Origin of the sequence: Paenibacillus sp. FSL H8-0315, from assembly GCF_038005365.1 — a bacterium.
In the GTDB taxonomy this organism is placed as follows: Bacteria; Bacillota; Bacilli; order Paenibacillales; family Paenibacillaceae; genus Paenibacillus_AQ; species Paenibacillus_AQ odorifer.
On record NZ_JBBOTA010000001.1, the window covers coordinates 3,287,273 to 3,402,615 of the forward strand.

103 protein-coding genes, 1 tRNA gene, 6 rRNA genes and 1 riboswitch (2 of these 111 running past the window's edge) are annotated in these 115,343 nt (G+C 45.2%); of the genes, 74 read left to right on the forward strand and 36 right to left on the reverse strand.

Annotated elements, in window-relative coordinates; all coding sequences use genetic code 11:
* The 16 genes from MHB56_RS14280 to rpsF all read right to left on the reverse strand — a co-directional run.
* Positions 1-26, reverse strand: the 5' end (the start) of a protein-coding gene (locus MHB56_RS14280) for a M23 family metallopeptidase (protein WP_341143696.1). Its footprint begins 1,522 nt before the window's first position; 26 of the gene's 1,548 nt are visible here — the first part of the coding sequence; it begins with the start codon at positions 24-26; its stop codon lies off the left edge, out of view.
* Between the two features lie 316 nt (positions 27-342).
* Positions 343-987: a hypothetical protein gene (locus tag MHB56_RS14285; protein ID WP_076132908.1), complete on the reverse strand. Its 645-nt coding sequence runs from the start codon at positions 985-987 to the stop codon at positions 343-345.
* Between the two features lie 189 nt (positions 988-1,176).
* On the reverse strand, positions 1,177-2,463 hold the full coding sequence (locus MHB56_RS14290) for an adenylosuccinate synthase (RefSeq protein ID WP_076105178.1): 1,287 nt from the start codon (positions 2,461-2,463) through the stop codon (positions 1,177-1,179).
* Positions 2,464-2,674: 211 nt separating this feature from the next.
* Positions 2,675-4,036, reverse strand: coding sequence for a replicative DNA helicase (dnaB, locus tag MHB56_RS14295; protein ID WP_036677807.1), 1,362 nt, complete (start codon positions 4,034-4,036; stop codon positions 2,675-2,677).
* 1 nt (position 4,037) lies between these two features.
* Entirely contained in the window at positions 4,038-4,484 is a 447-nt protein-coding gene (rplI, locus tag MHB56_RS14300; protein WP_036677804.1) for a 50S ribosomal protein L9, read from the reverse strand.
* Complete coding sequence (locus MHB56_RS14305) at positions 4,481-6,487, reverse strand: DHH family phosphoesterase (RefSeq protein ID WP_076124313.1); 2,007 nt, start codon at positions 6,485-6,487, stop codon at positions 4,481-4,483. The genes rplI and MHB56_RS14305 overlap by 4 nt, the downstream gene beginning before the upstream one ends.
* Positions 6,488-6,498: 11 nt before the next feature.
* Positions 6,499-7,416 carry a DUF2232 domain-containing protein gene (locus tag MHB56_RS14310; protein WP_076124314.1) on the reverse strand — a complete coding sequence of 306 codons (918 nt, stop codon included), beginning with the start codon at positions 7,414-7,416 and terminating at the stop codon, positions 6,499-6,501.
* Positions 7,417-7,422: 6 nt separating this feature from the next.
* A complete protein-coding gene (locus MHB56_RS14315; RefSeq protein WP_170914153.1) occupies positions 7,423-7,725 on the reverse strand; it encodes a MazG-like family protein in 303 nt (100 codons plus the stop codon).
* 223 nt (positions 7,726-7,948) lie between these two features.
* A complete protein-coding gene (locus MHB56_RS14320) occupies positions 7,949-8,374 on the reverse strand; it encodes a CBS domain-containing protein (RefSeq protein WP_036677795.1) in 426 nt (141 codons plus the stop codon).
* A 194-nt stretch (positions 8,375-8,568) separates the two neighbouring features.
* Positions 8,569-9,594: an LCP family protein gene (locus MHB56_RS14325; RefSeq protein ID WP_341143697.1), complete on the reverse strand. Its 1,026-nt coding sequence runs from the start codon at positions 9,592-9,594 to the stop codon at positions 8,569-8,571.
* 322 nt (positions 9,595-9,916) lie between these two features.
* A complete protein-coding gene (locus MHB56_RS14330) occupies positions 9,917-10,861 on the reverse strand; it encodes a D-alanyl-D-alanine carboxypeptidase family protein (RefSeq protein ID WP_036677789.1) in 945 nt (314 codons plus the stop codon).
* Positions 10,862-10,945: 84 nt separating this feature from the next.
* Positions 10,946-12,664 (reverse strand): oligopeptide ABC transporter substrate-binding protein, encoded by a 1,719-nt coding sequence (opp4A, locus tag MHB56_RS14335; protein WP_076191470.1) that lies wholly within the window; start codon positions 12,662-12,664, stop codon positions 10,946-10,948.
* Between the two features lie 193 nt (positions 12,665-12,857).
* Positions 12,858-14,807, reverse strand: a complete 1,950-nt coding sequence (locus MHB56_RS14340; RefSeq protein WP_341143698.1) for an endonuclease MutS2 — start codon at positions 14,805-14,807, stop codon at positions 12,858-12,860.
* A gap of 509 nt (positions 14,808-15,316) precedes the next feature.
* The gene (gene rpsR / locus MHB56_RS14345; protein ID WP_036651767.1) at positions 15,317-15,589 is read right to left on the reverse strand and encodes a 30S ribosomal protein S18; all 273 of its coding nucleotides are present in this window, start codon (positions 15,587-15,589) and stop codon (positions 15,317-15,319) included.
* Between the two features lie 21 nt (positions 15,590-15,610).
* Positions 15,611-16,117: a single-stranded DNA-binding protein gene (gene ssb, locus MHB56_RS14350; protein WP_036677780.1), complete on the reverse strand. Its 507-nt coding sequence runs from the start codon at positions 16,115-16,117 to the stop codon at positions 15,611-15,613.
* Positions 16,118-16,165: 48 nt separating this feature from the next.
* Positions 16,166-16,450 (reverse strand): 30S ribosomal protein S6, encoded by a 285-nt coding sequence (gene rpsF, locus MHB56_RS14355; protein ID WP_036677776.1) that lies wholly within the window; start codon positions 16,448-16,450, stop codon positions 16,166-16,168.
* Positions 16,451-16,667: 217 nt separating this feature from the next.
* Between rpsF and MHB56_RS14360 the strand changes: the two genes are divergently transcribed.
* The gene (locus MHB56_RS14360) at positions 16,668-16,865 is read left to right on the forward strand and encodes a YjzC family protein (RefSeq protein WP_036677774.1); all 198 of its coding nucleotides are present in this window, start codon (positions 16,668-16,670) and stop codon (positions 16,863-16,865) included.
* Between the two features lie 367 nt (positions 16,866-17,232).
* Here MHB56_RS14360 and MHB56_RS14365 read toward each other — a convergent pair.
* From MHB56_RS14365 to MHB56_RS14380, 4 genes are all read right to left on the reverse strand, one after another.
* Positions 17,233-17,323 (reverse strand) — tRNA-Ser (locus tag MHB56_RS14365).
* A gap of 43 nt (positions 17,324-17,366) precedes the next feature.
* Positions 17,367-17,579: a DUF951 domain-containing protein gene (locus MHB56_RS14370; RefSeq protein WP_036677772.1), complete on the reverse strand. Its 213-nt coding sequence runs from the start codon at positions 17,577-17,579 to the stop codon at positions 17,367-17,369.
* Positions 17,579-18,622 (reverse strand): mechanosensitive ion channel family protein, encoded by a 1,044-nt coding sequence (locus tag MHB56_RS14375; protein WP_076181708.1) that lies wholly within the window; start codon positions 18,620-18,622, stop codon positions 17,579-17,581. The genes MHB56_RS14370 and MHB56_RS14375 overlap by 1 nt, the downstream gene beginning before the upstream one ends.
* A gap of 21 nt (positions 18,623-18,643) precedes the next feature.
* Complete coding sequence (locus MHB56_RS14380) at positions 18,644-18,889, reverse strand: DUF3343 domain-containing protein (protein WP_076124321.1); 246 nt, start codon at positions 18,887-18,889, stop codon at positions 18,644-18,646.
* Positions 18,890-19,008: 119 nt separating this feature from the next.
* On the opposite strand from MHB56_RS14380, the gene yyaC reads away from it, so the two are divergent.
* On the forward strand, positions 19,009-19,617 hold the full coding sequence (gene yyaC / locus MHB56_RS14385) for a spore protease YyaC (protein WP_036677770.1): 609 nt from the start codon (positions 19,009-19,011) through the stop codon (positions 19,615-19,617).
* Here yyaC and MHB56_RS14390 read toward each other — a convergent pair.
* The 12 genes from MHB56_RS14390 to rpmH all read right to left on the reverse strand — a co-directional run bounded on the left by MHB56_RS14390 (position 19,589) and on the right by rpmH (position 31,075).
* Complete coding sequence (locus MHB56_RS14390; RefSeq protein ID WP_036677768.1) at positions 19,589-20,089, reverse strand: DUF4446 family protein; 501 nt, start codon at positions 20,087-20,089, stop codon at positions 19,589-19,591. The two genes, yyaC and MHB56_RS14390, sit on opposite strands and share 29 nt — an antisense overlap.
* 36 nt (positions 20,090-20,125) lie before the next feature.
* The gene (locus MHB56_RS14395) at positions 20,126-21,271 is read right to left on the reverse strand and encodes an aminotransferase class V-fold PLP-dependent enzyme (RefSeq protein WP_341143699.1); all 1,146 of its coding nucleotides are present in this window, start codon (positions 21,269-21,271) and stop codon (positions 20,126-20,128) included.
* A gap of 197 nt (positions 21,272-21,468) precedes the next feature.
* Entirely contained in the window at positions 21,469-22,311 is an 843-nt protein-coding gene (locus MHB56_RS14400) for a ParB/RepB/Spo0J family partition protein (protein ID WP_036677764.1), read from the reverse strand.
* Positions 22,304-23,065 carry a ParA family protein gene (locus tag MHB56_RS14405; RefSeq protein WP_036677762.1) on the reverse strand — a complete coding sequence of 254 codons (762 nt, stop codon included), beginning with the start codon at positions 23,063-23,065 and terminating at the stop codon, positions 22,304-22,306. The genes MHB56_RS14400 and MHB56_RS14405 overlap by 8 nt, the downstream gene beginning before the upstream one ends.
* 178 nt (positions 23,066-23,243) lie before the next feature.
* Positions 23,244-24,059, reverse strand: coding sequence for a nucleoid occlusion protein (gene noc / locus MHB56_RS14410; RefSeq protein WP_036677760.1), 816 nt, complete (start codon positions 24,057-24,059; stop codon positions 23,244-23,246).
* Positions 24,060-24,472: 413 nt separating this feature from the next.
* Positions 24,473-25,198, reverse strand: coding sequence for a 16S rRNA (guanine(527)-N(7))-methyltransferase RsmG (rsmG, locus tag MHB56_RS14415; protein WP_076218353.1), 726 nt, complete (start codon positions 25,196-25,198; stop codon positions 24,473-24,475).
* Between the two features lie 3 nt (positions 25,199-25,201).
* Positions 25,202-27,088, reverse strand: coding sequence for a tRNA uridine-5-carboxymethylaminomethyl(34) synthesis enzyme MnmG (gene mnmG, locus MHB56_RS14420; protein ID WP_036677754.1), 1,887 nt, complete (start codon positions 27,086-27,088; stop codon positions 25,202-25,204).
* A 39-nt stretch (positions 27,089-27,127) separates the two neighbouring features.
* Entirely contained in the window at positions 27,128-28,504 is a 1,377-nt protein-coding gene (gene mnmE, locus MHB56_RS14425; protein ID WP_341143700.1) for a tRNA uridine-5-carboxymethylaminomethyl(34) synthesis GTPase MnmE, read from the reverse strand.
* A gap of 109 nt (positions 28,505-28,613) precedes the next feature.
* Positions 28,614-29,348: an RNA-binding cell elongation regulator Jag/EloR gene (gene jag, locus MHB56_RS14430; RefSeq protein ID WP_036677749.1), complete on the reverse strand. Its 735-nt coding sequence runs from the start codon at positions 29,346-29,348 to the stop codon at positions 28,614-28,616.
* The gene (locus tag MHB56_RS14435; protein WP_036677747.1) at positions 29,345-30,214 is read right to left on the reverse strand and encodes a YidC/Oxa1 family membrane protein insertase; all 870 of its coding nucleotides are present in this window, start codon (positions 30,212-30,214) and stop codon (positions 29,345-29,347) included. Before MHB56_RS14435 ends, jag begins: the two co-directional genes overlap by 4 nt.
* Before the next feature lie 86 nt (positions 30,215-30,300).
* Positions 30,301-30,651 carry a ribonuclease P protein component gene (gene rnpA / locus MHB56_RS14440; RefSeq protein WP_036677842.1) on the reverse strand — a complete coding sequence of 117 codons (351 nt, stop codon included), beginning with the start codon at positions 30,649-30,651 and terminating at the stop codon, positions 30,301-30,303.
* 289 nt (positions 30,652-30,940) lie between these two features.
* Positions 30,941-31,075, reverse strand: coding sequence for a 50S ribosomal protein L34 (gene rpmH / locus MHB56_RS14445; protein ID WP_036677745.1), 135 nt, complete (start codon positions 31,073-31,075; stop codon positions 30,941-30,943).
* 675 nt (positions 31,076-31,750) lie between these two features.
* Between rpmH and dnaA the strand changes: the two genes are divergently transcribed.
* The 6 genes from dnaA to gyrB all read left to right on the forward strand — a co-directional run bounded on the left by dnaA (position 31,751) and on the right by gyrB (position 38,079).
* Positions 31,751-33,097: a chromosomal replication initiator protein DnaA gene (dnaA, locus tag MHB56_RS14450; protein ID WP_036677741.1), complete on the forward strand. Its 1,347-nt coding sequence runs from the start codon at positions 31,751-31,753 to the stop codon at positions 33,095-33,097.
* A 197-nt stretch (positions 33,098-33,294) separates the two neighbouring features.
* A complete protein-coding gene (gene dnaN / locus MHB56_RS14455; RefSeq protein ID WP_036677739.1) occupies positions 33,295-34,437 on the forward strand; it encodes a DNA polymerase III subunit beta in 1,143 nt (380 codons plus the stop codon).
* Between the two features lie 48 nt (positions 34,438-34,485).
* Entirely contained in the window at positions 34,486-34,713 is a 228-nt protein-coding gene (yaaA, locus tag MHB56_RS14460; RefSeq protein WP_036677736.1) for a S4 domain-containing protein YaaA, read from the forward strand.
* Between the two features lie 23 nt (positions 34,714-34,736).
* A complete protein-coding gene (gene recF / locus MHB56_RS14465) occupies positions 34,737-35,855 on the forward strand; it encodes a DNA replication/repair protein RecF (RefSeq protein ID WP_036677733.1) in 1,119 nt (372 codons plus the stop codon).
* A 17-nt stretch (positions 35,856-35,872) separates the two neighbouring features.
* A complete protein-coding gene (gene remB, locus MHB56_RS14470) occupies positions 35,873-36,121 on the forward strand; it encodes an extracellular matrix regulator RemB (protein WP_036677731.1) in 249 nt (82 codons plus the stop codon).
* Between the two features lie 47 nt (positions 36,122-36,168).
* Positions 36,169-38,079: a DNA topoisomerase (ATP-hydrolyzing) subunit B gene (gene gyrB / locus MHB56_RS14475; protein WP_036677726.1), complete on the forward strand. Its 1,911-nt coding sequence runs from the start codon at positions 36,169-36,171 to the stop codon at positions 38,077-38,079.
* 80 nt (positions 38,080-38,159) lie between these two features.
* Here gyrB and MHB56_RS14480 read toward each other — a convergent pair whose 3' ends face one another.
* Entirely contained in the window at positions 38,160-39,035 is an 876-nt protein-coding gene (locus MHB56_RS14480; protein WP_076282221.1) for a YheC/YheD family protein, read from the reverse strand.
* Between the two features lie 356 nt (positions 39,036-39,391).
* Between MHB56_RS14480 and gyrA the strand changes: the two genes are divergently transcribed.
* The 16 genes from gyrA to MHB56_RS14560 all read left to right on the forward strand — a co-directional run bounded on the left by gyrA (position 39,392) and on the right by MHB56_RS14560 (position 62,092).
* Complete coding sequence (gene gyrA, locus MHB56_RS14485; protein ID WP_076191454.1) at positions 39,392-41,956, forward strand: DNA gyrase subunit A; 2,565 nt, start codon at positions 39,392-39,394, stop codon at positions 41,954-41,956.
* A 256-nt stretch (positions 41,957-42,212) separates the two neighbouring features.
* Positions 42,213-43,310, forward strand: coding sequence for an HD-GYP domain-containing protein (locus MHB56_RS14490; RefSeq protein WP_076124333.1), 1,098 nt, complete (start codon positions 42,213-42,215; stop codon positions 43,308-43,310).
* A gap of 379 nt (positions 43,311-43,689) precedes the next feature.
* Positions 43,690-45,244: ribosomal RNA gene (locus MHB56_RS14495) — 16S ribosomal RNA — on the forward strand.
* Between the two features lie 232 nt (positions 45,245-45,476).
* Positions 45,477-48,402: ribosomal RNA gene (locus tag MHB56_RS14500) — 23S ribosomal RNA — on the forward strand.
* Between the two features lie 128 nt (positions 48,403-48,530).
* Positions 48,531-48,647, forward strand: a 5S ribosomal RNA gene (gene rrf / locus MHB56_RS14505).
* Together the 16S, 23S and 5S rRNA genes form the textbook arrangement of a ribosomal RNA operon.
* A 154-nt stretch (positions 48,648-48,801) precedes the next feature.
* Entirely contained in the window at positions 48,802-50,418 is a 1,617-nt protein-coding gene (locus MHB56_RS14510) for an ABC transporter substrate-binding protein (protein WP_076195273.1), read from the forward strand.
* Entirely contained in the window at positions 50,415-51,404 is a 990-nt protein-coding gene (locus MHB56_RS14515; protein WP_339170653.1) for an ABC transporter permease, read from the forward strand. The genes MHB56_RS14510 and MHB56_RS14515 overlap by 4 nt, the downstream gene beginning before the upstream one ends.
* Positions 51,401-52,267: an ABC transporter permease gene (locus tag MHB56_RS14520; protein WP_139329994.1), complete on the forward strand. Its 867-nt coding sequence runs from the start codon at positions 51,401-51,403 to the stop codon at positions 52,265-52,267. Before MHB56_RS14515 ends, MHB56_RS14520 begins: the two co-directional genes overlap by 4 nt.
* A complete protein-coding gene (locus MHB56_RS14525; RefSeq protein WP_341143701.1) occupies positions 52,267-53,031 on the forward strand; it encodes an ABC transporter ATP-binding protein in 765 nt (254 codons plus the stop codon). The genes MHB56_RS14520 and MHB56_RS14525 overlap by 1 nt, the downstream gene beginning before the upstream one ends.
* The gene (locus tag MHB56_RS14530) at positions 53,022-53,771 is read left to right on the forward strand and encodes an ABC transporter ATP-binding protein (RefSeq protein WP_341143702.1); all 750 of its coding nucleotides are present in this window, start codon (positions 53,022-53,024) and stop codon (positions 53,769-53,771) included. Before MHB56_RS14525 ends, MHB56_RS14530 begins: the two co-directional genes overlap by 10 nt.
* Positions 53,772-53,792: 21 nt before the next feature.
* Positions 53,793-54,851 (forward strand): aminotransferase class V-fold PLP-dependent enzyme, encoded by a 1,059-nt coding sequence (locus tag MHB56_RS14535; RefSeq protein ID WP_341143703.1) that lies wholly within the window; start codon positions 53,793-53,795, stop codon positions 54,849-54,851.
* A gap of 2 nt (positions 54,852-54,853) precedes the next feature.
* Positions 54,854-56,005 carry an amidohydrolase family protein gene (locus tag MHB56_RS14540; protein WP_341143704.1) on the forward strand — a complete coding sequence of 384 codons (1,152 nt, stop codon included), beginning with the start codon at positions 54,854-54,856 and terminating at the stop codon, positions 56,003-56,005.
* 424 nt (positions 56,006-56,429) lie between these two features.
* A 16S ribosomal RNA gene (locus tag MHB56_RS14545) occupies positions 56,430-57,987 on the forward strand.
* 261 nt (positions 57,988-58,248) lie between these two features.
* Positions 58,249-61,175, forward strand: a 23S ribosomal RNA gene (locus tag MHB56_RS14550).
* A gap of 128 nt (positions 61,176-61,303) precedes the next feature.
* Positions 61,304-61,420, forward strand: a 5S ribosomal RNA gene (rrf, locus tag MHB56_RS14555).
* A 258-nt stretch (positions 61,421-61,678) separates the two neighbouring features.
* A complete protein-coding gene (locus tag MHB56_RS14560; RefSeq protein ID WP_036678856.1) occupies positions 61,679-62,092 on the forward strand; it encodes a hypothetical protein in 414 nt (137 codons plus the stop codon).
* Positions 62,093-62,155: 63 nt separating this feature from the next.
* Here MHB56_RS14560 and MHB56_RS14565 read toward each other — a convergent pair whose 3' ends face one another.
* Complete coding sequence (locus tag MHB56_RS14565) at positions 62,156-62,680, reverse strand: hypothetical protein (protein ID WP_076130063.1); 525 nt, start codon at positions 62,678-62,680, stop codon at positions 62,156-62,158.
* Between the two features lie 209 nt (positions 62,681-62,889).
* Between MHB56_RS14565 and MHB56_RS14570 the strand changes: the two genes are divergently transcribed.
* From MHB56_RS14570 to rsmI, 10 genes are all read left to right on the forward strand, one after another.
* Positions 62,890-63,075, forward strand: a complete 186-nt coding sequence (locus MHB56_RS14570; protein ID WP_036678851.1) for a sigma factor G inhibitor Gin — start codon at positions 62,890-62,892, stop codon at positions 63,073-63,075.
* A gap of 208 nt (positions 63,076-63,283) precedes the next feature.
* Entirely contained in the window at positions 63,284-64,822 is a 1,539-nt protein-coding gene (locus tag MHB56_RS14575) for an aminotransferase class I/II-fold pyridoxal phosphate-dependent enzyme (protein ID WP_341143705.1), read from the forward strand.
* Entirely contained in the window at positions 64,823-65,464 is a 642-nt protein-coding gene (tmk, locus tag MHB56_RS14580; RefSeq protein ID WP_036678846.1) for a dTMP kinase, read from the forward strand.
* Between the two features lie 126 nt (positions 65,465-65,590).
* Complete coding sequence (locus MHB56_RS14585) at positions 65,591-65,920, forward strand: cyclic-di-AMP receptor (protein ID WP_036678844.1); 330 nt, start codon at positions 65,591-65,593, stop codon at positions 65,918-65,920.
* A 51-nt stretch (positions 65,921-65,971) separates the two neighbouring features.
* Positions 65,972-66,415, forward strand: coding sequence for a YaaR family protein (locus MHB56_RS14590; RefSeq protein WP_036678842.1), 444 nt, complete (start codon positions 65,972-65,974; stop codon positions 66,413-66,415).
* Between the two features lie 17 nt (positions 66,416-66,432).
* A complete protein-coding gene (holB, locus tag MHB56_RS14595; protein ID WP_076099912.1) occupies positions 66,433-67,407 on the forward strand; it encodes a DNA polymerase III subunit delta' in 975 nt (324 codons plus the stop codon).
* A 139-nt stretch (positions 67,408-67,546) separates the two neighbouring features.
* Positions 67,547-68,347: a PSP1 domain-containing protein gene (locus MHB56_RS14600; RefSeq protein ID WP_036678838.1), complete on the forward strand. Its 801-nt coding sequence runs from the start codon at positions 67,547-67,549 to the stop codon at positions 68,345-68,347.
* 30 nt (positions 68,348-68,377) lie between these two features.
* Positions 68,378-68,743 (forward strand): DNA replication initiation control protein YabA, encoded by a 366-nt coding sequence (yabA, locus tag MHB56_RS14605; protein WP_036678835.1) that lies wholly within the window; start codon positions 68,378-68,380, stop codon positions 68,741-68,743.
* Positions 68,744-68,852: 109 nt separating this feature from the next.
* The gene (locus tag MHB56_RS14610; protein WP_312151189.1) at positions 68,853-69,626 is read left to right on the forward strand and encodes a tRNA1(Val) (adenine(37)-N6)-methyltransferase; all 774 of its coding nucleotides are present in this window, start codon (positions 68,853-68,855) and stop codon (positions 69,624-69,626) included.
* Complete coding sequence (rsmI, locus tag MHB56_RS14615) at positions 69,623-70,534, forward strand: 16S rRNA (cytidine(1402)-2'-O)-methyltransferase (protein WP_036678832.1); 912 nt, start codon at positions 69,623-69,625, stop codon at positions 70,532-70,534. Before MHB56_RS14610 ends, rsmI begins: the two co-directional genes overlap by 4 nt.
* A gap of 423 nt (positions 70,535-70,957) precedes the next feature.
* Here rsmI and MHB56_RS14620 read toward each other — a convergent pair whose 3' ends face one another.
* On the reverse strand, positions 70,958-71,212 hold the full coding sequence (locus MHB56_RS14620; RefSeq protein ID WP_036678829.1) for an AbrB/MazE/SpoVT family DNA-binding domain-containing protein: 255 nt from the start codon (positions 71,210-71,212) through the stop codon (positions 70,958-70,960).
* A 295-nt stretch (positions 71,213-71,507) separates the two neighbouring features.
* On the opposite strand from MHB56_RS14620, the gene MHB56_RS14625 reads away from it, so the two are divergent.
* The 13 genes from MHB56_RS14625 to MHB56_RS14685 all read left to right on the forward strand — a co-directional run bounded on the left by MHB56_RS14625 (position 71,508) and on the right by MHB56_RS14685 (position 84,151).
* Complete coding sequence (locus MHB56_RS14625) at positions 71,508-72,791, forward strand: HD domain-containing protein (RefSeq protein ID WP_076218451.1); 1,284 nt, start codon at positions 71,508-71,510, stop codon at positions 72,789-72,791.
* A 51-nt stretch (positions 72,792-72,842) separates the two neighbouring features.
* Positions 72,843-73,613 carry a TatD family hydrolase gene (locus MHB56_RS14630; RefSeq protein ID WP_036678823.1) on the forward strand — a complete coding sequence of 257 codons (771 nt, stop codon included), beginning with the start codon at positions 72,843-72,845 and terminating at the stop codon, positions 73,611-73,613.
* Positions 73,614-73,811: 198 nt separating this feature from the next.
* Positions 73,812-74,041, forward strand: a riboswitch (cyclic di-AMP (ydaO/yuaA leader).
* A 285-nt stretch (positions 74,042-74,326) separates the two neighbouring features.
* Positions 74,327-75,493 (forward strand): 3D domain-containing protein, encoded by a 1,167-nt coding sequence (locus MHB56_RS14635; protein WP_076105834.1) that lies wholly within the window; start codon positions 74,327-74,329, stop codon positions 75,491-75,493.
* Between the two features lie 176 nt (positions 75,494-75,669).
* A complete protein-coding gene (gene rnmV, locus MHB56_RS14640; RefSeq protein WP_036678817.1) occupies positions 75,670-76,221 on the forward strand; it encodes a ribonuclease M5 in 552 nt (183 codons plus the stop codon).
* On the forward strand, positions 76,218-77,102 hold the full coding sequence (rsmA, locus tag MHB56_RS14645; protein ID WP_036678815.1) for a 16S rRNA (adenine(1518)-N(6)/adenine(1519)-N(6))-dimethyltransferase RsmA: 885 nt from the start codon (positions 76,218-76,220) through the stop codon (positions 77,100-77,102). The genes rnmV and rsmA overlap by 4 nt, the downstream gene beginning before the upstream one ends.
* 165 nt (positions 77,103-77,267) lie before the next feature.
* Positions 77,268-78,170 (forward strand): sporulation peptidase YabG, encoded by a 903-nt coding sequence (gene yabG, locus MHB56_RS14650; protein WP_036678813.1) that lies wholly within the window; start codon positions 77,268-77,270, stop codon positions 78,168-78,170.
* 276 nt (positions 78,171-78,446) lie between these two features.
* Positions 78,447-78,722 carry a biofilm formation stimulator Veg gene (veg, locus tag MHB56_RS14655; protein WP_019914493.1) on the forward strand — a complete coding sequence of 92 codons (276 nt, stop codon included), beginning with the start codon at positions 78,447-78,449 and terminating at the stop codon, positions 78,720-78,722.
* A gap of 143 nt (positions 78,723-78,865) precedes the next feature.
* A complete protein-coding gene (locus tag MHB56_RS14660) occupies positions 78,866-79,042 on the forward strand; it encodes a small, acid-soluble spore protein, alpha/beta type (protein WP_036678812.1) in 177 nt (58 codons plus the stop codon).
* A gap of 140 nt (positions 79,043-79,182) precedes the next feature.
* On the forward strand, positions 79,183-80,037 hold the full coding sequence (ispE, locus tag MHB56_RS14665; RefSeq protein ID WP_076138497.1) for a 4-(cytidine 5'-diphospho)-2-C-methyl-D-erythritol kinase: 855 nt from the start codon (positions 79,183-79,185) through the stop codon (positions 80,035-80,037).
* Positions 80,038-80,112: 75 nt separating this feature from the next.
* Positions 80,113-80,940, forward strand: coding sequence for a pur operon repressor (gene purR / locus MHB56_RS14670; protein ID WP_036678807.1), 828 nt, complete (start codon positions 80,113-80,115; stop codon positions 80,938-80,940).
* A gap of 209 nt (positions 80,941-81,149) precedes the next feature.
* The gene (spoVG, locus tag MHB56_RS14675) at positions 81,150-81,437 is read left to right on the forward strand and encodes a septation regulator SpoVG (RefSeq protein ID WP_020425826.1); all 288 of its coding nucleotides are present in this window, start codon (positions 81,150-81,152) and stop codon (positions 81,435-81,437) included.
* Between the two features lie 272 nt (positions 81,438-81,709).
* Complete coding sequence (glmU, locus tag MHB56_RS14680; protein WP_076138495.1) at positions 81,710-83,110, forward strand: bifunctional UDP-N-acetylglucosamine diphosphorylase/glucosamine-1-phosphate N-acetyltransferase GlmU; 1,401 nt, start codon at positions 81,710-81,712, stop codon at positions 83,108-83,110.
* An 87-nt stretch (positions 83,111-83,197) separates the two neighbouring features.
* The gene (locus tag MHB56_RS14685; RefSeq protein WP_036678796.1) at positions 83,198-84,151 is read left to right on the forward strand and encodes a ribose-phosphate diphosphokinase; all 954 of its coding nucleotides are present in this window, start codon (positions 83,198-83,200) and stop codon (positions 84,149-84,151) included.
* A gap of 88 nt (positions 84,152-84,239) precedes the next feature.
* Here MHB56_RS14685 and MHB56_RS14690 read toward each other — a convergent pair whose 3' ends face one another.
* Positions 84,240-84,440, reverse strand: a complete 201-nt coding sequence (locus MHB56_RS14690) for a hypothetical protein (protein WP_036678792.1) — start codon at positions 84,438-84,440, stop codon at positions 84,240-84,242.
* A gap of 125 nt (positions 84,441-84,565) precedes the next feature.
* On the opposite strand from MHB56_RS14690, the gene pth reads away from it, so the two are divergent.
* The 27 genes from pth to MHB56_RS14825 all read left to right on the forward strand — a co-directional run.
* On the forward strand, positions 84,566-85,126 hold the full coding sequence (gene pth / locus MHB56_RS14695) for an aminoacyl-tRNA hydrolase (RefSeq protein ID WP_036678864.1): 561 nt from the start codon (positions 84,566-84,568) through the stop codon (positions 85,124-85,126).
* An 84-nt stretch (positions 85,127-85,210) separates the two neighbouring features.
* On the forward strand, positions 85,211-85,441 hold the full coding sequence (locus MHB56_RS14700) for an anti-sigma-F factor Fin family protein (RefSeq protein WP_036678789.1): 231 nt from the start codon (positions 85,211-85,213) through the stop codon (positions 85,439-85,441).
* 131 nt (positions 85,442-85,572) lie between these two features.
* On the forward strand, positions 85,573-89,097 hold the full coding sequence (gene mfd / locus MHB56_RS14705) for a transcription-repair coupling factor (RefSeq protein WP_076186834.1): 3,525 nt from the start codon (positions 85,573-85,575) through the stop codon (positions 89,095-89,097).
* Positions 89,084-90,136 (forward strand): peptidylprolyl isomerase, encoded by a 1,053-nt coding sequence (locus MHB56_RS14710; RefSeq protein WP_076282728.1) that lies wholly within the window; start codon positions 89,084-89,086, stop codon positions 90,134-90,136. The genes mfd and MHB56_RS14710 overlap by 14 nt, the downstream gene beginning before the upstream one ends.
* Before the next feature lie 255 nt (positions 90,137-90,391).
* The gene (spoVT, locus tag MHB56_RS14715) at positions 90,392-90,934 is read left to right on the forward strand and encodes a stage V sporulation protein T (RefSeq protein ID WP_036678783.1); all 543 of its coding nucleotides are present in this window, start codon (positions 90,392-90,394) and stop codon (positions 90,932-90,934) included.
* Between the two features lie 148 nt (positions 90,935-91,082).
* Entirely contained in the window at positions 91,083-92,765 is a 1,683-nt protein-coding gene (locus MHB56_RS14720; RefSeq protein ID WP_076282729.1) for a putative polysaccharide biosynthesis protein, read from the forward strand.
* Positions 92,766-92,792: 27 nt separating this feature from the next.
* Entirely contained in the window at positions 92,793-94,292 is a 1,500-nt protein-coding gene (gene mazG, locus MHB56_RS14725; RefSeq protein WP_076282730.1) for a nucleoside triphosphate pyrophosphohydrolase, read from the forward strand.
* Positions 94,293-94,581: 289 nt separating this feature from the next.
* Positions 94,582-94,854: an HU family DNA-binding protein gene (locus MHB56_RS14730; RefSeq protein WP_036678778.1), complete on the forward strand. Its 273-nt coding sequence runs from the start codon at positions 94,582-94,584 to the stop codon at positions 94,852-94,854.
* Complete coding sequence (locus MHB56_RS14735) at positions 94,854-95,132, forward strand: RNA-binding S4 domain-containing protein (protein WP_076130073.1); 279 nt, start codon at positions 94,854-94,856, stop codon at positions 95,130-95,132. Before MHB56_RS14730 ends, MHB56_RS14735 begins: the two co-directional genes overlap by 1 nt.
* Positions 95,133-95,291: 159 nt before the next feature.
* Entirely contained in the window at positions 95,292-95,576 is a 285-nt protein-coding gene (gene yabP, locus MHB56_RS14740; protein ID WP_036678773.1) for a sporulation protein YabP, read from the forward strand.
* Positions 95,573-96,136, forward strand: coding sequence for a spore cortex biosynthesis protein YabQ (gene yabQ / locus MHB56_RS14745; RefSeq protein WP_076186815.1), 564 nt, complete (start codon positions 95,573-95,575; stop codon positions 96,134-96,136). The genes yabP and yabQ overlap by 4 nt, the downstream gene beginning before the upstream one ends.
* Positions 96,137-96,160: 24 nt before the next feature.
* Positions 96,161-96,496 carry an FtsB family cell division protein gene (locus MHB56_RS14750; protein WP_076130075.1) on the forward strand — a complete coding sequence of 112 codons (336 nt, stop codon included), beginning with the start codon at positions 96,161-96,163 and terminating at the stop codon, positions 96,494-96,496.
* Between the two features lie 124 nt (positions 96,497-96,620).
* Positions 96,621-97,121: a S1 domain-containing RNA-binding protein gene (locus tag MHB56_RS14755; RefSeq protein ID WP_036678766.1), complete on the forward strand. Its 501-nt coding sequence runs from the start codon at positions 96,621-96,623 to the stop codon at positions 97,119-97,121.
* A gap of 343 nt (positions 97,122-97,464) precedes the next feature.
* Positions 97,465-99,972: a stage II sporulation protein E gene (gene spoIIE / locus MHB56_RS14760; RefSeq protein WP_076130076.1), complete on the forward strand. Its 2,508-nt coding sequence runs from the start codon at positions 97,465-97,467 to the stop codon at positions 99,970-99,972.
* A 472-nt stretch (positions 99,973-100,444) separates the two neighbouring features.
* Positions 100,445-101,191, forward strand: a complete 747-nt coding sequence (locus MHB56_RS14765; RefSeq protein ID WP_038568031.1) for a VWA domain-containing protein — start codon at positions 100,445-100,447, stop codon at positions 101,189-101,191.
* Entirely contained in the window at positions 101,181-102,119 is a 939-nt protein-coding gene (locus MHB56_RS14770; protein ID WP_036678862.1) for a serine/threonine protein kinase, read from the forward strand. The genes MHB56_RS14765 and MHB56_RS14770 overlap by 11 nt, the downstream gene beginning before the upstream one ends.
* A gap of 36 nt (positions 102,120-102,155) precedes the next feature.
* A complete protein-coding gene (tilS, locus tag MHB56_RS14775) occupies positions 102,156-103,598 on the forward strand; it encodes a tRNA lysidine(34) synthetase TilS (RefSeq protein WP_341143706.1) in 1,443 nt (480 codons plus the stop codon).
* Between the two features lie 46 nt (positions 103,599-103,644).
* A complete protein-coding gene (gene hpt, locus MHB56_RS14780; RefSeq protein ID WP_036678757.1) occupies positions 103,645-104,184 on the forward strand; it encodes a hypoxanthine phosphoribosyltransferase in 540 nt (179 codons plus the stop codon).
* 109 nt (positions 104,185-104,293) lie between these two features.
* Positions 104,294-106,348 carry an ATP-dependent zinc metalloprotease FtsH gene (ftsH, locus tag MHB56_RS14785; protein WP_038568034.1) on the forward strand — a complete coding sequence of 685 codons (2,055 nt, stop codon included), beginning with the start codon at positions 104,294-104,296 and terminating at the stop codon, positions 106,346-106,348.
* A 259-nt stretch (positions 106,349-106,607) separates the two neighbouring features.
* A complete protein-coding gene (gene nadA / locus MHB56_RS14790) occupies positions 106,608-107,546 on the forward strand; it encodes a quinolinate synthase NadA (RefSeq protein ID WP_036678753.1) in 939 nt (312 codons plus the stop codon).
* 39 nt (positions 107,547-107,585) lie between these two features.
* Entirely contained in the window at positions 107,586-109,202 is a 1,617-nt protein-coding gene (gene nadB, locus MHB56_RS14795) for an L-aspartate oxidase (protein WP_341143707.1), read from the forward strand.
* Entirely contained in the window at positions 109,192-110,067 is an 876-nt protein-coding gene (gene nadC / locus MHB56_RS14800) for a carboxylating nicotinate-nucleotide diphosphorylase (RefSeq protein WP_076186819.1), read from the forward strand. The genes nadB and nadC overlap by 11 nt, the downstream gene beginning before the upstream one ends.
* Positions 110,064-110,831 carry a type III pantothenate kinase gene (locus tag MHB56_RS14805; protein ID WP_036678745.1) on the forward strand — a complete coding sequence of 256 codons (768 nt, stop codon included), beginning with the start codon at positions 110,064-110,066 and terminating at the stop codon, positions 110,829-110,831. The genes nadC and MHB56_RS14805 overlap by 4 nt, the downstream gene beginning before the upstream one ends.
* A gap of 47 nt (positions 110,832-110,878) precedes the next feature.
* Positions 110,879-111,763 carry an Hsp33 family molecular chaperone HslO gene (gene hslO, locus MHB56_RS14810; protein WP_341143708.1) on the forward strand — a complete coding sequence of 295 codons (885 nt, stop codon included), beginning with the start codon at positions 110,879-110,881 and terminating at the stop codon, positions 111,761-111,763.
* Positions 111,764-111,772: 9 nt separating this feature from the next.
* Entirely contained in the window at positions 111,773-112,717 is a 945-nt protein-coding gene (locus tag MHB56_RS14815) for a peptidylprolyl isomerase (RefSeq protein ID WP_081390648.1), read from the forward strand.
* A gap of 141 nt (positions 112,718-112,858) precedes the next feature.
* Complete coding sequence (gene cysK, locus MHB56_RS14820) at positions 112,859-113,797, forward strand: cysteine synthase A (RefSeq protein ID WP_036678737.1); 939 nt, start codon at positions 112,859-112,861, stop codon at positions 113,795-113,797.
* 339 nt (positions 113,798-114,136) lie between these two features.
* On the forward strand, positions 114,137-115,343 hold the 5' portion of the coding sequence (locus tag MHB56_RS14825) for an anthranilate synthase component I family protein (protein WP_445667744.1). It continues 407 nt past the right edge of the window; 1,207 of the gene's 1,614 nt are visible here — the first part of the coding sequence; the start codon lies at positions 114,137-114,139; its stop codon lies beyond the right edge, outside the window.

A 115,343-nucleotide genomic window follows, 5' to 3' on the forward strand; every position in this document is an offset into this window, starting at 1 on the left:
CGACGCATGAACTTAAATCCCTTCATGAAACTCTCCCTTTCAGTCCGCTTTTACTTCCGACAAAAGCGGCCAAGCTAATTGTACGACCTCGATTATATAGATTACGTCCATGTAAATTTCTACGTATACTAGTGCTTAATTCCTGCTTCTAATGAACCTATAAAAAGGTTGTTAAGGAGGTTACAAAAAATTAACCTCTTGAGGTCCTTGTTTACTGTACCATAGCTTAGAGAAAAATTTCAACTTTAGACATAACAAAAAACCCGCGTATTTGGCGGGTTTTTTGCGCAAATATGAAATTTTAACCTTTTTCATGTGTCTATAAAGTGACAATTACAAATGCTATTGCGTAGATTCTGTAGTTGGTGTAAGCATTTTCATTATGCTCTCATATTCGTCTGCATCAACATATTTTGCAATTACCTGTTGCAGCTCTTTAACCTCATCTTCTGTTAATCCATCCTCCATCGCTGTTGAAATTTTTGCCATCTCATCCTGGGGTAGTTTGGACATCAAAATATTGAATATATTTACCTTCTCTTCCGATGGAAGATTATCTTTGAAGTCACTGAGTGCCTCAGGTGTCATTACTAATTGTTGGTCACCAACACTTCCGCTTCCGTTATCAGCTGAACTTTCGGTTGTAACTTGCCCCATAACTGGTAAGGCATCAGTCGGAGTATTATCATCTACGGGCTCACCCTTGCCTTTAGCTGGCGAATCCGTGCTTTTGTCGGTCTCCTTGCTAACTGTACTCCCTGTGGTTACTTCTTTATTGGCTGTATCCGAGTCAGATTTGTTATCCATGCCAATGATGCTCCGAATCATTCCTCCAAATCCCGGACCGGGAGTATTCACTTTAATATCGAAGCTAGCCAGTACCGACTGAATATAAGCATTTACAACCACGCCCGTTGTTAGAATTGAAAGAGTGCTGGCAAGTACCACAATCAGACATACGCTAAGTGCACGCTTCACGATCTTCATCTTCATTTCTCCTCTCACCTATGTTCAAGTCTATCTGGTAGATCATGTACATGTTCTTCTATACATCCAGTATTGACTAGAACCGGCCTTGGGAAACGTCTAGGTATAAATCTAGGCCCCAAAAGAGAGAGATATAGTCCTCAGAACAAAAAAAGAGCCTCTAACGAGGCTCCTTAGTATAACTAGATTTTAGATATAAATTGGCAATACTTGATTCGTCTGCTCACGGTTACGACCCACTGAGAAGATAGCAATCGGAATACCTGTAAGCTCAGATACACGTTCAACATATCTACGTGTATTTGCTGGAAGATCATCCAATGTTTTTGCAGAAGTAATATCTTCGCTCCAGCCTGGAAGCTCCTCATATACCGCTTCACATTCTGCCAGCATTTTGAGGCTAGCAGGGTAATGAGTAATTACCTCACCACGGTATTTGTAGCCTGTGCAGATCTTCACAGTCTCAAGTCCGCTAAGTACATCCAGCGAGTTAAGAGATAGCCCTGTGATTCCACTTACACGACGAGCGTGACTCACAACTACACTGTCGAACCAGCCTACACGGCGTGCACGTCCGGTAACTGTGCCATATTCATGACCTGTTTCACGGATATAATCACCTGTTGCATCATTAAGTTCTGTAGGGAATGGGCCATCTCCAACACGAGTGGTATAGGCTTTTGCAACCCCAATAACCTGTTTGATTTTGGACGGTCCAACACCAGAACCTATGCACACCCCACCGGCAGATGGGTTGGATGAAGTAACAAACGGATACGTGCCTTGATCGATATCAAGCATTACTCCTTGCGCACCTTCAAACAACACTTTGCGATCCGCATCAATGGCATCATTAAGAATAACAGAGGTGTCTGTTACATAATTACGCAGCACTTCTGCATATTCCAGGTATTGAGTCAGAATCTCTTCTACGTTAAGAGCTTCAGCACCATAGACCTGCGTAATCACTTGGTTCTTCTCTTGCATCAAGGGGCGGAGTCTCAGTTCGAATTCCTCAGCGTCCATCAAGTCAGCAATACGGATACCGTTGCGTGCTGCCTTATCCATATAACAAGGACCGATACCTTTACGTGTAGTACCAATCTTGTTCGGACCCTTACGGTCTTCTTCGAGAGCATCCAGCACCATATGGTATGGCATAATGACATGAGCACGATCACTGATCACTAAGTTCTTAGTATCAAAACCGTTCTCATGAATATAATTAATTTCTTGGATCAAGGCAGCCGGATTAATAACCATTCCGTTACCAATTACACAAGTTTTCTCTTTATAAAATACACCCGAAGGGATCAAGCTGAGCTTAAACTTCTCACCGTCAATCAGAATCGTGTGACCGGCATTATTGCCCCCTTGATAACGGGCGACCACATCTGCACTTTCCGCTAGAAAGTCAGTGATTTTCCCTTTACCTTCGTCTCCCCATTGTGTTCCCACGACGACTACCGTTGACATGTTCATTCCTCCGTAGGTGCTACTTAGCACCATTATTTTTCATAATATGGACCCTATACGTCATTCTTATGTACGTGGCCCTCCGGACGCCAAGCAGATTTAACCCGCTAAAGGACAATTCTCAGTGTAACAGCGGTTTTTTTCAAAGTCAAATAAAACGAACGATTACACAAAGAAATGTGCAATCGTTCGGGAATTATACATGTCAGGTTTAACCAGCAAATGGTTCCGCATGTGCTCGCTCGTAGTTAACGAACTTGTTGAAATTTTTAAGAAAGACCAGTTCTACCGTGCCTACGGGACCATTACGCTGTTTAGCTATAATGATCTCAATAATATTCTTCTTCTCCGTATCCGCATTGTAATAATCATCACGATACAGAAACGCAACAATATCGGCATCCTGCTCGATAGAACCCGATTCACGCAAGTCACTCATCATTGGACGTTTATCCTGACGCTGCTCTACACCCCGGCTTAACTGTGACAGGGCAATAACTGGCACATCTAGCTCACGGGCAATCTGCTTCAGTGTACGAGATATATCCGATACTTCCTGCTGACGGTTCTCTCCGCCTTTACCGCGGCCCTGAATGAGCTGCAAGTAGTCGATGACGATCATGCCAAGTCCTTTTTCCTTCTTCAGTCTCCGGCACTTTGCACGAATATCGGTTACCGTGATACCTGGTGTATCGTCGATATAAATCTCCGCTTCAGATAGAGACTGAATACCCATCGTCAGCTTGGACCAATCATCATCACTCTTGAAGTCACCGGTACGCATAATATTGGCATCTAAGTTGGCTTCAGCACAAATCATCCGCTGTACCAGCTGTGGCGCTGACATTTCCAGACTGAATATCGCAACAGTTTCTTTAGCGCGTACTGCCACGTTCTGTGCAATATTCAGGGCGAATGCAGTCTTACCAACAGATGGACGAGCCGCAACAATGATCAGATCGTTACGTTGGAATCCGTTAGTCATATGATCTAAATCCACAAATCCGGTTGGGATACCTGAGGTACCCCCCTTATTTTGATGAAGCAACTCAACCTTGTCGAACACTTCCATCAAGACATCGCGGATCGCAATAAATCCACTGCCGCTCCGCCGGTTGGAGATTTCAAGAATGCGCCGCTCTGCATCACTCAGCATATCGGCTACATCTTCACCGCCAGTATAACCTTCGCTCACAATTTGCGTGGCTGTGCGAATCAAACGGCGCAGCATGGCTTTCTCTTCGATAATCTGGGCGTAGTATTCTACGTTAGCGGCAGTAGGCACGGCATGCGCCAGCTTAGCTAAGTAGCTAACCCCACCAATATCTTCAAGCTCTCCTTTGTCCTGCAGTCTGGACGTAAGTGTAACAAGATCAATCGGCTGGCTCTCTTCTCCGAGCTGCACCATCGCCTCAAAAATCATTTGATGCGCTTTATCGTAGAAGTCTTCGGTATTCACCCGTTCCATTGCAGTAATGAGCGCTTCATCCTGCAACAGAACCGCACCAATTACCGCCTGCTCGGCTTCAAGATTCTGCGGGGGAACCCGATCGAAAAAGAGATCTCCACCCATGTTACTCCTCCGTTACCTCAACCTTAAGTGTGGCCTTTACTTCAGTATGCAATTTTACGCTTACTTGAAATACTCCTATATGGCGAATTGGCTCACCTAATTCAATCTTGCGCTTATCAATAGTAATTCCTTTGGTGGAAGCCAGTGTCTCAGCAATCTGTTTGCTTGTAATAGCACCGAATAAACGTCCGCCTTCACCTGATTTTGCTTTCATTGTCAGTGTTAACTCGTCAAGCTTCTTACCCAATTGCTGTGCTTCTTCTTTTTCGTTATCTTTACGGCGTTGTTCAGCAGCCGCTTGATTCTCCAGCGTCTTCACGTTACCTTCCGTTGCCGGACGAACCAATCCACGTGGCAATAAGAAGTTAGAAGCATAACCTTCGGATACCTCTTTAACCTGACCTTTTTTACCTTGACCCTTAACATCTTTTATGAATATGACCTTCATTCGAATAACCCCTCTTTCGATTCGATTTCAGCCAGCACCTGCAGTAATCTGGCTTCTGCTTCTTTACATGTTCCTTCAAGCTGTACTGCGGCATTGGACAGATGCCCACCGCCGCCTAATTTCTCCATCACGACCTGTACATTCATACGTCCGAGTGATCGGGCACTAATGCCAATCAGGCCGTCAGGCCGCTCGCTGATGACGAATGAAGCGACTACGTTGGTCATCCCAAGCAGCGTGTCCGCAGTCTGAGCAATAAGAAGCTGCGGAATTTTCATGCCTGGTGCCGTAACTACGAGCGCGATTTGGTCATACACCATCCGCGCATGTTTGATAATTTCGGCTTTGGAAATATACTCCTGTAAATCCTCCTTCAGCATGCGCTGAATAAGTACGGTATCGGCACCATTCCGGCGCAGGAAGCCTGCGGCCTCAAAGGTACGCGACCCCGTATGAAGCGCAAAATGCTTCGTATCCACCGTGATCCCCGCTAACAACATTGTAGCATCCAACGGACTGATCTTTACCTTCTCATGAATATACTGAAGCAGCTCTGTCACCAGCTCACAAGTCGATGAAGCGTATGGCTCCAAATACACCAATACAGCATCGTTAATGAACTCTTCACCTCTTCGGTGATGATCCACCACTACAATTCTGCTGGCATATTGCACTAGCCGCGGCTCCATCGTCATAGACGCCTTATGTGTATCCACAACAATAAGCAGGGTATGCTCTGTCATGATCTGTAGGGATTGCTCCGTTGTGATGAATGACTTATACAACTCATCATCCTTACGAATCTGCTCCATCATGTTAGTTATCGATGGATTAGGAGTCTCCATCACAATGCTAGCCTCTACATTATACATCTGCGCAGCCCTTAACAGGCCGATTGCAGCACCCACAGCGTCGATATCCGGTGTCCGATGACCGAGGATCAGCACACGATCGCTCTCCTGCATCAGATCCCGCAAAGCATGCGCAATGACCCGCGCCCGCACTCGGGTACGCTTCTCAGCAGCATTACTCTTTCCACCGTAGAAGGATAACCGTTGGCCTGCTTTTACAGCCGCCTGATCACCACCTCGGCCAAGCGCCATGTCTAGACTGGATTGGGCCAATGCCCCCAGCTCACTTGCAGAGTCTGCGCCAAAGGCCAGACCAATACTCAGTGTCATGGGTACCTTAAGATCAGCAGTCATTTCTCTGACTTCATCTAGAATCACGAAGCGGCTCTCTTCCAACGCTTGCAGGCTACGATGATTAAGCAGCATTAGATAACGTTCCGAGGACAACCGCCGCAGATAAACCTCAAACTGCTTACTCCATTCAGTGATTTCACTCGTCACCTTAGCAATCAGCGAGGTTCGCTGTTGATCATCCATTCCTTGAGCAGATTCATCCAGGTTATCCATCATCACTATGCCGATCGCCAGCTTCTCATCCTCATACCGCTCACGTAACACCACAAGCTCAGTGATATCATACAAGTAAAGAATACGCTCACTCGGAATAATGACAGCTTGATAAAATCGTTCATCCACGGTGATCTCAAGACGGGTGTCATGGAGCACACCTTCTTTGGCGACCTCCCGCTTACCCGCTGCAGCACCTGTGAAAAAAGACTGCATATCAGGCAATAATTCTTGCAGTGATTCCCCAACTAAAGACTTGCGTGCGAAAATATCGCCGGCATAGCGGTTATTCCATTCCACCGTTCGATCCTCGCTAAACAGAATGATTCCAAGCGGCAGCATGCTGACTGCTTCGCCCTCTACCCGCTTAATGCGGAAAGATAGCCCATTAATATATTCCACCAGATTACGGCGGAACGAGATCTCCGCTTTCAACATATAGAAGCATAAAGTACCTGACAGAAACAGGCCGGCGACCCCAAGCGCCCAGTTATAAACACTGACAATTATAATAAGGACCAACAGCAGCATGAACGCCCATACGGTATGATAGCCGTGCCAGCGTCTTTGCAGAAATTTAGGCATGAACTCTCACCCTATCGTTTCGATTTGGTCACATACTCCCGCAGTGGGAACGCAAGATCAATAATACCAATAATGCGCAGCGGCGGCAGTAAAATAACCGGTATCGCTAACAAAACGGCAGACATCTTGTTCCATTTGCGTTCATGCGCCAGGAAGAAGAAAAATCCGATGGCCTGAATCATAAAACCAATTCGCAGCAATGGCAGAAGATTGGCAGAAATCATGAGGATGAAATTGTTCTCCGACCCTGAGAAGAAGAGCTGTAGAACAACACCAATCAGATAGTACCAAATAAACGATCTCGAAAGTCTCCATTCACGTGCAGGCTTCATCTTAGGCACTGCATAATTCATACTGTTCAGAATCGGGCGGGCAATAGAATGCGTAATCACAGCAATCATGAAGGAGCTTACGATTAGAGTCATAGGGATCATTTGGACCGTCATATGACTTATCTTGTTTACATCCTCAGTTGAAAATCCAATATCAGTGAGCAGAGGATTGGTAGTTCCGAGCTCAGACAGAGGTGAATTAACCATTTGCAATACATCGTTCACATAGGTAGACAGGTCAAAATTAAATAATGCCGTACCCAGCAGCAAAAGCAGCAGGAACTGTGCAAGAATCGTAACCGTACCTGCGATCACAGTAGACATGGCCGGGGCATGTCTTTTATACCAACGCCCCATAACCAGAGCCGGTATTAAGAAATACGCAGCTATCAACAGATAAATTGGTGTAATCAAGCCTACAATCAGCAACACCGGCAATACATGCAGCACAAATTGTCTCGTGTTCAGGGTAGTAAACAACACTACTGCCGGAACAATCATAAAAAGGGTAGTGATGATGAGGAGTGGAGTCGTTAAACTAAGCAGCAAAAGTAAGTATGCTACGCTCCAAGCCACAGATGACCAGCGAAATTTCAACAGTATTCACCTCTTACGCATATGTTCTTCTAAAGCAGATATATCTTGGTACCAATCTTCCAGTTGATGCCCTTCCTGCTTGTGCTTTCTAAGCTTCTCCAGTAGCAAGTCATCTAAAGAACGATAAGGAATCCCTAGTCTGCGGCCCAAAATATAAGAGCTCATAATCAAGCTAGCCAGACTGTCACCGACACGGGTAGTACTGCCTTCCCATAACGCTTTAAATAACCTTGAAACTTGATCAATCACTTCGGTTTTCAGCCATTCAATTACCTTGGCGCGCTTGGCTACATCCAGATCCTTCGGCACATTGGACACGTCTCTCTACCTCCGGCAAAAAGCTTTATTCTCCATTATAGCATAAAAAATTCGGTGTCACACTGGACGTCCCGCGCCCCTTAAGTATGCTTCAATCCATGCTGACTATGCCTCTTTTGGGAGAGGAGCTTTCTTTAAAAAAGACCCGCATTCCGTTATCGCCGGAAATACAGGCCTTGTTCCGATAGCTTCTATAACCGCGAATACACTGGGACTATAATGATTCCTGTGATTGTCTTGTTACAAATTTCTCGCAATATTCTATGACTTGACTCCGGCGAACAATTCCAATAAACCGGTTCATATCATCGACCACAGGTACAAAGTTCTGCACCTTAGCCAAATTAATTAGATCTTCCATATCCGCATCAATCGAGACCGGCTTGTTATTCATACGTAATGGAACGTCCTTCAGCAAAAATTTTGAAGCGTTCTCAAACGAAACCTTACCCTCCGACTCTTTCATGTACCAGAGCAGATCACCTTCCGTTACCGTGCCGGCATACTCTCCATTACGGTTAAGAATCGGGACTGCTGTATAGCGGTGAAACTCCATCCTCTCAAGCGTTTGGCGCAGCGTAGAATCGAGCGTTACGCAGGCCACCTCCTGTTTCGGAAGTAAAAAAAATGCAATATTCATCTCTTGATCCTCCTCAAAGAGTTCCGAAGGAATTACGGTTCTTTAACTTCCTTTTACTGCCATGCCAATGTGATTATACGTAGCAGCTAAATAATAGTTCCAACTCATTATAACATGAAGACAGTAAGCAGCAGCCATGAGAATGTTTATGGCTGCTGCAATTTATTTATATGAGTTTAGCTTTCCAATTAGAATTACTGCGTAACTGCTGTTGCTTTGGGCTCGAGTGCATTACTTGCTTTTCCCGGCTCAATCAGTTGATCTACAGGTGTTCCTGCATTCATCCAATTATCAATCAGCGCCTTAGCTTCGCGCAAGTCCTCTTCATCAACGATATCATAATAAAGTCCGTCAATACGTTTTCCTTCGCCCATTACCGTAAAGCTTGAGATATCCATATCTTTGCCGCCCATAAATTTCTTGGCCAGACTAATAATCATTGAAGGCTCAATATCGGTCTTAAAATTATCGCCCATAATATCCAGCAGCTTAGGAATATTGCCGATTTGGCTGATCGATAACATTTTATTAGCTACGACATCAATAAAAACCTGTTGGCGTTTGGTCCGGTTAAAGTCACTATCTTCACGGTAGCGTGTATAGTTGAGTGCTTCTTGACCGTTATAATTCGACTTTCCACCCTCGATCGTAAACTTTTCATGGTCCTTACCCTTGTTTACAATGTCCTTCTTGATTGGCAGCGGAACGCCTCCAATAGCATCAACGGCATCCTTGAGCCCTTGAAAGTTAATGGTGGCATAATACTGAATATCATGCTCCAGCAGTGCTTCCAGAGTATCCTTAGCCATTTGCTGCCCACCAAAAGCATAAGCATGGGTAATCTTATCTTTTTTATTATCGTTATGCCCAATAATCTCGGTATACGTATCACGTGGAATAGAAATAAGCAGAATTTTGTAATCCTCAGGGCGAACAACAGCATACATCATAGTGTCTGAACGTGCGGTTTCATTGTCGCGTTGATCAGTCCCGAGCAGCATCAGCGAGAATGGATCGCTTTTGTATACAACCGGCTCTGGCTTAACCTTATTCTCATCCTTAAGTGGCTGGTAAGATTCTTCTTTCAGCTTGCTTTCTACCCGATCGGACAAAAAGAGATCAAAGGCTAATACGGCCAAAGAATTCCGAAACAGAAAGCCTCCCGCTATAACAACGACGAGAGCAATTAGCGCAATGTATCTTTTCTTTATTTTTTTCATCTTTGATTCCTTCTTTATTGTAGAATAATTACAAATACCATATATTTACAATGCCTCCTGATCGTTCTCAGGCAGTCATGGTTTTATTTCTCACGGCGGCGAATTTACTGTCCCTTATTCCATTATCTTATTGTCCCCCCTTTCAGGAAATTCGGGTCATTCTAAATTATAGAAAAAAGTTTTTTTGCGTTTCTAAAATAATATGGGATAAAACAATATTTCTATTGTAATCACTAAATGGATAAAAAGAAACAACAAATACCGACATGAATAGGGAAAAAGCACCATACCAAGTAATAATTACTGGTATGATGCTCCAAATTTAACTTCGAATTCCAAGGGCATGTATAATATGTTTTACCCGTTCTCCATAATGTAAACCGCGGAAAAACCCATAATCGAACAATTTAGCAGCACCCTCAAATCGGCTGCCATAGGTCTCTGCCCCCATAACGACCGCAATAAGCCGGTGCCCCTCTCGCTGGGCTGATCCCGCAATACAATATCCCGTCTGGCTATCATATCCAGTCTTCAACCCATCTGCCCCATCGTATGCGTAAGCGCCGCCCATACCTGGAAGCATAAGGTTGCTATTACTAACATATAACCCTTTATCCTTTAATTGCATCTGAGTACGACCGGAAATATTCAGTACATCAGGATGATTATGGATTAGCGCAGCTGCCAATTTGGCTGTATCCCTCGCTGTCATCATCGTCTGGCCACCGATATGCGTAGGCTGACGAATGATACCAAGATCCTTGCTCGACAATCCAGAGGCGTTGGTAAATACCGTATTAGGAGATAAACCTAAACTACGTGCTCTATCATTCATCATAAGTACAAAAGAATCCTCTGATCCTGCCATATATTCTGCCAATGCAACTGCAGCATCATTAGCAGAATAGATGGTAATGCCTTCGAATAGCTCCCTTACTGTATAGAAATCTCCTCGTTTTAATGAGAGACTCATACCTCCCATTTGACTGGCGTAAGCACTAATAGGGACTCTATCCTCCCACCTAAGGGTTCCAGAGGTTATGTGATCCAGCACAATCATTTCAGTCATTAATTTAGACACACTGGCCGGTGGCATAGGCACATCGCCGTTTATATTGACCCATATGTCTCCACTATCCATATCTAGCAGCACTGCTGAACCCGCGTCAATATCCGGTTTAAAGCCCAGCTCGATAGGCCTCCACACCGTAATTAAGACAACGACTATCAAAGCTGCACCAGCCCATATCAATATCCGTCTCTTCATCGTTGTCATCCTCCATAATATATATGACGAATGAAACAGCAATTTGATTTCACTTTTTGCGTAATTTTTTTTATTTTTTTTAATTTAGTCCTTTATCCACCATTTATTAGGCTCAATTATGGAGCCCAAAGAATCAACACGCACACCTTGTAGACGTTTATTAACAGCAGTAATGCTTTCTCTTTCCGCAAAAAAGATCATTGGAACCTCTTCATTCACTAGCTTCTGCCATTCATAATAGATTTGTTGTCGATAATCTCTATCATATGCCTTCATACTTGTGCCATCGCGAATCAATTCTTCATTCCGCTCCGAGGACCAACGTGGGTAGTTCCACAAATCATTCTCCCTCCAGAGACCTGAAGGATCAGGATCATTAGCTAATCCCCATACCCCGTTAAACAACTCAATGGACGGATCATCAGCCTCTACTGCTTCATAGAAGGTGTTGAGCTCTTTTAACGCCCCACCATTAAGCTGCACATCGAGTCCCACATTTCGCCAATCCTCCAGAATAGCAGCAGTTCGTAACTCCGCTGAATGACTGCCTAGCATAGAATCATAATGGATAACTAACTTTTCTCCTTTTTGATCCTCACGCAGCCCATCTCCATCAACATCTACAAAACCAGCCTCATCAAGCAGCTGCTTCGCTTTTTCCGGATCATAGGGATACGTGTTAATCTGACTGTCAGGGATCTTCGCCCAGCTTGCACTGGAAACCGGAGTTTCTATAGGCTTGCCTAACCCATGAGAAAATGATTGAATGATCCCCTCCCGATCAAGTGCATAATACATCGCCTGACGTAATCTTTTATCCGCAAATTTAGGGTTATCCATTACGATTTTTTCAGCTTCACTATCCCAATACCCAAATTTAAACCCTATATACTCATAAGCAAGCTCATTTGATTGTAAAATATTAATATTATCGAGTTCGCTCAGCTTTTCATAAGTATCTCGTGGGGCATTCTCTATATCAATTACGCCTTGTTCAAACAGGCTGATGATTTCCTTGTCATCAAATACCTTATACAACACACCATCCAATAAAGCCTTACCTTTATAGTATTGATCAAAGCGCTTCATCTCGACCCGCTGGCCAGGTTCAATAAGGCTCACCTCAAAGGGGCCAATCCCAATCGGATTTTTTCGCATCTGATCACTCTCAGGCATATCCTTAACAGCGACTCCAGTATAATATTTTTTATTCATCGGATACGGCCATAGATTATCAATCGTATTTACGCGGGCAGCTGTCATTGTTATTTTCAAAGTATAAGGATCTATAACCTTAAGACCTGTTATATTCTTCGCCTCACCTTTATGATAGGCTTCTGCACCTTGAATCATTTCCACACTATAATAACGCGATCCGGTGTAGTCTGGACTAGCAATAGTCTCCATCGCAAATTTCCAGTCCTCTACGGTCAGTTCATCTCCATTATGCCAACGGATTCCCGGTTTAATTTTAAAGGTAAATATTCTATGATCCTCGGACTCCTGCCAAGTGGCGATATTAGGAACCGTTGATAAATCATCATCTATCGTAAACATGGCCTCAGTAATAAACTCCAGCACATGAAAGTCATCTTCACCTTCATAAAAAGCAGGCTCAAAGAAGCCCATAAACGGCGATGAGTATCCATAAGTAACTACTCCGCCAGTCTGTGGCTTTTCGACCACCTCATTGTGATGTAAAGATAATGAATTACTGCTGGTACCTGCTCTGCTGCATGCTGACAATACAGTAGTCATCACGAGCATTGTTAACAAGAACCCGCATATCTTCTTATTCTTCATGTGTTCCTTCCCTTCTCTAGTTGAACGTATATCTACATATAAGCTATGGAATAAATATTTACTGTAACAAAGTTTTAGAATGGTTACAATAACTTCTAAGCTTTAGGCCTATACTCCTGCTTGAATTTACGCATATTTCATAGTATTTATAAAAAAAGAGGGACCTACCTCATAGGCAGATCCTTTTATTACATTATTCTTCATCCTTATGCGTAATTCTCAGGCCTTCGACATGCTTACGCTGCATCAATTTCCGCTTTTTACGGGTATCCTTGCTCTCAAAAATTATATCAAAGTCATATTCCTCAGGATATAGCTCATCTTTGGATAGATATGGCTTTAAACGTTTATGATTAATCCGCATTTTTTGCTTCTGGATCATCACTCCGACCATTCCTAAGTGATCTTTTTTCTCATAAACAATGCCTATCCGCCCCAGTGAAGTTACAAGGACGGCATCACCAATTTCATATTGGGTCTGCTTCTCCTTATCGCTCAGTGATTCCGCAGACTTTTCTTCTTTTTCAAAATCCTCTATAACAGGTGCAGTCTTCCCTTTCTCCCCCTCTTTGCTAAAAAGACTTGCCCATGCCGACCCATCACCTTTCTGCAGCCTTTGCTGCTGCGCCTCAACGATCTCCCACGAACGCTTGATAACGTTATCCTGGATACCCAGCTTTTTGGCAATTTGCAGAGCGTAACTCTCCCCCGCTTCTCCGATAGTCAGACGATACAACGGCTGCAGCGTTTCTTTGTCGAATTCCATTCGTGCATTTTGAAAACCGGCTGTCGCAGCGGCAAAGGCTTTTAGCTCATTAAAATGGGTTGTGACGATAATATTGGCCCCTTTACGGCTCAGCTCTTCCAGAATGGCGATTGAGAGGGCGATTCCTTCACCAGGGTCTGTACCTGCCGCCAGCTCGTCAATGAGCAGCAGCACCCCTTTAGAGGCATCTCTCAGCATTCCCTCAATACTCTTCATTTGTGCCGAAAATGTACTCAGTGATTGGGCCAAACTTTGTCCGTCTCCGATTACACTGATCACATCCGTAAAGACCGTAAACTCACTCCCCTTCTCGACCGGAATCAACAGCCCGGATTGAGCCATGAGGGTCAGCAGCCCGAGGGTCTTGAGCACCACCGTTTTCCCGCCTGTATTTGGACCTGTAATGATTAGGGATTTATATCCCTTCCCTATCTCCAGGCTAATTGGAATCATGCCCTGCAGCATGGGATGTCTGCCTCCGTTCATCCTTAGAAAACCCCTATCATTTAGAGTAACCTCAGATGCTCCCAGCGTTCGTGCATATTTTGCTTTGGCAAAAATAAAATCATAGGTACCTGTAACCTCGATATTTAGGCGCAGTGCAGTTTGTTCCTGTTCTACCATGCTGGTCAGCATACTGAGGATCACAGCTTCTTCACGCGCCTCTTCTCCTAATAACAAATCCAGCTCAATCTGCATGGAGGCGATCTCATCTGGTTCGATGAACACCGTCTGTCCACTTGTGGATTGATCAAGTATCGATCCCTTTATTTGCTTATGATACTCCCGCTTTACGGGGATAACGTAACGTCCACCACGCTGACTATAAATATTCTCTTGCAAAATCGATTGATGGCGCGACATGATCCCGTCAATTTTTTTATGAAGACGTTCTTTAGCTACGCCAATCCGTTTACGAACCCGCTCTAACCCCTTACTAGCTCCATCATCAATCGCCCCAAAGCGGATACAACGATCAATTGCTTCCCGCACATGATTTAATTCCAGCAGCGAGGAAGCATAAGCAGCAATCCGGGGAGCACTTTGCTCTTTAGAAGCCATATATTTGCGCAATTGACTACAGCTCTTTAGAAATGTAGCCACTGCAGTGAAGTCTTGCTCACTGTACAAATATCCAGTCCCCATTAGTGACATGATCCACTCAATCCCCTCCAATGAAGGAATCGGTACACTGGACCCCCGCTCGAGCAGTTCTTTAGCTTCAGACGTTTCCTCCATCGCTCTTTGAATCGAAGGTAAATAGGTCATAGGCATAAGCTCTTCTACAGTTTTCTTTCCTACATAAGATACCGCATGACGGCTAAGCTCGGTTTTAATAATTTCGTATTCCAACGTGTTTAGACTTTGTAAATTCACAGCAAATCCTCCTTATTGATCTAACTTTTTTGGAACTAAATCTCCCTAACGCAAAAAGGACAAAGAATGCCACTATGGCAGTCCTTGCCCTTCTTTTTGAGCTATTGTTCTCTGGCGTCTTAAGGTCCCCATAAAAGCCAGGGTGGCCGAAAAACAAAAAAACCGTGCTCTAAGAGCACGGTTAATTACAAAGAGAACAACAGCCGTAAAGAGGCCATATGACGCTTCGTGTGTTCTTAACTAAATCATCCACTGTTAGGAACAACAGACCTCTGCGCGAAACGAACTCAAATAGAGCACGTAAACGCCAAAAGACGAGCCTGCTAAAGCTTTCCTAATCCAGTGTTATGAAATTGCTAGTTAAGAACGGTCACCAACATCAATATTTCCCCTTTTGTTATAGGATAGCTGTAATTTAACACATTCCAGATGGAACGTCAACGTAATCCACACGCTGGCTTTTCACAACAAAAAAGCAGCCGGTTTCCCGACTGCTTCTATAAAACGTCCTATTCCGTTGTGTAAGGAAGCAACGCGATTTGACGCGAGCGTTTTACAGCAATGGTAAGAGCGCGTTGGTATTTTGCACTTGTACCCGTTACACGACGTGGCAAAATCTTTCCACGTTCGCTGATGAACTTCTTAAGAAGTTCAGTATCTTTATAATCAATGTGAGTAATCTTGTTCACAGTGAAAAAGCAAACTTTTTTACGCTTGTTGCGTCCACCACGACGTGCTGGTCTTTTGTCGTTGTCAGCGCCTTCTCTTGGTTTAAAAGCCATATTCTTTTCAGTCCTTCCTAATTAAAATGGCAAATCATCATCCGATATATCAATCGGTTTACCATCGCCCGAAAAAGGATCTTGAGTATTGTTGTTACGCGAGAAATTATTGTTGTTATTTCCGCGTCCAGCGTTACCACCGCCACCATATGCTGGCTCTTCAGGCATACTACTTGCACCACTTGAAGTATTTCCACCTTCACGGCTTTGTGAAGATTCCAGGAAACGAACATTATCAGCAATAACTTCAGTTACGTATACACGTTTACCTTCGTTATTCTCATAGTTCCGCACTTGGATGCGTCCTTCCACTGCTGTCAGACGACCTTTGCGCAAATAATTGGCACAGGTTTCTGCTAGCTGTCTCCAGGTAACAACCGGGATGAAGTCTGCCTCACGTTCACCGTTCTGGCCCGTAAAGTTACGATCTACGGCAAGCGTAAATTGAGTTACGGCAACACCAGCGGGAGTATAACGAAGTTCCGGGTCACGGGTCAACCGTCCGATCAAAATGATACGGTTCAACAATTCTGGTCCCCTCCTTTAGAGCGATTCATTACAAAGCTTGTCAAGATCTTAAGCAACGTCGTTCGTAATGAGATAACGAATAACTTCGTCAGAAATCTTCATAAGACGTTCTAATTCAGTAACTACTGCAGGTTCTGCATTGAAGTTAACCAAAACATAAACGCCATCACGGAATTTCTTGATCTCATACGCAAGACGGCGTTTACCTTGCACTTCGTGCTTTGTAATTTCCCCGCCATTGGAGATGATGCCTTGGAATTTATCGACTGCTGCTTGAACAGCTTCTTGTTCAATGTCAGGACGAATAATGTACATCACTTCATATTTGCGCATAATTTTCACCTCCTTATGGTCTGAGGCCCCTAATCACGTCAGGAGCAAGGAACGAGCACAAACATAGACTCGCACCTGATTAATATACCAAAACGAGCAGCAGAGTGCAAGCAATATTAATACCGGACAACCCTCCACCCTCTTTTTACATGAAAAAAACCCTACCTGCGCACAATAATCAGTGAATTCATCTGCACTTAAGGAAGGAGCGATAATGATGGGCGAAAAGACAGAATATGAAAAAGGCGACAAAGCCCCCAATCCAGGCATGTATACAGAGGTAGGTGAAGCGCGAAGCTTCCACACCGAAATTCAGAATCCACAGCATATTAAAATGGAAAAAGGAGACACCTTCCCCGAGACCAGTAACAAAAATCGGAAGTGGAAAAAGGTTGAAAAAGCACGTGTACATTAAATAAAAATAAATGTGTATAAAAAAAACGACATTACACATACTATACTCAGGCAGTACAAAAGAGAGGTGTGGTTCCGTTGGCCGTCGTAGACGAACACAATCACAGGATATCTGATTCAGCATCTATTGTTAGCTGGGAATAGTAGTGGGTTATTGTCTAAAAAGCAGTAACCTCAGCAACGCCTAAATCACTTTAGTCGCTATATACAGAGAAATTCCAACATCATTGATGTACTGCCTCTTGAAGAAGGACCCGAAAGGGCCCTTCTTTTTGCATGTTATGATCTTTTGCAAACAGCTCAGTGGACACAAAAAAACCTCCGTTACAGGAACGAAGGATTCATTAAAATGTTATATTATGCTGAAGTGGCGGAGAGGGTGGGATTCGAACCCACGCACGCTGTGACACGCCTAACTGATTTCGAGTCAGCCCCCTTGGGCCTCTTGGGTACCTCTCCGCAGCAAAAATAATTGTATCATGCAGACATGCCATTTGCAAGCTTAATTATTGTCTGTATTTCCCTCTGCTGAACGCAGTACCTTCTTCATATTCTTCTCGAATTTCGCCCGGGGAATCAGAACACTATGCTGACATCCTGTACACTTAATGCGGATATCCATCCCCATACGAATGATCTCCATCTCATTAGAACCGCAAGGGTGCTGTTTCTTCATCTGTACAATATCTCCAAGCTGAAAAACTTTACGTTCCACTACCCTTCCCCCTTTTTCCCCTCTTGTGTAGCTGCGATTTGGCGTCTTGATCCAGTGTCAGGCGTATCCGATACTTCCTGCTCATTTTCTGCTTTTGCCAGTTCAATTTCAGCCTTTGCTTCTTCTTCTTCTGCCTTCAAACGCGCTTCCTCTTCGGCTTGAGCAGCTTGGGCCTGCTCTAGACTGCTTAGTTTCTCTAGTGCCTGCTTAATATCATTCTGAATCTGTCTCTCCGCAACCTCTTTTGCATTAGGTAAACAGCTAGCCGCTATGCGAATTACATATTCCGAAGTACTCATGGACTGTATACCGAGCACATTAGGATAAGCAAGAACATTAGAGTTACGCTCTTCTATTCCTTTTAGCGCTTCTCCAATCAAACCTAGCGTGGCCTCCAAGCTCCGCTCCATTTTTACAGGAACATCAACTACAGCCAATGCATTCGAGAGAGAATAATTGGTCACGTTCGTGATTAATCCATTCGGGATAATAAATACTTCTCCAGTTGTGCTTAACAGTCTGGTTGTTCGCAGTCCAATTAATTCTACCGTTCCTTTATAGGTCCCCGTTTGAATTACATCACCCACTGCAAATTGATCCTCTAAAATAATAAAGAAACCTGTAATAACATCCTTCACCAAACTTTGTGCCCCAAAACCCACTGCTAAACCAAGCACACCCGCTCCAGCCAACAATGGTGCCAAATCGAAGTGGAACTCAGAAAGCACGAGCATGATCATCACAAAATTACAGATAACTGTCACTACATTTTTCATCAATTCCCCAACCGTAGTAAACCTTCGTGTGTTGGACAGAAGTCTGCCACCGGTTTTACGCTCAAGCGAACGATCAATAATATTAGAAACAATTTTAATAATAACCCGGGTTAAGAGAAAAATAACAAGAATCCGTAGACCCGCAAATAATACATCCGCCCACATATCAGCATCGGTAAACCAATTCCACACCTTATCTTTAAAGCGAATGGCATCTTTTAATGTATCCGCACCGGGTGTATCAGCCTCCAGTATCCACATATTCATCGCATGTACTCCTCCCTACCCCTAAATCAGTATGTAGTTCTCGTTGTGTTTTCCGTAGATGCCGCGTATTTCTATTTCTTGCTCAACTATAATTCTTTTTACCTCTTCCAGCGCATTTTGAAAAAACTGAATTGAAATTGCACAGCCTGCGGTGATCTCCTTCGGAGTTGGAAATATATCAATTTCTATTTCAGCATACTCAAGCAGCATTTCAGCACGAAGCGCCTGCTGGGTGGAGTCAAACGCTATTAACATCTCATCCTGCATATACGTCAAGCCTCTCCATAGGTTTATCGTCCTATCTCTTGCTGCTGGAGTATAAAACCCCTCTTCTATCCATATACTAGATACCAACAAATAGAATCACCCTTAGAAAGGAAGATGGTATGAACTCCTCATCCAAGGCTACAGCAGCGCAAGAAACGTCCTGTTTAAAAATATCACATACAGATCCCGATATCTATTCCGCAATTACTCATCGGCTACTTTTTCACTTTTCACGCACGCGTCCAGAGACTCAAATTATCGTCATCTGTGTAGGCACTGATCGCTCCACCGGAGATTCTCTCGGTCCTCTTGTTGGTACTGCATTATCCCGTTTTCATAGTCCATTGTTTCATTTATACGGTACCCTTGAAGAACCGGTTCATGCCGTCAATCTTGAAGAGACTTTGTCTCTAATTAATGAAAAATATAATAACCCGTTTGTCATCGGAATAGATGCCTGCTTAGGTCACTCTACTAGTGTTGGCTGCATCCAAGTCGTTGAAGGTCCCCTCAGACCAGGGGCTGGCGTAAATAAACAATTGCCGCCGGTTGGAGATATCCATTTGACTGGAATCGTTAATGTCGGCGGCTTTATGGAGTATTTCGTATTGCAGAATACACGGCTAAGTCTAGTCATGCGATTATCTGATATTATCGCTACAAGTCTATATTCTGCTCTAAAACAATGGAACCTGCATGCTACTTCTGCTGCAACGCGAGAGTTATAACTTCTTTTTCTTCAGGCGATAAGGCATATTGTGATTCCCCATTTTGCATAGGCTTGGAGTAAATATATGAGTTCTCACGATTATGAAGGCTGGTTAATACAATGCCACTGCTATTGTCATCCAGAATAGCCACCGAGAAGCTCAAATCATTACCACGTTCACCGAAGGCATTATAACGCTTCAGAGCGATATTTGACTTCATGCCGCGGATTTTGACTTGGGTAGCTTCTATCAACGCTTTTTGCTCACGTTGTTCTTCTTCCAGCATGTCGCTTTGGTTCTTCAGATCAACCAGAAGGCCTTCCAGATCCTCCACACCGCTTCCTGCCATCATGGCCTCATATTTGCGCCGTATAGTCCGCAGCTTAGCTCCCTGGGCGATTACAGTCACTATCAATACTAGCATAATTACTACGAAACCAAACACAAACCACTGCAACTGTTCATTAATTAATTGATTCATTTCAGACATGAATGGACCATCCTTTTTATTTATCTGCTGCGGGCATCAGCCATATAACTCATCCATAGCAGCTAGCATTCTGCTTATATTATGCTCTGTTGTATCTACGCCTACACTCGCCCGAACAGCACCACTTTCTAGTGTATCAACAGCCTTATGTGCCAGTGGGGTACAATGCATACCCGCTCTGACGGCTATTTTATACTCACGATCTAGACGGTGGGCTATATTCGCCGATTCTTCCCCATCCACTACAAACGACACAATTCCAGTTCTCGGAGCCCCTAATGTGGGCCCTAACAGTTTAATGTTTGGAATATGGGACAAGCCCTCCATCAGCAGTTGAGTCAGCTTCCACTCTCTTTCGTGGATAACGTTTGTCCCTATCGATTTTACCTTTTGAACACCAGCTAGTAAACCAGCAATTCCTACCGCATTTTGCGTTCCCGCTTCATACCGATCTGGGCGAACAGAGGGTTGTTCACTATTCTCAGATTGACTGCCTGTCCCTCCATGCATTAAGGGCTCGAGATCCAATTCAGGTGATATATAGAGCCCACCAGTCCCTTGTGGTCCAAGCAATCCTTTATGCCCAGGAAAAGCTAATAAGTCAATATTCATCTTTTTCACATCAATATCAAGCGAGCCTGCACTTTGAGCAGCATCCACTAGAAATATAGCACCCTTTGCTTTAGCTAGATCCCCGATTTCACCAATGGGAAGTATACTACCTAATAAGTTGGAGCTATGATTACAAATTACCATTTTAGTGTTTGGTCGAAACGCCTTGTCCAATTCGTTCAAATCCAATTGCCCTGCTCGATCCACCTTCAGATAATCAACACTTATCCCTAGTGACTTACGTAAATATTCCAAAGGTCTCCGCACAGAATTGTGTTCAGTCATTGTAGAGATTACATGATCCCCTGCTTTGAGCGTACCTCTAATCGCCATATTTAATGCCATCGTAGTGTTTTGGGTAAACGCTATGTCTTGCGCATTAGAAACCCCAAACAACTCCGCCAGCAAACTCCGGGCTCTCACCAACACCCGTCCGCTTCCCATGGCCAGCGAATAATTCCCTCTGCCAGCATTTGCTCCCGACTGCAAAGCATTCATCATCGCAGCTGCCACCTCTGGAGGTTTAGGCCAGGACGTAGCCGCATGATCCAAATATACGAAGTCTTCCATAACCCCGCTCCTCGTCTCATACTCTTTTTCATTAAGAAGAAACAACGTTGTCGCCCTTTATTGATAATAACCTTATCTGTAGAAAATATAAGGATAATATTCAGCTGCACTTTATACATCCTTATATTTTGAAAAAACATACCCCTACTCATCCGATTACGGATAGCTCAGGATATGTTCTTGGCATAGATACCCATTTAGTTACCCAATAATTCTAACAATCTTTCTAAGTCCTGCGCACTGTAGTAATTCAGTTCAATCTTCCCTTTTTCCTTACCTTGTTTTATCTTAACCGTTGTTTTAAACCGTTCACGTAATACTTCCTCTACATTATCAATATAGGGATCACGTTTAACAACTTTAATCTTTGTACCGTTCGTTGGCTTTCGATCCAGATTTTTCACTGTTTCTTCAAGCTCTCTTACGCTCCATTGCTGTTCCACGCATTGTTCAGCCAATTGTTTAATAACTTCCGGATCTTTCAGGGCAACAATAGCTCGTGCATGTCCCATAGACATTGTTCCACGTGAAACATATTCTTTTACTTCTTCCGGTAAAGTAAGCAATCTTAGGAAGTTAGCGATGTGTGATCTGGACTTTCCAACTTTAAGTGATAGCTCTTCTTGTGTGAGTGAAAATTGATCCATCAAACCTTGATAAGCAACTGCGATTTCCATTGCATTTAAATTTTCACGTTGCAAGTTCTCAATCAGGGCGATCTCCATGACCTGTTGATCACTTAGATTTCTTACGACTGCTGGAATCGTAGGTTTACCACAATATTGCGATGCCCGGAATCTGCGTTCACCGGCAATGATTTCGTACCCCTTCAAAACACTCCGTACAATGATCGGTTGAATCACGCCATGTTGTCTGATGGACTCAGCCAATTCCTGGATTGCTTCTTCATTGAAATCCTTGCGTGGTTGATAAGGGTTAGCCCGTAATTGGGCTAATGGGATTTCTACTACCTTATCATCTTCATTAATAGATAAAGAAGGAATCAGAGCATCCAGACCTTTTCCTAAACGTTTACTCATAAGAAATCACTTCCTTTGCCAACTCTAAATACACTTCTGCTCCCTTTGAGCGAGGATCATAAGTAATAATGGATTGTCCATGAGACGGTGCCTCACTTAAGCGGACATTCCGAGGAATGATAGTTCTGTAAACTTTTTCCTGAAAATACTTTTTAACCTCTTCGATGACTTGGATCCCTAGATTCGTACGGGCATCCAACATGGTTAATAGTACTCCCTCTATTTTTAAATGCGGATTAAGATTTTTTTGTACTAGACGCACGGTGTTTAAAAGCTGACTCAACCCTTCGAGCGCATAATATTCACATTGAATCGGAATGATTACCGAATCAGCAGCTGTAAGGGAATTGATGGTCAAAATCCCAAGGGATGGAGGACAATCAATGATGATGTAGTCATAATTATTTTTAACCGCATTTAGGGCTTTTTTCAATTTCAACTCTCTGGAAATCGTTGATACTAATTCGATCTCCGCCCCTGCTAATTGAATGGTCGCCGGGATGATGTGCAGTCCTTCATTTTGAGTTTCAAGTATCGTTTCTAGAGGATTTACTTCATTAATGAGAATGTCATATATACAATTCGCTACGTCCGCCTTGTTGATGCCAACGCCGCTGGTAGTGTTACCTTGAGGATCGATATCAACTAGAAGCACTCTTTTTCCTAATGTAGCCATACCGGCACCTAGGTTCACAGAGGATGTTGTTTTACCGACACCGCCTTTTTGATTTGCTATGGCAATAATCTTGGACACTAATTTCACCTCGAATAGTTAGGAAGAATCTTCTCGTAGATCGCAAGTACAAACGGCCAAACTATGTTACTTTATATAGGCTAAAACTCTAAAATGCAGGACTGAGCAATACATCCTGGTTTAAGTCACACAAAAGGCGGCCAATCACTTTAAGGCCGCCTTCAGCTTTTGAAACAATTTATCTTTTGGGGATCTGGATTACAATCTCGTAATGGTCACCACGGTCATTTTCTGACGTTTTGATTTCCATACCTGAGCCTGACACCATATCAATAGATTGACGAATTGTATTAAGAGCTAGACGAACATCCTTGGTATAGGAGACCCGTTTTGACTTTTTAGTTTGCGAAACTTGTTTATAGAAAGCAATACGAGCTTCCGTCTGTTTAACATTTAATCCTTTTGCAATAATCTCTGCCAAAACTTTTAATTGCATTTCCACACTATCCAGTGATAAGAGTGAACGCGCATGTCTTTCGGAAATCTGACGTTCCATCAACGCTGTCTTAACCTCTTCAGGTAAGTGGAGTAAACGAATCTTATTCGCAATAGTCGACTGACTCTTGCCTAAGCGTTGTGCTAAGCTTTCTTGTGTTAATTGATGAAGATCAATTAACTTCTGATAAGCGACAGCTTCTTCTATGGAGGTCAAACCTTCACGCTGTAGATTTTCTATGAGCGCAATAGATGCTGCCTGAGAATCATTGAACTCACGGACAATAGCAGGGATCGTCTCTAAACCAAGCTTTTTAACTGCCCGCCAGCGCCGTTCACCTGCGATGATCTCATATATGGAATCTCGCATACGTACAACAATAGGCTGAATGACACCATGAGTTTTAATTGTCTGACATAACTCATCAATTTTGTCATCATCGAATATAGTCCGTGGTTGGTAAGGACTGCTAACGACCTCATGAACTGGTATTTGTTTGATTTCTTCTCCGCTGCTCCGCTCGTTAAACCCAAATAGCTTGGTAAATTGTTCTTTCATTCCGTTCATAACCACCTAATTTCGTTATAGTACGATCTTCTTGACTTTCTTCACGGAAAGCATATCGTACAGCAATCTAAACATTCTGATATTATGGAATTACCTGTAATGAACAGGCATCATAATCTCTCCTTCTTTCGAACAAGAGTACAGAGAAGGAGTTATATACAAAATTAAAGTCTACTATGCTATTCTATCACTTTTCTCCACATAATCATATTCTCCGTAAAGACCTATTTTTCCTGCATTTTTACAGGTGCAACAACCAAATCAGCTTATAAATCTAATTTTTATCTAATTTGATATTTATCGATTTTTGTTATCATCATCTTCATAAAAAAAGAGCATTCCCTTTGTTCAAAGAGAATGCTCCTAAAGGAACTTTGAGTATCGGCAATGTTTCACGTGAAACATTATTTTATCAATGGCATTTTGGCAGGAATTCCCGCTTTTCTTGGGTATTTAGCTGGTGTTGCTCCTGTCTTCCGGATCATAACAATATGTCGATCCGACTCCTCCACTGGTAAGCTGAACGACTCCACTTTGCTGAGTTCAGCACGAAGCTCTTTTAAGCTGTACTTAGCTTCGCTTAATTCCTCTGAAGGATCGCTGCCCTTCATTGCAGCGAACACCCCATCTTTGCGTGTGAAGGGAAGACAAAATTCATTCAATAAAGACAGTCTTGCTACCGCACGTGCTGTAACCAAATCATAGGCATCACGATGAGTGAACTTGCGCGCGACATCCTCTGCCCGCCCATGGATCAATTGTACATCAGTTAATCCCAATGTCGTACTTACATGCTGCAGAAATGAAATTCGTTTATTGAGCGAATCAACAATCGTTAGCTTCAAATGAGGAAAACATATTTTAAGTGGGATTCCTGGAAACCCAGCTCCTGAACCGATATCTGCGAGATTGGTGATCTCGTTAATATCAAGGAAAAAAGCTAATGAAATAGAATCATAGAAATGCTTCGTATATACCTGCTCTCGCTCAGTTATACCCGTGAGATTCATTTTTTCATTCCAGGTTACGAGTTCCTTATAATACAGATCAAATTGTGCTAACTGTTCTGCTGTAAGGGATATGCCTCGTTCCTGTAATAGTTGTGTGAATTGAACTTCCGTATTATCCATAGCTTATCCTTTCGCCGCGGTTACCCGGTTGTAATGCTCAAGATATACAAGAAGAATGGAAATATCAGCAGGTGTAACTCCCGCAATCCGAGAAGCCTGCCCGATAGAGATCGGGTGAATCTTAGTCAGCTTCTGCCGCGCTTCCATCGCTAATCCATGGATTTCATTATAATTAATGTCATCTGGAATTTTTTTCTTCTCCATCTTTTGCAGGCGCTCCACATGTTGAAGTTGTTTTTCTATATATCCGGCATATTTAATTTGGATTTCTACTTGCTCCTTCATTTCTGCATCCAGCATCTCTGGTGATGGTGATACTTGATCAACAAAACTATATACAAGCTCTGGGCGCCGCATCAGAACAAGCAAATTACTGCCATCAACAATAGGTGCCGATTCATATTGCGCTAGTACTTGGTTTACATCAACAGGTTTAACCTTTGTTTCTTGCAGACGAACAATTTCACGCTCCACCCGTTCTTTCTTATCTGTGAAGTTATCAAAACGTTCCTGTGTGATCAAACCAATGTCGTAACCGATAGGTGTAAGTCTTAGATCTGCATTGTCATGGCGAAGCAACAAACGATATTCTGCACGTGAAGTAAGCAGACGGTAAGGTTCATTCGTTCCCTTAGTCACGAGATCATCAATGAGTACACCAATGTATCCCTGTGAACGATCTAGGATTACGGGTTCTTTGTCTTGCACTTTGCGTGCTGCATTAATTCCAGCCATAACCCCTTGGCCTGCTGCTTCCTCATAACCGGAAGTGCCATTGATTTGTCCAGCAGTGAACAGACCTGGAAGACGTTTAGTTTCAAGAGATGGCCATAGCTGTGTAGGAACCATTGCATCATATTCAATAGCATAGCCGTTACGCATCATCTCTACCTTTTCCATACCGGGGATGGAACGTAAGATAGCTAGCTGCACATCCTCAGGAAGACTAGTGGACAGACCTTGTACATAGTATTCCGATGTATTTTTTCCCTCTGGCTCTAAAAAGATCTGATGCTTAGATTTATCACTGAATCTTACGACCTTATCTTCTATAGAAGGGCAATAACGTGGGCCAGTTCCTTCGATAATACCTGTGAACATCGGCGCACGATGAAGGTTATCATTAATAATCTGATGAGTAACCTCAGAGGTATACGTTAACCAACAAGGAAGCTGTTCGTTATCGGATGATTTCGTTTCGAACGAAAAGAATTTCGGTTCATCGTCCCCTGGTTGAATTTCTGTCTTAGAGAAATCGATCGTATCACGATGTACACGTGGTGGAGTACCTGTTTTAAAACGCACCAATTCAAACCCAAGCTCCCGCAAGTTCTCAGAAAGCTTCACAGATGGCTGTTGATTGTTAGGTCCACTTTCATATGTTAGCTCACCCATAATCACTTTACCACGCAGGTAAGTACCTGTTGTCAGGATAACAGTCTTACTATGGTACTCAGTGCCAGTCTTCGTAACTACACCTACACAACGTCCATCCTCAACGATTAAACGCTCAACCATCCCTTGACGAAGTGTCAAATTAGGCGTTTTCTCCATAGTTTCCTTCATTGTATGTTGATAAAGGAATTTATCAGCTTGTGCACGTAAAGCATGTACTGCTGGTCCTTTACCTGTATTCAGCATACGCAGTTGAATGAATGTCTTATCTATATTGCGGCCCATTTCTCCGCCAAGCGCATCAATTTCACGCACTACATGTCCTTTGGCAGGTCCGCCTATGGACGGATTGCAGGGCATGAATGCAACCATATCCAGGTTAATTGTGATCATTAACGTACTGCAACCCATCCGGGCTGCAGCCAGTGCTGCTTCACAGCCAGCATGACCAGCGCCAATGACGATAACGTCATAGTTGCCTCCATCATAACTCATGTCCTGTTTCCCCCTTGAAATTATATTAAATCGTGAATCTTATTTTCCTAAACAAAATTGTGAGAATATTTGGTCTAACAAAGAGTCAGCTGCAGTATCGCCAATTATTTCCCCAAGCTGTTCCCATGCGAGCCGTACATCGATTTGAATCATATCAATCGGTATATACTGTTCTGCAGCATCGTATGCGTCTTGAAGTGATTTATAGGCTTTTTTGAGCAGGGCTATATGTCTCACATTACTCACATATGTCAAGTCACCCGATTCCAGCTTTCCACCAAAAAAGAGTGTCGAAATGGCATCTTCAAGTTTGTCTAGACCTTCCTCTTCCAGAACGGACATCGGTACAATGTTAGACTCTTCAAAAAATGAGAGCAACTTATCCTTATCCAGTTTGGGCGGTAAGTCCATTTTATTCATGATTACTAGGCACTGTCTACCGTGGATTTGTTCCATCAATGCCAATTCATCCTCATGCAGCTCTTCATTAGCATTCAGCACAAGTAGAATCAGGTCGGCGTCACTAACTGCCGCTTTGGAGCGCTCCACCCCAATTTTCTCAACAACATCCATCGTTTCACGAATTCCCGCTGTATCGAGCAGCTTAAGCGGTATATTATTTATCGTTATAAATTCTTCTATTACATCACGTGTTGTTCCTGGAATATCTGTTACAATCGCTTTGTTATCACGCGCTAATGCGTTTAGCAATGATGATTTACCAACGTTCGGACGTCCGACAATAGCTGTCGTAATCCCTTCACGAAGTATTTTTCCTTCATTAGATGTCTTAAGCAGCTTTGTTATTCCCTCCATAACCTCACTGCTTTTATCTTTAATAAATTCAGCTGTCATGGATTCAACATCATGTTCTGGATAATCTATATTCACTTCAATATGAGCCAGCATCTCAATAAGTGTATGGCGTAAAGCATGAATTCGATCCGATAAGGATCCGCTAACCTGTTTTAAAGCTACAGAAAAAGCCCGGTCAGACTTAGAGCGAATCAAATCAATAACAGCCTCAGCCTGCGATAAATCGATACGTCCGCCCAAGAAAGCACGCTTGGTGAACTCCCCCGGCTCGGCTAACCTTATCTCCTGCTGCAGAAGTAAATCCATCACTCTTCTTACAGAAATTACACCGCCATGAGCACTGATCTCTACTACATCCTCTGTCGTAAAAGAACGTGGTTCTTTCATAACGGTTACCAACACTTCTTCCATCTTCTCTCCGTTATCAGGACTGACGATATGTCCGTAATGAACGGTATGCGATTCCGCTTCAGTTAATGGAACTCGGCTACGAAATAATGGTGCCACTTGGGAAATAGCCTGTGGGCCACTTACCCGAATAATAGCAATTCCTCCCTCGCCTAATGCCGTCGATACGGCAGCAATGGTGTCACTAAGCATGCTGTTTTTCACCCCAAAACTTATATTTTTTGAATAGAAACGTTCTTTTATTTTTAAAAAAACAATGACCCCTTACATTGGTCAAGGAGTCATTGCATCCATATAGTCTTTACTTCAAGGTTATAACGACGCGGCGATTTGGCTCTTCGCCTTTACTGAGGGTACTCACTTGCCGGTGATCCTGTAACCTGGAGTGGATAATCTTGCGCTCCTGAGGAGACATTGGCTCCAATACAACCTCTTTACGAGTGCGAATTACACGTCCGGCTAAACGATCAGCCAGCTCTTCAAGCGTTTTTTTACGGCGCTCACGGAAGTTCTCTGCATCTAACACAAGCCGTATAAAACTGTCGGAATAACGGTTAGCTACAATATTAGCCAAATACTGTAGAGCATCGAGAGTTTGTCCTCTTCTGCCAATTAACAGTCCCAAATCTGGACCGGAAATTTGCAGAATCGTGGATTCCTTGGTGTGGACGATTTCTACCTCCACTTCGAGCCCCATGCTCTTAGCGACATCCACAATGAAATGAACGGCTTCTTGGTAAGCTTCCTCCACCGGTTGTCCGGAATCTTGGCGTGGCACACCGCCGATGGCCTCCTGTTTGCTCTCTCTTGCTGACTGTTGAGGCAGTGACGGAGCACTCGCCGCTGATGCCGGTGCGGCTTCGGCTATCAAGGTTAGTTCAACCTTGGCACCTTTCGCACCGATCAATCCCAGGAATCCTCTTGATGGCTGCTCAAGTACGTTGACCGTTACCCGGTCCTTTTGAACTCCAAGCTGGGTTAGTCCCCGTTCTACAGCTTCTTCAATGGTTTTCCCTGTTGCGACGACTTTGCTCATTTTGACTTTTTGGCTCCCTTCGATGACTTGTTGCCGCCTTTGCTCTTCGGAGCAGGACTGGAGTCATCTGTACTTTTTACAGCACTTGCGATTGCCAATTTGTGTTTATCGTTGTTGCGGTATAAGAAGTAGTTCTGAATAATAGTGTAAAGGTTACTGTACACCCAGTATAATGGCAAGGCTGCAGGGAAGTTGTACGACATCACGAAGATCAGAACTGGATAGATCATCATCATGAACTGCATTGGCCCTTGTTGTTGCACTGGGTTCATTTTGGTCATCATTCTAGTTTGAATAAATGTTGTTAATGCTGCTAGTACTGGCAAGATAAACAGATGATCCGGTTTACCAAGCTCCAGCCACAAGAAGGTATGCTCCCGTAGATGTGGATTATAGTAGATCGAGTTGTAGAGAGCGATAAAGATAGGCATTTGTACGATCAGCGGTAAACAACCCGCCATTGGGTTAACCTTATTTTCTTGGAACAAACGCATTGTTTCTTGCTGCACCTTTTCAGGTGTGTCTTTATATTTTTTCTGGATCTTTTGGAGTTCCGGTTGAATGGCTTGCATTGCACGCGAGCTCTTCACCTGTTTAATAGTAAGCGGAAGAATCAACGTGCGGACAATAATAACCATCACAAGTACGGCTAAACCATATTCTCCGTTAAACCAATCTGCAAACTTGTCCAAGGCAATGGCGAAATAATACACTACATTACTTTGCCAGAAGCCTCCATTCTTCAAATCCTCCGTAGTGTGCGTGACAGCAGTCGACGGAGCGCATCCCGACAGAACAGCTAACGACAACACCATTACCGTGATGAGGAGAAACCATTTTCCTCGTCTAGTCTTCATTAGAGACACTTCAAAACCCCTCTCTTAAACATTCCATTCCACCGTAAATCATACCATAATTATGAATACAAATAAACAAGCCTCTTAAGCACCCTTTATTTGCGGGAAGCCTTGAGTAGCTTGGCTTTACGAAGCACATGCAGCACACTTTTTTCGAGCTCTGCATACTCCATGGAAAGCGCTCCTTTTCTTACGATAAACACCATGTCTAAGCCACCTGCAATCTCAGGTTCATGGTGACGGACGATTTCCTTAACTAATCTTCTCATACGGTTACGGACAACCGCGTTTCCGACCTTTTTGCTAACAGACACACCTACTCTAAATCGCTCTACCTCTTTTTTGCCAAACCAATACACTACAAATTGATGATTCGCAAATGACTTCCCATGGCGGTATACACGACTGAAGTCGGCACGGTTTCGTAAACGTAACTTTTTGTGCACGGGAATCTCCTTCATAAAAATCCGGTTTAAGTGTCCCTCCGAATTTTTTCTTCTAATAGTATAGGCATTTGCAAGCAGCCATAAACGACTACATTTGCTGTGCTGAAATTAAGCTTCTATATATAGTAGGAAAAATAATTTCAACTTCTCACAAAATATTTCTCAATATACGTTAAATAGCCCCGCAAAGTGTAGCTAGCGCATTAAGCGAGATCCTAGACTTTTGCAGAGCAATAATAATAAAAAGCAGTAAAAAAAGACCACCGCAGTGGTCCCTTAGTGGCCTAACTTACGCACTCAAAACTTTTCTGCCTTTCAAGCGGCGAGCTGCCAGCACTTTACGGCCGTTTTTCGTGCTCATTCTTTTACGGAAACCGTGAACCTTACTACGTTTGCTCACATTTGGTCTAAATGTCGGTCTCATAATTGCACCTCCCTTACAGGAACTTAATTACTGTCATATAAGCAGAAACGGACTAAGCCGTCCTTATAGTAGGGACAGTATCTACAAGAATTATCATTTTTATATATCGAGACATATCCTTACAGAAAACACCTTTATATATTTAAACATATTTTATGAGCAAAAGTCAACCTAGTAACCGGCTTGTTCCTCCCCCTCAAGCTCAGGTGTTTATCCACAACTCTCCCCAGGAAAAAAGTAATCCACAAGATATGACAGTTATCCACCTGTGATCAAAAAATAAAGTCGACTACTCACAGTTGAGCACAACCTGTGTATAAAATTATCGAACCTTTGGCGTAAAGTGTCGAACCGTAAACAAATTATCAACAATATGTAGTGGTGTTCCTAATAATTGTACACAAGTGCTTGAATTTGTGGATAAAATAGCCCTGCTCATTGAAAAACAAGGGGCGTTTTGCTATGATGGTATTACTTTTGAATGTGAATAGATTTGTTTGTTCTCTTAATTATCAACAAGCTGTGGATAAAGTTGTGAACAAATCAAATTTATCCATATTTTTTTGTCTCTTCATATTGCCTACTGGGGATAAATATCAGCACCAACCTATTTTCTTCGACATTTCCACTTCATGGCTGATGCCACATTTGGAAGATTTAAAGGAGTGACAGTCTGTGGACAGCCATACTTCCGAATTATGGCAGCAAATTTTATCGATTATTCAAACCAAATTAAGCAAGCCGAGCTTTGATACCTGGTTTAAGGCTACTAAAGCGATAACCTTCAACTCCCAGGTTCTCATTATCTCGGCACCTACAACGTTTGCAGTAGAATGGCTGGAAAGTCGTTACACCAAACTGGTAGGAGCAACCGTCTACGAAGTCACAGGGAAACAAGTGGATGTAAAATTCGTGATTGAAGAAAGCAAGCCGCCTGAGCTTGTGGTTCAACAATCCGCTCCGACTCCCGTAGTATCAAGAGAAGAAGCACAAACGCATCTGCTCAATCCAAAGTACACTTTTGACACCTTTGTAATCGGCTCTGGGAACCGCTTTGCGCATGCAGCCTCACTGGCAGTGGCCGAAGCACCAGCCAAAGCATACAATCCCTTGTTTTTATACGGTGGTGTAGGTCTGGGCAAAACCCATTTGATGCACGCAATTGGGCACTATGTCCTGGAACATAACCCAAATAACAAGGTAATTTACATCTCGTCTGAGAAATTCACGAATGAATTTATCAATTCGATCCGTGATAACCGCGGTGAAAGCTTCCGTAACAAGTATCGTAATGTTGACATTTTGCTTATCGACGACATTCAATTCCTCGCTGGAAAAGAGTCTACACAGGAGGAGTTTTTCCATACTTTCAATGCGCTCCACGAAGAACGCAAGCAAATTATCATCTCCAGCGACCGACCACCAAAGGAAATTCCCACACTGGAAGAACGGCTGCGTTCCCGGTTCGAATGGGGCTTGATTACGGATATTCAACCACCAGATCTGGAGACCCGGATTGCGATTTTACGCAAAAAGGCTAAGGCAGAGAACCTTGATATCCCTAATGAGGCCATGATGTATATTGCCAACCAGATTGACACCAATATTCGTGAGCTTGAGGGTGCATTAATCCGGGTAGTTGCTTATTCTTCGCTTACCAACCAGGATGTAACCACTCATTTGGCAGCTGAAGCGCTCAAGGATATTATTCCTTCCAGTCGTCCCAAGATGATCACCATCGCTGATATTCAGCAAAAAGTCGGAGAATACTACAATTTGCGCCTTGAAGACTTCAAAGCACGCAAAAGAACCAAAGCCGTAGCGTTTCCACGTCAAATCGCAATGTATCTATCCCGTGAACTAACGGATTATTCGCTGCCTAAGATTGGTGAGGCTTTCGGAGGACGTGACCATACAACCGTAATTCATGCGCACGATAAAATTACACAGGCATTAAAGGTCGATCAGGAGTTGTACAAAGTGGTAAATAATCTTGCGGAGAAAATTAAAAATCCTTCCTAAGAGGAACAAAGAGCCTATACACAATCTATACACATGTGGGTAGGCTTAATTTTATGCTGTTTGGTGGGGTTATCCACATATTCGTCGCCCCTACTACTAATACTATTAAATAACTATAATAATTCATCATGTAAAGACGTGTAATTAACAGACTCAAATCCATCGAAATTCCCAATTTTTCAGCTAGGAGTGAAATCATGAAAATAAGCATTCTTAAAAATGAGCTCAACGAATCCATTCAACACGTATCCAAAGCTATATCCAGCAGAACAACAATCCCTATTTTGACCGGTATTAAACTGGAAGTTAGCCATCAAGGCGTCACATTAACTGCAAGTGATACCGATATTTCTATTCAATCGTTTATTCCAGCAGAGAATGACAGCCACACCATCGTGAAGATAGATCAGCCAGGAAGTGTTGTCCTTCCCGCTAAATTTTTCGTCGAGATTATTAAGAAGCTGCCCTCCAAAGAAATCCACATGGAAGTAAAAGAAGGATTCCAAACGTACATTTCTTCCGGATCCACTGAGATTCAGATGGTAGGTTTAGACCCTGAAGAATTCCCAGTGTTACCGAGCATTGAAGAGAATGACACGATCTCTCTACCAGGTGATTTGCTGAAAAATATGATTAAACAAACAGCCTTTTCTATTTCTACCCAAGAGACAACTCCGATATTAACGGGTATACTATGGAATCTGAGCGACAATGAGTTTAAGTTTACAGCGACTGACCGTCACCGCTTGGCAACAAGAGCTGCTAAACTTGAAGGCACGGAAAATGTCAATTTCGGAAATATTGTTATTGCCGGTAAAACCCTTAATGAGCTCAGCAAAATTATCCCTGACCAAAATATGCTGGTTGATATTGTCGTTGCGGATAATCAAGTACTCTTCAAAATCGACAAAGTACTGTTTTATTCACGGATCCTAGATGGGATTTATCCTGATACTTCTAGAATTATTCCAACAACCTACAAAACAGAACTAACTTTAGATACAAAAAAATTAAGCGAATCGATTGATCGTGCTTATTTGCTGTCCCGGGAAGAAAAAACAAATATTGTTCGTATGCAGACGCTTGATCAAGGCGGTATTGAAATTTCTTCAAGCTCATCAGAGCTGGGTAAGGTTCGCGAGGAACTTGAAGTCATTGATTTCAAAGGTGAACCTCTCAAAATATCTTTCAACTCGAAATATATGCTTGATGTATTAAAGGTCATAGAGAGTGAGCAGCTCGTTATTGCATTTACAGGGATGATGAGTCCGATCATTTTGAAACCACTTGACCAAACCAATAGCTTGTATATCATTTTGCCTTACCGTACAACAAATTAATGCCAACATTCATGAACATGTGGATAAGTGGCTGAAAGGATAAAAACCATGAAAAAAATACTTATCCACAGTGGATACATTAAGCTGGACCAATTTCTGAAACTCGCAGATTGTGTATCCACAGGTGGAATGGCCAAAGCTTTATTGCAGGAAGGTCACGTATTGGTCAACGGAGAGGTAGAGGAACGGCGCGGCAGAAAACTTTATCCGGGTGACAAAATCGAAGTGCAGGATAACGGTACCTTTGAGGTTGAAGGCGGAGGAGTAAAAGAGTAGTACGCTAGGGGAGGAACCATTTCGTGTTTGTTAAAAATATCGGTCTGCAGCATTATCGGAATTACGGGCTGCTGCGTCTGGAGAGCCTGGGCGATGTGAATCTGATTCTGGGTCAGAACGCCCAAGGCAAAACAAACCTCATGGAGGCATTGTTCGTCCTGGCGATGACCAAAAGCCACCGCACCTCTAAGGACCGCGAACTTATCTCCTTCGATGCCCCCGGAGATGCAGCTCAGATCGTTGCCGAGGTGGAACGCAAGTATGGCGATCTCAAGCTGGAGCTCACCCTATCTGCCAAAGGTAAAAAAGCCAAGATCAATGGTTTGGAGCAGCGGCGCCTTAGTGAGTTTGTTGGATCTCTGAATGTGGTCATGTTTGCACCGGAAGATTTAGAGATTGTAAAAGGGACCCCTGGTATCAGACGGCGTTTTCTTGATATGGAGATCGGCCAAGTCCAGCCTAGTTATCTATTTCACCTACAGCAGTATCAAAAAATTCTCTTGCAAAGAGGTAATCTCTTAAAGCAATTATGGGGAAAAGAGGCTGCAGGGAAAGAGCTTCTGGAAATCTGGGATGCTCAACTTGTAGAGCATGGTGTTAAAATCGTCAAAAAAAGGAAACAATTCATAAAGAAGCTGCAAATATGGGCTGAAAGCATTCACCGGGGGATTACGAACGGCGGAGAAGAACTGAAATTGCTCTATGTCCCCTCTTTCGGCGATCGGGATGAGGAAGATGAAGCTGTCTTATTAGACAATTTTATGTTAAAGTTATCACAAACGAGAGAACAAGAAATCAGGCGCGGCATGACGCTGACGGGTCCCCATCGGGATGACCTGTCCTTTTTTATCAACGGAAGGGAAGCTCAGGTCTACGGTTCTCAAGGACAGCAGCGTACCACGGCTTTATCGCTTAAGCTGGCGGAAATCGAGCTGATCCATGAGGAAATCGGAGAATATCCTGTGCTGCTTCTTGATGATGTTTTATCCGAGCTTGATCCTTACCGCCAGACCCAGCTTATTGAAACCTTTCAAAGCAAGGTACAGACATTCATTACCGCTACCGGAATTGAGGGTCTGAATGCCGATAAATTAAAGGGCGCCAGCCTATTTCATGTTCATGATGGAAAAGTTGAGTTATAAAAGAGCGGAGGACGATCATGTATATTCATTTGGGCGGGGAGAAGATCATTAGGTCTTCGGAGTTAATTGCTATATTTGATATTTCGATTGAGAAATCTTCCAAGGTATCTAAGCAATTCGTTATTCACTCTGAGCAGGATAAGAAGCTTGAGCGGATTGGCGAAGAGGAAGCAAAATCTATTGTCGTAACTAAAAATATCGTGTATTACTCCCCCATTTCCTCCTCCACTCTTAAAAAAAGAGCCAAAATTTTGCTCGAAATATAACTTGCATTGGGTAACAAAGAGATAATCAGAAAGAAGTAGGTGAAGGCATGTCAATGAATCAACCGACATATGATGAGAGCCAGATTCAGGTACTGGAAGGGCTGGAAGCGGTTCGGAAACGTCCGGGCATGTATATTGGTTCGACTAGTTCTAAAGGTCTCCATCACTTGGTATGGGAGGTCGTCGATAATAGTATCGATGAGGCACTCGCAGGTTATTGTGACCGGATTCAAGTGATTATACATGAGGATAACGCGATCACTGTTATCGATAATGGACGTGGCATACCTGTAGGTGAGAATGTAAAGCTTAAGAAGTCGACGCTTGAAGTCGTAATGACCGTGCTGCATGCAGGCGGTAAATTCGGCGGTGGCGGATATAAAGTTTCCGGTGGTTTGCATGGCGTGGGTATCTCTGTAGTGAATGCCTTGTCTGAAAAGGTCCTTGTTAAGGTCAAACGTGACGGTCATATCTACCAACAGGAATATAGACGTGGTGCACCGCAGTATGACATCAAAATCGTTGGCGATTCAGATGAGACAGGAACGACTACAACCTTTCATCCGGATCCTGAAATATTTACGGAAACCACAGTTTTTGAATATTCGACACTGCTTACTCGTATTCGGGAGTTGGCTTTTCTTAACAAAGGAATCGAGCTTTCACTTCATGATGAGCGGACGGATGTCACCAACGTGTTCAAATACGAGGGTGGTATCGTTGAATATGTGAAATATTTGAATGAGAAAAAAGAAGCACTACATGAGGATCCGATCTACGTGGAAGGCTCACGCGATATGATCCAAGTTGAAGTGGCTCTCCAATATAACGATTCGTATACTGAGAACATCTACTCTTTTGCGAATAATATTAATACGCATGAGGGCGGAACGCATGAATCCGGCTTTAAAAGTGCGCTGACCCGTATCATCAACGATTATGCTCGTAAAGCGGGAGTACTGAAGGATAGCAATTCGAATCTGACTGGTGATGACGTGCGTGAAGGATTGACAGCCATTATTTCTGTCAAAATTCCAGATCCACAATTCGAAGGTCAAACGAAAACTAAGCTCGGAAATAGTGAAGTGCGGGGTATCGTAGAATCACTGTTCGGAGAGAAATTACAAGAGTTCCTGGAAGAAAACCCAGCAGTGTCACGTCGCGTTCTTGAGAAATCACTTTCCGCTTCGCGCGCGCGAGAAGCTGCTCGTAAGGCACGTGAGTTAACCCGTCGGAAGAGTGCGCTTGAAGTCAGTGCTCTGCCTGGTAAACTCGCCGACTGTTCATCCAAGGATGCCTCGATCAGCGAACTATACATCGTCGAAGGTGACTCAGCGGGTGGATCGGCTAAGCAAGGACGGGATCGCCATTTCCAAGCGATTCTACCGTTGCGTGGTAAGATCCTAAACGTTGAAAAAGCTCGCCTTGACCGTATTTTATCTAACGCCGAGATCCGCGCCATCATTACGGCTTTGGGCACAGGGATCAGCGATGACTTTGACTTATCGAAGGCTCGCTACCATAAAGTCGTTATTATGACCGATGCCGACGTCGATGGAGCCCATATTAGAACGCTATTATTAACGTTCTTCTATCGTTACATGCGGAAGCTAGTAGACGCGGGTTATATCTATATTGCACAGCCTCCTCTCTTTAAGATTGAGCGCAATAAGGTTATCCGCTACGCAGGCAGCGAGAAGGAACGCGATGATATTATCGCTTCTTTTGGAGAAAATGCTAAGGTTAACGTCCAACGTTACAAAGGTTTGGGAGAGATGAATGCAACCCAACTTTGGGACACAACGATGGACCCTGAGACCCGTATGATGCTCCAGGTTACGATTGAAGATGCGATGCTGGCAGATAGTATTTTTGATACACTTATGGGTGACAATGTTGAACCAAGACGTGACTTTATCCATGAGCATGCCAAGAACGTTAGATACCTTGATGTGTAAGAACAATATTTAATACAACCTCCGGCTTCTATTCCTAACGGAATGAGAACGCTGGAGGTTCTTTGATTTCAAGCTTTTTTTTAGGCTCTTGTGGATTGTTTATTGCGGGTCGAATAAGGGGATTTTCTTGCTTTTACACGTCCATAGGCTACGGCATAGCGATGTATTTTACGATAGATTGATTTATCAGGAAATAATTTGAATACAGCAATGGACGGAAGAGTGTTGACTTCCAGAAGCCACATATCCAGATGTTGATCCATGGCAATATCCAGACCAATCTCTTTGATTCCTGGATAGGCAGATTGAAGCTGTGTCGCGATTTGTATACCCAAAGCTTTTAAGTGATTGATCGTAACTAGGACTTCAGAGGGCGGCATATAATTTTTTAGTAGAGTACTTACGGAAAGGATACTGCCTCCACTGTGATAATTGGTGACGATTTTTTGAGGGGCAGCTACTCTTCCAAGCATTCCTGTTGTTTCCCATACTCCTGATGGAGTCTTTTGGGTAAGAACCCGAAGATCAAAAGGGCGGTCTTGATGACGCAGAAGGTCAATCCCTTTTTGAATCAAATAGGTTCGATTCTGAATTCGTTTCTGTAAGTTCTCATACAGCTCTTCTGGTGAGAAAAACACTTCCGCAGTCTTCCCATATCTTAAAATATACAAGATCTGTTCTTCAGGCTCTTCTTTATTAACGTTATCGAGGTCGGTACCGTGTTCAGCTTTCTGTTTGCTAGTGCTAAGAGTTACAGTACGCTGCTCAGCTCTCATTACACCGATACCATAACTTCCTCGATCTGGCTTAATATAGACCATTGTATATAACGCAAGCATCTCCTTAAGAGCATTGACATCGAATTTACGGGTATCAGGCACATATTGCAATAGAGAGTGATTTTGAAGGATGACTTTCGTTTTAGCCCATTTGCTTGGGACGCGTTGAATCTTCATTATCTTCCTCCTTATGAGTTTTGTGCAGGAATAGGTCCTTTGGGTTCCTTGTTGTAAAAAATGCAGTGGCAGCATAATCTTTGACAGCTGAAAATCAGGACAAGCTACCTAAACAATGGTATAATATAAGGATATGGGGTTATGCCTTATCGAACGATATTAGGATAATAAAACCGTGTTTCTTGTCTTTACAGTCTATGTAGTAAAGATATTTGCGGAAAGGGCAAATACCCTGATAAGCGCAAAAAGAAATCAATATTAGAAGATAAAAGGCTATCATGTTTAATTGTGCTACTTTTGTGAAAGTAATATAATTAAGGGTAGCGGTTTTTTAACTGAAGGAGGTCCAGCAACTCATGGCTGAACAAAATAACCCACAAGTCAAAGATCGGGACATTGGCGTGGAAATGCGTGAATCCTTTATGGATTACGCAATGAGCATCATTGTTAGCCGGGCTTTGCCAGATGTGCGGGACGGACTCAAGCCGGTTCACCGACGCATTTTGTTTGCGATGTCGGAGCTTGGAATGTCTGCGGATAAGCCTCATAAGAAATCTGCAAGAATCGTCGGTGAGGTTATCGGTAAGTACCACCCTCACGGTGACTCAGCTGTCTATGAAACAATGGTACGGATGGCTCAGGATTTCTCGATGCGCTATATGCTTGTAGACGGTCACGGGAACTTTGGTTCGATTGATGGTGATATGGCCGCGGCGATGCGGTACACAGAAGCCCGTCTCTCCAAGATTGCAGGCGAAATGCTTCGTGATTTGAACAAAGAGACAGTTGACTTCGCACCCAACTATGATGGTGAAGAGAATGAGCCGGTTGTATTGCCAGCCCGTTATCCGAATCTGCTCGTAAATGGGGTATCTGGTATTGCTGTAGGTATGGCTACTAATATTCCACCGCATAACCTTGGTGAAGTTATCGATGGTGTGCAGGCGATGATTAAGAATCCTGATATCACGCCAATGGAATTGATGGAGTTTATCCAAGGTCCGGATTTCCCTACGGCTGGATATATTTTGGGTCGTGAGGGCATTCGTCAGGCTTATCGTACGGGGCGTGGTTCAGTAACCATGCGTGCGAAGGCAACGATCGAAGAGAACAACGGCAAGGCTCGCATCATTGTGCATGAGCTTCCATACCAGGTTAACAAAGCAAGATTGGTTGAAAAAATCGCAGAATTAGTACGTGAGAAACGGATCGAAGGTATAACGGATCTTCGAGATGAGTCTGACCGTAACGGTATGCGTGTAGTTGTTGAGATGAGACGCGATGTTAATCCAAATGTAGTATTAAACAATCTATATAAACATACTTCTATGCAATCCACATTTGGGATCAACATGCTTGCCATCGTAAATAATGAGCCGAAAATTCTTAATCTGCGTGATGTACTTTATCATTATTTGCAGCACCAGATTGAAGTTATTCGTCGTCGTACTATATTTGATCTTAAAAAAGCTGAAGCACGCGCTCATATCTTAGAAGGTCTGCGCATTGCGCTTGATCATCTGGATGAAGTGATTGCGTTAATCCGTGCTTCACGGACAACTGATATAGCCCGCGAAGGATTAATGAGCACCTTTAGCCTCAGTTTAGAGCAGGCTCAGGCTATCCTCGATATGCGGATGCAACGTCTGACCGGTCTGGAACGGGAAAAGATCGAGAATGAATATAACGAATTGATCGTTAAAATTGCAGAGTACCGTGAAATTCTGGCTAACGAGCATCTTGTACTGGAAATCATCAGCAACGAGCTGCAGGATATCCGCGATAGATATTCTGATGAACGCCGGACAGAGATTACGGTTGGTGAAGAAAGTATCCTGGATGAAGACCTTATTCCACGTGAAGAGGTTGTTATCACTATTACACATACAGGATATATCAAACGTCTACCTGTCAGCACCTACCGCAGTCAGAAGCGCGGAGGTCGCGGAGTCATGGGGATGGACACCAAGGACCAGGATTTCGTGGAGCATCTCTTCGTGAGTAACTCTCATAACTATCTGATGTTCTTTACCGATAAGGGTAAAGTTTACCGGATTAAAGCTTATGAGATCCCAGAATTGGGCCGTACAGCCCGGGGGACGCCAATCATCAACCTGATTCAAATCGAACAAGGTGAGAAGATTAGTGCGGTAATCCAAGTGGAAGATGGCGATAGCGACAAATATTTATTCTTTGCTACCCGCGAGGGTATCGTGAAGAAGACGCCTCTTGGGGATTATAACAACATTCGTAAAGGCGGTCTTATTGCTATTAATCTTCGTGAAGAAGATTCCCTAATCGAGGTTAAGCTGACTGATGGACAGCAAAATCTCATTATCGGTACAGCTCGCGGAATGTCGATTACGTTCTCAGAGAATGATGTGCGTTCTATGGGACGTAGCGCGACTGGCGTTAAGGGCATTACGCTTGACGGTAATGACCATGTCATTGGTATGGACTGTGTCGATAAGGAGCTTGAGGTTCTGATTGTTACTACCAAGGGCTATGGTAAACGCACACCAGCCGGTGATTATCGTTCCCAGACTCGTGGCGGTAAAGGGATCAAGACCATTAACCTCACCGATAAGAATGGTCCTGTAGTGGGTCTTAAGGTCGTTAAGAAGGATGAAGACTTAATGATCATTACGACTAGCGGTACCCTGATTCGTACCAGCATGGATGGAATTTCTACTATGGGCCGTTATGCTCAAGGGGTTAAGCTGATTAACATCCGTGAGGATGACGCAGTAGCTACCCTGTGTAGAGCTGACAAGAACGAAGAGGATGAATCTGAGGAAGTGGAAGGTCTGGAAGGCTTGGAAGGGCAAGAAGGCCTGGATGGGCAAGATACAGTCGAGGAATCTGGCAATATTGATCAGCCTGAGATCCTGACTGAGGACGAAGACACTGACTTAGAATAGGTTGAATTCAAAAAAGAGCAAGGGCTTCTTTTACAGAAGTTCTTGCTCTTTTTGTTGCTATTTGAATGACCGATGCTTATAAAAATAAAATAAATATTTTGAAAGAATAGTTTTCACTGCACTAGTGTCTTCCATTTATCCGTACTATAATTAGCCAATAGAATCCTATAAAGTACTAATTTCTCAGAAATTATCTGTCTTATCAATGTGAGGTAATGCTGGGTGTACGGCTTATAGAAATTAAGGGGCTGAGTATATGCCAAATATATTGGTTGGAGAAGTTAAAGCAGGCTCAAAGATAATAAAGGATGTAATTACACCTTTAGGGGGGACTTTATTCACTAAGGGAAAAATATTGCTCCCTCGTGATCTAGATATTTTACAGGCTTTTTTGATTGGGCAAGTGGAAATCGAAGGTGACCAAGGTGAGGCGAGTTCGGATGGAGCCAAAACAACAGCTAAGCAAGCTTCCCCTAAAGCTGGAGCCATTATCAACGAATCGATGTTGGCCAAGACTAATTCTCCTCTACATGATGAATACGATAAAATGCTCACTCTTATTAAGAACAGCTATCGATCGGTAACGGCAGCTTCACTTCCTATTTTTGAGCTTCGCAGTCAGTTAGAGACATTAATAGGTTATTTGAAGGATTATCATGTCTTGAAGTTTACACCGCGCACTTTAAAATATGAGGATTACAACTATCACAATGCTGTGTTGTCCGCGTTGACCTCCTATAAAATCGCTCAGTGGTGTGGGTACCCACAAAAGGATTGGATGCAGATTGCTTTTGCAGGACTATTACATGATATCGGTAATGCTAAAGTAGACAGCTCACTTTTACAGAAACCGGAGTCACTTAACAATAGTGAAATAGAAGAGGTTCGCCGACACACTACATATGGTTATCAATTATTACGCAATGTTACAGCGATTAATGAAGGGGTAAGACTTGCCGCCTTGCAGCATCATGAGAAGATTGATGGCTCTGGTTATCCATTGAAGCTGGACGGCAGTCAGATTCATTTCTACGCTAAAGTAGTCGCAGTAGCAGATATATTCCATGCTATGACCTTAGAAAGAGCCTACAGAAGAGCACAGTCTCCTTATTTGGTATTAGAGCAGATTCTGACAGAAAGCTTCGGTAAGCTTGACCCAGTGATTGTGCAGACGTTTATACAGAAGAGTACTGATCTCTTTAATGGCACTAGAATCAAATTAAGTGATGGCCGTCATGGGGAGATTATCTTCACAGATCGCGCAAACCCTACACGTCCGATGGTTAAGATAGAGGAAACAATAGTTAATTTGATGTTGGAACGTGAATTGTATATTCAAGAAATCATTGCTTAGGGCGTAGGTACAAAGGAATAAGGCTGTGCTAGCCATTATATATTGCAGTATTGAGGCTTTTGGCAGCACAGTCTCTCATTTATCTAGTATATTTCAAAAAAACTCTTGCAATGCAACTCCATACATGATATATTCTAAGTCCGGCCAAGAAGTACACATGCCGAGCTCGAAAAAGAAGTTGAAAAAAGAGCTTGACATTAAATAGCCGAACATGATATAGTATAAGAGTTGCTGCTGAGACATTAAACGGCGCCAACGAGAACTTGATCTTTGAAAACTGAACAACGAGTGAGTAGGGAATCACGTAAGTGAAATCCAAATTAGAGAATTAATTTTCTCGTCAGATGTTTCAAAATGAGCATATCGCTCTTTTCAATACTAATTGGAGAGTTTGATCCTGGCTCAGGACGAACGCTGGCGGCGTGCCTAATACATGCAAGTCGAGCGGAGTTATTTTGAAAGCTTGCTTTCAAAATAACTTAGCGGCGGACGGGTGAGTAACACGTAGGCAACCTGCCCTTCAGACTGGGATAACTACCGGAAACGGTAGCTAATACCGGATAATTTCTTTTTTCTCCTGAGAGAAGAATGAAAGACGGAGCAATCTGTCACTGAGGGATGGCCTGCGGCGCATTAGCTAGTTGGTGGGGTAACGACCACCAAGGCGACGATGCGTAGCCGACCTGAGAGGGTGAACTACCACACTGGGACTGAGACACTACCAGACTCCTACGGGAGGCAGCAGTAGGGAATCTTCCGCAATGGGCGAAAGCCTGACGGAGCAACGCCGCGTGAGTGATGAAGGTTTTCGGATCGTAAAGCTCTGTTGCCAGGGAAGAACGTCCGGTAGAGTAACTGTTACCGGAGTGACGGTACCTGAGAAGAAAGCCCCGGCTAACTACGTGCCAGCAGCCGCGGTAATACGTAGGGGGCAAGCGTTGTCCGGAATTATTGGGCGTAAAGCGCGCGCAGGCGGCTATTTAAGTCTGGTGTTTAAACCTTGGGCTCAACCTGAGGTCGCACTGGAAACTGGGTGGCTTGAGTACAGAAGAGGAAAGTGGAATTCCACGTGTAGCGGTGAAATGCGTAGATATGTGGAGGAACACCAGTGGCGAAGGCGACTTTCTGGGCTGTAACTGACGCTGAGGCGCGAAAGCGTGGGGAGCAAACAGGATTAGATACCCTGGTAGTCCACGCCGTAAACGATGAGTGCTAGGTGTTAGGGGTTTCGATACCCTTGGTGCCGAAGTTAACACAGTAAGCACTCCGCCTGGGGAGTACGGTCGCAAGACTGAAACTCAAAGGAATTGACGGGGACCCGCACAAGCAGTGGAGTATGTGGTTTAATTCGAAGCAACGCGAAGAACCTTACCAGGTCTTGACATCCCTCTGAATCCACTAGAGATAGTGGCGGCCTTCGGGACAGAGGAGACAGGTGGTGCATGGTTGTCGTCAGCTCGTGTCGTGAGATGTTGGGTTAAGTCCCGCAACGAGCGCAACCCTTAACTTTAGTTGCCAGCAAGTAATGTTGGGCACTCTAGAGTGACTGCCGGTGACAAACCGGAGGAAGGTGGGGATGACGTCAAATCATCATGCCCCTTATGACCTGGGCTACACACGTACTACAATGGCCGGTACAACGGGAAGCGAAGCCGCGAGGTGGAGCCAATCCCATCAAAGCCGGTCTCAGTTCGGATTGCAGGCTGCAACTCGCCTGCATGAAGTCGGAATTGCTAGTAATCGCGGATCAGCATGCCGCGGTGAATACGTTCCCGGGTCTTGTACACACCGCCCGTCACACCACGAGAGTTTACAACACCCGAAGTCGGTGGGGTAACCCGCAAGGGAGCCAGCCGCCGAAGGTGGGGTAGATGATTGGGGTGAAGTCGTAACAAGGTAGCCGTATCGGAAGGTGCGGCTGGATCACCTCCTTTCTATGGAGAATCGTTCTCTGCAATGAGAACATTCAAATCGGAAGCTCAGCTTCCAAAACTCAGGTTTAGTACTGTTACTCACTCGTTGCTCAGTTTTGAGAGTTTAAGCTCTCAAGCAAGACTTGATCCTTGAAAACTGGATACCGAAACGAATTTGCGTTTTAGAACATCTTTTAGCAACTTGTGCAAACAAGTAAATGTTATTAGTGAGATTTTTCTTCGGAAGAATCAAGGTTAAGCTAATAAGAGCACACGGAGGATGCCTAGGCGCCAGGAGCCGACGAAGGACGTGGCGAACAACGAAACTGCCTCGGGGAGCTGTAAGCAAGCTTTGATCCGGGGGTGTCCGAATGGGGAAACCCAGCTGTGGTAATTCGCAGTTACTCATTTCTGAATACATAGGAAATGTAGAGGCAGACCAGGGGAACTGAAACATCTAAGTACCCTGAGGAAGAGAAAACAATAGTGATTCCGTCAGTAGCGGCGAGCGAACGCGGAACAGCCTAAACCTAAGAGCTTGCTCTTAGGGGTTGTGGGACGTCTCACATGGAGTTACAAAGGAATATGGTAGGTGAAGAGGTCTGGAAAGGCCGCGATAGAGGTAAAAGCCCTGTAACCTAAACTGCATTCTCTCCGAGACGGATCCCGAGTAGTGCGGGGCACGTGAAACCCCGTATGAATCCAGCAGGACCATCTGCTAAGGCTAAATACTACCTGGCGACCGATAGTGAAACAGTACCGTGAGGGAAAGGTGAAAAGCACCCCGGAAGGGGAGTGAAATAGAACCTGAAACCGTGTGCTTACAAAAAGTCAGAGCCCTATTAATGGGTGATGGCGTGCCTTTTGTAGAATGAACCGGCGAGTTACGTTTAACATGCAAGGTTAAGCCGAGAAGGTGGAGCCGCAGCGAAAGCGAGTCTGAATAGGGCGAATTAGTATGTGGACGTAGACCCGAAACCGTGTGATCTACCCCTGTCCAGGGTGAAGGTGCGGTAACACGCACTGGAGGCTCGAACCCACGTACGTTGAAAAGTGCGGGGATGAGGTGGGGGTAGCGGAGAAATTCCAATCGAACTCGGAGATAGCTGGTTCTCCCCGAAATAGCTTTAGGGCTAGCCTCGGTATAAGAGTAGTGGAGGTAGAGCACTGATTGGGTGCGGGGTCCGCAAGGATTACCAAGCTCAGTCAAACTCCGAATGCCATATACTTATTGCCGGGAGTCAGACAGTGAGTGCTAAGATCCATTGTCAAAAGGGAAACAGCCCAGACCATCAGCTAAGGTCCCCAAGTGTGTGTTAAGTGGGAAAGGATGTGGAGTTGCACAGACAACCAGGATGTTGGCTTAGAAGCAGCCACCATTGAAAGAGTGCGTAATAGCTCACTGGTCGAGTGACTCTGCGCCGAAAATGTAACGGGGCTAAACACACCACCGAAGCTATGGCTAGATACGTATGTATCTGGGGTAGGGGAGCGTTGTGTAGGGGTTGAAGGTGTACTGAAAAGAGCGCTGGACACTACACAAGTGAGAATGCCGGTATGAGTAACGAAAAGATCAGTGAGAATCTGATCCGCCGAAAGCCCAAGGTTTCCTGAGGAAGGCTCGTCCGCTCAGGGTAAGTCGGGACCTAAGGCGGCCGAAAGGCGTAGTCGAAGGACAACAGTTTGAAATTACTGTACCACCGTAATCCGCTATGAGCGATGGGGTGACGCAGGAGGGTAGTGACGCGGACTGATGGATGTCCGTCTAAGCAGTGAGGCTGATGTGTAGGCAAATCCGCACATCGATAAGGCTGGGCTGTGATGGGGAGCGAAAATTGTAGTAGCGAAGGTCATGATCTCACACTGCCAAGAAAAGCCTCTAGCCAGGAGAAGGTGCCCGTACCGCAAACCGACACAGGTAGGCGAGAAGAGAATTCTAAGGCGCGCGGAAGAACTCTCGTTAAGGAACTCGGCAAAATGACCCCGTAACTTCGGGAGAAGGGGTGCCCCGGTAGTGTGAATAGCACGAGGGGACTCGCAGTGAAAAGGCCCAAGCGACTGTTTAGCAAAAACACAGGTCTGTGCGAAGCCGCAAGGCGAAGTATACGGGCTGACGCCTGCCCGGTGCTGGAAGGTTAAGGGGAGTGGTTAGGGGTAACCCGAAGCTATGAACCGAAGCCCCAGTAAACGGCGTACCGTAACTATAACGGTCCTAAGGTAGCGAAATTCCTTGTCAGGTAAATTCTGACCCGCACGAATGGCGTAACGACTTGGGCGCTGTCTCAACGAGAGATCCGGTGAAATTTTAATACCTGTGAAGATGCAGGTTACCCGCGACAAGACGGAAAGACCCCATGGAGCTTTACTGCAGCTTGATATTGAATTTGGGTACGATCTGTACAGGATAGGTGGGAGCCGTAGAAATCGGAGCGCAAGCTTCGGTGGAGGCGCCGTTGGGATACCACCCTGATCGTATCTAGGTTCTAACCTAGTGCCCTTACCGGGTACGGGGACCGTGTCAGGCGGGCAGTTTGACTGGGGCGGTCGCCTCCTAAAGAGTAACGGAGGCGTTCCAAGGTTCCCTCAGAATGGTTGGAAATCATTCGCAGAGTGCAAAGGCATAAGGGAGCTTGACTGCGAGACCTACAAGTCGAGCAGGGACGAAAGTCGGACTTAGTGATCCGGTGGTACCGCATGGAAGGTACCATCGCTCAACGGATAAAAGCTACCCTGGGGATAACAGGCTTATCTCCCCCAAGAGTCCACATCGACGGGGAGGTTTGGCACCTCGATGTCGGCTCATCGCATCCTGGGGCTGAAGTAGGTCCCAAGGGTTGGGCTGTTCGCCCATTAAAGCGGTACGCGAGCTGGGTTCAGAACGTCGTGAGACAGTTCGGTCCCTATCTGTCGTGGGCGCAGGAAATTTGAGAGGAGCTGTCCTTAGTACGAGAGGACCGGGATGGACGTACCGCTGGTGCACCAGTTGTTCCGCCAGGAGCATGGCTGGGTAGCTACGTACGGACGGGATAAGCGCTGAAAGCATCTAAGCGTGAAGCCCCCTCAAGATGAGATTTCCCAATTAGTAAGACCCCTTGAAGACGACGAGGTAGATAGGTTGGAGGTGGAAGTGCAGTAATGCATGGAGCTGACCAATACTAATCGGTCGAGGGCTTATCCTATACTTAGAATGCAAATTCGTTTCGGATTCAGTTTTCAGGCATCAAGCCTGTAACACGCTTAGAAATTCATTGTCACTTCTGGTGATGAACCGAATTTCACGCGGCAGCGTCTGTTTCACAGACGCATGTTTGGTGGCGATAGCGGAGGGGTTCCACGCGTACCCATCCCGAACACGACCGTTAAGCCCTCCAGCGCCGATGGTACTTGGACCGAAGGGTCCTGGGAGAGTAGGACGTTGCCAAGCACACAAGACCACTGTTGAGTAATCGACAGTGGTCTTTTTGTTATGTATATTTACTTAAGGATTGTTGCAAATTAAATTATGTTTGACAGACTAGAGTGTTTAACCCATAATACAATTCATACTAAACATATAAGAATTATAGGGGGAGCGAATTATGTCGTACTTTAGTGTATCTATTAAGAAACCGATTCTGTTGGGGGCAATAGCAGTTTTGCTATTGATGTTAATTGCAGGGTGCTCGGGGTCTAATAATAAGGCTGATTCAAATAAAGAGGCACAGGAAAGTGCGAGTCCGGCAACTCAAAGTCCTCAAACTGCAGAACCTGCAACGGGAGGGACTTTCGTCTATGGACGACCTGCTTCTGTAACTTCGCTGGATTTGCATAATCAGATTACGTCCAACAATGCTTTTGCAATCGACAAAGTTTTTGAATCATTAGTCGCTTTTGACAGCAAAGGTGAAATTGTAGATTGGCTTGCTAAGTCACATAATATCAGTGAAGATGGTCTGACGTATACATTCGAGCTTCGTGATGGGTTGAAGTTTTCCAATGGTACGGATGTGACCGCAGAAGATGCTGTATTCTCTCTTGAGCGGCACTTGAAGGTAGGCGGCCCGCTGGCAATATCCGCAAAAGTCGACACAATCAAAGCGCAAGATAACAAAACGCTTGTTATTACACTTAAAGAGCCTTATACACCATTTATCTCGGAGCTATCTAATTTCTCAAATGGTATCCTTCCTAACAATTTCGGCGGAGTATCAGAAGAAGAATTCTTCAAGAAACCGATCGGTACGGGACCTTTTGTTGTTGAAACATGGGACACTGCTGGTGATCTGACCTTCACTAAGAATACATTCTACTGGCAAGAAGGTAAACCCTATATTGATAAGCTCGTTTATAAGCTGATTGAAGATGACAGCCAAGCGATTAACCAACTGAAGGCTGGAGAAGTTAATGCTATTGAATCTTTGGCTCTGCAAAATGCCAATGAGATTAAAGATGGGGCTGACACTAAAGTAGTTACTAACGGTAGTTGGGTGACAGAGCAATTGTTCTTTAATACGTTGGATGAACATTTTTCTGATGTGCATGTCCGTCGCGCTCTGGCGCTGGCGCTTGATCGTGAGGGCTTGACCAAGGCGCTAACCTTTGGTTATGCACAAACAGCAAACTCATTGCTGCCAACAACGATCCCTTATAACGCAAATGATACAATCAAAGCACTGAACTTTAATATCGAAGCAGCCAAGGAGGAGCTTGCAAAATCTTCCTTCCCTAATGGCTTCACTACCAAATTACTTGTAGCATCCGGTAATAGCACAAGAGCTCAAGAGGCACAAATTATTCAGGCAGCGGGCCAAACGATCGGGATTAAGATTGAGATTGAATCGATTGAACTTGCCACTTTCCGTGAACGTTTCTTCGCATATGATTTTGCGGCAATGCTGAACAGTGGCCAAGCGGATTCCCCTGAAGCGAACTCAATTATTGCTTTCCAGACCGATCCGGAAGGCTTCAGCAAATCATATTGGACGCATTATACAAATGATGAAGTAACGAAGCTTCTATATGAGGGACAAAAAACTGCGGATGGCGATGAACGTGCACAAATCTATACTAAGCTGCTGCAGACCCTTGCTGATGAAGTTCCTTATATTCCGCTTTATTATCCAGATGTTTTAAAAGGTATTCGTTCTTCAGTTGACGGTCTCGTTGTTCTACCAAACGGCAGTGCCCGTTTCGAAGATGTCCGCATCAGCCAATGATGAATCTTAAGCAGGTGTTAAATCAACCGAAAGGAAGCAAGGGTTCTTACAACTGGCTTGTGATATCTCTTATAAAAGCATTGGCAGTGATCTTCTGCGTAATGATAGCAGTCTTTTTCATCATACGAATCGTGCCGGGAGATCCAGCAAAAATGATTTTGGGAGAATACAGCACCCCTGAGGCGCTCAAGAGTATGCATCATACTCTTGGGCTGGACCTCCCTTTATGGGAGCAATTCATCCGATTTGTGAAGACGCTGTTTACTCAAGGAGATACTGGAAACTCCATTATTATGGGGACATCAACAAGAGAGTTGATTACACAACGGGCCCCTGTTACTTTGCTGCTCATCGTGATGGCTTGTGTGTTGGCGATTTTTGTATCCCTTCTGCTCGCTATGGTAGCCGCTACGCATAAGGATAAACTGCTGGACCATTTGATACGTATTTTTCCTACAATTACTCTAGGTATGCCAATCTTCTGGGTTGGCTTACTTTTAATTTTGCTCTTTAGTGTCCGGCTTGGCTGGTTCCCTGTTGGGGGAGTAAGTGAAGGGTGGGTCGGAACCTTGCATAGTCTTGCACTTCCAGCAATCACTGTTGCTTTTTCACAGGTTCCTACGCTTGTTCGTTCATTAAGAGCGCAGATGCTTGAAGTGTTAGAATCGGATTTTGTAGTCACCCTTAAGGCTGCGGGCATACCAAACAGGGTTATTTTATTTAAACATGTGCTGCGCAACTCTGCTCTTCCTACGTTAATGCTGCTGGGTGTGAATATTTCTTATTTAATCGGAGGCACCTTGGTCGTTGAGCAGGTATTTGGAATTAAGGGAATTGGCAGCTTATTGTTCACTTCAATTTCGAAACGGGACTTTCCGGTTATTCAAGGAATAGCACTTTACTGTGCGCTATCTGTTGTGATCATCAGTCTCTTGATTGAAATCATTTCCTGGTGGCTTGATCCCAGAACGAAAGGAAAACAATGAAAACTATAAGACTAGACTCGCGATTGTATGAAGACGGTAAGATAACAAGCGGCTTAAAGCGAATATGGAATACCCCATCACTTCTAGTGGGAATTATTATGTTTGCAGCTCTTATTCTCTTGACTGTGTTTATACCTTATATAAGTCCTTATGACCCCTCTGAGCAAAATTTGAGTGCCTTTTTACAGCCTCCGTCAGCCGAACATTGGTTGGGAACTGATCAATTAGGGCGTGATTTGTTTACTAGACTGATCTATGCAGCGAGGACTGATTTGAAAATCATGGTCTTGGCAGAAATCATTCCCTTTTGCACAGGTGTATTTCTAGGAATGCTGGCAGGATATTACGGCAAATGGATCGATACAGTTATTACACTGTTGTCAGATACATTCATCGCCTTTCCTTTTTATCTGATCGTTATTATCGTGGCTTTTGCAAGTGGAGCAGGAGAACGAGGCATTTATATTACTTTTATTTTTGTAGGATGGATTGTCTTTGCCCGTGTCGTGAGAGGTCTTAGTGCTTCTTTTCGTAATCAGGAATGGGTGGCGTCCGCTCAAACCTTAGGGCTACCAGGAGTGAAAATTATTTTGCGTCATCTCCTGCCGAATGTACTTCCGCAAGCCGTGGTCGTCCTTATGACAGATATGATTGGATTGCTTGTTGCCATTGTTACGCTCGGGTATCTTGGTATCGGCATTACACCGCCAACTCCTGACTGGGGGACAATGATTTCAGATGGACAGCCCTTCATCACTACAGCTTGGTGGCTCTCGGCCGTTCCGGGATTTGCAGTGGTGTATACGGGGATAGCTTTGTCGCTCCTAGGTGATGGTTTGGCAGACATATGGAGGAAAAAATAATGTCTATACAACCCATTTTAGAAATAGAGGCGCTATCGCTGGCAGCTAAGTCAAATGAGAGATTGGTCAATAATGTTAGTTTTTCGCTGGGTAAAGGGGAGAGTCTGGGATTAGTAGGTGAATCGGGATCAGGAAAATCGCTTACGCTGCGTGCAATTTTAGGCTTGCTTCCAAATGGTGTTGAACAGACTGGTGGCACCATTAAAAGTGACGTAAGCAGTGCGATGGTATTTCAAGATCCAAGAGGTGCGCTTGATCCGCTCTGTACGGTTGTCAAACAACTGGCTGAAGTTGTGTATTACAGACAAAAAGTAAGCCGTATGACTTCGCGGGTAATTGCACTGGAACTGCTCGAAAGGCTTGGTCTCCCCGATTCATTGAAGAAAAAGGACCGGTATCCGAGTCAGCTGTCAGGCGGTCAGTGTCAACGGGTAGTCATCGCTCTGGCACTGGCGTGCAAGCCAGGCATACTTCTCTGTGATGAGCCGACAACGGCACTGGACGTCACGGTTCAACGGCAAATTATTGAGACGATCACGAGCCTCCAGCATGAGCTCAGTTTTGCCATGGTATTTGTTACGCATAACCTAGCGATTGCAGCAAACTTGTGTTCACGGCTATGTGTAATGAAACAGGGACAGATTGTTGAGCAGGGCAATACCCTTGATATTTTGCGAAATCCGAAACACGCTTACACACAGATGCTGATTGATTCGGTGCTTCCTTTGCCAGAGCTTGAAGGGAGTAGAGACTCATGGAATTAGCCTTGCAAATAAAAGATTTAACTGTTCATTATGGCGGCTTTACTGCACTGGATCGTATTAATCTGAATCTTGAGCAGCACACCACCCTTGGGCTTGTTGGAGAATCCGGATCAGGGAAATCTACGCTGGCGCGAGTAATTGCTGGACTGATTGCCCCAAATGAGGGACAGATTCTGTTGGGTACCCAAGAATTAAAAAAGAAAAGAAGCCGTGAGCAGCACAAAACAATCCAGATGATTTTCCAAAATCCAGATGCTTCGCTAAATCCTAAACATTCGATTAGGCAAATTCTTTCCGAGCCCTTATTGTTTCATAAAATAGTGGGGCGTACAGATGTTGAACAAAGATGCAAAGAGCTTTTGAATCAAGTTCATTTAGAACAAAAGGCGTTAGACAAATTCCCGCATGAATTTTCCGGCGGCCAGCGTCAACGGATAGCGATCGCTCGTGCATTAAGTGTTGAGCCAAACATCCTGATCGCGGATGAACCTACAAGTGCGTTAGATGTATCTGTGCAGCTTAGTGTGCTCGAACTGTTCAATACGCTGAAGGCTGAGCTTAATCTCACCATGCTTTTTATTTCTCATGATCTAGGAGTAATCAATGCAATTAGCGATACGGTAGCAGTTATGCGGCAAGGAAAGCTCGTGGAGCAGAGTCCGCGGGACCAATTCTTCATCCGTCCTAAACATGCATACAGTTATGAGATGTTGTCGGCGGTTCCAAAAATGCCAAAATAAAGTACATCAGGAGGTTTTTTTATGAACCGAGAACATAAAGGATACGTACCACTTTCACTGGCTGAGTACAATAAGCTAACACATTTAATTTCCAAAGTCTTGTTTACTGAGCACCCTCCAGTTATCATTCCGGCTGAGGCAATCCTTGGAATCGAGGCGGTAGCCGCCGGAATAGCTGCACCCGGTCGAACCATTGTAAATATAGTAACAGGTCCTTATGGAAGTTTATTTGGAAAATGGCTTGAGCGGGGTGGAGCAACGGTTGTTGAAGTAAAGGTTCCTTTTGATGAAGTGGTCACTAGCGACCAAGTTGCTTCCGCGATTAAGGAGTTTAAACCTTGTGCCCTTTCTTTTGTTCAAGCTGAAGTGGTTACTGGAGGCTCTAATCCTGCTAAAGAAATATTTGAAATTGCAAAAGAATTCAATCTAATTACTGTGTCGGACTCCGTATCTGCGGTTGGGGGAGAGGCCCTGCTGGTGGATCAATGGTCCGTTGATTTTGCAGTTATAGGTGCGCAAAAAGCCTTAGCTGGACCCAACGGTGTTAGTGCCGTAAGTATTTCTCCACGTGGCTGGGAATTTCTTGAGTCGAATGAAAATGCTCCACGCAATTCTATCTTATCCTTGCTGGATCTGAAACCATCACTGGGAGACGCCGCGCTATTGCGGGTTGCACCAAACATTCCTACGCTGGAGGCTAGAGCCTTGACTCAAGCTTTGACACGAATTGAAGAAGAAGGATTGGATCAAGTAATCAAACGCCATGAGCGAGCCGCAGCAGCTGCTGTAGCTGGTATTAAATCCTTGGGGCTTGAGCCTTGGCAAAAGGACAGCAGACATTATTCTACGCTGACTACAACGGTGCGGATTTCTGGAAAGCAAGAGTTGCGGATTGAGCAGCCTATAGGCATTGTGGCTCCCGGAGACGGAGAATTATTTGGCCATCTTCTACGGATCAACCATTTTGGAACGAATGCTGAGCGGCAAAGTGTGGAGAAGGCTATATCCACGCTTGCCGAACTGTTGAAACAAGACCCAGTTCAGGCATTAGCAGCTGTTCGGCTGGCATGGGGGGAATGAAGATGATTCATAAGCATCCAGAGCTGCAGACGTTCAATGATATTTTTATAGCAGGTATCGAAGGCAGACGTTTTGATGTCGTGATAAAGGATGGGCGTTTTTCATCCATTACTAAAGCGGAGCCGCATCAAGTAGAGTCAAATCTTGCAGGAACAGATCTGTGGCTAAGTCCGGGTATTATTGATCTACATACGCATTTAGCTTGGACAGATTTTGACCACTCTGATCAATTGAAGCGCGATGCCAACCAGATCGAAATTATGCAGGCACAAGCTTTTGAAGCTACTCTTAGAACGGGTGTAACGACTGCCCGTGATGCAGGTGGGATTCTGCCGAGCACAGTGCAGCATCTTGTTCAGCAATATCAGCATCCATTAAGAGTGCAGACCAGTAGCGATATGATTGGAGCAGCAGATGCCCGTGGTCTCAAGCATTTAGAACAACGCATGGCGGAAATCTTTGCTACAGGAGCGGGTTGGATAAAAATCATGGCCACAGGCGGGCTTGGAGCACCTACCGAGAAAGTTGTTGACCCGATCTTTTCCGAAGAAGAGTTCTCGTTCATTGTTCGTAATGCACATGCCCATGATAAGAAGGTACTGGTTCATACCTGGGGCGGAGTGACGATAGACTGGTCCATCCAGGCCGGCGTGGAATCAATAGAGCATGGGATGTTTCTAACTGAGGATCAGGCAGGAAGACTTGCTAACTCGAGGGTAGCGTTTGTACCCACCACATCAATTTATCGTATTGCTGCAGACCCAAAAGGCGTTCTAGCATTGAACCCGATCATTTGCGACCGAGCTGCCCGCGCTGCCGAATGTCATTCCAAGGCCATTCATTATGCAAAAAGAGAAGGCGTTCGTATTGGATTCGGTACAGATTATGCCACACCTGCACTACATGGCTATAACCTTCAAGAACTGGATACATTGATTGATTATGGCTTAACTCGGAGAGAAGCTTGGCAGGCTGCGACTAAAAGTGCTGCTGATATTCTGGGGAGCGGTAACGAGCTGGGACAAATTGCAGAAGGTTTTATTGCAGATGCTGTTGTTTTCAAAGTGGATCCATATGAAGCGCACAATGCGGAGGCACTTCGAAGCAATATCATTGCCGTAATTACTGGAGCGAAGGAAGCGGAATTAATCTAGAATCGTCTAAGCTTCTTCTAAAAAACAACTGTTATCTTCTGCAGTTGTTTTTTTACTTTCTAGATAATTAGATGATAAGGGGAGGTAGTTATTATAATACGATAATACATAGATGATGTTTTATGCTTTTGATTTTATATAAAAAAACTCTTGCAATGCATCTCCATACATGATATATTCTAAGTCCGGCCAAGAAGTACACATGCCGAGCTCGAAAAAGAAGTTAAAAAAAGAGCTTGACATTAAATAGCCGAACATGATATAGTATAAGAGTTGCTGCTGAGACATTAAACGGCGCCAACGAGAACTTGATCTTTGAAAACTGAACAACGAGTGAGTGGGAAATCACGTAAGTGAAATCCAAATTAGAGAATTAATTTTCTCGTCAGATGTTTCAAAATGAGCATATCGCTCTTTTCAATACTAATTGGAGAGTTTGATCCTGGCTCAGGACGAACGCTGGCGGCGTGCCTAATACATGCAAGTCGAGCGGAGTTATTTTGAAAGCTTGCTTTCAAAATAACTTAGCGGCGGACGGGTGAGTAACACGTAGGCAACCTGCCCTTCAGACTGGGATAACTACCGGAAACGGTAGCTAATACCGGATAATTTCTTTTTTCTCCTGAGAGAAGAATGAAAGACGGAGCAATCTGTCACTGAGGGATGGGCCTGCGGCGCATTAGCTAGTTGGTGGGGTAACGGCCCACCAAGGCGACGATGCGTAGCCGACCTGAGAGGGTGAACGGCCACACTGGGACTGAGACACGGCCCAGACTCCTACGGGAGGCAGCAGTAGGGAATCTTCCGCAATGGGCGAAAGCCTGACGGAGCAACGCCGCGTGAGTGATGAAGGTTTTCGGATCGTAAAGCTCTGTTGCCAGGGAAGAACGTCCGGTAGAGTAACTGCTACCGGAGTGACGGTACCTGAGAAGAAAGCCCCGGCTAACTACGTGCCAGCAGCCGCGGTAATACGTAGGGGGCAAGCGTTGTCCGGAATTATTGGGCGTAAAGCGCGCGCAGGCGGCTATTTAAGTCTGGTGTTTAAACCTTGGGCTCAACCTGAGGTCGCACTGGAAACTGGGTGGCTTGAGTACAGAAGAGGAAAGTGGAATTCCACGTGTAGCGGTGAAATGCGTAGATATGTGGAGGAACACCAGTGGCGAAGGCGACTTTCTGGGCTGTAACTGACGCTGAGGCGCGAAAGCGTGGGGAGCAAACAGGATTAGATACCCTGGTAGTCCACGCCGTAAACGATGAGTGCTAGGTGTTAGGGGTTTCGATACCCTTGGTGCCGAAGTTAACACAGTAAGCACTCCGCCTGGGGAGTACGGTCGCAAGACTGAAACTCAAAGGAATTGACGGGGACCCGCACAAGCAGTGGAGTATGTGGTTTAATTCGAAGCAACGCGAAGAACCTTACCAGGTCTTGACATCCCTCTGAATCTGCTAGAGATAGCAGCGGCCTTCGGGACAGAGGAGACAGGTGGTGCATGGTTGTCGTCAGCTCGTGTCGTGAGATGTTGGGTTAAGTCCCGCAACGAGCGCAACCCTTAACTTTAGTTGCCAGCAGGTAATGCTGGGCACTCTAGAGTGACTGCCGGTGACAAACCGGAGGAAGGTGGGGATGACGTCAAATCATCATGCCCCTTATGACCTGGGCTACACACGTACTACAATGGCCGGTACAACGGGAAGCGAAGCCGCGAGGTGGAGCCAATCCCATCAAAGCCGGTCTCAGTTCGGATTGCAGGCTGCAACTCGCCTGCATGAAGTCGGAATTGCTAGTAATCGCGGATCAGCATGCCGCGGTGAATACGTTCCCGGGTCTTGTACACACCGCCCGTCACACCACGAGAGTTTACAACACCCGAAGTCGGTGGGGTAACCCGCAAGGGAGCCAGCCGCCGAAGGTGGGGTAGATGATTGGGGTGAAGTCGTAACAAGGTAGCCGTATCGGAAGGTGCGGCTGGATCACCTCCTTTCTATGGAGAATCGTTCTCTGCAATGAGAACATTCAAATCGGAAGCTAAGCTTCCAAACTCAGGTTTAGGCCTGTTACTCACTCGTTGCTCAGTTTTGAGAGTTTAAGCTCTCAAGTAAGACTTGATCCTTGAAAACTGGATACCGAAACGAATTTGCGTTTTAGAACATCTTTTAGCAACTTGTGTAAACAAGTAAATGTTATTAGTGAGATGATTCCAAAGAGAATGTCATCGTATGATATTTTCCTGCGGAAAAATCAAGGTTAAGCTAATAAGAGCACACGGAGGATGCCTAGGCGCCAGGAGCCGACGAAGGACGTGGCGAACAACGAAACTGCCTCGGGGAGCTGTAAGCAAGCTTTGATCCGGGGGTGTCCGAATGGGGAAACCCAGCTGTGGTAATTCGCAGTTACTCATTTCTGAATACATAGGAAATGTAGAGGCAGACCAGGGGAACTGAAACATCTAAGTACCCTGAGGAAGAGAAAACAATAGTGATTCCGTCAGTAGCGGCGAGCGAACGCGGAACAGCCTAAACCTAAGAGCTTGCTCTTAGGGGTTGTGGGACGTCTCACATGGAGTTACAAAGGAATATGGTAGGCGAAGAGGTCTGGAAAGGCCCGCGATAGAGGTAAAAGCCCTGTAACCTAAACTGTATTCTCTCCGAGACGGATCCCGAGTAGTGCGGGGCACGTGAAACCCCGTATGAATCCAGCAGGACCATCTGCTAAGGCTAAATACTACCTGGCGACCGATAGTGAAACAGTACCGTGAGGGAAAGGTGAAAAGCACCCCGGAAGGGGAGTGAAATAGAACCTGAAACCGTGTGCTTACAAAAAGTCAGAGCCCTATTAATGGGTGATGGCGTGCCTTTTGTAGAATGAACCGGCGAGTTACGTTTAACATGCAAGGTTAAGCCGAGAAGGTGGAGCCGCAGCGAAAGCGAGTCTGAATAGGGCGAATTAGTATGTGGACGTAGACCCGAAACCGTGTGATCTACCCCTGTCCAGGGTGAAGGTGCGGTAACACGCACTGGAGGCCCGAACCCACGTACGTTGAAAAGTGCGGGGATGAGGTGGGGGTAGCGGAGAAATTCCAATCGAACTCGGAGATAGCTGGTTCTCCCCGAAATAGCTTTAGGGCTAGCCTCGGTATAAGAGTAGTGGAGGTAGAGCACTGATTGGGTGCGGGGTCCGCAAGGATTACCAAGCTCAGTCAAACTCCGAATGCCATATACTTATTGCCGGGAGTCAGACAGTGAGTGCTAAGATCCATTGTCAAAAGGGAAACAGCCCAGACCATCAGCTAAGGTCCCCAAGTGTGTGTTAAGTGGGAAAGGATGTGGAGTTGCACAGACAACCAGGATGTTGGCTTAGAAGCAGCCACCATTGAAAGAGTGCGTAATAGCTCACTGGTCGAGTGACTCTGCGCCGAAAATGTAACGGGGCTAAACACACCACCGAAGCTATGGCTAGATACGTATGTATCTGGGGTAGGGGAGCGTTGTGTAGGGGTTGAAGGTGTACTGAAAAGAGCGCTGGACACTACACAAGTGAGAATGCCGGTATGAGTAACGAAAAGATCAGTGAGAATCTGATCCGCCGAAAGCCCAAGGTTTCCTGAGGAAGGCTCGTCCGCTCAGGGTAAGTCGGGACCTAAGGCGAGGCCGAAAGGCGTAGTCGAAGGACAACAGTTTGAAATTACTGTACCACCGTAATCCGCTATGAGCGATGGGGTGACGCAGGAGGGTAGTGACGCGGACTGATGGATGTCCGTCTAAGCAGTGAGGCTGATGTGTAGGCAAATCCGCACATCATTAAGGCTGGGCTGTGATGGGGAGCGAAAATTATAGTAGCGAAGGTCATGATCTCACACTGCCAAGAAAAGCCTCTAGCCAGGAGAAGGTGCCCGTACCGCAAACCGACACAGGTAGGCGAGAAGAGAATTCTAAGGCGCGCGGAAGAACTCTCGTTAAGGAACTCGGCAAAATGACCCCGTAACTTCGGGAGAAGGGGTGCCCCGGTAGTGTGAATAGCACGAGGGGGCCGCAGTGAAAAGGCCCAAGCGACTGTTTAGCAAAAACACAGGTCTGTGCGAAGCCGCAAGGCGAAGTATACGGGCTGACGCCTGCCCGGTGCTGGAAGGTTAAGGGGAGTGGTTAGGGGTAACCCGAAGCTATGAACCGAAGCCCCAGTAAACGGCGGCCGTAACTATAACGGTCCTAAGGTAGCGAAATTCCTTGTCAGGTAAATTCTGACCCGCACGAATGGCGTAACGACTTGGGCGCTGTCTCAACGAGAGATCCGGTGAAATTTTAATACCTGTGAAGATGCAGGTTACCCGCGACAAGACGGAAAGACCCCATGGAGCTTTACTGCAGCTTGATATTGAATTTGGGTACGATCTGTACAGGATAGGTGGGAGCCGTAGAAATCGGAGCGCAAGCTTCGGTGGAGGCGCCGTTGGGATACCACCCTGATCGTATCTAGGTTCTAACCTAGTGCCCTTACCGGGTACGGGGACCGTGTCAGGCGGGCAGTTTGACTGGGGCGGTCGCCTCCTAAAGAGTAACGGAGGCGTTCCAAGGTTCCCTCAGAATGGTTGGAAATCATTCGCAGAGTGCAAAGGCATAAGGGAGCTTGACTGCGAGACCTACAAGTCGAGCAGGGACGAAAGTCGGACTTAGTGATCCGGTGGTACCGCATGGAAGGGCCATCGCTCAACGGATAAAAGCTACCCTGGGGATAACAGGCTTATCTCCCCCAAGAGTCCACATCGACGGGGAGGTTTGGCACCTCGATGTCGGCTCATCGCATCCTGGGGCTGAAGTAGGTCCCAAGGGTTGGGCTGTTCGCCCATTAAAGCGGTACGCGAGCTGGGTTCAGAACGTCGTGAGACAGTTCGGTCCCTATCTGTCGTGGGCGCAGGAAATTTGAGAGGAGCTGTCCTTAGTACGAGAGGACCGGGATGGACGTACCGCTGGTGCACCAGTTGTTCCGCCAGGAGCATGGCTGGGTAGCTACGTACGGACGGGATAAGCGCTGAAAGCATCTAAGCGTGAAGCCCCCCTCAAGATGAGATTTCCCAATTAGTAAGACCCCTTGAAGACGACGAGGTAGATAGGTTGGAGGTGGAAGTGCAGTAATGCATGGAGCTGACCAATACTAATCGGTCGAGGGCTTATCCTATACTTAGAATGCAAATTCGTTTCGGATTCAGTTTTCAGGCATCAAGCCTGTAACACGCTTAGAAATTCATTGTCACTTCTGGTGATGAACCGAATTTCACGCGGCAGCGTCTGTTTCACAGACGCATGTTTGGTGGCGATAGCGGAGGGGTTCCACGCGTACCCATCCCGAACACGACCGTTAAGCCCTCCAGCGCCGATGGTACTTGGACCGAAGGGTCCTGGGAGAGTAGGACGTTGCCAAGCACATTAAGCCATTGTTGATTTATCAGCAGTGGCTTTTTTGTTTTTTTTGGACAAGAGTGTTATTTGAAGGGGAGTACAACATCTGAAGGGGCTGTAATTGAGTGACATTTTTGTTACCGACGCTGAGGTCGATACAAGTATAATAGATAAGTGCAAATAATAAGCAACATCTCTAATACGAAGGAACTACTCATAAATTCTAACTTTGAATTTTCTTGTGTCTTTAGATGCATTGTGGAGGTAAGGAGGATTTAAGGCATGAAACAAACAAGAATTATTAAGATATTAATTTTTTCGTGTATAGTAGCTTTAATACTGGCAGGCTGCGGTACGAAAGCGCCCAGCTGGGATGCTTTTGAGGGTGCGCTAAACGAGAAGAATTTCCCTGTGCCCCAAGAGGCGTACTCACCAGACCAGACTACGACAAACGTTGCTATGGATTATGTGCGTTATTCTTTACCTGGATTAAAGGAGAAGAACGGCATCCCAGAGGAGTATATGGATACTATTAAGGCCTGGGGATGGGTTGAACAGGAAGAGGAGAATACCGATTCATCTGGTGTTTTTCAGAAGGATGGAGTAACGGTTCATTTAACAGTGCATGATGATTATTTTATAGTTATGATTCCTAAAGAAAAGAAGGCCTTAATTAAAGGTCTTAAGACAAAATAAATAATCGCCGTCCTTTATGGATGGCGATTATTTATTTATATGCGAACACAGGTTAACTGTACTCTATTGAGAGTAATAGGAGGCATCGGTTGGATTAAACTTCAGCATGCCTTCCTTGTTGCGTTGATTTATTTTGAACAGTGTATAGAGACGGGGCAATAAAAGCCACAAGTGGCAAATAATCAGGGATACTGTAAATGCCGGTGGTGACCAAAAAATAAAGAGAGCTGCGATACAAAGACCAATATAAAAATTATGTAACTGTACTTTACGGAAAATGCGGTAACTAATGTGTTGATCTGGCATGAAGCCAAGCCACGGGATTTTAAATGAGATGGACCATCTTTTTGAAATAGGATGCCCGGAGATTAGTAGTACTGAGCGTGAAATAACATATTGAACCCAGAACATAACCGGAGCAGCTATAATTAAGTAGAGAATACTCCACCAAGAAAGAAAGACTGTCTCGAGCACAAGGACCAAAAGAGGGAGCAAAATATAAACACGCAGCAGAGGTGCCGTTAGATTAATTTTTTTGATTAATTTATATTGATAGAATGTAGCAGCGCCTTTGGTGTTGGGTTCCATATAAAATAGACTAACCTCCTCACAGATTCATATGTTCTTAATATCGGCGAATGAAAGCATTTTATTAAACTATGGGCGAATATTCACCGATATAGGGGCAGCGGAATATATATAATACACGAAACGAAGGATATGAAAAAACTATGAAAAGGTTTAAAATGATAGAAGGTGTATCATACTGTTCTTAAAAGAGTCAAGGTGGGATGGTTATGGAACAGCAAACCGGGCAAGCTTGTATCATTTGTGGGCAGGAAAAAGAAGAAGGTATTGTGATTGTCTCGCATTTTATTTGTGAGGATTGTGAGGCAGAAATGATCCGTACCGAGGCAGAAGATGCTAAGTACCGTTTTTTTATTGGCCAGATGAAGAAGATCGGATTGCAAAAGAACGCTTAAGTAGAGTAACTCTGTTAATTGATGCGGATAAGAGAGCAGTCTGGATGAAAGATATAAGGGCTGCATTAGAGATATTCATATACGGCTTCCTCGTTGTTTAAGCGGGGGGAGCCGTTTTGCTGTTCAGTCAGATGCTTTTATGAGGAAACATAGGAGTTTCTGAATATTTACGTTAAAATAGAAGGAACCCTATGGGAAGGAATTTAATATGAATAAATTACAACGATGTAGGGCACCTGTATACGAAATGCTGGAGCAATATAGAATTGTGGGTAATATATCTTATCATGTGCCGGGACATAAAAATGGAGCGGCATATGACGGCGTAGAAGGCGCTGGGTTTCTAGATGAGGTCATGAAGTACGATGTTACGGAGATTACCGGCACGGATGATCTTCATCATCCTGAGGGAGTCATTAAGGAAGCACAGGAGCTGGCTGCTGATTGCTTTGGAGCAGAGGAGAGTTTTTTTCTAGTTGGCGGAAGTACGGCGGGTAACCTGGCGCTGATTCTAACGGCTTGCCCCGAGCCAGGAATGATTCTGATTCTTCAACGAAATGTGCATAAATCAGTGATTCATGGTCTTATGTTAGCTGGAGTGAGGGCTGTTTTCGTCGAACCGCTGATTGATCCACTCAGCGGCTTGGCAGTAGCGCCGGCGGCAGAAGCTGTTGAGGCTGCACTTGCAGCCTATCCTGAAGCCGCCGCTGTATTTGTCACCATGCCCAATTACTACGGCATGGGCAGTGACCTTGCGCCCCTCGCGCGTATTTGCCACGACAGCGGTGTACCGCTGCTTGTCGATGAAGCGCATGGGGCGCATTACGGGCAGCACCCGGCACTGCCTGCCGGGGCGCTTGCTTGTGGCGCGGACGGCGTAGTGCAGTCCACGCACAAGATGCTCACTGCGATGACCATGGGCGCTATGCTGCATGTTCAAGGGCAGCGGCTCGACCGCGCCCTGCTCTCGCAGCGGCTCGCCATGGTGCAGAGCTCCAGCCCATCATATCCTATGATGGCGTCGCTTGATCTTGCCCGGCGGCTGCTGCACAGCCGGGGCAGCGATGCTTTCACGGCGGGGCTGGCCGCCGTGGATGTCCTGCGGCGCGGCCTTGCCGAGCTGCCGCGCTATGGATTGGTGCAGCCGGCAGAGCCGCTGCACGACGGCACGCCGCTGCATAAGGCGGCGTACGAGACGCAGGACCCCTTCAAAGTCGTCATTTATGACGCCACCGGGGTCCTAGGCGGTTTCGAGCTGCAGCGCAGGCTCGAAGCTAAGGGCTGTGTGCCGGAGATGAGTGACGCCCGGCACGTAGTGCTGCTGTTCAGCCTCGGTTCGAAGGCCGAAGATGCAGCAAGGTTATTGCAGGCGCTGCGGGAAATAGATTCGGAGGTTACATCCGAATCACCGCACACCGCTGGCATTTTAGAATCTCAAAATATTTCCACGTGGAACAATTTGAATGTTTTACAAATCTCGCTACCCGTTCCCTTCTCTTTGAAGCCGGTGTCAGCCAATGAGGTAGAAAGTATTAATCTTGAACACAGCGTGGGGAGAGTAGCTGCAGAAATGGTAATTCCCTATCCACCAGGCATTCCATTATTATATCCGGGTGAGGTCATCACAGATCAGATACAGCAAAGACTGACTGGTTTAGCTTATGGAGGCGCGAAGTTCCAAGCTTGTGCTGATCCGGTCTTACAGCGTATTAAGGTATACAACATTCAGAAGGGCGGAGAAGTATAAGTGGGCAAAGAAGGTTTCTTCATAACATTAGAAGGGGGCGAAGGCTCCGGAAAAACAACGGTACTGGGCAGAGTAGCAGCATATTTGCAGAATCGGTCCATGCCCTATCGAATTACACGTGAACCTGGAGGCATAGAAATCGCCGAAAAAATTCGCTCTATTATTCTGGATCCTGCCCATACTGCAATGGATGCACGTACTGAGGCATTGCTGTACGCTGCATCAAGAAGCCAACATCTCGCTGAAGTAGTAGAGCCAGCTCTTAGAGAAGGGCTTACAGTCCTCTGTGACCGCTTTGTAGACAGCAGTCTCGTTTATCAAGGACATGCAAGAGGATTAGGTATGGAAGAGGTGTGGAGTATTAACCGTTTTGCTATTGGAAATCGCATGCCTGATCTAACCTTTTATCTGGATGTAGACCCTGAGATTGGATTATCACGGATTGCGGCCAATCAAGATCGCGAAGTCAATCGTCTGGATATGGAGAGTCTTGCCTTTCATCAGAAGGTTCGTGAAGGTTATCATTTATTAATTAAGGCGAATCCGGAGAGAATAGTAGTTCTTGATGCAAACCGCCCTATTCATCTGGTAGAACAAGATATCGTGAGAACTCTTGAAGAGAGAGTATTAAAGGGTTTTTAGGGTGTTTTGTCTAATATAATAAGAGAAGTGGCATATAACTAAGCGTTTGCTTATGAAGTGAGGTTACTACTAAGAACACATTAAGTAGTAATACTCCATAAAACTTTTTTGGGAGGGAATGCGAAGATGAAGTTGATCATTGCAATTATCCAGGATAAAGACAGTAACCGGTTATCCAGTGAGCTAGTAAAAGCCAATTTCCGTGCTACCAAACTCGCAAGTACAGGTGGATTTCTGCGGGCGGGAAATACGACATTTATGATTGGGGTAGAAGACAGTCAGATCGAAGCTGTATTGAACGTTATCCGTAACAGCTGTAAAGTGCGTGAACAACTAGTCACTCCAGTAACTCCGATGAGTGGCACGACGGATTCCTATTTACCGCTCCCTGTTGAAGTACAGGTCGGTGGCGCTACTGTATTCGTGCTTCCTGTAGATCGTTTCGAACATTATTAAGTATAATATAAATGAGCAAGTCATTTACAAAAAAGGGGCGGTAGATAACCTTTGAAGATCAATCCGGGATATAGGCCCTTAAAGAGTGAGCTTCCAAATGCAGAAGGGGCTAATAAGCCTGTTCAGCAGAAATCGTTCTCTGACGTTTTTCAGCAGCAAGGTGAACAGAAAACCAAAGATGAACTAAACCGCCAGATCAAAGAAATACAGTCACAAGGCGACCGTTTATCTAAGTCTATGACCATTCGTGAACTCACCATTTACCGGATGATGATCAAAAGGTTTCTGGAAGAAACCGCTCGTAGAGGCGTTATACTGAAAGAGACACGTGGATGGGATAGACGTGGGCGGGGTAAGCGTTACAAGCTGCTTGAGGAAATTGATGCGGCTTTGCTATCTATGGCAGATGATCTGCTGAATAGTGAGCAGGGCCGAATAGATCTGTTGGGACGTGTTGGAGAAATTCGCGGGTTGTTAATCAACCTTTCTTTTTAAAGTTTTGGGAGGAAATTATGCCTTTTCATGATATAGTAGGCCAGGAGCATGCTAAACGGCTACTCCAAAATGCCTTGCGCAAGGATGCTGTGAGCCATGCTTATTTATTTACAGGACCAGCAGGCAGTGGACAAATGAAGACGGCGCTGATGTTTGCCCAAGCAATTTTTTGCACGGAAAGCAAGGATGACGCCTGTGGCGAATGTCTAGAGTGCCGAAAGGTTGAGCATGGAAACCATCCTGATTTGTCATTGTTGCAGCCCGACGGTGCAAGCATAAAAATAGATCAGATCCGTGAGCTGCAGCGTGTCTTTTCCTATCGATCTGAGGGTGTGAATCCAAAGGTTTATATTATAGATGGGGCAGACAAAATGACGGTACAAGCTGCCAATAGTTTGTTGAAGTTTCTGGAAGAACCGCCAGCTCCGGCAGTAGGAATCCTAATATCTGATAATAGTCGTTCTTTATTGCCGACGATTCAGTCACGGACTCAGCGGATCCCATTTAGTCCGTTAAATCCGGATATTATGCTTCAAGCGCTAGCAAGTGAGGGTGTGCCGATCCCCTTAGCTCGATGTGCAGTATCACTTAGTTCGGGACTTGATGGTTGCAGGGAACTTTTGGAACAGAATTGGTTTGCAGAAATGAGAAATCTAGTGTTACAATTAGCTAAGGAGTCCTTAAGCAAGGGCAGCTCCACGGTAGCAACTGCCGGGCAGAAGCTGTTCAAGACTGGGCTCGCTGAACATTTGGATATCCTTTTCAGCATGTTCCATCTATGGTTTAAAGATATGCTCTACTTCCTGTACCGCAAGCACGAAAGTATCGTTTTTATAGATCAGTTAGACTTTATTTCCAGGCATGCCCGTGGGCGCAGTGCGGAACAATGGGTGGCTTATATGGGATATGCTGCAGAGAGTACTAAGAAGCTGCGTTCCAATGCCAATGCCCAGTTGTGTCTGGAGCAGTTCTTAATCCGACTGGAAAGTTAAAGGATTAGCAATGATATATCCTCCGGATGTCGCTTTACCTGGAAGTATCGTTTTAACAGACGAGGAAGGACAAGCATGGATCATCAGGGAGCGGACATGCCCATAGGTTCCTTTTACCGGCAAACAAGGGGGTTAATTTTTGTACAGCGTAGTAGGTGTCCGTTTTAAAAAAGCGGGTAAAATATATTATTTTGATCCACTTGATTTTCCGATTGAACGAGATCAATGTGTTATTGTTGAGACAGCACGTGGGGTGGAATACGGTAAGGTTGTCGTAGGCAAAAAAGAGGTGGAGGAGTCCGATGTTGTACTACCCCTCAAAAAAGTGATGCGTATTGCCGGAGAAACCGACGCACGCGTTGTTGAGGAGAACAAAAGCGCCGCTAAGGAGGCTTTTACCACCTGTTTAAATAAAATACGCGACCACGGTCTCAAAATGAAGCTCGTAGATGTAGAGTTTACTTTTGACCGTAATAAGATTATATTTTACTTTACGGCTGAAGGACGCGTTGACTTTAGAGAATTGGTTAAGGATCTGGCAAGTATTTTTCGGACCCGCATTGAGCTTCGGCAAATTGGGGTACGTGATGAAGCTAAGATGCTAGGTGGACTTGGACCTTGTGGACGAGTGCTTTGCTGCTCCTCTTGGTTAGGGGATTTTGAACCCGTATCCATAAAAATGGCCAAGGATCAGAACCTTTCACTTAATCCGACCAAGATTTCCGGACTTTGTGGACGTCTGATGTGTTGTTTGAAATTTGAGCATGACAATTATGAGAGTGTAAAGGAAGAAATGCCAGCGGTCGGCAAGATTGTCGTGACCTCATTGGGGGATGGCAAAGTAGTAGGGATCAATGCCGGAAACCGTACGGTTCATGTACAGTTGTTTGAAGTGGGCAAAGTTAAGGAACTTCCAATGGATGATGTTGTCGTCAAGTAAACCATATAAGGTTACTTTCGGGGTGGAAACTTGGAGAAGAAAAATATATTTGCACACATGCAGGATATGGAAGCGCAGATGGAAACGATGCGCGCCAATCTTGGAGAATGGAAACAGACGGTAAAAGAACTGATGGAAGCTAACCAGAGGTTAACTCTGGAGAATGAACAGCTTCGCAAAATTTTAAAGCGGGATGCACCTTTGGATCCTACCGTAGATTCTGCGGAGGCGGAAGCTCTTTTAGCTACCGGAGAGGGAACAGAAGAGGTTGTCGGGGAAGGTTATGACAACTTGGCTCGACTTTACCACGAAGGCTTTCACATCTGTAATGTTTATTTTGGACATTTACGCACGGAAGGTGACTGTCTGTTCTGTCTTTCTTTTCTTAATAAATGAGGATATCCAGCCGTAGGAGATTAATCCTACGGTTTTTTTTGAATTTTAGCCAATAGGCATATGCATTTGAAGCAAGTTTTTCTCATCAAAACCTTTAGGAGATTATTACATGACGAATTCTTTTAATGATATATCTGTCCCCTTGTTACCGACGGAGCGGGTGGATGATTTACTAACACATGACCTGCGCATTATTCAAAGTGATGAAGTATTTAGCTTTTCTATGGATGCTGTATTGCTTGCTCGTTTCGCCAGTGTTCCGCCACGTGGAAGAGTTCTAGATCTTTGTACGGGAAATGGTGTAATACCGATTTTAATGACTACCCGGACAAAAGCTTCTATAGAAGGTATTGAAATACAACCTCGTTTAGCTGATATGGCTCGTCGTAGCGTGACTCTAAATGGCCTTCAGGATCAGGTTGTAATTCATGAAGGTGATTTGCGCGAGTTATATACTACCGCAGGACATGGTGTGTATGATGCAATAACGGTGAACCCTCCTTATATGCCGCTTAATGGCAGTGATCTGAAGCTGAACAACCATCAAGCTATGGCTCGCCATGAGATAGGCTGTACACTGGAGGAGGTCATTCAGGCTTGTGTGCGATTGGTTCGGACGGGCGGAAAGGTAAGTATGGTTCATAAACCACAACGGTTGGTTGATATTATCAGTCTTATGAGACAATATAGACTCGAGCCAAAGATTATTCGGTTTGTACATCCACGTGCCCACCTGGAGGCAAATATGGTATTAATCGAAGCCGCACGTGATGGAAAGCCTGAGGTTCGTTTACAACCACCGCTCATCGTATATAATGAGGACAATCAATACTGTCCAGAGATTATGGACATCTACTATGGTGCTAAAGAGGGTAAATCATGACGATATCATGCCAAAGCAGTTTTCAAAACAAGACTAATACCAGTACTCAGGAGACAACAGGGTCGCTTTTTCTGGTGGCTACACCTATCGGTAATCTGGAGGATATGACCTATCGTGCAGTCCGTACATTGCAGGAATGTGATATTATTGCCGCGGAAGATACGAGACAGACCCGAAAATTACTCAGCCACTTTGAGATTTCACCTTCGATGTTGTTTAGTTATCATGAGCATAATAAGGCCGCCAGTGGACCTGAGCTTGTACGCTATATAATAGAAGGAAAAAATTTGGCACTCGTCAGCGATGCCGGTTTACCAGCGATTTCTGACCCTGGAGCGGATCTTGTAGCCCTTGCAATAAGTCATGGAATTCCGGTGATTCCTATCCCTGGAGCTAACGCAGCGTTGTCAGCTTTGATCGCTTCTGGTCTATCTACGAATACGTTCACCTTTATCGGCTTTCTTCCCCGAGAGCGTAAGGACATCCGAGCAGTATTAAGTCCACTTCGTTCGGCTCAAGGCACTTTGTTGTTCTACGAATCTCCCCATCGCGTAGTTAAGACACTTGCTCATCTTCAAGAAGCATTCGGTAATCGCCAGATTGTGTTGGCACGTGAATTAACGAAAAGATATGAGGAGTTTCTACGCGGTTCGATTGAGGAATGTACACTATGGCTGGCTGAACATCCTCCGCTAGGCGAATATGTTATTGTCGTAGAAGGGGAGAGCAAGGAAGATGCAGAAATCGCAGAATCGGCGTGGTGGCGTCAGTTAAGCATTGAAGATCATGTAGCTCATTACGAAGCACAGGATGTACCACGGAAAGAGGCTATGAAAAAAGCGGCATCAGACCGGGGTGTAGCCAAACGGGATATTTATAATGCGTTGCTTGATAGAGCAGAAGAGTAAGTGTTGTAGACGAATTCTTAGAATAACTAAGGATTGTCGGAAACGGACTGCCCGAGCTTGAATGATTTATCTGCGGGTTAAATGTATTTTGTACAGTTATTTTTGAATTTTTTTATGTATTTGTTCGTTTAGTTGTACTTCATACAGTTATAAAGGTGGAAAGGATTGATTTCACGGAGATATAGGAAATATAAGTGTACAAAATACAATTAATTTGTTTAATGGTAAAAAGCAATTAAAATAACTGTAAGAAATACAACTAAGTATTACTAGTTCCGTCTTGAAGCACATTGCCCTTAGGGAGGGGATAACCAGGAGGGCAAACCCAGACATAAAAAATACCTCCCGCGGTCACGGGAGGTCAAGGAGATATGAAAAGGTTAGAATTAACAATTTGATTAGTTCTATTATATACTATTTAATTTAGTTTGTCACAGGGGTAGGGATGGAAGATATGCATTCATGACAAACTATTTTTCCTTTAAAGTAAGTTACGTTCTCAGCGTTGCCACAGAAAATGCAGGCAGGCTCATACTTTTTAAGCATAATCCGTTCGCCATCAACGTAAATTTCCAGTGCGTCCTTTTCGCCAATGCCAAGTGTACGGCGTAATTCAATAGGAATAACAACCCGTCCAAGTTCGTCTACTTTTCTTACAATTCCTGTTGATTTCATCATAACAATCGTTACTCCTCTCAATGTTCCAAAAACGTCATTATTCGACATTGTTCACTGTTTTATGATACTTATAATACCAACGATTCCCAAATCAGTCAACCTTTTTTCATAGGCTGAATAAGAAAATTTCCATAAGAACTTTGAATGTCCCTATAAAAATTAAGAATTACCCTGAAAGCATTTTGTCGATTTACCAAGACCAAAAATGATACTTTTCGACAAAGTACGACATAATTACTTATTATATACTGATATTAGTTAAAATCATATTAAATTATTAGAAGGAGTTGATCTCATGAAGCAGCCGCTCACGGAAGAAAAAGTTTTCAAGGATCCCGTTCATAATTATATTCACGTACAGGATACGATTATTTGGCGACTAATTAATACAAAAGAATTTCAGCGTTTACGCCGGATTCGCCAGTTAGGTACCTCATATCTCACTTTTCATGGTGCAGAGCATAGTCGTTTTTCTCATTCTTTAGGAGTATATGAAATTACACGCAGAATCATTTCGCAATTTGAGCGCAGCGGGTATAAGGATTGGATTCCAGAAGAAAGTTTGCTTACTTTGTGTGCGGCTTTGCTGCATGATTTAGGGCATGGCCCATTTTCACATTCTATAGAAGAAGCTTTTGAAATGAACCATGAGGATTGGACCTGCCGGATTATTTTGGAGGACACGGAGATTACCGAAATATTGCGTGATGTGGAGGAAGATTTTCCTCGTAAAGTAGCTTCAGTTATCTCTAAGACTTATGAGCATGAAATTGTTGTCAATTTGGTTTCCAGTCCACTGGATGCTGATCGTATGGATTATTTACTGCGTGATGCGTACTATACAGGTGTAAACTATGGAACCATCGACATTGATCGGATTTTGAGAATGCTTCGTCCTTATAATGGGCGGATTGTAGTAAAAGAATCAGGTATGCATGCCATTGAAGATTATTTAATGTCGCGTTATCAAATGTACTGGCAGGTATATTTTCATCCGGTGACGCGCAGTTCTGAAATTATTTTGCGTCAAATCTTCCGTAGAGCTAAAGAATTGTTCCAAGAGGAGTACAAATTTCGCTTTATGATCGCTCCGCTAGAAGATCTCTTTCGAGGAGAAGTAACAGTGAAACAATATTTAATGCTTGATGAGGCACTGGTACAGACTGCTTTTATGCAATGGACACTTGAAGAAGATGAGTTATTAAGCGACTTGTGCACCCGTTTTATTCATCGTAAACTGTATAAATATGTAGAGATCGAGAATTTGGATACAGATATGATTACGGAAATCCGCAGCAGTTTTGCGGGAGCGGGACTTAACCCAGAATATGACTTAGAGATTGATTATCCGACAGATTTGCCTTATGATGTGTTCCGTCCAGGAGCAGCCTTCGACAATAATCAAATTTTACTGCTTGATCGCAATGAGCAATTGCGGGAAATTTCAGAGGTATCGGATATTGTGCGCTCAATAAGCGGAATTCATCGTGGCAGATATCACCTATATTTCCCACAGGATAAGCTGAAAAAAGCCCTTACACGGTTGCCCTCTTCTGTAGCAGAGATTTTTGCAAAATAATACAAATATTTATGGAACTATTGATAAAAACAACAAGGAGTGAGCTTTAAAATGTATCTGTTCGACACACATACACATTTAGATGCGCCTCAATTCGACGAGGATCGCGAGGAAGTTATAGCTCGTGCAGTAGAGGCCGGAGTTAGCAAGATGATCAATATTGGATTTAATCGGGAAACGATCCCTTCAACGATGAAGCTGGCTGAATCTTATGATTATATTTATGCAGCGGTGGGCTGGCATCCACAGGATGCGATTGATATGAAAGAGGGGGACCTCGATTGGATCGCCTCTCTTTGCAGCCATGAGAAAGTGGTGGCCATCGGAGAGATTGGGTTGGATTATTATTGGGATACCTCTCCCAAGGATGTGCAGCAGGAGGTCTTCCGCAAACAAATTGGACTAGCCCGTGAACTAAAAATGCCAATCTGTATACATGACCGTGATGCCCATGAAGATGTCGTACGGATTTTACGGGAGGAAAAAGCAAATGAAATTGGTGGCGTAATGCATTCTTTCTCAGGCAGCTGGGAAACCGCAAAAATGTGTCTAGATCTAGGATTTCATTTGTCATTTGGAGGACCGATCACGTTCAAAAATGCCAGAGTGCCTAAAGAGGTGCTTGCACAGACGCCATTGGACAGATTATTGATCGAAACAGACGCTCCATATTTGACTCCACACCCCTTCCGAGGCAAGCGAAATGAGAGTGCTCATGTGAAGTTAGTAGCAGAGGCTGCGGCTGAAATTAAAGGGTTAACATGGGAAGAATTGGCTAAAATTACGTATGCGAACGCACTGGAACGATTTGGGATTGTCTGAAAACAGGAGTAAAACGGGTGAAAAATAGAGAATGGCCGATATATTAAACTTTTTTAATATAAAAACGGCTGATTATTACAATATTTTAACCATATATTTGCGTAAACGTGGTTGAATCGTCCTTTACAACATGCATCAAAACAGGATATCATCTTTTCAGTGATGTGAGCTGTTGTTATTGTGACAGCCATTGATTCATGGATCGTCTCGCTGAGTCTCCGTATGGAGAACGGGGGAACCAATATTGAACTGCCGCATGCCTGTATCTTGAATACGACTAGGAATTGCCGCAGAACAATATTTGATTTCTTCACGTGGTCTTTGGGGTGAATTTAAGGGCAACCGCCGTGAGCGGGTGACCTGAAATAGGGCGTCTCTCTTTCGTCCGAACCCGACAGCTAACCCCGTAAGCGCAAGTAAGAGAGGCAACCTCGTGCACAAACATTCCCGCGTATTCTGACATCGGAGAAGCCACGAAAGAGTCCTCAAGAGAACTCTTTTTAGGCTTCTTTATTTTTGAATAAACTGAATGTTGCCCGCATACTGTTATATAACAGGTGTAGGAGTAGCTGTGCCGAGCAGGCGATCCATGAGCAGGAGACGCTAAGTTAATACGTGCGTATCCTGTGACAATCTCAAATAGTTTCGTCAAAGAAATTCAGTCCTCATGATATACAAATTGACGACGAGGCTATGTAAGGAGGATGGAGAGAATGGGCTTATTCCAACCAGAGGTATCCCATGATTCGCAGTCATCCAGCAGGTCTTTCGCATTACGGTGGGAGCAAGTAAATACTCGCGTACTTTTACTTGCAGGTGTGATTTCAATCGCAATCGCGCTGTTAATTCTGCTGTACGTACACGGTCAAAGTAATAAACAATTAGTTTTAGTAATAGACGGGCAAACACAGACACTTGAAACGCGAGAAGCACTTCTTGGTGATGTGTTGGAGAAAGAGCAAATTTCGCTGCAGCCGCATGATGAATTATCTTTAGGTCTGAGTGATGAAATAAAAGACGGTGACCGTGTCGTTATCAATCGTGCGCAGAAATTTAGCCTTACTGCGGACGGAGCAACAAAAACGTTATATACGACCGAAGACACTATCGGTCAAGCGATTGACAAACTGGGTATCAACCTAGAAGGCTATGATAAGATTTTTCCTTCGTTAGACACCACCATCTCTGCTGACATGGAGATTAAGATCGTTCGTATCAACAAGCAAACGGTACAGCGAACAACTAACTTACCTTTCCGTGTTATTAAGACAGCAGATCCCTCCCTTACTGTGGGAACAGTTAGAGTGGCACAGGCAGGCAAACCAGGCGTCATGGTTCAGCATATTGAAAAGATCTATCAAGACGGAGAACTGGCCTCTATGCGCATGATCGGCAAGGAAGTACAAACGGTAACAAAAGATAAGATCATTGCCGTTGGTACTAAAGCACTTCCTAAGCCTACTGTAGTTGCTAAAGCTACAACAACTTCCAAATCAAGCACTACCTCCAAAACGACTAAAGTTAGCGCTAAGACTAAGAACGTCACAAGCAAGGCTGGCGTAGACTTTGAGTACAAGAAGATGATTAAGAACGTCTCCATGACAGCTTATTCGTCAGAAGAGCCAGGGATAGGTACTAAAACTGCCTCCGGAACACGCGTAACGGAAGGTCGTACAATTGCAGTAGATCCGAATGTAATTCCTATTGGCTGGTGGGTTTATATCGATGGGCTTGGATTCCGCCGTGCAGAGGATACTGGCGGTGCCATTAAAGGCAATAAAGTGGATGTCTATTATGATTCCCTGAGCCATGCTCGTAATTTCGGCCGTAAATCACGTACCGTTTATGTGATTGGACCTGTGAAACCAGAGCTTAACTAGAACTGAAGCTTTTGCAAAAAATCCTTTGATAAGCTATAGTGATGATAACCGTTAAGGAACGCTGGATGATCATTTCGTTGATCGCAGAGCAACCGCTCATCACTTATACATTCTTTAACCAAAAGAAGAGGAGCGAATCCTCTTCTTTTTGCTTTTTTTGGAAGGAGTCAAGAAATATGATTAAGGAATTAATCGTCGTTGAAGGCAAAAGCGATACCGTAGCCATTAAGCGTGCTGTAGAAGCGGATACCATTGAGACAGGCGGCTCTGCTGTAAACCGGACTGTAATTGCTAAGATCGCGCTTGCTATGGAACGTAGAGGGGTTATTATTCTTACGGACCCGGACCATGCTGGGGAGCGAATTCGTAAAATCGTTTCAGCGAAGGTGCCGGGCTGTAAGCATGCTTTTATTCCAGAGAAGGACGCAACTCGAAAAGGGGATATCGGTGTAGAGAATGCATCGCCAGAGGCGATTCGTCATGCGCTGCGCAATGTACATACCTCTTTTGAAGGAGCACCTGCTTTGATTGGTATTGATGATCTTATGGCCGCTGGAATGCTTGTACACCCTCGGGCTGCTGAAAGACGTATGGCACTTGGTAATTTGCTTGGAATCGGATATTGTAACGGCAAACAGCTGTACAAGCGGCTGGCGATGTTTGGGATTACGCGGGAGGAATTTGCCGGGGCTCTCGCCCAAATTGATCAGGGAGGCATTACTTCATGAGTGGTAGAGAGGAAATTTCGACTCCAAAACGGACCAAAGAGATTATTCAACGTTATGGATTCAAGTTCAAGAAAAGCCTGGGACAGAATTTTTTGATTGATCAAAATATTTTGGACAAGATTGTAGACGCTGCTGGACTAGATAGCGATTCTGGGGCGCTGGAGATCGGGCCGGGAATTGGAGCGCTGACGGAGCGTCTGGCACTAACAGCGGGTGCTGTAACTGCCGTAGAGATTGACCGTAGACTGATTCCAATATTAAAAGACGTACTTTCCCCCTATCCCCATGTTAAGGTTCGTAACGATGATGTCCTCAATGTGAACTTGCAGGAAATGTTCAAGGAAGATTTCACCACTGTGAACAAGGTCAGTGTGGTTGCTAACCTGCCTTATTATGTGACTACTCCGATTCTGATGAAGCTGCTCGAAGAGAAGCTTCCCCTTGATAACATCGTTGTAATGATTCAGAAGGAGGTTGCGGAGCGTATGGCTGCATCTCCAGGTGGAAAGGAATACGGAAGTCTTAGCATTGCCGTGCAGTACTACAGCGAGCCTGAGCTCGTCTGTATCGTGCCACGTACGGTATTCATCCCTCAACCTAATGTGGAGTCTGCTGTTATCCGTCTGAAGGTTAGAGAGCATCCTCCGGTAAAGGTGGAGAGTGAGAAGCATTTCTTTGAAGTGGTTCACGCTTCTTTCACACAGCGCCGCAAGACGATTGCTAACAATCTGAAGGCTCGCTACTTCCCTGAACAAGGACGTGAGCAGCTGGAGGCTTTACTCGCAGAAGCGGGTATTGAACCGACCCGTCGCGGAGAAACACTCAGTCTTGAAGAATACGCCCGCTTAAGCGGTGTTTTGCTAGCCGCTGGAATTGAATAAGCAATAGGAAACGGTTGTTGTCTTAAGGACGACAACCGTTTCTCGTAGAAATTATAAGGATGTTATTCTGGTGGAGCATTATACATTCTTATATTTTAAAAATATGTTGAGTTATGAACCAACTGAGGCCTTTGCCCATACGATGGGGTAGAGGTGGTGGTTGTAATGAATTTAGGAGACTTGGTCGTTCGCAAATCTTATGGCGGTGATTTAACATTTCGTGTAGATAATATAGTGCAGGATAGAGCCGTCATTAAAGGCACAGATTTCCGCCTGTTGGCGGATTCTCCTCTGGATGACCTGGTTCAAGTGCCTCCTACCCGAATAACGGAACGGGGACAGCAAGCACAGATCAAAGCGAAGGAATCACTGACACAGCTACGGAAGGACCGTCAGGAGCAAAGTCAGCGGAGCGGGGGAACCCTAACAGAGGGGACATGGGCTCCACCGTCCAAGGAAGCTCCTTATTTTGAAGTGCCAGGTAAAGTACTGCATCTGGATGGCGATCCGGCATATTTGAATAAGAGCCTTAGCTTATACGAGCAGCTGCGGATTCCCGCTGAAGGGCATCATGTTCATGAATCTGCAATGGCTGATACGTTATACCGGCTGTTGCCCCGTGTACGCCCAGATATTGTAGTGATCACTGGTCATGATGGGGTACTGAAGCAACAGCATACTTACGATCTGTATAGTCTGAATAGCTATAAAAATTCGCAAAACTTTATAGCTGCTATTAGGGTAGCTAGGGAGTATGAGCGGAATTTTGATGCGTTGACTATTGTTGCCGGTGCTTGTCAATCTCATTTCGAGGCCTTACTTGGAGCTGGAGCTAATTTTGCCAGTTCACCTGGTCGAATTTTGATTCATGCTCTGGATCCGGTGTATGTGGCAGCAAAATCATCCTTTACTTCCATCAGAGATACTGTAAATCTTAGCGATGTTCTGAATAATACCATCAGCGGCAATCAGGGTATTGGTGGTGTTGAGACCCGTGGCAGCTTCCGCATCGGAATGCCGCGACTGCAGAATCTGTCGGCGCTAAAAGTGACACCATCAGCCATTTAAGCGGCAGAGATAGGTCTATGGTGTCAGGAATATAGGTAATTTGAATCGGCTGAATAGAATATCCGAAAGAAAGGGTGAGCGCTGAGCTTAACCCTTTCTTTTTTTCTTTGTAATGCCTATATTACAGATAACAAGGATATTAGTCCGGCGCTGATTTCTCGCAAAAAAATTCCGTTGACAACGAAATATGCATCAACTATAATTAATTATTTATTTGCTTTGACATTGTTCTGAAAAAGTTGTATAATGGACAAGAAAAGAGGTGGTCGTCAGGTAATGGCTAATAACGCGCTGTTGGAAATCAAACGCAGTCTTGAAGCTCACGTCGGTCATAAGATCACATTGCGTGCAAACGGAGGTCGTCGTAAAACCGTTGAACGCACAGGTGTCCTGGAAGAAACGTACCCTTCTGTATTTATTGTCAAACTGGATCAGGAGCAGCAAACTTTTAAGCGAGTCTCCTATAGCTATGCCGATATACTTACTGAATCTGTGGAAATCACAGTTTGTGAAGACGATGGGCAGATGCGGATTATGTATATTAAAGCTTAATGTTTCACGAACAGTCTCCCTTGGAGGCTGTTTTTTGTTTGCGTTTTTTGGGACAAATATTTGGTGCATGATCCGTGTGCTAAGCAAGCATACTAATTGGGCAACGGGTTAATTATTTATTTTCATAAGGGAGGAATTCCGTAATGAGCCGCAGAAAACGAGGCATGATGTCGGAGGAACTGAAGACAGAGTTAGCCAAGGAGCTGGGTTTTTATGAAACCGTGGAACGTGAGGGCTGGGGTGGAATTACAACTCAAGACGCTGGCAACATGGTGAAAAAAGCGATACAGCTTGCTGAACAGGCTGCGCGGAAATCTTAAATTTTAGGCTATAAAGTGAATATTACTGAAAAAGGGTGCGTCTAAATGGCGACACCCTTTTATTATTGGACTTCATTAGAAGTTTCTCATATAATATGTTAAGTTGTTTTTACGGGAAAAGCTGAAGGTGGGTGAACGCCTTGAAAATGTATGAAAAGGCACCAGCTAAAATTAATTTGATGCTGGATGTGCTGCACAAACGTGCTGACGGTTTTCATGAGGTGGAAATGATTATGACCATGGTAGATTTAGCAGACCGCTTAGAGCTGTCTGAGCTGCCAAGGGATACTATTATAATATCAAGTCAGGCTGGTTATATTCCCCTGGATGAGAAAAATTTAGCTTTCCAGGCGGCAAGGCTTATTAAAGACCGTTATAACGTGAAGAGTGGGGTACATATCCATCTGGATAAAAGAATTCCGGTTGCGGCTGGCCTGGCTGGCGGCAGCAGTGATGCCGCAGCTACGCTACGCGGTCTAAACCGTCTGTGGCGTCTGGGTATTCCTGCGCAGGAGCTACAGGAGCTTGGCGCTGAGTTGGGTTCTGATGTACCTTTCTGCGTCACAGGCGGCACAGCCTTGGCTACAGGACGAGGCGAAAAGCTGACACCAATCAATAACCCGCCACAATGCTGGGTTGTGTTGGCAAAACCACCGATCAATGTATCGACTGCAGAAGTGTATGGACGCGTTCGGAGCAATAATATAGCGGTTCATCCTTCTGCTCGAAAGATGCAGCAAGCGATAGAAGCTGGAGACTTTGGGGGCGTGTGCAACCATCTGGGCAACGTGCTTGAGGATGTTACCTTAAAGCTGCATCCAGAGGTTCAGCAGCTCAAGGAAGCGATGATAAAGCTTGGAGCAGATGGCGTACTGATGTCAGGCAGCGGACCTACCGTATTCGGGTTAGTGTCCAAGCAGTCTAAAGTAGCAAGGATTTACAACGGACTGCGAGGGTTCTGCAAGGAAGTCTACGCAGTGAGATCACTGAATTAGTCTGCTTCTCTTGTGTAAACCCGTACAAAAGTGATATATTTTTCTAAAATATTCGGTTTTGGCGAGGAGCATTCCGTGAAGAAATTAAAAAGAAGCCAACGTTTGGTAGACATGACTCAGTTTTTACTTGAGCGGCCGCATGAACTACTGCCGCTGTCTATATTTGCCGATCGCTATGGAGCGGCTAAGTCCTCCATTAGTGAAGATTTGGCAATCATAAAAGAAGTATTTGAAGGTGAAGGCATCGGAGAGCTGCAGACTTTAGCTGGTGCAGCGGGTGGAGTACGTTATATCCCGGTTATGCCTAAAGATATGGCGCTTACCTTTGTGCAGCGCTTATGTGTGCAGCTAGAGCAGACTGACCGGATATTGCCTGGCGGTTATTTGTATATGTCGGATCTACTTGGGTTGCCGTCTTTGATGGAACAGGCGGGTAAGATCATCGCAACGGCCTTTTACGGATCGGAAATCGATGTGGTGATGACCGTTGAAACGAAAGGCATTCCACTAGCCTATGCAACAGCAGCACAGCTAGGCTTGCCGGTAGTGCTTGTGCGACGTGACCATCAGGTTACAGAGGGATCAGCAGTAAGTATTAACTACGTATCAGGATCTCATAAAAGCATACACACAATGTCTCTCTCCAGACGTGCACTCAAGGAGAAATCGCGAGTACTTATCGTAGATGACTTCATGAAGGCGGGAGGGACTGTACGTGGTATGGTCGATCTGCTCGGTGAATTTAATGCCGAGGTTGCTGGGGTAGGCGTTTTAGTGGAATCAGGCGCTGTAGAGACGGAAGAGCGTCTGTTGCACGATTACGTGTCCTTGGTAAAACTAAGTGAAGTAGACTCGAAAGAGCGGAGAATTTCGGCGCATCCGGGCAACTACTTTTCCTCTTGATTAGCCATTCTCTTACATTTTCAAAAAGCGTGGAAATTGTCGAAAACGTAAGGAATATTAAGAAAACTACTCGATGTATGTCGAAAACAACATATCCCAAAAAATATATTTCTTTTTTAGGTATTTTATGGAATCAAAAAGAAGGAATTCGCTTTGCTGTGTGGAATTATACACCAAGTCTCTGATGGAAAAAGGTGGTGAACACACACATGCAAATTACGGATGTCAGACTCCGCCGCGTTAACTCTGAGGGGAGAATGAAAGCAATCGCATCCATTACCATCGATAACGAGTTTGTTGTTCATGACATTCGCGTCATCGATGGCAATAATGGGATGTTTGTTGCAATGCCCAGCAAGCGTACACCGGACGGCGAATTCCGCGATATCGCGCACCCGATCTCTTCGGGAACACGCGAGAAGATTCAATCCGCGGTTCTGGCCGAGTACGATCGCGCCGCTACGGAAGAAGAAGAAGTTATTGAAGAGGGAGCTTAGGCTTCCTCGGAAGACGGCTACCTTTTGGGTGGCGTAGGATCCGCCGTTTTTGATAAGATCACACCGACATACACTTCATGAATTAGCAGCCTGATCTTGCAAGAAAAGCTATTGCTGGTGAAGGATTTGACGACATCTTCGAAAGGCAGCGATAAATGCTTTTCTAACTTGGGGTTTATAGAAAAGAGAACCATGACTTCATGGTTCTCTTTTCTTTTTGCCCGGAATGAGATATATTCAGTAGTGAGTTCAAGAGTAGGAGGTTGGCATTCTTGAAAAGAATGGCTGTAGTACTTGCCGCAGGTCAAGGCAAGCGAATGAAATCTAAATTATATAAGGTGCTGCACCCCGTTTGCGGTAAGCCGATGGTAGGGCACGTGCTTGATACAGTAAAAGCGACCGGATGCCAGCGCACCGTTGTTGTTGTTGGGCATGGCGCAGAGAAAGTTAAGGCCTATGTAGGTGAAGGAGCGGAATACGTTCTGCAGGAAACTCAGCTCGGCACTGGCCATGCTGTCAAACAAGCAAAGGATTTACTTGCTGGCGAAGAAGGAACAACTATAGTTATTTGTGGAGACACACCACTCGTAACCACGGAGACCCTGGAAGGACTCATGGCGCTTCATGAACAGCGTAATGCGGCTGCAACCGTATTGACAGCTGTTATGGAAAAGCCTACAGGCTACGGAAGAATTATTCGTGGTGAAGATGGCGGCGTTCTGAAGATTGTAGAGCAGAAGGATTGCACTACTGAAGAAGATGCCGTTCAAGAAATCAATACAGGCACTTATTGTTTTGATAATGCTAAATTATTTGCTGCACTAGAGAAGGTAACGAACAGTAATAACCAGCAGGAGTATTATTTGACTGATGTGATTGGGATTCTTCGTTCACAAGGGGATACCGTACTAGGATATCAGACCCATGACGCAGCTGAGTCTATCGGCGTTAATGATCGTTTAGCTTTGTCCGAAGCGGAAGCCTTTATGCGTCAACGTATTAATCGTAAACACATGCTGGGCGGTGTGACCATCATTGATCCAGCCTCCACTTATATCGGAGCAGATGTAGTTATCGGATCAGATACTACGCTTTATCCAGGAACCATCCTGAAAGGGAAGACTGTAATCGGGGACAATTGTGTGATCGGACCGGCTAGTGAAATCGAAGACTGTCAGATTATGGATGATGCAACGATTAAGCAGTCCGTATTGAATCAAGCTCAAGTCGGCGCACGGACAACCGTTGGGCCTTTTGCCTATTTGCGTCCAGGCTCTGTGCTTGGAGAAGAAGTTAAGGTTGGAGATTTCGTCGAGATCAAGAATGCTACGATTGGTGACGGTTCAAAAGTGTCACATCTTAGTTATGTCGGCGACGCATCTGTAGGTAAGAATGTAAACGTCGGGTGCGGTGCGATTACCGTTAACTACGACGGGTATAATAAATTCAAGACAACAATCGCAGACGATGCCTTTATTGGCAGTAATGTTAACCTTATTGCTCCAGTTACTGTGGGCAAAGGGGCTTTTGTTGTAGCAGGTTCGACAATTACACGTTCCGTTTCCGAGAACGATCTGGCTGTAGCTAGAGTAAGACAAGAGAACAAACCGGGATATGCAGAGAAGATCCGTTCCCGTGCAAAAGCGAAGAAAGACCACTCGAGTCCATCGTAAAGCGTTGCTAAGAAGCGCCGGACGGACTTATATTTCCGCGCCGGCGCCTTTGGAAAGCTAAATTCCGTCACGGAGGGTTTATATTTTATGACTTATTGTGATTCCAAGTTAAAGATTTTCACCTGTAACTCCAATCCTAAGCTAGCTAGTCAAATTGCTGATTACATCGGGATTCCGATGGGTGAATCACACACCACAAGTTTCAGCGATGGAGAAATTCAGGTCAAGCTGTCAGAAAGCGTTCGGGGATGCCATGTTTATATTGTTCAATCCACTTGTGGCCCTGTAAATGATAACCTGATGGAGCTTTTGGTTATGGTAGATGCGCTTAAACGTGCCTCCGCAAAAAGCATCAACGTGGTTATCCCTTACTACGGATATGCCCGTCAAGATCGTAAAGCCCGTTCCCGTGACCCCATTACCGCTAAGCTGGTAGCGAATCTAATTGAAAAGGCTGGCGCTCACCGTGTAATCACGATGGATCTTCATGCCATGCAGATTCAAGGATTCTTCGATATTCCAGTGGATCACTTGCTTGGTGTACCGATTCTGGCTCAGTATTTCCGTTCCAAGCAAATCGAGAATCCAGTTGTCGTATCGCCGGACCATGGCGGTGTAGTACGTGCAAGAAAGCTTGCTGATTTCCTGAACGCTCCACTGGCTATTATAGACAAGCGTCGTCCAGAACCTAACGTCAGCGAAGTTATGAACATCATCGGTAATATCGAAGGCAAAACAGCCATCCTGATCGATGATATCATCGATACCGCTGGAACGATCGTACTTGGTGCTAATGCTTTGATGGAAGGCGGCGTGAAGGAAGTATACGCATGCTGTACACACCCAGTATTGTCTGGTCCTGCACACGAGCGTCTGGAGAATTCTCCAATCAAAGAAATTATCGTGACGGATACCATTCCAATTCGCAGCGCGAATCCAACCTCTAAGCTCAAGGTGTTGTCCGTGGCTCCACTTATGGGTGAGGCAATTATCCGCGTTCATGAAGAGTTGTCGATTAGTAAATTGTTCGAGATTGAATAAATATAACGAATGAATAGTACAAAAGGGTTACACCTCCGTTCTCGGAGATGTAACCCTTATCGGCGTGCTACAGGTAGAACTACTGGATTTAATATCCGGGACGGGAGACAAAGGTGAATAAACTGCGGTTATATAGTGTCCCTTGTAGCTCCACGAAAGCTTCGTCTACCGCTGTTAATACACCGATATCAATATGCACGTCGCCCTTGTATATTTCCACGGGTACTGCATATTGGATGTGGTACTGAAAATGGCGTTGATGTGTCAATAATTCGCCTTTGTGCGGCATGGGTTATCACCTGTCTTCGGAGTATAATTTCGCTCTGGTTGCACAGAGATATGTAGATTAGATCTATTGTACCAAAAACGGACTCCTCTTGCCGGAGAGCCCGAACGGAAAGGAAAGGTTCGATAATGAAATGGATTGTCGGATTGGGAAATCCCGGAACACAGTACGCGAAAACAAGGCATAATGTTGGCTTTATGGCTTTGGATGAGCTTGCTGCCCAGAACGGAATTGCCTTCAACCAGAGCAAATGTAAATCCGTCATCGGTGAAGGGGTCATTGGTGGCGTCAAAACCGTATTGATTAAGCCCATGACCTTTATGAACTTGTCCGGTGAGGCCGTTCGCGCTTATATGGATTATTACAAAGTTCAACTTGAAGATATGATCGTCGTTTATGATGATTTGGATACAGAAATCGGAAAAATCCGCTTGCGTTATCAAGGAAGCGCTGGTGGACATAATGGAATTAAATCCATCATACAGCATGTAGGAACACAGAATTTCAATCGGGTACGAATGGGTATTTCTCGTCCTGAGCCAGGTTTTGCTATTGTCGATTATGTTCTTTCTACTTTTCCTAAGAAGGAAAGCGATCCGCTTAAGCAAATGATCCTTAATACTTGTGATGCACTGGAATACAGCTTACAGCATTCATTCGAGCAGACGATGGCTAAGTTCAATGGTTAATCTGTAAACCCTGTTGTTTTTAAGGCTAAAGATGAAGCTGCCCGGACATACTGAAGGTATATAGTACCTTCAGGAGGCATATAGATGGCAATAAACTATGTTTGTAGGCACTGTAAGACATCTCTAGGCAGTATTAATAGAAGTGATGTTACAGAAATGCAGTTGGGCCTTCATTCCTTGACCCCTGCGGAGCGCAGAGATATAATAGCGTATAATTCAGAAGGTGAAATCACGGTAAAGGTTACTTGCGACTATTGCAAGGAGGCTTTAGAGAACAATCCGGAGCTTAGCCTGCTGACAAGTCCGCTTCAGTAAGGTGGAAGCGCCTGTCTCTATCGTCATCCGCAAGCCTTGGCGTTACAGCTGAGGCTTCTTTTCGATTCCAATCATAATAGGTGACGGTGGCTATGCCACCGTTAGCCTGTTTAGTAAGAGAGGTGCGCCTGTTGTTACAAGGTCTTATAGAAGCTTTTTCCAAGGATCCCGATTTCCAGTCTATCACCCATGGTGTTGCTGCAGGTATGAAAGAGCAGCTCATTTCGGGGCTTACAGGTTCTGCTAGACAGATTATGCTTGCAGCATTACATGAAGAGACAACTCGTCCCTTACTTGTAGTGACTCATAATATGTTTTCGGCCCAGAAGATGGCCGATGATTTGCAGGAAGCGCTTTCCCCTGACCGGGTTCTGCTCTATCCCGCCAATGAACTAGTGGCTGCAGAAGCGGCTGTATCAAGCCCAGAGACACTGGCTCAGCGTATAGATGTGCTGACCAAATGCGCTCAGGGCTTCCGTGGTATTGTTGTAGTTCCTTACTCAGGAGTGCGTAGATTGCTGCCAGCCCCAGAGGTTATGGCAGAGGCACAAGTCACCGTTTCCCAAGATGGAACGCTTGCTCTGGATGAATTTTTGATGTCCATGATTGAAATGGGCTATGAAAGAGTAGAGCGGGTTGAGAATCGTGGTGAACTGAGCGTACGGGGTGGAATAATTGATTTTTATCCAATGACATCTCCTTTTGCTTATCGGGTTGAGTTATTTGACGATGAGGTTGATTCCATAAGAACTTTTGATCCAGTGGATCAGCGTTCTATTGATAAGGTACGTAGTGTGAAGATTACACCGGCTAAAGAGATTATAGCTAGTAGATTGCGCCAGGAATCTGCTTCTGCTGAAGCCTCAGCTATGATGGAGCGACAGTTGGAGAAGATGGCGGATCGCCAGGCGAAGCTCAGGCTGCGGGAAGAAATTGGCCGTGAGCTGGAAATGCTGCGGGAAGGTACTTATTTCCCGGAGATCTATAAATATATCAGTCTTTTATATCCTGAACGCTCTCATTTATTTGATTACATGGCCCAGGATACCATTCTTATTCTAGATGAGCCGACAAGACTGCTCGAAACGGCGAGACAGCTTGAACGGGATGAATCGGAATGGAATCTGCATTTGCTGCAAAACGGCAAATCATTGCCGGATCTAGATCTCTCTGTCGATACGGATGTTGTTATGTATCAGCGCCCGTTCCAAAGCCTGTTTATGTCAATCTTTTTACGTCAGGTTCCGCATATTCAGCCTCAGAACATTCTTGGGTTTATCAGTCGTGGAATGCAGGATTTCCATGGCCAGATGAATGTGCTGAAATCGGAAATGGAGCGTTGGCAGAAGTCCGGTGTTAAGGTAATGATGCTTGCGAGCAGTGAGGAACGGATTGAACGAGTGCGCAGAGTTCTTTATGATTACGGCATTAACGAGCCGATGATTGTACAAGGAAATCTGGGTTCTGGTTTTGAGCTGCCCTCTATTCATCTAGCTGTTATAACTGAGGGAGAAATGTTCTCTCAGAAGCAGCGGAAGGCACGGAAGATCTCCAAAGGAATAGATAATGCAGAACGGATCAAGAGTTACACAGAGCTGAAAATCGGTGATTATGTCGTCCATCAGAACCATGGTATCGGAAAATATATGGGAATCGGCACGCTTGAGGTCAGCGGTATTCACCGTGATTACATGCATATTCTGTATGCTGGCGGCGATAAGCTCTCAGTTCCGATTGAGCAGATTGACCTGATTCAGAAATATGTCGGTTCCGAAGATAAAGAGCCGAAAGTATATAAGCTAGGCGGCAATGAATGGACACGAGTGACCAATAAGGTTCGTTCCTCCGTTCAGAATATTGCTGATGATTTGATAAAGCTATATGCTGAGCGCCAAAGTGCCGCAGGATATGGTTTTGAAAAGGATACACAGGAACAGCATGAATTTGAAGAAATGTTCCCTTACGAGGAGACCCGAGATCAGCTTCGGGCTATCGAAGAGATTAAGAAGGATATGGAACAAAACCGGCCAATGGACCGATTGCTTTGCGGTGATGTTGGGTATGGTAAGACTGAAGTGGCTATTCGGGCGGCTTTTAAATCAGCGATTGAAGGTAAACAGGTGGCGGTGCTAGTCCCGACAACGATTTTGGCTCAGCAGCATTATGAGACCTTCCGGGAACGTTTCGCTAATTACCCGCTTAATATTCAGGTCTTAAGTCGTTTCCGCAGCCGTAAAGAGCAGAACGAGACGATTAAAGGCGTTAGGGCAGGAACTGTCGATGTAGTTATCGGTACACATCGTCTGTTATCTCAGGACCTTGTATTCAAGGATCTGGGGTTATTAATTGTGGATGAAGAACAGCGTTTCGGCGTGACTCATAAAGAAAAGCTGAAAAAACTGAAAACGAATGTAGACGTTCTTACGCTGACTGCAACTCCAATTCCTCGTACGCTACATATGTCGATGCTCGGAGTGCGGGATTTGTCTGTCATTGAGACCCCGCCAGAGAACAGATTCCCTGTGCAAACGTATGTAGTGGAGCATAGCCAGACCCTTACGCGGGAAGCTGTAGAGCGGGAATTAGCCCGCGGTGGTCAAGTCTATTATCTCTATAATCGTGTGCAGGGCATTCAAGAAATGGCCGCTCAAATCTCTATGCTTGTTCCTGAGGCTAGAGTTGGCATCGGACATGGTCAAATGTCGGAATCTGAGCTGGAGAAGACCATTCTCGATTTCCTTGACGGAGAATACGATGTGCTCGTCAGCACAAGTATTATTGAGACGGGCGTAGATATTCCGAACGTTAATACACTTATTGTGCATGATGCGGATAAAATGGGCTTGTCTCAGCTCTATCAGCTGCGTGGACGTGTAGGCCGGTCCAATCGGATCGCTTACGCTTATTTCACGTATCAACGGGACAAGGTGCTGACAGAGGTTGCAGAGAAACGTCTGCAGTCTATTAAGGAATTTACGGAGCTGGGCTCTGGTTTCAAAATAGCGATGCGAGATCTGTCTATTCGCGGTGCAGGTAACTTGCTGGGTGCAGAGCAGCATGGCTTTATCGCATCCGTGGGGTTTGATCTGTACTCACAAATGCTGGCGGAGGAAATTCGTAAGCGTAAGGTTACTGTGCTTGGGGAGGAAGATACATCCCTGAAAGAGGGCAATACAGTCATTGATTTGTCGATTGACGCGTATCTGCCGTCAGAGTATATTTACGACAGTATCCAAAAAATTGAAATTTATAAAAAAGTGGCGGCAGTAACCTCCTTCGATGATGCTTCCGAGCTTGAAGATGAGCTCTTGGATCGGTTCGGTGAGTTACCTGAAGCCGTGGTGAATCTACTATCGGTCGCTCGTTTGAAAGTGTATGGAAAAATGTATGGCATTGATTCCATGATTAGACGCGGAGATGATGTTACCTTGAATTTCTATGAGGGAAGTCTCGGCGCTTTAGACACAGCGAAACTCGCCAAAGTTGGAAATAGCTTCGAAAGACGTGTACAATTTGATAGGGATGCGAAAGCCAGTATCCGGGTCAAATCGAAAGATTTAAGTGATAAACAGCTGCTTGACTTGCTTGAACAGTTTCTTAAGGAAGCTAAACAGTCTTTTAAATCGAAGGGAGAACTACACAATGTCGTTAAATAAAACAAAATCATGGAAAGTGCTGCTCGTTTCATTGGCAGCGGCAGTTTCCTTTTCTATGCTAGCAGCATGTGGAAATAGTGCGGATGATAATCAAGCTGTAGCCACTTATAAAGGTGGAACGATTACACAAAAGGAATTTGCAATGGATCAAAAAATCATGAAATTCCTCTCTCCACAACAAGCGCAATATTTAGAGATCGATGCGTTTAAGGAGTCCATTCTGAAGCAAGAAGTGGGCTTTGAATATTTGGCTTCCCAAGCAACGGATGAAGCGAAAAAGCAAGCGGAGAAAGAAGCCGATACTCAAATCGCAAGCATTAAGGAACAGTTGGGCGATACCTATAAGAAGACATTGAAAGATGCTGATGTTACAGAGAAAGATATTCGTACTTATATGGAGCGTGTGCTGACAGTTTATCAGGATATGCTGCTTAAAGTGACTGATGATGAAGTTGTCAAAGAATTCGAAGCGACTAAAGGCGACTTTACGGTTGCCACACTGCGTCATGTGCTAATTGGTCTGACAGATGCAGACAACAAAGAGCGTACCAGCGAAGAAGCGCTTAAAATAGCGAAAGAAGTTAAGGCGAAGCTGGATGGCGGTGCTGATTTCGCAGCCATCGCTAAGGAATATTCTGACGATACTGGCTCTAAAGAGGCAGGCGGAGAATATAAAGATAAAGCTGTAGGCACTTATGTGGAGGAGTTTAAGAAGGCTGCTCAGACCTTGCCTCTAAATACCATCAGTGATCCTGTAGAAACTTCTTACGGTTACCACATCATCAAGGTGGAGTCCCGTACAGACAAGACTTTTGACCAGTTAACGGATGAGCAAAAAGAAGGCATTAAGAGCTCAATTGTATCCAAGAACCTAGAAACGTTCATGGAAAAGGATCTGGAAGCCATTATTGAGAACATCAATCTGCCAAAAAGCTCTGCTGCCGCAGATGAAACCGGAACAAATAGTGGAACAGAAGCCACTACAGCTCCAAGCGCATCCCCAAGTGCTTCTCCAAGTGCTACAGATGCCGCTGAATAAACATCGGTAAATATGGACAAGCTTACCTTAGAAAAGCCATCTTCACTTAAAGTGAAGATGGCTTTTTATTTCGCAGAAACGGTTGTAGAACTACCTTTATCTTGATGCAGATATTAATACATGTCAGCTTATGTATAAGGATCTGGGAAGAGATGAATACTATGGTCAGATATTACGATAAATCACTGGGATTATCCTTTCCCATAATGGACAGTAGTAAGACCATACTTCTTAAGAAAGCGGGGCACATGTGAAATGAAAGCTACTGGAATTGTTCGCCGTATTGATGACCTCGGACGCGTGGTTATTCCCAAAGAAATTAGACGTACTCTTCGTATTAGAGAAGGAGACCCACTGGAAATATTCGTCGATCGGGACGGTGAAGTCATTCTCAAGAAATATTCTCCGATTGGTGAGTTGGGTGACTTTGCAAAAGAGTACGCGGAGTCATTGTTCGAAGGTACTGGACACATTACGATGATTGCTGATCGTGACACCTTCATTGCCCTTGCAGGCGGCTCCAAAAAAGATTATTTGGAGAAACAGGTAGGAGTGCTGCTGGAGAAAGTCATGGACAGCCGTAAGACTGTGTTAGAAACCAATGAAGGCAGTTATGAAATTGCTAAAGATCATCCGGATTTGGTGTCCTCATATGTAGCCTCACCGATCATTTCCGGTGGAGATCCTATTGGTTGTGTAGTGATGGTGAGCAAGGATGATTCGGCGAAGATGGCGCAAATGGAAATAAAAATGGCCGAAACGGCTGCCGCTTTCCTGGGCAAACAAATGGAGCAGTAATCTTAATTTAGACCCCGCTTTCCTTTTGGTAAGATATACAAAGGGCAAACGGGGTTTTGTCGTTTACACAAAACCGTTTCTACTTGTGGGCATACATACGTTATAATATAGAAATTCATCCCATCAAAGTTGTAGAAGCAGGTATTATATGAAATCTAATACACAAACATCACGATTGCTGCAAGGCGCATTTATCCTTAGTGCCGCGGCCATTATCTCAAAGCTTATTGGCACACTTCAAAAAATTCCGCTGCAAAATCTAGGCGGAGATGCTGTATTTGGTATATACAACACAGTGTATCCCTTGTATACAATGCTGTTAACGGTAGCTATGCTAGGTCTGCCTGCGGCGATCTCCAAATTTGTCGCCGAAGCTTCGGCTGGGAGACGCGATGAAGAAGGCCGCCGGATTCTACTATTATCCGCGCTAATTACAGGCATCAGCGGCTTGATTATCGGCGCCATCACCTATGCAGGTGCACCCATCATTGCCGAATGGGTAGGTAACTCACATGTAATGCCTGCCTTGCGGACAAGCGCCTGGGGTCTGGCTGTTGTCCCTGTCATGTCGGCCATACGCGGGTACTTTCAGGGGCTGCATAATATGGTTCCTACAGCCGTGTCACAGATTGTAGAGCAGTCTGTACGGGTTACAGTGATGATTATTCTTCTGTTATATCTCACTTCGCAGGGAGCAGGAGCCGAGAGCATCGCTGCTGGCGCGCTGCTTGGTTCTGCCGGAGGGGGAGCCGCAGGGCTTGTAATTATGCTGCTGTACTTGAGACGTCACCGCCGGAGGGTAAAACAGGAAACTGCTGCTGAAGTAGCTGCTGCTGTCGAAAGTCAGCGTGTAAGAGCGCTGGATGCAGGACATGGGCTAGGTTCCAAACAAGGGTTTATGGGCATTAAAGCAGGTACACTGCTGGCTTATGGAATTCCCGTAATGCTAGGTGCACTGGCTATGCCTCTTATCGGTCTTGTAGATGTATTCACTGTGCCTCGACTGCTGTCGTCTGACGGAAGTGAAGTAGCTGCGATGGCCCAGTTTGGTGTGTACAATCGGGGTTTGCCACTTGTGCAGATTATAACGATGATTGCCACCTCACTGTCTGTTGTGTTCATTCCAGCTTTGGCGGAAGCGAAGTACAAGGGAGATATGAAGCTGATTGAGACCCGCTGCAGCTTGTCGCTGCGTTGGTTCTGGCTGTTAGGTCTAGCGGCCTCAGCCGGCCTTGCAGTGCTTGCTGAGCCGATTAATATGGCTCTTTACGGCGATACCGCTGGCAGCAGCACAATGACTTGGCTGGCTTTTACCGCTGTTGGCGGTACAGTCAGCATCATCTCTGCTGCGCTCCTCCAGGGCCTCGGCTACGTGCGCGCCCCGGCCCTGCACCTTTTGGCCGCCGCGCTGCTCAAGGCGGCCCTGAACCTGCTGCTGGTTCCGCAGCAGGGCATTACCGGCGCGGCCATCGCTGGCGTGGCCGCGCATTCGTTCGCAGCAGCGCTTAACGTGCTGCTGCTGTACCGCCAGGGCCATCTGCGGCTTCGCCTCGCAGATGCCCTGGCACGGCCCGCGCTGCTCACAGCGGGCCTGGCTCTTGCCGCCGCAGCTGCCAGCTGGGGCACTGGCGCCGCGGCTACGGCCGCTGGCATCGGCGGCGGACGCACCGCCAGCTTGGCGCAGAGCCTGCTCGGGGTACTCGCAGGCTGCGTTGTCTTTGCCGTAGGCGCGGTGGTGCTGCGGCTGCTCAGCGAAAGCGAGCTTCGCCAGCTTCCGGGCATCGGCCCGTCTCTGGCGGACAAGTTCAAAAAGCTGCGTTTATTTCCATAATTAACCCGCTTAAAAGGAGGAACAGATATGAGTGCAACATTAACAGTTGTTGGTCTCGGGTCAGGTAATCCCGATCGGCTGACACTAGGAATTATAAAAAAACTGAAGGCAGCATCCGTTGTCTACGTTCGTACCCAAGAGCATCCAGTTATGGCTGCTCTCAACGAGCTTGAAATCGCCACGCAATCCTTTGATGGACTGTATGAAACATTAGCTTCGTTTCCTGAGGTCTATGCTGCAATTACTTCAAAATTGATTGAAGAGGCTCGCTCCGCCGCAGAGGGTACAGATATTGTCTATGCGGTTCCGGGGCATCCCATGGTTGCAGAGTCAGCTGTTTCACAGCTGCGTCAGCGTTGCCCGGAAGAAGGAATAGAACTGCAAATATTAGGCGGGGAGAGTTTTCTGGACGAGGCGTTTGTGCGACTGGGGTTCGACCCTATTGAAGGCTTCCAGTTATTAGATGCTTCAGGCATTCGCAGCGCTCAGCTTCAACCTGAATTGCATACTCTGATTGGCCAGGTTTATGACAGCTTTACAGCTTCGGAGACAAAGTTATGTCTGATGGAGCTGTATCCGCCCGAATATGAAGTGGTGGTGGGTCATGCCCTTGGCGTGGAGAACGAAGAAAACATTGTGACTGTTCCTCTATACGAATTGGATCGGCTTGAGGGTTATGGTAATTTGTCTCTGGTCTATGTACCTGCGAATCGTGAGGAGAAGCTAAGAAATCGTACTTTCGCTCGCTTGCATGAGATTGTCGATATTTTGCGTAGTCCGGACGGTTGTCCGTGGGATCGGGAGCAGACTCATGAATCTTTGCGTAAAAATCTAATCGAAGAAACCTACGAAGTGCTGGAGACGATTGATGAGGATGACCCAGACCATATGAAAGAGGAGCTGGGCGACCTTTTGCTGCAGATCATGCTGCACTCCCAAATGGAAGAGGAGCTGGGCACGTTTAACGTATTTGACGTCATAGAAGGACTGAATGATAAGCTTATCTTCCGCCATCCCCATGTATTTGGTGACAAGAATGCGAATGACGCTGAAGAAGCTCTGATCAATTGGGAGGGCATGAAGGCAGAGGAGAAGCGGCGTAAAGGCGTGAAGCCAGAGGAATTATCCGCCCTCAGTGGGGTTCCGCGTGATTTGCCCGCTCTTATGAAGGCGTACAAGCTTCAGAAAAAAGCATCCAAGGTGGGCTTTGATTGGGACAACGCTACGGATTGCTTAGCTAAGGTTCGTGAAGAAATAGAAGAGCTGCAAGAAGCCATCGATACTGATGCAGCCGCCGAGGATCAAATTCTGGAGCTGGGCGACCTGTTATTTGCTGTTACCAATGTTGCCCGATTTATTGGCGCAGATCCGGAAGAAGCTTTAACCCGGACCAACCGCAAATTTGTGCGTCGGTTTCAGTATATCGAGCAAAGTCTGCGAGCCAAGGGTATGAGTGTAGAAGATAGCAGCTTGGAAGAGATGGAAGAGTTGTGGCAGGAGGCAAAGACTGAGGAACGAAAAGTATAGTAATTTTCTCAGACTATGTACGGTATACGGACCTTAAGATGAGGCAATGCTGTGAAAGTAGCATTCATCTCTGATTTAGATTATGGCGAGTAGTTTAATAGTGCTATAGAATAGATTCTGCGACGATTTCTGAGAAATAACTGTTTCTTTTTTTAAAAAACGACGATTCGTGGCAGGATTTTAAGATGACATCAAGAATATCATAAAGACGAAATGACGACTTGCCCCATAATATGGCGGTGAATCTCGTTTCATTTATTTTTTCGTATCCTAGGAGGAACTTTAAATTATGAACAAGACAGATTTGGTAAACAACATTTCCGAGAAAAACGGATTGGCAAAAAAAGATGTAGAAGCAGTATTGAACGGATTCTTGGGTGAGATCACAGAAGCTTTGGCAAAAGGCGATAAAGTTCAACTGATCGGTTTCGGTACATTCGAAACTCGTAAACGTGCAGGACGTACTGGTCGCAACCCGCAAACGGGCACAACGATTGAAATTCCAGAATCAACTGTACCGGCATTTAAAGCTGGTAACAAGCTTAAAGAAGCCGTTAACTAATGCGTCTTGACAAATTCCTGAAAGTGTCCCGATTAATCAAGCGCCGTACAGTGGCCAAGGATGTGTCCGAACAAGGCCGGGTGCTGATTAACGGGCGGGAATCTAAGCCAAGTAGTGCAGTTAAGATCGGTGACGAGATTACTGTGCAATTTGGACAAAAGCTTGTAACGGTCAAAGTCGAAAAGCTAGTCGAAACGACACGCAAGGACGAAGCCGCTGGTATGTATACTCTACTTCGGGAAGAGCCTGTTGCCAAAAGCACCGGCTTGGACTGGTAGGAGTAACATAGTTAATAGTAAAAAAGAAGGCACAACTTTACATATTGTAGAGTTGTGCCTTCTTTTTTCTTTTTTTATCTCTCTTATTTTAGTGGATTGGAATGTTCTATAACTTCTTCTACTGCCATAGATTAGAGGTAAGAAGGAGGGGTACATGCTATGATCGAGCCAGGAAAGGTAAATAAACAGCATGATCTGCACATGCGCAGTCGTAAACAGCTAGAGTTGACGGGCGTGCAAAATGTGGAGAGCTTTGATAGCGAGGAATTTTTGCTTCGTACAGAACTCGGCCATCTCACCATTCGCGGGAATCATTTACATATCAAAAATTTAAGTCTGGAGAATGGACTGTTGTCCTTGGAGGGCAATGTACATTCCCTGATTTATCTAGATCCCGGATCGCAGGGCAAAAATAAAGGTCTACTCGGTAAGCTATTTAAATGAATCCTGCAGTTCAGTGGCTGACGCTGTTCTACATGATATTGGCCGGGGTGACAATGGGACTGGCCTATGACAGCTACCGGGTGCTGTCGCTCAAGTTCAATTTTCCCAAATGGCTGAATGCCATGCTTGACCTGCTGTATTGGCTTTGTGCTGCTTTGTTTGTTTTTAGAATGCTCTATGCCGGAAATCAGGGGCAATTGCGATTTTATGTCTTTTTAGGTTTATTTCTAGGAATATGGATCTATTTTTTGATCTTCAGTGTTACGGTGCGGCGTTTTGTGTTAATGTTAATTCAATCGGTTCAGTATATGTGCAGATTGCTATGGAGACTTGTGGAGATTCTAATAGGTAAACCTCTTCGCTGGCTTTGGCGCCTTATTATAGGGTTGCTAGTGCTGCTAGGTCGTATTCTATTATTCATCCTTAAGCTTCTGCTGCGTCTAACGAAGCCAATTTGGGTATTACCAGTAAGGTGGATTTCTCCATGGTTATCTCGGCTTAAGCATAGCGCCTGGATCGTGAAGATTACTGGATGGATTACCAAATGGCGGAAACGCTGACCTTTGAATTAGGGGGTACGCTGCATGAACAGATTCACTGCGGAAGAGAAAAGTAATCCCAGCAAAAATTCGGCCGCAGGCGCGAAGAGAAGAAGAGTCATGTGGATTCTCTTTGTGGCAGTATTTTTTGGCTGGGCGGGTTATACTTACTTCAATCAAAGTGCGGCAATTACGGACAAGGGCGAGCAACTCGCCAAGAAACAAAAGACTAGTGAGAGTGTCACAGCATCTTTGAATCAACTGAAATATGAAGTGTCCAGACTTAATGATGATGAGTATATTGGCCAATTAGCGCGTAAATGGTACAATATCTATCCTCAAGGGGAAACTCCTATTCGAACAGAGCAATCAGAGCAATAATACTGGCTAAAAGAGGCTTTTACTCTGTTGCCTTGCTTTGCTCTTTACTGTATAATCAAATCACCGCAGACAGGATGACCTTAATATTCGTCTGTATATTTTTAAGGGAGGATCATTTTATTCTATGGCAATTGAAGTGGGCACCAAGTTAGAAGGCAAAGTGACAGGCATCACGCATTTCGGAGCATTTGTGGATCTGTCAGGAGGTGTCACAGGTCTCGTTCACATCTCGGAAATCGCCGATAATTACGTCAAGGATGTTAACGATCATCTGAAGATTAGTGATGTAGTAACCGTCAAGGTGATCAACGTCGATAAGGACGGCAAGATCGGACTTTCCATTAAGCAGGCTGTTGACAAGCCAGCATCGGAAGTACGTCCGCCTAGAGCTCCAAGACCAGAACGTCCTAGCGGCGGAGACCGTTTCGGCGGCGGTGGCGGCAGTGGTGGAGGCGGCGGTGGATTCAATCGTGAACGGGGTGGGCGTCCATTTAAGCCTGCAGCCGGTAAACCTTCATTCGAGGATAAAATGTCGCGATTCCTGAAAGACAGCGAAGAACGGATATCTTCGATTAAGAAGAACACAGAAGGAAAGCGCGGAGGCCGTGGAGCCAAACGCGTATAATCCAATACCTGTACATCATAAATAACCGCAAGGGCATTTCGCCCTTGCGGTTTTTTTGTCGTGTCATATAAACTTGCCGACAGCATCCATGTCATTCTCACATAACTCTAGGGCAATCGCTGGCGAATGACCGCCAGGCTTGCGCCTAAAACTGCACTGGAAACAAGCTTAAGGAGAAGCAACCTACTGCGCCGCAAGGGATCGATCTATTTTTTTAGGAATAATGAACAAAGGCTTTTTTGTCGGAAATTTCTTATGACTGTCCCTCCATTTCTGACAAACTTTCTCAAATGACCCGCTATATAATGAGAACCATAAATTCTTAAACGGGTGGTGTAGGGAAATGAGTAAAAGCAATGTGGTGAATTTGCCAGAGTGGACAAGAGTGGGAAGCGAAGATAAGAAGCAGAGACAAGCCTTAGGCACGCGTATTATAGCTTGGGGTCAGAAGCAGCGATATATTCAGCTTATTACAGCGAAGAAGTGGATGCTTCTGTTAAGCTTTATGGGGTTTCTGCTAGGTAGAGCTATGATTCTGGACGAGCTGTCCCCTTTTGCTGTCGCATATTTTGCCGTCATTGTGTTTATGCGTCGAGACTCTATGTTACCTGTAGCAGGTGCTATTATAGCTGGAAGTCTCTTCACTCCGTTTCCGGGTGCCTTGGTTACTACGGCTGAACTAATTATATTTTTTCTTGTTTATAGAGGGCTTGAAAGTTTCGAACGAATAGATTTGTCTTATGCACCCCTTATGGTATTCGTATCCTCGTTTATGGTTGGCCTGTTCAAGATTGTTCTCGGACCGTCTCTTTCCTGGTACCCCTTTATGATGACAACTCTGGATGCTTTACTTGGGTTTGTTCTTACCCTTGTGTTCATTCAGGCACTTCCTCTACTAACTTACAAACAAAAGAGCAGATCGCTGAGGAACGAGGAGGTTTTATGCCTTATTATTCTGTTAGCCTCCGTAATGACAGGCCTTGTGGGCTGGACCCTTAATGGTTGGTCATTAGAGCATATATTGTCTCGTTATTTAATTCTGCTCTTTGCCATGGCGGGGGGCGCTCCCCTCGGTGCAGCTGTTGGGGTGGTGACGGGGTTGATCCTCAGTCTGGCCGATATCAGTGCTATCTATCAGATGAGTCTGCTTGCTTTTTCCGGAATGCTAGCGGGAATGATGCAGGGTGGGCGAAAGGGTGCGGTATCTATTGGCATGTTGCTAGGATCAACGATCCTTTCCGTCTATTTTACGGGTCCGGGTGATATGATGGCCTCAACATGGGAGACCTGCGCAGCAATAGTGCTGTTTCTAATAACGCCTAAGGCGATGATATCGGCGATTGCAAAATATGTACCGGGCACGTCAGATCATAGCCGATCTCAACATGAATATGCCCGCAGGGTCAGGGATCTGACTGCAGAACGGGTCACTCAATTCTCACAGGTATTCCAACAGCTCTCCAGTAGCTTTGGTCAGATTCCACGTGCTGGAGAAGTGGGCAAATCGGATCGTGAAATGGAAGATTTTATGAATACGGTCACAGAAGGCGCCTGCGCTGGATGCATTCGCCGTACCCACTGCTGGGATGCAAAATTCTATCAGACATATAGATACATGACAGATATGATGACAACTGTTGAGGAATGCCCTGATATTACGGCTGCTCAGCTGCCACCGGAATGGAGTCGTATTTGTGGCAAAACCGGAGAAGTGCTTGAGGTCATGAAGGGACAATATGATCTCTACCAACATGATATGCGGTGGAAAAGACAAATATACGATAGTCGCCAATTTGTTGCCGAGCAGCTGTCAGGCGTGTCACAGGTTATGGAAGACTTGGCCAAGGAAATTAAGCGTGAAGGACAGGCCATGTATCGGCAGGAAGCACAAATCCGCGAGGCTCTTGAGAAATTGGGACTGTCTATTCATGGCATTGAAATTTTAAGTCTGGACCCAGGACGCGTAGAAATAGAAGTAGTGCACGCTTATAATCGCGGTTTTGATGAATGCCGTAAAATGATTGCCCCACTCCTCTCCGACATTCTGGATGAGAATATTGCTGTCATGAGTGAGACGGCGGTTCATCCCCGGGAAGGACTCTCGATGGTTACCTTTGGTTCAGCCAAAGCCTTTGAGGTAAACACGGGTGTGGCAGTTGTTTCAAAAGGTGGAGATATGCTGTCTGGCGATAGCTTCAGCACCGTAGAGCTTGGAAATGGCACTTTTGCAGTATCCATTAGTGATGGTATGGGGAATGGTGAACGGGCAAGGATGGAGAGCAGTGCCGCACTCGGCATGTTAGAAAAGCTGCTGCAATCCGGTATGGATGAAAAGCTGGCTGTAAAGTCGGTCAACTCAATTCTTTTATTACGCTCCCCTGATGAATTCTATGCTACTGTGGACATGGCTTTAATCGATCAATATTCTGCGCAGACAACGTTTATGAAGATTGCTTCAGCACCAAGCTTCATCCGGAGGGGGAGTGAGGTCATTCCAATAACCTCTAGCAATCTGCCGATAGGAATCATTAAAGATATTGATGTGGATTTAATCAGTATGCAGCTTCGCCCTGGCGATATTTTAATTATGATGACCGATGGTATTTATGATGCGCCTGGATATGCCGTTAATAAGGAGATATGGATGAAACGGATGATCCAAGAGCTTGAGGGTGATGATCCTCAGGATTTAGCGGACAGCCTGTTGGAGAAAGTGATCCGTTATCAGGGCAATGAGATCCTTGATGACATGACTATTGTCGTCAGCCGTCTTGATCATTTCCATCCGGAATGGTCCAGCCTGCATATGCCGGGCATCGGCCGTATGGAGCGTCCGCGTACGGTAAGTTAGTTATTTTAGGTTTAGATTTAGATTTAGTAGGTTTTAATGTTGGGCACGCGCGAAGCGTCGTGTTGCTTGTGAGTTTGTAGCACGCGTAAGGCGTCGTGCTGATGGAGGTATTCGAGGCGAGTACGTGATGTGTAACTCGCCGGCCTCTACTATTCTCGTTTCAATGTCGGCTGACTTGGGGCGGAATCTGTAGATCTAAACTGTTTACTAGTGAAGGTATGGAACGGAGAGAAAGTTTGGAGCTGTAGAAGCGGAGCGTTCGCCTTTGTCCTCGGATTCCAACCGCGTGAGGCGGTTCTAATCAAGGAATCTGAGGACAACAGCGATCGAAAGCCCAAACATTTCTCGCAGTTCCACTATTCACTACCCCCCTATTTGATCGAAATTCCCCCACTTAATATCGACCGTTTGAAATCTCTCATTTCTGGATATGCTAGAAACAGAGGTTCAAACAAAGGGGGAGTTGAGGGTTATGAAGCAAATTATGCTCATTACTGACGGTTGTTCGAATGTAGGAGAAAGTCCGGTGTTGGCAGCGGCGCATGCCCTGCAGGAGGGAATCACCGTAAATGTGGTCGGTGTAGTTGATTATGGTACGATCGGTGAAATCGGCAGCCGCGAGATTGCTGACATTGCCAAGGCCGGGGGAGGCCTTAGCCGAATAGTCGGAACACCACAACTGGCGCAGACGATTCAGATGATGACACGCAAGACCGTGGTTCAGACGATCCAGCAGGCGGTTAATAAAGAGGTAAAAAAGATACTAGGCGACGGCTCACTGGATCAGCTGCCTCCTGTTCAACGTTCACAGGTTGTTACAGTTGTAGATGAACTGACAGAAACAACGCCGCTGCGCATTGCACTTCTTATCGATGCCAGTGCCAGTATGAAGCCTAAACTGGGTGCTGTGGAAGATGCAATCCGCGATTTGGCACTCAGTTTAGAAGCACGGGAAGGCAAGAGTGAGATCGCTGTGTTTCATTTTCCCGGAAATAACAGCAGTGAAGATGCCAAGCTTGATCTGGATTGGACGCATGACATGTCAGGTATTCGTACGCTATTCTCTAAATTACACATGAGAGGCGCAACACCGACTGGCCCAGCTATTTTCAAGGTGCTTGAACATTATCGTTATGATACACTGGATGAACATCGTGGACGCCGACTAAGCGATGACCACGACGAAAGAGAAGGGATGATTGGTGGGTATGTCGTCTAATCCGTCCTATCCTACTGGTACCTTAATTAACGGCAAATGGCGGGGTAACCGTTATGTCGTTGAGCGGATGCTGGGAAGGGGCGCGAACGGAACCGTATATCTTGTGCAAAGAGAAGGCAGACGGGAAAGGTACGCGCTAAAAATCGGATACGATACACTTGAACTTCAATCGGAGATCAATGTACTGACCTCGCTGCAATCGCGACGAAAGCGGAATGAACATCGGGCTCGTCGTGAGAATCCATTGTCTTCTTATTTTTTGGAAGCGGATGATTTTGCGAATGGGGATAATATCCCCTTCTATGTGATGAGGTATGTTGAAGGCAAACCGCTGCATCATTTTTTATCGAAAAACGGTCCCGATTGGTTAGGCCTGGTAGGTCTTGGTCTGCTTGAAAAGCTGCGCACACTTCATGAATGTGGATTTGTGTTCGGTGATTTGAAGCCCGAGAACGTCATGGTATCTAAATACGGTGAAGTGGAACTGATCGACTTTGGGGGCACAAGCCCTATTGGTCGTAGCGTGAAGCAGTTTACCGAATGGCATGATCGTGGTTTCTGGAATGCGGGCAGTCGAATCAGCGATGAGGGTTACGATCTTTTCGCATTTGCTGTGCTGTGTCTTCGTTTGCTCAATGAAGAAGGGCTCAAAAAGGCAGCCTTACAGCTGCCGCAGACGAGAAGTGTGGACGAATTATTTAAGCTGGCTAGAAATTTACCCAATAAGAAACTATCCTCCTGGATTTGTATGGCGTTAAAAGGGGGGTTCTCAGGCTCTGCGGATGCTACTGAGGTCTGGCGAAACCATATTTATAACTCGCGCAGAAAGCGCCCGGATAGTATGGACACCCCCCGGTGGTTAAAAAATGCATTCGCATTGTCTTTGTTTTTGCTCGCCTTTACGATTTATTGGGTATTCCGTTTTTGAACTCATACATATAGTTGGAGAGAGAGGGGGGCGCATATGGAGCAAATGAATGGACTGGTGGAGTCTGTATTGGAGTCAGCAGCCGAGCATGAGCTGTGGGCGCCCCATGACACCATTGTAGTCGCAGTTTCCGGCGGCCCGGATTCTGTGGCTCTTTTGCATGTTTTACATGAAATATCTTTAAAATTTATACCGCTTACCTTAATATGTGCTCATGTGAATCATGGATTTAGGCCGGAGTCAAAGGAAGAGGCAGAGCTCGTACGTGGTATGGCTGAAGAACTGGGACTGCCCTTTGAGTTTGCGGAATTCGATATTCCCTCCTTGGCTAAAGAGAGTGGACTTGGTCCTGAGGGTACTGCACGTGAGAAGCGGTACGAATTTCTGATTGATACGGCGCACCGATATGGGGCGCGTTCTGTTGCTCTGGCTCATCATGCTGATGATCAGGCAGAAACTGTAATTATGCGTCTATTACGCGGAAGTGGCTTATCTGGACTGTCGGGTATCAAGTGGAAAAGAACAGAAAAAAAGGTGGAACTCATTCGCCCATTCCTACGTATTAACAAAACAGCACTTTTAGGGTTATGCCAAAATGAAGGTTTCACTTATGCTGAGGATGCCACCAATCTGCTGACGAAATACAAGCGGAATGCCATTCGTTTGGAAGTTCTTCCTTTTCTGGAAAAGTATAATGGCAGAGTGAGGCAATCCCTCGTACAGCTTGCGGAAATTGCGGGAGCTGAAGATGAGTATATGGAAGCTTCTGCGGCAAAATGCTTTGAAGAGCTAGTTTCGGAAGGGGATGGGAAATACACCTTTAACAGAGCTTCATTTGCTGCCATACCCTCCGCTTTACAACGGCGTTTGATTAAACTAATATTAAATTATCTGTCGGCGGATTTATCTGCCCTTGATTTCCCCAAGATTGAAGCTGTACGTCGGGGAACGCTGCAGAGCTATCCCACCACCTGGAGCTTGGATTTGGGTGGAGGCCTGACTTGTGTGCGGCAATATGATAGTATCTTGTTCTCGTCCAAGCCCACGACGCCACAGGCAAGCTATACATATCGTCTGTTTTTACCGGACTCTGAGCTTAAACTGGAGGAAATAGGTAAGGTGATGTCGATGGCGGTACTGGAGAGAGAAAACTTTTTTGTACAGGGGGAGGATTATGGGAAGATGTCGGCTTGGTTTGACCGTGATGAACTGGTCTTTCCACTGACGATACGATCCCGATTGCCTGGAGATACCATAAGGATCATGGGATTAAACGGAAGCAAAAAGGTAAAAGATATTTATATTGATGATAAAATACCTGCTTCCGAACGGTCATTGATTCCCCTCGTTTGTGATGGTTTGGGCAATATCGTCTGGATTCCGGGCGTAAGACGCTCGATGCATGCCGCAGTAGGGCGGCACACGACCTCCGTACTTCTATTGTCTCTGGCAGAGCTGGATGACCGCGAAGAAACGTAATGGTCGAAGTAAGTCTTTCATAGTATAACTTAGGAGGTTTCGCAAGTTGCAAAACGATATTCAAGAAGTATTGATCACCGAAGAGGAACTTCAGCAGAAAATTAAGGAGCTCGGTCGAACACTGAGCGAAGAATACGCAGGTCGTACCCCTTTAGTAATTTGTGTACTAAAAGGTGCGTTTATATTTATGGCAGATTTGGTTAAAGCCATTACAGTACCTGTTGAGATGGATTTCATGGCAGTGTCCAGCTATGGAGCATCCACCAAGTCCTCTGGAGTAGTCAAAATTATTAAGGATTTGGATGTATCGGTAGAAGGCCGCGATATCTTGATCGTTGAAGATATTATTGACAGTGGTCTTACACTCAGCTATTTAATTGAGTTGCTCCGCAACCGGAATGCTGCTACTATCTCTGTGGTTACCTTGTTTGATAAACCATCAGGCCGCACTGTTAATCTTGAAGCCAGCTACACAGGCTTCGTGTTACCTGACGAATTTGTAGTAGGCTACGGATTGGATTATGCCGAGCGGTATCGGAACCTCCCATATGTTGGAGTACTGAAACCTGAGATTTATTCCAATTGAACTAAGGACTGCCTCGATCATACGGATCGGATACCCACAACTTCCTTTATTTGAGGTGTCCCAAGAGGCTATGGTACAATAACTTGAGTGTTGTGAGAGGAGGTAGGGGATGAATCGGTTCATCCGGAATTCTGGTTTTTATTTGATTTTATTTTTAGTCGTGGTGGGTATTGTCCAGTTTGTGAGCAATGGAAATGAAGCCGCCGATTTCCCTAGATACGACGAGTTACGGCAGGAGATCAAGAACAACAATGTGAAGGATTTGACGGTTCAGTTTGAGGGTAATGCCTTTCTGGTCACAGGCGAGTATAGAGAGCTGCCTGCCGATACTAAATCGAAAAGCTTCTCCACATATATTCCTCCTACAGATGCCGCTATCAATGAACTGATTCAAGCCAGCGATGTTAATGGGATTGAATTAACTCAGAAGAAAATGGAAGGTACCAGCATTTGGCTGACATTCCTTTCTTCAATTATCCCACTGGTAATTATGTTCATCTTGTTCTTCTTCCTGTTTAACCAGGCGCAAGGTGGCGGCGGTAAAGTCATGAATTTCGGCAAGAGCAAGGCTCGGTTATATAATGAAGAGAAGAAGAAAATCAGCTTTGAGGATGTAGCAGGGGCGGACGAAGAGAAGCAAGAGCTTGTCGAAGTCGTTGAGTTCCTAAAAGATCCACGCAAATTTGCAGCTGTTGGCGCACGTATTCCTAAGGGCGTATTGCTTGTAGGTCCTCCGGGAACAGGTAAAACATTGCTTGCCCGTGCGGTAGCAGGTGAAGCTGGCGTTCCTTTCTTTAGTATTTCCGGTTCTGACTTTGTGGAAATGTTCGTGGGTGTCGGTGCTTCTCGGGTACGTGATTTGTTCGAGAATGCTAAGAAGAATGCTCCATGTATTATCTTCATTGATGAAATTGATGCTGTGGGTCGTCAGCGTGGTGCCGGTCTTGGTGGCGGACATGACGAGCGTGAACAGACGCTTAACCAATTGCTGGTTGAGATGGATGGATTCGGTGGTAACGAAGGCATTATTATTGTAGCGGCGACTAACCGCGCTGATATACTTGATCCGGCATTGCTTCGTCCAGGACGTTTTGACCGTCAAATTACGGTTGACCGTCCTGATGTGAAAGGCCGTGAAGCTGTACTTAAGGTTCACGCTCGTAACAAACCGCTTACGAAAGATGTAAGACTGGATGTTGTTGCTAAACGCACAACCGGATTCACAGGTGCTGATCTGGAGAATCTGCTGAATGAGGCAGCTTTGCTAGCTGCACGTCGTAACCGTAAAGATATTTCCATGATTGAAGTGGATGAAGCTATTGACCGTGTTATCGTAGGTACTGAGAAACGCAGCCGTGTGATCAGTGACCGCGAGAAACGTATTGTAGCTTATCATGAAGCAGGCCATACTATTGCTGGTTACTTCCTTGAGCACGCCGATATGGTGCATAAAGTTACTATTATCCCACGCGGACGTGCAGGCGGATATGTTATTATGCTTCCGAAGGAAGATCGGATGATCGTTACCAAGCAGGAGCTTTTGGATAAGGTTACTGGATTACTTGGTGGACGTGTTGCTGAAGAATTGTTTATTGGTGAGATCGGTACGGGTGCATACAGTGACTTCCAACAGGCTACGCGCATCGTGCGTGCCATGATTATGGAGTACGGTATGAGCGATAAGCTTGGACCTATGCAGTTCGGATCTTCTCAAGGTCAAGTATTCTTGGGTCGTGATATTGGGCATGAACAGAATTACAGTGACTCCATTGCTTATGAGATTGATCAGGAAATGCAGAACTTTATTACTTCGAGTTACGAACGTTGTAAAGATCTGTTGATCAAACACTCCAAAGAAATGCACTTGATTGCCAATACATTACTTGAGAAAGAAACACTTGAGCTTGATCAGATCACACAACTGATTGAACAAGGATTCCTTTCCGAGGATGGTAAACCAGAGGGTGGCGAAGGTGTTGCCCATGAAGTTGGCGAGCCTGTCATCGACAATATCGGTGATGTGCGAGTTCGCATTCAAGGCAAGCCTGAGGATGAACAGTCCACACTTCCTGACCTATCGAAGGATATCCCGAATAACCCTGATTCTGAGGGTAATGACGGTTCTGACGATGACAATAAAGGTGGGGGCACTAGCCTTACCTAATTGGGTCCACCATTCATATGATGTAAATTTATCCGGAGAACGTAACTGTTCTCCGGATTTTTTATTTTAATTTTTAAGGGATTCTATGCCTTAAAGCCTGTCCAGTTACATTGACAGGGGCTGGAACGTTGTGTACATTAGTGATTAATATTACTTACTATTTATATCAGCATGTTCATTTTTTCACCATGATGGCGCATGCCATTTGATAACATCATGTCGGCGAAAAGCCGCGAGGATTTAAGGGGGAGAACAATCGGTGGAAGCTCTGGCGCTTGAGCGCAAGCAGGAACAGAATCGAGAACTTCGTATACGTCTTGAACAGCTTAAAAAGGAACGAAACGCAATCATTTTAGCTCATTATTATCAACGTGATGAAATTCAGGAGGTTGCCGATTTCCGGGGCGACTCTTTTTTACTCGCTCAGAAGGCTGCAGAGACAGATGCAGAAGTTATTGTATTCTGCGGTGTTCATTTCATGGGGGAAAGTGCAAAAATTCTAGCCCCGAACAAAACCGTCCTTATTCCTGATGAACGTGCAGGCTGTCCAATGGCAGATATGGTCAATGTAGACGGTTTGCGTAAGCTAAAAGCTCAACATCCAAATGCTAAAGTAGTCACTTATATCAACTCGTCCGCCGAGATTAAAGCAGAAACCGATATTTGTTGTACCTCTGCTAATGCTGTGAAAGTAATCGAATCCCTTGATGCCGAAGAGATTATTTGGGTCCCAGATAAGAATCTTGGTCAATATGTACAAGATCAGACGGGCAAGAAGCTGATTATTTGGGAAGGCTATTGCAACACTCACGACATGTTGACCGTCAAAGATGTAGTAGAAATGAGAGCAAAATATCCAGATGCGGAATTTGTAGTTCATCCAGAGTGTCGTCCTGAAGTAGTCGCCATGGGTGACTATGTAGGCAGCACTACATCAATTCTGGAGTATTGCCGGAAATCGGATCGTAAGCAATTTATCGTTGGAACGGAAGATGGTACCGGATATCAGCTTCGTAAGGATAGTCCAGATAAAGAATTCCATTTTGCTACCAAATTTCTTGTTTGTCCTAATATGAAAGTTAATAATCTAAAAAAACTGGTGAAATGCCTGGAGACGATGAAGCCACAAATCTATGTACCGCCTGCTGTCGCCGACAAAGCCAGAACATCCCTAGAGCGCATGCTACAAGTCCGGTAGCATGCGCTACTCTTTCGTTGAAACAGGTGAAAAGCGGTCATGATTCCACAATATTTGGTTGATTTTGATCTTCGGGATATTCCTACGGTAAAGACAGATTGTATTGTTATTGGTTCAGGGATTGCCGGGTTATTCACGGCTATTAAAGCCAGTGAAGATCGGCGTGTCATAATGATCACAAAGAAATCAGTAATGGAAAGTAATACTCGCTATGCACAGGGGGGGATCGCAGCTGTTATAGCTGAGGATGATTCCCCTGCTTACCACCGGCAGGATACCTTAATGGCCGGAGCAGGTCTTTGCTCCTCAACAGCTGTCGATGCACTTGTTAATGAAGGGCCGGAAGGCGTTCATGAGTTAATACGCTTAGGAACTCTGTTTGATAGGGAAGATGGGGTATTGGCTTTGACTCAGGAAGGAGCGCACAGCCACCGCCGTATTTTGCATGCTAATGGGGATGCTACAGGTTATGAGATTGTTCGTGCATTGGCGGAACAGGTAGCCGAACATGAGAATATCGAGGTCTGGGATGATCATTATGTTATCGATCTCATCACTGAAGGTGGAGAATGTGTAGGTGCATTATTGCAGCGGCCCGGTGGTGGTCGTTTGTTCCTGCAAGGAGATGCAACCATTTTGTGCTCTGGTGGAGCAGGACAGTTATATCGTTACACCACCAACCCTGAAGTAGCTACAGGAGATGGTGTAGCGATCGCCTATCGCGCTGGGGCTCATATACGAGATATGGAATTTATTCAATTTCATCCTACAGCACTTAGTTACCCAGGAGCTCCTAGATTTTTAATCTCCGAAGCTGTGCGTGGGGAAGGAGCAGTCTTGCGCAATATTAATGGAGAACGGTTCATGGAACGTTATCATGACCTGCTTGAGCTAGCTCCGCGGGATATTGTAGCACGAGCCATTGTAAATGAAATGGAACATACTAAATCAACGTTCGTTTATTTGGATATTACACATGAATCTCCAGAGATGGTGAAGCATCGGTTTCCCACAATATATGAGACATGTATGGGCTATGGACTGGATATTACAAGTGATTGGATTCCAGTGGCTCCCGCTGCGCATTATATGATGGGGGGGATTAAGACCGATCTGAATGGAGAGAGCACTATCCCACGTCTGTTTGCTTGCGGAGAGGTTTCCTCCACAGGCCTGCATGGCGCTAACCGTTTAGCTAGTAATTCATTATCTGAGGCCATTGTATTCGGACAGCGTATTATTGATCGGATTCATGAGCTTTCCCCGCTGGACCGTGATGTTTTATCGGTTAACAGTAACGAGGGACGTGTAGATTCGCCAACTCAAGCTATTGTGGAACGTCGTTTGAAGCTACAGAAGGTAATGGTTCGATATGCCGGACTACGTCGTAACGAAGAGATGTTACTTAAAGGACTAGATGAATTAAAACGACAGCTGCCAATCTTTGGATCAGCATTGTCCAAACGTGAGGAATATGAATTTGCTAATATGCTGACCTGCTGTTTGCTTGTGACAGAGTCTGCTCTGGCACGGGAAGAGAGCCGTGGGGCACATTACCGTGAGGATTATCCGCAGCGGGATGATGATCAGTGGCGTAAGCACCTGCTTCAAATTCGCGAACTGGGAATAGTGGAGGAATTAAGCGATGATGTTTAATGGTTACAATGAAGAGCTAGTACAATCCATCAAGGCTTGGTTGCGGGAAGATGTTGGTTCCGGAGATGTAACCACGCAGATGACGATTCCAGTGGGCCATGAGTCCAAAGGGATTATTCATGCCAAGGAAGACGGTATAATTTGTGGCATTCCAATTGCAGAGCTGGTCTTTGAAATTGTGGATCCGGCACTTAGTTTTACAGCCCTTGTCGAAGAAGGCCAAGCTGTAACTAAAGGGACAGTAATTATTGAGGTTGAGGGCAGCACACATGCGATTCTAACAGGTGAGCGGCTTGCGCTTAACTTGATGCAGCGTCTTTCGGGTGTGGCATCACGTACAGCTTCTTTCGTGCAGGTGCTGGAGGGATTACCGACTCGTCTAGTGGACACACGTAAGACAACACCAGGTCACCGGATGCTGGAGAAATATGCTGTTCGTATTGGTGGAGGCTTTAATCACCGTTTTGGGTTATATGATGCAGTTATGATCAAGGATAATCATATCAAAGGCGCAGGTGGTATTCGGCAGGCTGTAGGTCGTGCCCGGAAGAACATCCCGCATACGATGAGCATCGAAGTGGAGACCGAGAATTTAGAGCAAGTCGAAGAGGCGCTGGCAGCAGGTGCTGATATTATAATGCTCGATAACATGTCTAACAATATGATGAAGCAAGCCGTGGCTAGGATTAAATCGAAAGCTCCGCATGTTAAGACAGAGGCTTCTGGCAATGTATCGTTAGAAACCTTACGCGGGATTGCTGAAACGGGTGTGGATGTGATTTCTGTCGGGCGCCTTACGTACTCCTTCTCCAGTCTGGATATCAGTCTAGACCTTAATGCCAAGAAGGAAGGGCCTTTGTCATGATGCTTGCTGTCGATATCGGTAATACCAATATTGTTCTCGGTGTATATAGAAAACGCGAATTGCTGCATCATTTTCGGCTAAGTACTGCGCGTCAATCGACCGTGGATGAATATGGAGTAATGATACACAATCTTTTTCACATGTCAGGTATATCTGTCAAAGACGTTGAAGGTGTAATTATATCTTCGGTTGTTCCGCCACTAGTTAAGACTATTGAGGATATGTGTATTAAATATATAGGGAAAGACCCATTGATTGTTGGACCAGGAATTAAGACGGGGCTTAACTTACGTTATGAGAATCCGCGTGAAATTGGCGCAGACCGGATTGTTAATGCAGTTGCTGCGATTGAACAATACAAATGTCCACTTGTCGTTGTTGATTTTGGTACGGCTACGACTTTTGATTGCATTGATGCAGGTGCTAATTATCTTGGTGGCGCGATTGTCCCCGGTCTAGGCATTTCAACGGAGGCATTATACCAGCGGGCATCTAAGCTGCCGCGAATTGAATTGGAGAAGCCTAAAAAGGTCATCGGGCGTAATACGGTGCACGCGATGCAGGCCGGGATTATTTTTGGCTATGCGGGTCAGGTTGAGGGCATTGTTAAACGAATTAAAGTCGAGATGAACGCTCCCGAACTGAAGGTTATTTCGACCGGAGGCCTTGCCTCGCTAATTGCGGGTGAAACGGACTGTATCGATGAAGTAAATCCTATGTTAACGCTAGAAGGATTAAGAATTATTTACGATCGTAACCAATAAAGATAAAGAAGCCTAAAAGGCGAAGAGATAGGAGGGCTATGCACCCAATGGAAAAAAAGAAGGATCGACTAATCCGCGGCACGGCTCTTAATGGTAAAGTGAGAGCGTTTGCTGCCCGCACAACTGAATTGGTTGAAGAACTAAGACGCAGACACGATACGTATCCAACGGCTACAGCCGCAATGGGACGTACAGTTACCGCTGCAGCCATGATGGGCGCTATGCTCAAGGGTAGTGAGAAGCTGAGTATTATGGTTAAAGGGAATGGACCGATCGGACAAATCGTTGCAGAATCCAATGCATTGGGAGAAGTGCGTGGTTATGTGCATAATCCTCACATTCATTTACCGAGCAATAGCATGGGGAAGCTGGATGTAGCTGGAGCGGTGGGAACTGAAGGGTTCATTGATGTTATAAAAGATTTAGGTATGAAAGAGCCGTACAGAGGTAGTATTCCTATTATCTCCGGGGAGCTTGGCGATGATTTCACCTATTATTTTGCGGTTTCTGAGCAAACTCCAGCTGCGGTCGGCCTAGGTGTACTGGTAGATACCGATGAGTCAGTAATTGTGGCTGGAGGATTTATTGTTCAGCTTCTTCCTGGTCTGACTGATGCGGAGATCACAGAGATTGAAAAAGCTGTAGGGGCGATGCCTTCTGTAACAGCGCTTCTCGATCAGGGGCTGGAGCCAGAAGAAATGCTGCGCTACCTGTTGCCGGATGCAGTGGTTATGGATGAACTGGATATTAACTTTGCTTGTCAGTGTTCGCGTGAGCGGGTAGAGCAGACATTGGTTAGCTTAGGACGGGATGAACTGGAGAGATTAATTGCAGAAGATGAACAGGCTGAAGTCGTATGCCATTTTTGCAATGAGGCTTATGTTTTCAATAAGGACGATTTACAGGTCATTTTAGAACAAGCGAATTCGTAGGGTATTGGGATGATGACGAGACAGGAACGTGCACTTCGCAATACGGTTATTATTCTAGCTGTTGCAACTTTAATGCTCGGGGGTCTATTATTCTGGAGTTTGCGCGCCATGGCCCTTCTTAAAGGAGATACAACAGACAATGAATCACCGGATGTAGCGACTGCAGGCGGACAACCGATAACGGATCAGCAGTGGATGGATGAGCTCAAAAAAAAGCATGGAGAAGAAGTGTTAATCAGTATGCTTAACCATATTGTCGTGAACATGGAAGCTAAGGCATTAGGAATTACCGTGACAGACGATGAGGTTAAGCAGGAACTGGCACGCACTATAGTTGGGTACGAATCAGAAGCGCAATATTATGCTCAAATGCAATCTCAGCTCGGATTATCTCGTCAGGAAGTGTTCGCAGAGACAGCTTATCGTCTGTCCTTACAAGCGATAGCCACGGTGGGCATTACAATCAGTGATGCCGATATAGATGCTTATTTAGAGCAAAATGCCGAGCGCTTCATTCCAAAAAAGGAAATGCAGCTTTCTATGATCAAGGTCTCATCCTATGAGGAAGGCCAGCAGGTAATGGATCGCTTGGAACAGGGTGAGGATTTCGCTGATTTGGCTAGGGAAGTGTCTATTGATGATGAGAGTCGGCAGCACGGAGGCAGCTTAGGCAAAGTAGAGGAAGATGACCCTTTTTGGCCAGAGGGAATGTTAAAGACTGCCGCTGGATTGGATGTGGGTGATATAGCCGGTCCAATCGAGACAGGGGAAGACTTCGCCATTATCCGCTTGGAGAGTATTCACTCTCCAGAAATGCCGGATCAGAAAGAAATTCGGGCGCTTGTACGTCAAGAGCTGGCTTTGGAGCAAGCCCCTCCCTTGCAGCAGGTGGAAAGCGATTTACGCAATAAATATGAGGTATCAATAAATATTGACAACAGCCTGCAAGATTGATAATATGATATTAACGTAAACCCTACCGTTTTAGTCGGAAATAACTGACGGTGGTCAACAATTTAAACTCCATACACAGAAGCATAAAGTCATAATTTACGTTCTTATATCGCATTTATCATTCTAAGGAGGTTTTTGCTCATGGCTAAAGTCGTTAACAACGTAACAGAATTGATCGGAGGTACTCCGCTCGTTCGTTTGAATCGTCTGGCACAGGAAGGCTCCGCAGATATTTATTTGAAATTGGAATATCAGAACCCGGGATCAAGCGTAAAAGACCGGATTGCAATCAGCATCGTGGAAGAAGCTGAGCGTGAAGGTCTACTGAAACCGGGAGGTACGATTGTAGAAGCTACTAGTGGTAACACTGGTATCGGCCTGGCACTTGTAGCTGCTGCTAAAGGTTATAAAGCAGTTATCGTAATGCCGGAAACAATGAGCTTGGAGCGCCGTAATCTCCTTCGCGCATATGGAGCGGAATTGGTGCTGACCCCAGGATCGGAAGGTATGAATGGTGCGGTTAAGAAAGCAGACGAAATTCTGAAAGAGAACCCAAGCTATTTCCCATCCGAGCAATTCAAGAATAAAGCGAACGTGAAGATTCACCGTGAGACTACTGGACCTGAAATTATTGACGCTATTGAATCCATCGGCGGTCCTTTGGATGCTTTTATTGCAGGTATCGGAACAGGCGGAACGATCACTGGTGCGGGTGAAGTGCTGAAAAGCCAATATCCTGATATTAAGATCTATGCTGTAGAACCTGCTGCTTCCCCAATCTTGGCTGGAGGCAAACCAGGTCCTCACAAAATCCAGGGTATCGGAGCTAACTTCATCCCTGAGATTCTGAACCAAGATATTTATGATGAAATCATCCACGTTGAGAATGATGAAGCTTTCGAAACTGCACGTCGTGTAGCTAAAGAAGAAGGCGTCTTGTCTGGTATTTCTTCAGGTGCTGCTGTATTTGCCGCTCTTAAAGTAGCTAAAGATTTAGGCCCTGGCAAAAAAGTAGTAGTCATTATCCCAAGTAACGGCGAACGTTACCTGAGCACACCACTTTACAATTTCGAAGCGTAATTGTTTGCAATAACGTAAATCTATAAGAGTCTTCATACCACTTTTTTGGTGGTGATGGAGACTCTTTTCGTTGATTTAAAAGGCATTTAGTACTTTGCATATATGGCAGGCTAGACGTGGTAATTTTATTATTGTTGAAAAAAGCTCTGGTTTTTGCAGAAAACGAAAAAATCATAATAATTTCCTATCGCTGAGGGCTTTTCAATAATGCCTTAAGTACAGTATACTGACAGGCAATATACTACTGACGATTGGACAAAACTAAGCAAATGCTTACGAAGCGAGTTTTATTGCGAAGTGATGTCTACGAAGTAATGGCTTCATAAAACTTTTAGGAGGATGGCTTTGGAAATCATAACAACCTGGAACGAGTGGGAACAATGGGCTGCTGAAGACTGGAGCATGTTTCCCTTGATTATAAAATCCCCCCGGTGCACCAACGAATTACCCGCGTCCTGGGAGAAAGCCTGGGAGTTAGCTTCCCAGTATTCTGTAGTTTTAGAAAGTGGTAAGGGTGGCCGTTATACGTACTTGGGCTTAAATCCTGTTTCGATATTGAAGGGCAAGGAGGATAACGCGGAAGTATTTAGCTTCCCTACTGAATCTTTGGAATCAGCATCAGTGAACGAGGAGAGGACACCTGAGGCAACAACACTGCATGGACAACCGCTGGAGCTACTGCAGCAATGGATGTCGGATTTTACGTCGCCTAAGTTAAAGGTTGAAGATGTTCCTCCTTTCTCTGGTGGATGTATTGGATTCCTTGGTTATGATGTGGTTCGTTCTTTGGAACGATTGCCGTCTCTTGCCCAAGATGATCCTGATTTTCCTGATTATCTTTTTATGAGGTTTGACGAGATATGGATTTATGATCACGAAGAGCATGTGCTGTATTGTGCTGTCCACGTTCCAGTTCCAGCAGACTGTGGGCTGGAGGATCTGCAAAATCTCTATCTTGGCAGTATAGAACAGGCTGGACAAATGGTAGAGCAGTGGCAGCTGATATCTTCAGCTGCAGGATTGGATGATGAGGCCGTGGGCAGCATTGAGGCCCTTACAGTTTCATCAGGAGAGTGGCCGGGCATGGCCTCGGCTTTCTCGCCTGAGAAGTTTCAGCAGGCAGTGCTGGACGTTCAGGAATACATCCGCCAAGGCGATGTCTTCCAAGTGAACCTCTCGCTGCGCCAGGAGGCGCAGCTGAAGTCCTCGCCGGAGGATGTTTACGAGTGGCTGCGCAAGCTCAACCCGTCCCCGTACATGGGGCTCTTGCGGTCGCCCGGCTTCGCGCTGTCCAGCGCCTCACCAGAGCTGCTCGTCAAGCTGCATGGGGACAAAGTGAGCGCCCGGCCCATCGCCGGCACCCGGCGCCGGGGACTCACTCCCGCGGAGGATGCCGCCATGGAGGCGGAGCTTCGCGGGAGCGAAAAAGAGATCGCCGAGCATATCATGCTTGTCGATCTGGAACGCAACGACATCGGACGTGTCGCTGCATACGGTTCCGTCAGCGTGCCGGAGCTGATGACGGTGGAGCGCTACTCTCATGTGA

What these genes read in the sequence shown, in the direction of transcription:
- MHB56_RS14515 (WP_339170653.1), top strand. Translation starts at nt 50,415, where the DNA reads ATGATGAATCTTAAGCAGGTGTTAAATCAACCGAAAGGAAGCAAGGGT.
- gyrB (WP_036677726.1), top strand. Translation starts at nt 36,169, where the DNA reads ATGTCAATGAATCAACCGACATATGATGAGAGCCAGATTCAGGTACTG.
- MHB56_RS14575 (WP_341143705.1), top strand. Translation starts at nt 63,284, where the DNA reads ATGAATAAATTACAACGATGTAGGGCACCTGTATACGAAATGCTGGAG.
- MHB56_RS14765 (WP_038568031.1), top strand. Translation starts at nt 100,445, where the DNA reads ATGAAGCAAATTATGCTCATTACTGACGGTTGTTCGAATGTAGGAGAA.
- nadB (WP_341143707.1), top strand. Translation starts at nt 107,586, where the DNA reads ATGATTCCACAATATTTGGTTGATTTTGATCTTCGGGATATTCCTACG.
- MHB56_RS14305 (WP_076124313.1), bottom strand. Translation starts at nt 6,487, where the DNA reads ATGCCTAAATTTCTGCAAAGACGCTGGCACGGCTATCATACCGTATGG.
- MHB56_RS14710 (WP_076282728.1), top strand. Translation starts at nt 89,084, where the DNA reads ATGTCGTTAAATAAAACAAAATCATGGAAAGTGCTGCTCGTTTCATTG.
- rsmA (WP_036678815.1), top strand. Translation starts at nt 76,218, where the DNA reads ATGAGTGGTAGAGAGGAAATTTCGACTCCAAAACGGACCAAAGAGATT.
- MHB56_RS14750 (WP_076130075.1), top strand. Translation starts at nt 96,161, where the DNA reads ATGAACAGATTCACTGCGGAAGAGAAAAGTAATCCCAGCAAAAATTCG.
- MHB56_RS14320 (WP_036677795.1), bottom strand. Translation starts at nt 8,374, where the DNA reads ATGAATATTGCATTTTTTTTACTTCCGAAACAGGAGGTGGCCTGCGTA.
- MHB56_RS14570 (WP_036678851.1), top strand. Translation starts at nt 62,890, where the DNA reads ATGGAACAGCAAACCGGGCAAGCTTGTATCATTTGTGGGCAGGAAAAA.
- rsmG (WP_076218353.1), bottom strand. Translation starts at nt 25,198, where the DNA reads ATGGATAATACGGAAGTTCAATTCACACAACTATTACAGGAACGAGGC.
- tilS (WP_341143706.1), top strand. Translation starts at nt 102,156, where the DNA reads ATGGAGCAAATGAATGGACTGGTGGAGTCTGTATTGGAGTCAGCAGCC.
- opp4A (WP_076191470.1), bottom strand. Translation starts at nt 12,664, where the DNA reads ATGAAGAATAAGAAGATATGCGGGTTCTTGTTAACAATGCTCGTGATG.
- rpmH (WP_036677745.1), bottom strand. Translation starts at nt 31,075, where the DNA reads ATGAGACCGACATTTAGACCAAATGTGAGCAAACGTAGTAAGGTTCAC.
- MHB56_RS14330 (WP_036677789.1), bottom strand. Translation starts at nt 10,861, where the DNA reads ATGAAGAGACGGATATTGATATGGGCTGGTGCAGCTTTGATAGTCGTT.
- ftsH (WP_038568034.1), top strand. Translation starts at nt 104,294, where the DNA reads ATGAATCGGTTCATCCGGAATTCTGGTTTTTATTTGATTTTATTTTTA.
- rplI (WP_036677804.1), bottom strand. Translation starts at nt 4,484, where the DNA reads ATGAAGGTCATATTCATAAAAGATGTTAAGGGTCAAGGTAAAAAAGGT.
- MHB56_RS14770 (WP_036678862.1), top strand. Translation starts at nt 101,181, where the DNA reads ATGTCGTCTAATCCGTCCTATCCTACTGGTACCTTAATTAACGGCAAA.
- mnmE (WP_341143700.1), bottom strand. Translation starts at nt 28,504, where the DNA reads ATGCTTAGTGACACCATTGCTGCCGTATCGACGGCATTAGGCGAGGGA.
- rsmI (WP_036678832.1), top strand. Translation starts at nt 69,623, where the DNA reads ATGACGATATCATGCCAAAGCAGTTTTCAAAACAAGACTAATACCAGT.
- yabP (WP_036678773.1), top strand. Translation starts at nt 95,292, where the DNA reads ATGATCGAGCCAGGAAAGGTAAATAAACAGCATGATCTGCACATGCGC.
- nadC (WP_076186819.1), top strand. Translation starts at nt 109,192, where the DNA reads ATGATGTTTAATGGTTACAATGAAGAGCTAGTACAATCCATCAAGGCT.
- MHB56_RS14395 (WP_341143699.1), bottom strand. Translation starts at nt 21,271, where the DNA reads ATGGAAGACTTCGTATATTTGGATCATGCGGCTACGTCCTGGCCTAAA.
- jag (WP_036677749.1), bottom strand. Translation starts at nt 29,348, where the DNA reads ATGAGCAAAGTCGTCGCAACAGGGAAAACCATTGAAGAAGCTGTAGAA.
- MHB56_RS14360 (WP_036677774.1), top strand. Translation starts at nt 16,668, where the DNA reads ATGGGCGAAAAGACAGAATATGAAAAAGGCGACAAAGCCCCCAATCCA.
- MHB56_RS14635 (WP_076105834.1), top strand. Translation starts at nt 74,327, where the DNA reads ATGGGCTTATTCCAACCAGAGGTATCCCATGATTCGCAGTCATCCAGC.
- MHB56_RS14730 (WP_036678778.1), top strand. Translation starts at nt 94,582, where the DNA reads ATGAACAAGACAGATTTGGTAAACAACATTTCCGAGAAAAACGGATTG.
- MHB56_RS14720 (WP_076282729.1), top strand. Translation starts at nt 91,083, where the DNA reads ATGAAATCTAATACACAAACATCACGATTGCTGCAAGGCGCATTTATC.
- rpsR (WP_036651767.1), bottom strand. Translation starts at nt 15,589, where the DNA reads ATGGCTTTTAAACCAAGAGAAGGCGCTGACAACGACAAAAGACCAGCA.
- MHB56_RS14685 (WP_036678796.1), top strand. Translation starts at nt 83,198, where the DNA reads ATGACTTATTGTGATTCCAAGTTAAAGATTTTCACCTGTAACTCCAAT.
- MHB56_RS14390 (WP_036677768.1), bottom strand. Translation starts at nt 20,089, where the DNA reads ATGTCTGAAATGAATCAATTAATTAATGAACAGTTGCAGTGGTTTGTG.
- yaaA (WP_036677736.1), top strand. Translation starts at nt 34,486, where the DNA reads ATGAAAAAAATACTTATCCACAGTGGATACATTAAGCTGGACCAATTT.
- spoVG (WP_020425826.1), top strand. Translation starts at nt 81,150, where the DNA reads ATGCAAATTACGGATGTCAGACTCCGCCGCGTTAACTCTGAGGGGAGA.
- MHB56_RS14535 (WP_341143703.1), top strand. Translation starts at nt 53,793, where the DNA reads ATGAACCGAGAACATAAAGGATACGTACCACTTTCACTGGCTGAGTAC.
- MHB56_RS14625 (WP_076218451.1), top strand. Translation starts at nt 71,508, where the DNA reads ATGAAGCAGCCGCTCACGGAAGAAAAAGTTTTCAAGGATCCCGTTCAT.
- MHB56_RS14375 (WP_076181708.1), bottom strand. Translation starts at nt 18,622, where the DNA reads ATGAATATGTGGATACTGGAGGCTGATACACCCGGTGCGGATACATTA.
- MHB56_RS14285 (WP_076132908.1), bottom strand. Translation starts at nt 987, where the DNA reads ATGAAGATCGTGAAGCGTGCACTTAGCGTATGTCTGATTGTGGTACTT.
- gyrA (WP_076191454.1), top strand. Translation starts at nt 39,392, where the DNA reads ATGGCTGAACAAAATAACCCACAAGTCAAAGATCGGGACATTGGCGTG.
- rnmV (WP_036678817.1), top strand. Translation starts at nt 75,670, where the DNA reads ATGATTAAGGAATTAATCGTCGTTGAAGGCAAAAGCGATACCGTAGCC.
- MHB56_RS14815 (WP_081390648.1), top strand. Translation starts at nt 111,773, where the DNA reads ATGATGACGAGACAGGAACGTGCACTTCGCAATACGGTTATTATTCTA.
- hslO (WP_341143708.1), top strand. Translation starts at nt 110,879, where the DNA reads ATGGAAAAAAAGAAGGATCGACTAATCCGCGGCACGGCTCTTAATGGT.
- MHB56_RS14690 (WP_036678792.1), bottom strand. Translation starts at nt 84,440, where the DNA reads ATGCCGCACAAAGGCGAATTATTGACACATCAACGCCATTTTCAGTAC.
- cysK (WP_036678737.1), top strand. Translation starts at nt 112,859, where the DNA reads ATGGCTAAAGTCGTTAACAACGTAACAGAATTGATCGGAGGTACTCCG.
- MHB56_RS14660 (WP_036678812.1), top strand. Translation starts at nt 78,866, where the DNA reads ATGAGCCGCAGAAAACGAGGCATGATGTCGGAGGAACTGAAGACAGAG.
- MHB56_RS14805 (WP_036678745.1), top strand. Translation starts at nt 110,064, where the DNA reads ATGATGCTTGCTGTCGATATCGGTAATACCAATATTGTTCTCGGTGTA.
- yyaC (WP_036677770.1), top strand. Translation starts at nt 19,009, where the DNA reads ATGAACTCCTCATCCAAGGCTACAGCAGCGCAAGAAACGTCCTGTTTA.
- MHB56_RS14490 (WP_076124333.1), top strand. Translation starts at nt 42,213, where the DNA reads ATGCCAAATATATTGGTTGGAGAAGTTAAAGCAGGCTCAAAGATAATA.
- MHB56_RS14290 (WP_076105178.1), bottom strand. Translation starts at nt 2,463, where the DNA reads ATGTCAACGGTAGTCGTCGTGGGAACACAATGGGGAGACGAAGGTAAA.
- MHB56_RS14585 (WP_036678844.1), top strand. Translation starts at nt 65,591, where the DNA reads ATGAAGTTGATCATTGCAATTATCCAGGATAAAGACAGTAACCGGTTA.
- MHB56_RS14700 (WP_036678789.1), top strand. Translation starts at nt 85,211, where the DNA reads ATGGCAATAAACTATGTTTGTAGGCACTGTAAGACATCTCTAGGCAGT.
- spoIIE (WP_076130076.1), top strand. Translation starts at nt 97,465, where the DNA reads ATGAGTAAAAGCAATGTGGTGAATTTGCCAGAGTGGACAAGAGTGGGA.
- MHB56_RS14755 (WP_036678766.1), top strand. Translation starts at nt 96,621, where the DNA reads ATGGCAATTGAAGTGGGCACCAAGTTAGAAGGCAAAGTGACAGGCATC.
- MHB56_RS14480 (WP_076282221.1), bottom strand. Translation starts at nt 39,035, where the DNA reads ATGAAGATTCAACGCGTCCCAAGCAAATGGGCTAAAACGAAAGTCATC.
- dnaN (WP_036677739.1), top strand. Translation starts at nt 33,295, where the DNA reads ATGAAAATAAGCATTCTTAAAAATGAGCTCAACGAATCCATTCAACAC.
- yabG (WP_036678813.1), top strand. Translation starts at nt 77,268, where the DNA reads ATGAATTTAGGAGACTTGGTCGTTCGCAAATCTTATGGCGGTGATTTA.
- MHB56_RS14325 (WP_341143697.1), bottom strand. Translation starts at nt 9,594, where the DNA reads ATGAAAAAAATAAAGAAAAGATACATTGCGCTAATTGCTCTCGTCGTT.
- MHB56_RS14630 (WP_036678823.1), top strand. Translation starts at nt 72,843, where the DNA reads ATGTATCTGTTCGACACACATACACATTTAGATGCGCCTCAATTCGAC.
- MHB56_RS14510 (WP_076195273.1), top strand. Translation starts at nt 48,802, where the DNA reads ATGTCGTACTTTAGTGTATCTATTAAGAAACCGATTCTGTTGGGGGCA.
- pth (WP_036678864.1), top strand. Translation starts at nt 84,566, where the DNA reads ATGAAATGGATTGTCGGATTGGGAAATCCCGGAACACAGTACGCGAAA.
- MHB56_RS14620 (WP_036678829.1), bottom strand. Translation starts at nt 71,212, where the DNA reads ATGATGAAATCAACAGGAATTGTAAGAAAAGTAGACGAACTTGGACGG.
- MHB56_RS14520 (WP_139329994.1), top strand. Translation starts at nt 51,401, where the DNA reads ATGAAAACTATAAGACTAGACTCGCGATTGTATGAAGACGGTAAGATA.
- MHB56_RS14400 (WP_036677764.1), bottom strand. Translation starts at nt 22,311, where the DNA reads ATGAGTAAACGTTTAGGAAAAGGTCTGGATGCTCTGATTCCTTCTTTA.
- remB (WP_036677731.1), top strand. Translation starts at nt 35,873, where the DNA reads ATGTATATTCATTTGGGCGGGGAGAAGATCATTAGGTCTTCGGAGTTA.
- MHB56_RS14525 (WP_341143701.1), top strand. Translation starts at nt 52,267, where the DNA reads ATGTCTATACAACCCATTTTAGAAATAGAGGCGCTATCGCTGGCAGCT.
- dnaB (WP_036677807.1), bottom strand. Translation starts at nt 4,036, where the DNA reads ATGGGTGGAGATCTCTTTTTCGATCGGGTTCCCCCGCAGAATCTTGAA.
- yabQ (WP_076186815.1), top strand. Translation starts at nt 95,573, where the DNA reads ATGAATCCTGCAGTTCAGTGGCTGACGCTGTTCTACATGATATTGGCC.
- mazG (WP_076282730.1), top strand. Translation starts at nt 92,793, where the DNA reads ATGAGTGCAACATTAACAGTTGTTGGTCTCGGGTCAGGTAATCCCGAT.
- veg (WP_019914493.1), top strand. Translation starts at nt 78,447, where the DNA reads ATGGCTAATAACGCGCTGTTGGAAATCAAACGCAGTCTTGAAGCTCAC.
- holB (WP_076099912.1), top strand. Translation starts at nt 66,433, where the DNA reads ATGCCTTTTCATGATATAGTAGGCCAGGAGCATGCTAAACGGCTACTC.
- MHB56_RS14610 (WP_312151189.1), top strand. Translation starts at nt 68,853, where the DNA reads ATGACGAATTCTTTTAATGATATATCTGTCCCCTTGTTACCGACGGAG.
- MHB56_RS14565 (WP_076130063.1), bottom strand. Translation starts at nt 62,680, where the DNA reads ATGGAACCCAACACCAAAGGCGCTGCTACATTCTATCAATATAAATTA.
- mnmG (WP_036677754.1), bottom strand. Translation starts at nt 27,088, where the DNA reads ATGAGTTATGATGGAGGCAACTATGACGTTATCGTCATTGGCGCTGGT.
- MHB56_RS14530 (WP_341143702.1), top strand. Translation starts at nt 53,022, where the DNA reads ATGGAATTAGCCTTGCAAATAAAAGATTTAACTGTTCATTATGGCGGC.
- MHB56_RS14560 (WP_036678856.1), top strand. Translation starts at nt 61,679, where the DNA reads ATGAAACAAACAAGAATTATTAAGATATTAATTTTTTCGTGTATAGTA.
- noc (WP_036677760.1), bottom strand. Translation starts at nt 24,059, where the DNA reads ATGAAAGAACAATTTACCAAGCTATTTGGGTTTAACGAGCGGAGCAGC.
- spoVT (WP_036678783.1), top strand. Translation starts at nt 90,392, where the DNA reads ATGAAAGCTACTGGAATTGTTCGCCGTATTGATGACCTCGGACGCGTG.
- MHB56_RS14735 (WP_076130073.1), top strand. Translation starts at nt 94,854, where the DNA reads ATGCGTCTTGACAAATTCCTGAAAGTGTCCCGATTAATCAAGCGCCGT.
- rpsF (WP_036677776.1), bottom strand. Translation starts at nt 16,450, where the DNA reads ATGCGCAAATATGAAGTGATGTACATTATTCGTCCTGACATTGAACAA.
- MHB56_RS14380 (WP_076124321.1), bottom strand. Translation starts at nt 18,889, where the DNA reads ATGCAGGATGAGATGTTAATAGCGTTTGACTCCACCCAGCAGGCGCTT.
- MHB56_RS14540 (WP_341143704.1), top strand. Translation starts at nt 54,854, where the DNA reads ATGATTCATAAGCATCCAGAGCTGCAGACGTTCAATGATATTTTTATA.